The organism is Bacteroides sp. HMSC067B03 (genome assembly GCF_001811315.1).
Taxonomy (GTDB): domain Bacteria; phylum Bacteroidota; class Bacteroidia; order Bacteroidales; family Bacteroidaceae; genus Bacteroides; species Bacteroides faecis.
Genome location: NZ_KV804360.1, coordinates 1 through 115,343, shown reverse-complemented (window position 1 = coordinate 115,343; position 115,343 = coordinate 1). Strand labels below are relative to the sequence as shown.

General features: G+C 41.8%; 80 protein-coding genes, 2 tRNA genes and 1 pseudogene (1 of these 83 running past the window's edge). 31 read left to right on the top strand and 52 right to left on the bottom strand.

Annotated elements, in window-relative coordinates:
• From HMPREF2794_RS13190 to HMPREF2794_RS13160, 7 genes are all read right to left on the bottom strand, one after another.
• On the bottom strand, window positions 1–1,163 hold the 5' portion of the coding sequence (locus tag HMPREF2794_RS13190; protein ID WP_010536828.1) for a flotillin family protein. The gene continues 484 nt to the left of window position 1, outside the view; the window shows 1,163 of its 1,647 coding nt (coding positions 1–1,163); the start codon lies at window positions 1,161–1,163; the stop codon falls past the left edge of the window.
• Between the two features lie 20 nt (window positions 1,164–1,183).
• Complete coding sequence (locus HMPREF2794_RS13185; protein ID WP_070751659.1) at window positions 1,184–1,681, bottom strand: hypothetical protein; 498 nt, start codon at window positions 1,679–1,681, stop codon at window positions 1,184–1,186.
• A gap of 432 nt (window positions 1,682–2,113) precedes the next feature.
• Window positions 2,114–2,374: a hypothetical protein gene (locus tag HMPREF2794_RS28970; RefSeq protein ID WP_010536830.1), complete on the bottom strand. Its 261-nt coding sequence runs from the start codon at window positions 2,372–2,374 to the stop codon at window positions 2,114–2,116.
• Between the two features lie 35 nt (window positions 2,375–2,409).
• A complete protein-coding gene (locus HMPREF2794_RS13175; RefSeq protein ID WP_010536831.1) occupies window positions 2,410–3,702 on the bottom strand; it encodes a hypothetical protein in 1,293 nt (430 codons plus the stop codon).
• 22 nt (window positions 3,703–3,724) lie between these two features.
• Window positions 3,725–7,381, bottom strand: a complete 3,657-nt coding sequence (locus HMPREF2794_RS13170) for a BACON domain-containing protein (protein WP_070751658.1) — start codon at window positions 7,379–7,381, stop codon at window positions 3,725–3,727.
• A 12-nt stretch (window positions 7,382–7,393) separates the two neighbouring features.
• Entirely contained in the window at window positions 7,394–8,479 is a 1,086-nt protein-coding gene (locus tag HMPREF2794_RS13165; protein WP_010536833.1) for a FimB/Mfa2 family fimbrial subunit, read from the bottom strand.
• Between the two features lie 125 nt (window positions 8,480–8,604).
• A complete protein-coding gene (locus tag HMPREF2794_RS13160; protein ID WP_010536834.1) occupies window positions 8,605–9,897 on the bottom strand; it encodes an Mfa1 family fimbria major subunit in 1,293 nt (430 codons plus the stop codon).
• An 806-nt stretch (window positions 9,898–10,703) separates the two neighbouring features.
• Between HMPREF2794_RS13160 and HMPREF2794_RS13155 the strand changes: the two are divergent.
• Window positions 10,704–12,436 (top strand): annotated as a pseudogene (locus HMPREF2794_RS13155) (ATP-binding protein).
• Between the two features lie 134 nt (window positions 12,437–12,570).
• On the opposite strand, the gene HMPREF2794_RS13150 reads toward HMPREF2794_RS13155, so the two are convergent.
• Window positions 12,571–13,830 carry a DUF3874 domain-containing protein gene (locus HMPREF2794_RS13150; RefSeq protein ID WP_371441454.1) on the bottom strand — a complete coding sequence of 420 codons (1,260 nt, stop codon included), beginning with the start codon at window positions 13,828–13,830 and terminating at the stop codon, window positions 12,571–12,573.
• 391 nt (window positions 13,831–14,221) lie between these two features.
• Here HMPREF2794_RS13150 and HMPREF2794_RS13145 point away from each other — a divergent pair, with 391 nt between their 5' ends.
• Window positions 14,222–14,860, top strand: a complete 639-nt coding sequence (locus HMPREF2794_RS13145; protein ID WP_010536836.1) for an HU family DNA-binding protein — start codon at window positions 14,222–14,224, stop codon at window positions 14,858–14,860.
• Window positions 14,861–15,186: 326 nt separating this feature from the next.
• On the opposite strand, the gene HMPREF2794_RS13140 is transcribed toward HMPREF2794_RS13145, so the two are convergent.
• The 3 genes from HMPREF2794_RS13140 to HMPREF2794_RS13130 all read right to left on the bottom strand — a co-directional run bounded on the left by HMPREF2794_RS13140 (window position 15,187) and on the right by HMPREF2794_RS13130 (window position 18,015).
• Entirely contained in the window at window positions 15,187–15,762 is a 576-nt protein-coding gene (locus tag HMPREF2794_RS13140; RefSeq protein ID WP_010536837.1) for an ORF6N domain-containing protein, read from the bottom strand.
• 213 nt (window positions 15,763–15,975) lie between these two features.
• Window positions 15,976–17,433, bottom strand: coding sequence for a DUF3868 domain-containing protein (locus HMPREF2794_RS13135; RefSeq protein ID WP_070751657.1), 1,458 nt, complete (start codon window positions 17,431–17,433; stop codon window positions 15,976–15,978).
• Between the two features lie 12 nt (window positions 17,434–17,445).
• Window positions 17,446–18,015 carry a DUF3575 domain-containing protein gene (locus tag HMPREF2794_RS13130; RefSeq protein WP_022302092.1) on the bottom strand — a complete coding sequence of 190 codons (570 nt, stop codon included), beginning with the start codon at window positions 18,013–18,015 and terminating at the stop codon, window positions 17,446–17,448.
• A gap of 495 nt (window positions 18,016–18,510) precedes the next feature.
• Here HMPREF2794_RS13130 and HMPREF2794_RS13125 point away from each other — a divergent pair, with 495 nt between their 5' ends.
• From HMPREF2794_RS13125 to HMPREF2794_RS13105, 5 genes are all read left to right on the top strand, one after another.
• Window positions 18,511–19,146, top strand: a complete 636-nt coding sequence (locus tag HMPREF2794_RS13125; protein ID WP_010536840.1) for a DUF5033 domain-containing protein — start codon at window positions 18,511–18,513, stop codon at window positions 19,144–19,146.
• Window positions 19,147–19,455: 309 nt separating this feature from the next.
• Window positions 19,456–23,607, top strand: coding sequence for a response regulator (locus HMPREF2794_RS13120; protein ID WP_010536841.1), 4,152 nt, complete (start codon window positions 19,456–19,458; stop codon window positions 23,605–23,607).
• 48 nt (window positions 23,608–23,655) lie between these two features.
• Window positions 23,656–24,414, top strand: coding sequence for a tRNA pseudouridine(38-40) synthase TruA (truA, locus tag HMPREF2794_RS13115; RefSeq protein ID WP_022302094.1), 759 nt, complete (start codon window positions 23,656–23,658; stop codon window positions 24,412–24,414).
• A gap of 20 nt (window positions 24,415–24,434) precedes the next feature.
• Window positions 24,435–25,334, top strand: a complete 900-nt coding sequence (locus tag HMPREF2794_RS13110; RefSeq protein ID WP_010536843.1) for a DMT family transporter — start codon at window positions 24,435–24,437, stop codon at window positions 25,332–25,334.
• Window positions 25,335–25,344: 10 nt separating this feature from the next.
• Window positions 25,345–25,995, top strand: a complete 651-nt coding sequence (locus HMPREF2794_RS13105) for a DUF3256 family protein (protein ID WP_010536844.1) — start codon at window positions 25,345–25,347, stop codon at window positions 25,993–25,995.
• A 27-nt stretch (window positions 25,996–26,022) separates the two neighbouring features.
• Here HMPREF2794_RS13105 and HMPREF2794_RS13100 read toward each other — a convergent pair whose 3' ends face one another.
• The 9 genes from HMPREF2794_RS13100 to HMPREF2794_RS13060 all read right to left on the bottom strand — a co-directional run bounded on the left by HMPREF2794_RS13100 (window position 26,023) and on the right by HMPREF2794_RS13060 (window position 43,164).
• The gene (locus HMPREF2794_RS13100) at window positions 26,023–27,117 is read right to left on the bottom strand and encodes a phosphotransferase enzyme family protein (protein WP_010536845.1); all 1,095 of its coding nucleotides are present in this window, start codon (window positions 27,115–27,117) and stop codon (window positions 26,023–26,025) included.
• A gap of 28 nt (window positions 27,118–27,145) precedes the next feature.
• Entirely contained in the window at window positions 27,146–30,520 is a 3,375-nt protein-coding gene (locus tag HMPREF2794_RS13095; RefSeq protein WP_070751656.1) for a glycoside hydrolase family 2 TIM barrel-domain containing protein, read from the bottom strand.
• A gap of 23 nt (window positions 30,521–30,543) precedes the next feature.
• Complete coding sequence (locus tag HMPREF2794_RS13090; protein WP_010536847.1) at window positions 30,544–31,434, bottom strand: YitT family protein; 891 nt, start codon at window positions 31,432–31,434, stop codon at window positions 30,544–30,546.
• Window positions 31,435–31,542: 108 nt separating this feature from the next.
• Window positions 31,543–32,946: a Gfo/Idh/MocA family protein gene (locus HMPREF2794_RS13085; protein WP_010536848.1), complete on the bottom strand. Its 1,404-nt coding sequence runs from the start codon at window positions 32,944–32,946 to the stop codon at window positions 31,543–31,545.
• A 233-nt stretch (window positions 32,947–33,179) separates the two neighbouring features.
• Window positions 33,180–35,753 (bottom strand): M60 family metallopeptidase, encoded by a 2,574-nt coding sequence (locus HMPREF2794_RS13080; RefSeq protein ID WP_010536849.1) that lies wholly within the window; start codon window positions 35,751–35,753, stop codon window positions 33,180–33,182.
• Between the two features lie 77 nt (window positions 35,754–35,830).
• Entirely contained in the window at window positions 35,831–37,123 is a 1,293-nt protein-coding gene (locus tag HMPREF2794_RS13075) for a BT_3987 domain-containing protein (protein WP_029425346.1), read from the bottom strand.
• A gap of 36 nt (window positions 37,124–37,159) precedes the next feature.
• The gene (locus HMPREF2794_RS13070) at window positions 37,160–39,100 is read right to left on the bottom strand and encodes a RagB/SusD family nutrient uptake outer membrane protein (protein WP_032836781.1); all 1,941 of its coding nucleotides are present in this window, start codon (window positions 39,098–39,100) and stop codon (window positions 37,160–37,162) included.
• Window positions 39,101–39,106: 6 nt separating this feature from the next.
• Window positions 39,107–42,460, bottom strand: a complete 3,354-nt coding sequence (locus tag HMPREF2794_RS13065) for a TonB-dependent receptor (RefSeq protein WP_070751655.1) — start codon at window positions 42,458–42,460, stop codon at window positions 39,107–39,109.
• Between the two features lie 50 nt (window positions 42,461–42,510).
• Window positions 42,511–43,164, bottom strand: a complete 654-nt coding sequence (locus tag HMPREF2794_RS13060) for a FecR family protein (RefSeq protein WP_029425347.1) — start codon at window positions 43,162–43,164, stop codon at window positions 42,511–42,513.
• Window positions 43,165–43,430: 266 nt separating this feature from the next.
• Between HMPREF2794_RS13060 and HMPREF2794_RS13055 the strand changes: the two genes are divergently transcribed.
• Both HMPREF2794_RS13055 and HMPREF2794_RS13050 read left to right on the top strand, forming a co-directional pair.
• Window positions 43,431–43,667, top strand: a complete 237-nt coding sequence (locus HMPREF2794_RS13055) for a hypothetical protein (protein WP_010536854.1) — start codon at window positions 43,431–43,433, stop codon at window positions 43,665–43,667.
• 126 nt (window positions 43,668–43,793) lie between these two features.
• On the top strand, window positions 43,794–44,339 hold the full coding sequence (locus tag HMPREF2794_RS13050; RefSeq protein ID WP_010536855.1) for an RNA polymerase sigma-70 factor: 546 nt from the start codon (window positions 43,794–43,796) through the stop codon (window positions 44,337–44,339).
• A 68-nt stretch (window positions 44,340–44,407) separates the two neighbouring features.
• Here the strand turns inward: HMPREF2794_RS13050 and HMPREF2794_RS13045 are convergent, their stop codons facing one another.
• The 6 genes from HMPREF2794_RS13045 to HMPREF2794_RS13020 form a co-directional block, all read right to left on the bottom strand.
• Window positions 44,408–46,255 carry a right-handed parallel beta-helix repeat-containing protein gene (locus HMPREF2794_RS13045; protein WP_070751654.1) on the bottom strand — a complete coding sequence of 616 codons (1,848 nt, stop codon included), beginning with the start codon at window positions 46,253–46,255 and terminating at the stop codon, window positions 44,408–44,410.
• Between the two features lie 31 nt (window positions 46,256–46,286).
• Window positions 46,287–47,546, bottom strand: coding sequence for a Gfo/Idh/MocA family protein (locus HMPREF2794_RS13040; protein WP_010536857.1), 1,260 nt, complete (start codon window positions 47,544–47,546; stop codon window positions 46,287–46,289).
• 62 nt (window positions 47,547–47,608) lie between these two features.
• Window positions 47,609–47,681, bottom strand: a tRNA-Gly gene (locus HMPREF2794_RS13035).
• Between the two features lie 8 nt (window positions 47,682–47,689).
• Window positions 47,690–47,772 (bottom strand) — tRNA-Tyr (locus tag HMPREF2794_RS13030).
• Window positions 47,773–47,822: 50 nt separating this feature from the next.
• Window positions 47,823–48,317 carry a 6,7-dimethyl-8-ribityllumazine synthase gene (gene ribH, locus HMPREF2794_RS13025; protein ID WP_008764452.1) on the bottom strand — a complete coding sequence of 165 codons (495 nt, stop codon included), beginning with the start codon at window positions 48,315–48,317 and terminating at the stop codon, window positions 47,823–47,825.
• 164 nt (window positions 48,318–48,481) lie between these two features.
• Complete coding sequence (locus tag HMPREF2794_RS13020; protein ID WP_010536858.1) at window positions 48,482–49,165, bottom strand: tetratricopeptide repeat protein; 684 nt, start codon at window positions 49,163–49,165, stop codon at window positions 48,482–48,484.
• Between the two features lie 161 nt (window positions 49,166–49,326).
• On the opposite strand from HMPREF2794_RS13020, the gene HMPREF2794_RS13015 reads away from it, so the two are divergent.
• Window positions 49,327–50,436: a DNA replication/repair protein RecF gene (locus HMPREF2794_RS13015; protein ID WP_070751653.1), complete on the top strand. Its 1,110-nt coding sequence runs from the start codon at window positions 49,327–49,329 to the stop codon at window positions 50,434–50,436.
• Window positions 50,433–50,720, top strand: coding sequence for a DciA family protein (locus tag HMPREF2794_RS13010; protein ID WP_008764453.1), 288 nt, complete (start codon window positions 50,433–50,435; stop codon window positions 50,718–50,720). Before HMPREF2794_RS13015 ends, HMPREF2794_RS13010 begins: the two co-directional genes overlap by 4 nt.
• Here HMPREF2794_RS13010 and HMPREF2794_RS13005 read toward each other — a convergent pair.
• The 7 genes from HMPREF2794_RS13005 to gap form a co-directional block, all read right to left on the bottom strand.
• Window positions 50,707–51,498 carry a histidinol-phosphatase gene (locus HMPREF2794_RS13005; RefSeq protein WP_055270314.1) on the bottom strand — a complete coding sequence of 264 codons (792 nt, stop codon included), beginning with the start codon at window positions 51,496–51,498 and terminating at the stop codon, window positions 50,707–50,709. The two genes, HMPREF2794_RS13010 and HMPREF2794_RS13005, sit on opposite strands and share 14 nt — an antisense overlap.
• Window positions 51,443–51,967 carry a 5-formyltetrahydrofolate cyclo-ligase gene (locus HMPREF2794_RS13000; RefSeq protein WP_029425348.1) on the bottom strand — a complete coding sequence of 175 codons (525 nt, stop codon included), beginning with the start codon at window positions 51,965–51,967 and terminating at the stop codon, window positions 51,443–51,445. The genes HMPREF2794_RS13005 and HMPREF2794_RS13000 overlap by 56 nt, the downstream gene beginning before the upstream one ends.
• The gene (locus HMPREF2794_RS12995) at window positions 51,945–53,693 is read right to left on the bottom strand and encodes a S41 family peptidase (protein ID WP_010536862.1); all 1,749 of its coding nucleotides are present in this window, start codon (window positions 53,691–53,693) and stop codon (window positions 51,945–51,947) included. The genes HMPREF2794_RS13000 and HMPREF2794_RS12995 overlap by 23 nt, the downstream gene beginning before the upstream one ends.
• 30 nt (window positions 53,694–53,723) lie before the next feature.
• The gene (locus tag HMPREF2794_RS12990; protein WP_010536863.1) at window positions 53,724–54,173 is read right to left on the bottom strand and encodes a dCMP deaminase family protein; all 450 of its coding nucleotides are present in this window, start codon (window positions 54,171–54,173) and stop codon (window positions 53,724–53,726) included.
• An 18-nt stretch (window positions 54,174–54,191) separates the two neighbouring features.
• Window positions 54,192–54,692, bottom strand: a complete 501-nt coding sequence (locus HMPREF2794_RS12985; RefSeq protein ID WP_010536864.1) for a DUF4847 family protein — start codon at window positions 54,690–54,692, stop codon at window positions 54,192–54,194.
• 23 nt (window positions 54,693–54,715) lie between these two features.
• Window positions 54,716–56,776, bottom strand: coding sequence for a M3 family metallopeptidase (locus HMPREF2794_RS12980; RefSeq protein WP_070751652.1), 2,061 nt, complete (start codon window positions 56,774–56,776; stop codon window positions 54,716–54,718).
• Window positions 56,777–56,957: 181 nt separating this feature from the next.
• Window positions 56,958–57,968, bottom strand: coding sequence for a type I glyceraldehyde-3-phosphate dehydrogenase (gene gap / locus HMPREF2794_RS12975; protein ID WP_008759940.1), 1,011 nt, complete (start codon window positions 57,966–57,968; stop codon window positions 56,958–56,960).
• 142 nt (window positions 57,969–58,110) lie between these two features.
• On the opposite strand from gap, the gene mscL reads away from it, so the two are divergent.
• The 9 genes from mscL to HMPREF2794_RS12930 all read left to right on the top strand — a co-directional run bounded on the left by mscL (window position 58,111) and on the right by HMPREF2794_RS12930 (window position 74,583).
• The gene (mscL, locus tag HMPREF2794_RS12970) at window positions 58,111–58,557 is read left to right on the top strand and encodes a large-conductance mechanosensitive channel protein MscL (protein ID WP_010536866.1); all 447 of its coding nucleotides are present in this window, start codon (window positions 58,111–58,113) and stop codon (window positions 58,555–58,557) included.
• Window positions 58,558–58,765: 208 nt separating this feature from the next.
• On the top strand, window positions 58,766–60,289 hold the full coding sequence (guaA, locus tag HMPREF2794_RS12965; protein ID WP_010536867.1) for a glutamine-hydrolyzing GMP synthase: 1,524 nt from the start codon (window positions 58,766–58,768) through the stop codon (window positions 60,287–60,289).
• A 939-nt stretch (window positions 60,290–61,228) separates the two neighbouring features.
• Entirely contained in the window at window positions 61,229–62,701 is a 1,473-nt protein-coding gene (locus HMPREF2794_RS12960) for a hypothetical protein (protein ID WP_010536868.1), read from the top strand.
• A 17-nt stretch (window positions 62,702–62,718) separates the two neighbouring features.
• Entirely contained in the window at window positions 62,719–65,838 is a 3,120-nt protein-coding gene (locus HMPREF2794_RS12955; RefSeq protein WP_010536869.1) for a SusC/RagA family TonB-linked outer membrane protein, read from the top strand.
• Window positions 65,839–65,858: 20 nt separating this feature from the next.
• The gene (locus HMPREF2794_RS12950; RefSeq protein ID WP_070751651.1) at window positions 65,859–67,910 is read left to right on the top strand and encodes a RagB/SusD family nutrient uptake outer membrane protein; all 2,052 of its coding nucleotides are present in this window, start codon (window positions 65,859–65,861) and stop codon (window positions 67,908–67,910) included.
• Window positions 67,911–67,938: 28 nt separating this feature from the next.
• Window positions 67,939–68,934, top strand: coding sequence for a BT_3044 domain-containing protein (locus HMPREF2794_RS12945; RefSeq protein ID WP_010536871.1), 996 nt, complete (start codon window positions 67,939–67,941; stop codon window positions 68,932–68,934).
• 13 nt (window positions 68,935–68,947) lie between these two features.
• Window positions 68,948–70,765: a BACON domain-containing protein gene (locus HMPREF2794_RS12940; protein ID WP_070751650.1), complete on the top strand. Its 1,818-nt coding sequence runs from the start codon at window positions 68,948–68,950 to the stop codon at window positions 70,763–70,765.
• Between the two features lie 121 nt (window positions 70,766–70,886).
• Window positions 70,887–71,588: a tetratricopeptide repeat protein gene (locus HMPREF2794_RS12935; protein ID WP_010536873.1), complete on the top strand. Its 702-nt coding sequence runs from the start codon at window positions 70,887–70,889 to the stop codon at window positions 71,586–71,588.
• A 4-nt stretch (window positions 71,589–71,592) separates the two neighbouring features.
• Window positions 71,593–74,583, top strand: coding sequence for a M60 family metallopeptidase (locus HMPREF2794_RS12930; RefSeq protein WP_070751649.1), 2,991 nt, complete (start codon window positions 71,593–71,595; stop codon window positions 74,581–74,583).
• A 77-nt stretch (window positions 74,584–74,660) separates the two neighbouring features.
• Here HMPREF2794_RS12930 and HMPREF2794_RS12925 read toward each other — a convergent pair whose 3' ends face one another.
• Both HMPREF2794_RS12925 and HMPREF2794_RS12920 read right to left on the bottom strand, forming a co-directional pair.
• A complete protein-coding gene (locus HMPREF2794_RS12925) occupies window positions 74,661–75,584 on the bottom strand; it encodes a DUF5030 domain-containing protein (RefSeq protein ID WP_010536875.1) in 924 nt (307 codons plus the stop codon).
• Between the two features lie 27 nt (window positions 75,585–75,611).
• Entirely contained in the window at window positions 75,612–76,370 is a 759-nt protein-coding gene (locus HMPREF2794_RS12920; RefSeq protein ID WP_157998587.1) for a DUF5030 domain-containing protein, read from the bottom strand.
• 251 nt (window positions 76,371–76,621) lie between these two features.
• On the opposite strand from HMPREF2794_RS12920, the gene HMPREF2794_RS29925 reads away from it, so the two are divergent.
• Together HMPREF2794_RS29925 and HMPREF2794_RS12915 are read left to right on the top strand one after the other, a co-directional pair.
• Window positions 76,622–76,753, top strand: coding sequence for a hypothetical protein (locus tag HMPREF2794_RS29925; RefSeq protein WP_109115922.1), 132 nt, complete (start codon window positions 76,622–76,624; stop codon window positions 76,751–76,753).
• A gap of 73 nt (window positions 76,754–76,826) precedes the next feature.
• Window positions 76,827–78,041, top strand: coding sequence for a sulfotransferase family protein (locus tag HMPREF2794_RS12915; RefSeq protein WP_070751648.1), 1,215 nt, complete (start codon window positions 76,827–76,829; stop codon window positions 78,039–78,041).
• Window positions 78,042–78,098: 57 nt separating this feature from the next.
• Here the strand turns inward: HMPREF2794_RS12915 and HMPREF2794_RS12910 are convergent, their stop codons facing one another.
• From HMPREF2794_RS12910 to HMPREF2794_RS12885, 6 genes are all read right to left on the bottom strand, one after another.
• Window positions 78,099–79,865, bottom strand: coding sequence for a glycosyltransferase (locus HMPREF2794_RS12910; protein WP_055270332.1), 1,767 nt, complete (start codon window positions 79,863–79,865; stop codon window positions 78,099–78,101).
• A gap of 49 nt (window positions 79,866–79,914) precedes the next feature.
• Window positions 79,915–80,748, bottom strand: a complete 834-nt coding sequence (locus tag HMPREF2794_RS12905) for a glycosyltransferase family 2 protein (RefSeq protein WP_055270335.1) — start codon at window positions 80,746–80,748, stop codon at window positions 79,915–79,917.
• Entirely contained in the window at window positions 80,741–81,967 is a 1,227-nt protein-coding gene (locus HMPREF2794_RS12900) for a glycosyltransferase family 4 protein (RefSeq protein WP_010536882.1), read from the bottom strand. The genes HMPREF2794_RS12905 and HMPREF2794_RS12900 overlap by 8 nt, the downstream gene beginning before the upstream one ends.
• Window positions 81,964–82,953 (bottom strand): hypothetical protein, encoded by a 990-nt coding sequence (locus HMPREF2794_RS12895; protein WP_010536883.1) that lies wholly within the window; start codon window positions 82,951–82,953, stop codon window positions 81,964–81,966. Before HMPREF2794_RS12895 ends, HMPREF2794_RS12900 begins: the two co-directional genes overlap by 4 nt.
• A gap of 143 nt (window positions 82,954–83,096) precedes the next feature.
• Window positions 83,097–84,047 carry a DUF5030 domain-containing protein gene (locus HMPREF2794_RS12890; protein WP_010536884.1) on the bottom strand — a complete coding sequence of 317 codons (951 nt, stop codon included), beginning with the start codon at window positions 84,045–84,047 and terminating at the stop codon, window positions 83,097–83,099.
• A gap of 11 nt (window positions 84,048–84,058) precedes the next feature.
• Window positions 84,059–84,604, bottom strand: a complete 546-nt coding sequence (locus tag HMPREF2794_RS12885) for a JAB-like toxin 1 domain-containing protein (protein ID WP_010536885.1) — start codon at window positions 84,602–84,604, stop codon at window positions 84,059–84,061.
• A gap of 80 nt (window positions 84,605–84,684) precedes the next feature.
• Here HMPREF2794_RS12885 and HMPREF2794_RS12880 point away from each other — a divergent pair, with 80 nt between their 5' ends.
• The 3 genes from HMPREF2794_RS12880 to HMPREF2794_RS12870 all read left to right on the top strand — a co-directional run bounded on the left by HMPREF2794_RS12880 (window position 84,685) and on the right by HMPREF2794_RS12870 (window position 90,975).
• Window positions 84,685–86,910: a peptidase domain-containing ABC transporter gene (locus HMPREF2794_RS12880; RefSeq protein WP_070751647.1), complete on the top strand. Its 2,226-nt coding sequence runs from the start codon at window positions 84,685–84,687 to the stop codon at window positions 86,908–86,910.
• On the top strand, window positions 86,864–88,204 hold the full coding sequence (locus HMPREF2794_RS12875; RefSeq protein ID WP_070751646.1) for an HlyD family secretion protein: 1,341 nt from the start codon (window positions 86,864–86,866) through the stop codon (window positions 88,202–88,204). Before HMPREF2794_RS12880 ends, HMPREF2794_RS12875 begins: the two co-directional genes overlap by 47 nt.
• A gap of 674 nt (window positions 88,205–88,878) precedes the next feature.
• Window positions 88,879–90,975 (top strand): BT4734/BF3469 family protein, encoded by a 2,097-nt coding sequence (locus HMPREF2794_RS12870; protein WP_070751645.1) that lies wholly within the window; start codon window positions 88,879–88,881, stop codon window positions 90,973–90,975.
• A 124-nt stretch (window positions 90,976–91,099) separates the two neighbouring features.
• Here the strand turns inward: HMPREF2794_RS12870 and HMPREF2794_RS12865 are convergent, their stop codons facing one another.
• From HMPREF2794_RS12865 to HMPREF2794_RS12830, 8 genes are all read right to left on the bottom strand, one after another.
• Window positions 91,100–92,836 carry an ATP-binding protein gene (locus HMPREF2794_RS12865; protein WP_029425352.1) on the bottom strand — a complete coding sequence of 579 codons (1,737 nt, stop codon included), beginning with the start codon at window positions 92,834–92,836 and terminating at the stop codon, window positions 91,100–91,102.
• 162 nt (window positions 92,837–92,998) lie between these two features.
• Entirely contained in the window at window positions 92,999–93,712 is a 714-nt protein-coding gene (locus HMPREF2794_RS12860) for a tetratricopeptide repeat protein (protein ID WP_010536890.1), read from the bottom strand.
• A 107-nt stretch (window positions 93,713–93,819) separates the two neighbouring features.
• Window positions 93,820–95,664, bottom strand: coding sequence for a BACON domain-containing protein (locus HMPREF2794_RS12855; protein WP_083312076.1), 1,845 nt, complete (start codon window positions 95,662–95,664; stop codon window positions 93,820–93,822).
• 9 nt (window positions 95,665–95,673) lie between these two features.
• The gene (locus tag HMPREF2794_RS12850; RefSeq protein ID WP_022300806.1) at window positions 95,674–96,693 is read right to left on the bottom strand and encodes a BT_3044 domain-containing protein; all 1,020 of its coding nucleotides are present in this window, start codon (window positions 96,691–96,693) and stop codon (window positions 95,674–95,676) included.
• A 27-nt stretch (window positions 96,694–96,720) separates the two neighbouring features.
• Window positions 96,721–98,772 (bottom strand): RagB/SusD family nutrient uptake outer membrane protein, encoded by a 2,052-nt coding sequence (locus HMPREF2794_RS12845; protein ID WP_010536893.1) that lies wholly within the window; start codon window positions 98,770–98,772, stop codon window positions 96,721–96,723.
• Window positions 98,773–98,790: 18 nt separating this feature from the next.
• On the bottom strand, window positions 98,791–101,880 hold the full coding sequence (locus tag HMPREF2794_RS12840) for a SusC/RagA family TonB-linked outer membrane protein (protein WP_070751643.1): 3,090 nt from the start codon (window positions 101,878–101,880) through the stop codon (window positions 98,791–98,793).
• A gap of 18 nt (window positions 101,881–101,898) precedes the next feature.
• Entirely contained in the window at window positions 101,899–103,386 is a 1,488-nt protein-coding gene (locus tag HMPREF2794_RS12835) for a hypothetical protein (protein ID WP_010536895.1), read from the bottom strand.
• An 838-nt stretch (window positions 103,387–104,224) separates the two neighbouring features.
• Window positions 104,225–104,887: a Crp/Fnr family transcriptional regulator gene (locus tag HMPREF2794_RS12830; protein ID WP_010536896.1), complete on the bottom strand. Its 663-nt coding sequence runs from the start codon at window positions 104,885–104,887 to the stop codon at window positions 104,225–104,227.
• A 137-nt stretch (window positions 104,888–105,024) separates the two neighbouring features.
• Here HMPREF2794_RS12830 and HMPREF2794_RS12825 point away from each other — a divergent pair, with 137 nt between their 5' ends.
• Entirely contained in the window at window positions 105,025–105,624 is a 600-nt protein-coding gene (locus HMPREF2794_RS12825; protein WP_010536897.1) for a MarC family protein, read from the top strand.
• On the opposite strand, the gene HMPREF2794_RS12820 is transcribed toward HMPREF2794_RS12825, so the two are convergent.
• Window positions 105,590–106,303: a rhomboid family intramembrane serine protease gene (locus HMPREF2794_RS12820; protein ID WP_070751661.1), complete on the bottom strand. Its 714-nt coding sequence runs from the start codon at window positions 106,301–106,303 to the stop codon at window positions 105,590–105,592. The genes HMPREF2794_RS12825 and HMPREF2794_RS12820 overlap by 35 nt on opposite strands.
• Before the next feature lie 213 nt (window positions 106,304–106,516).
• On the opposite strand from HMPREF2794_RS12820, the gene HMPREF2794_RS12815 reads away from it, so the two are divergent.
• Genes HMPREF2794_RS12815 through HMPREF2794_RS12805 form a run of 3 tightly spaced genes read left to right on the top strand, consistent with a single transcriptional unit; the run spans window position 106,517 to window position 111,208 of the window.
• Window positions 106,517–108,454 (top strand): glycogen debranching enzyme N-terminal domain-containing protein, encoded by a 1,938-nt coding sequence (locus tag HMPREF2794_RS12815; RefSeq protein WP_070751642.1) that lies wholly within the window; start codon window positions 106,517–106,519, stop codon window positions 108,452–108,454.
• A 17-nt stretch (window positions 108,455–108,471) separates the two neighbouring features.
• Window positions 108,472–109,746 carry a glycosyltransferase family 4 protein gene (locus tag HMPREF2794_RS12810; RefSeq protein ID WP_010536900.1) on the top strand — a complete coding sequence of 425 codons (1,275 nt, stop codon included), beginning with the start codon at window positions 108,472–108,474 and terminating at the stop codon, window positions 109,744–109,746.
• Window positions 109,747–109,759: 13 nt separating this feature from the next.
• Complete coding sequence (locus HMPREF2794_RS12805; RefSeq protein ID WP_010536901.1) at window positions 109,760–111,208, top strand: glycoside hydrolase family 57 protein; 1,449 nt, start codon at window positions 109,760–109,762, stop codon at window positions 111,206–111,208.
• Window positions 111,209–111,440: 232 nt separating this feature from the next.
• Here the strand turns inward: HMPREF2794_RS12805 and HMPREF2794_RS12800 are convergent, their stop codons facing one another.
• Window positions 111,441–113,069: a BamH family beta-barrel-assembly machinery protein gene (locus HMPREF2794_RS12800; protein ID WP_055270337.1), complete on the bottom strand. Its 1,629-nt coding sequence runs from the start codon at window positions 113,067–113,069 to the stop codon at window positions 111,441–111,443.
• Between the two features lie 19 nt (window positions 113,070–113,088).
• Window positions 113,089–113,928 carry a glycogen/starch synthase gene (locus tag HMPREF2794_RS12795; RefSeq protein WP_070751641.1) on the bottom strand — a complete coding sequence of 280 codons (840 nt, stop codon included), beginning with the start codon at window positions 113,926–113,928 and terminating at the stop codon, window positions 113,089–113,091.
• Window positions 113,929–114,070: 142 nt separating this feature from the next.
• Here HMPREF2794_RS12795 and panC point away from each other — a divergent pair, with 142 nt between their 5' ends.
• Both panC and panD read left to right on the top strand, forming a co-directional pair.
• Window positions 114,071–114,919 (top strand): pantoate--beta-alanine ligase, encoded by an 849-nt coding sequence (panC, locus tag HMPREF2794_RS12790; protein WP_010536904.1) that lies wholly within the window; start codon window positions 114,071–114,073, stop codon window positions 114,917–114,919.
• Window positions 114,920–114,939: 20 nt separating this feature from the next.
• Window positions 114,940–115,293, top strand: coding sequence for an aspartate 1-decarboxylase (gene panD, locus HMPREF2794_RS12785; protein ID WP_008759980.1), 354 nt, complete (start codon window positions 114,940–114,942; stop codon window positions 115,291–115,293).
• Window positions 115,294–115,343: the final 50 nt, after the last annotated feature.

Here is a 115,343-nt window from a genome sequence, read left to right as displayed (position 1 = left end):
CTGGCGATTTCTGCAGGAACGATCTTTTCTGCTTTCAATGAAGATTCTACTTTCTTCGCTTTTGCTTCTTCCACCTCTTTCTGGGCTATTTCCCGGGCAGTTTGTACGGCAGCTTCCGATTTTGCGGCGGCTTCACCGGCCTGCTTGTCGGCATTTGCCTGTGTGACAGCTAATTCGGCATTTGATAAAGCCACTTCCTTTTGCGCGTCATTTCGTCCGATAGCTGCCTTCTTTGCAGCTTCTGCCTGTTTGATTTCCATGTCGGAGTTCAGTTCGGCAACGCGGCTTTCCTTTTCGGTATTTGCCTGTTCGATACGGATGTTCTTTTCTGCTTCCGCTTTTGCCACTTGCGATTCTTTGTCTGCGTTGGCAAAGGCTACCTGAGAGATTCTTTCCTTATCTGCATTTGCCACAGAGATTTCCTGTTGCTTTTTGGTTTCGGCAATGGCGATATCCTGGTCCTTGCGGGTTTCTGCAACCTTTGTTTCGCGTTCCTTTATCTGATTGGCAATTTTGATAGCACCCAGCTTTTCCTGTTCTTCGATGTTGGCTTGTGCTTCGTTCAGCGCCTTGCTTTCGGCTTCCTTACCTAGGTTGACAATGTAGTTGGCAGCGTCGCGGATATCACTGATGTTGATGTTCATCAGATACAAACCGAACTTGCGGAGTTCCGTGTCGATGTTATCTTTTACTTTCGATAAGAATTTGTCCCGGTCGGAGTTCAGTTCCTCAATTGTCATGTCCGCAATGACCAGACGCATTTGACCGTATACTACATCAGTAATCAGGTTTTGTTTGTCGTCCATCGTCAGTCCCAGCATACGTTCGGCAGCGTTTTGCATCACTTCCGGGTCTGTGCTGATCGCTACGGTGATGGTGGTCGGTACGTCCACACGGATATTTTGGGCAGATAGTGCTCCTGTCAGTTTACAGTCAATCTGCAATGGTTTCATGGAAAGGAATTCGTAACCCTGTATAATCGGCCATACGAAAGCAGCTCCACCGTGATATAACTTGGCTGATTTCTTTTCTCCCCCTGTTTTACCGTATACTACGAGGACTTCGTCACTCTTACATTTACGATAGCGCGACAGGATGCCGATAAAGGTAAGTAGGATGACCGCCACTAGGATAGCAGCCATGATTAGCATTTCTTGTGTCATAAAATTGTGTATTTGAATAGTTATTTAATGTATAAAGTTCCGTCTTTGTAGCTGCTGATGATCGTTCTGTCTCCGGTCTGATATGCTTTGCCGGTTTCGGAAATCACGTCCACTTCGCGCATGGCGCCGTCCCGGCTTGTCTGTACTGTATATTTGTTGTCGGTTTGCTTGAAGTAGATGGTACATTCCCGTCCTACCAGCTGATCCGTTTGTTCAGACCGGTTCACTTGTTGCAGCTGATAGGCTTTCTTATAAAGAAACCATACGGCAAAGACAAAGAACAGACCTACCAGAATCCCGATTGCATAACTTGCTATATCGGCATTTCCTGCCAGATACATATACCATCCGAATCCGATCCCGAAGTGGGTGAGACCTTTGAAAGATACTACACTGCTGATGTCAGCATCCACATCTACATCTGCATCCATATCTCCGAAGAAGATCGATAATACGAATTGAATAAGAAAAATTCCTGTAGTGACGAGGGCGATGATTAGGAAAATGGTATGGCTCATAGTAATTCTGTATTAATATAAGAGTATCAGTTATCATACTCCAAATATACAGGTTTATAGGAGATAAACAAAGATTATTAGTCAAAAAATAAATAATTTCTATTTGCGGGGTGTTATCAGGATCAGGTTACGCTCATTTTGCAAAGAAGAAATCATTTTTCTGTTTTTTTGGTCGCAGAAGGATTCGGAGATATTGTAACCGTGTACGGGGAAGGAAGATTAGGCTTCTTGGCTACTACATATTTTGCGTTACACATTTTATGTAATACATAGATAGCCAACTTGTTTAACTTATGCACAAAAAATCCCCACCCACTCAGCGCTACTTTCACAAGCTGCCTCTGAGTGGACTGAGGAACACAAACAAAACAAACAATATATTGTGTAATTATATTAAATAAAAGTTATGAAACTTATACTCTTCTACAGCTTTTATGCTGCAGGACAATCAAGTACAAGCAGTGAATCTTCACACAGTGTGATGGAACACTTTTCCAATACACTGAGATCTATTTCCACTTTGATTCGACCGCAGACATCTTGCACCTTGTGTTTGAAGTCTACAAAGCCTTCTACAAATTTGTTGATCCGGTGGGCTGAATGCTCATAAGCGTACCACCGTCCATTCTCTTCAAACAGATAGGCTTGTCGCTCATCTGATGATTCTAGTTGTAGGATGTCTTTTGGTTCCATAATATTATAGTACTGGTTTTATATTTATTAATACATCATTTAGAAAATGATACAGTAATTACTTTTCTGATTTTACCGGTAGTTACATAAAAATCGAAGTCTTTTGTTACTTTGGTTTTATCTATATATATCCACACTGTTTCCACTTTTCTTTGTTCGTCAGAATTAGCCAATCCTCCGGTTGTTCCAGGGTTGAATGTTACGCCTTCAGGTGCATCTACGATGGCCCAACCTTGAAAGACATTGTTCGTCAGAATCTTTAGTTTTGCAAAACAGAGACCTCCATCGTTTACAGTTGATTGAAGTGTGGATGAGTTTACTCCTAAAAAATATTCATCATCGGTTGTAATATCCAAAATGTCTGCTTCTTCTGCATTGAGAGTCATAAGGCGGGCATCAAAAGCTTTATTATCAGGATCTCCTTCCATAACATCAGATTCAGTGCGTCCTAAGAAATTCACATTTTGAAGGGCGAAAACATACTTATAGTTGCGTTTTAGAATTGTAATTTCATCCTTTTCATTCTCTTTTATCATGTCCAAGCGATACCAGCAATCTGTTCCCTTATATCTTCCATGAACTAATATCTGAATCTTATTACTTTCATTATTATTAGTTTCGGCAATATAAACAGAAGCTGTTTTTAGTTTACTATTAATGGAGACAGGATCAGCAGCTACACTTTTTACAGATGTTTGAGTAGGGATTCCTAAAGATTTAACATATCCCTTTGCATTTGTATTCAATACTTTAATACCTAAGAAAGTGAATTCTTCCTCTGTTTGTGTAGAACTATATTGTATTTCTATTTTGGTAAGTGCACGAACTAGTTCCACACTTGTGTCGTACGAGTTGTCTCTATTGATATTTTCAAATTCTACTGTTTCTCCATACATAGGAACATACTTAAGAGTCTGAGCATTATCAAATGTAAGTTTCTGTAATGCAACTTCTTTTTCTGTACCTATATCTAAACTAGATACGTTTTGGTTAGCTACTATTGATAAAATAACCGGATGCTCAGTTTCTTCAATAGCAATATAAAGACGCTTGCCATTAGCGTTATTATATTTTGCTGTAATGTCTATTTTTTCTTTCAGAATATCGTTTTCAAACTCTAATACCCACAATGAGTTTACTTCTGATTCACTGACAACACGTGTAGGAGGCAGTTGCCCGTCAGGAATAGACAAACTAAGCACAACTTGTGCAGTTGCTGTCTCGTTACCTCCTTGGTTGGGACAGTCATCAAGCGCATTGTCTGTTACGCAGGAACTGAGTCCTGCGATTAATAACAGATTGTATAGTATGTTATGAATACGTTTCATATCTTTATTGTTTTAGTTTGTTTTACCTGTAGTAACCTTCTTGGTAGACTGTAATTGTTTTGACTATGCTGCCATCAGATGTTTTTATTGTAATTGTTCCTGTTCGAGATTCTGCAAACCAATTATCGTTATCACTGCACTTTACTGAAATCTTTAGATTTCCATTTCCCGAATTATTTCCTAATGTAATCCAATTCACGTTTTTAGTAATTGTCCATGTTGTATTGGATGTAATAGCGAAATATTGAGTAGCGGCATTTTTGCGTTCAAACTCCATCTCTTTTGGTGAAACATCAAGTTCATATTTTCCAGCTTGAGTTACTGTTATGGCTTTGGTCTCTCCGTTGCCAAAACGTACAGTCAATGTTGTAGAACGCGCATTATTTGATGTATTTGTCTCAGTCGTTCTATAAGTAACGTTCGACGTTCCACCATTATTTAGAGATTCGCTTCTCATTGGTGATATTTCTAACCAACTTACTTTGCCACTAATGATTTCCCAAGAATCATTGATAGCGACAATATTTCCTTTTGCATCATTGTTACTTGCACTTGTAAGATTAATAGGAGAGGTAACAGTATGATCATTAAGATTTAGACCAGCTTGGGTTACTTTTATAGATTTAATAGTTCCTTCTGTATCATTAAATTTAATCTTAATATAAGCTGTTCGCGCGCCTCCAGTATTGGATTGTGTGGCCTTAAATGTCAGCTTTTGTTTACTGCCCGTAGAACCAGCGTCTGGTGTCATTACAAACCAAGTAGCTCCTGGGTCTACAACTTCCCAACTATCCAGAAGGGAGGTTAGCTCTTTTGTTTGAGTACTACCAGCCGTTGCTTCTAAATAAACATCATCTGGCATTTTAATAGCATTTTCCTCTCCCATATCAACCTTGACGTCTCTTACGCAGCGTAGAGCACCGGCATGTTGAGGTTTTGCGTAAAGGTTACTATTATTTCCGCTTTCTTTTAGTTTGTGGAAGTGATTTCCATCAATTGATGAAGATGCTTGTACACCATGTAAGAATAATCCAGCCGGACGGTCGTTACCGTTTACGGTAACAGAAGAATTGGTCCACATAATGCTATTAGTTAGTAGTGAATTCTGATTATCGACTAATGCTAGTTGATTTACATCTCCATCATAAACACCACTTAAAGGCAACCATGTTATTCTGTTATCTTCAGTGCTTTGCTGGTTATTCTTTTTATTAGTATCACTATATTGAGTAATATTAGGTTCACTATCATGTTTATCATATCTTAACCAAAAACCATAAGAACTTTGATCTGTTACTTGCTTATACTTAGTCCAGCCACCTTCTGATCCATTTGTTTGCAACGGCCAAAATTCATTATTGGAATACCAATTGGCGTCTTCACTAGTTGAACTACTTGCACCTGAATATGGTTTCCCTTTGAATATAATAGCAGCTACATTAGGTACACGGTATCCGTAAGGACATGGATCGTATATTGTCTTATTACCGGCATTCGTTTCACCTTTTAGTCCCGTAGCAGTTCCCCAAAGAGATGCATAGTCGATACCTGTAATAATTCCCTTAATTAGGGTGGTGGGTGCTTTGGTCGTTTCCTCAATAGTCATGTTTCCTGATGAATTATGCCAATTATAGCCATAGCTTTCAAGAGGAAGATGAGTGTACATCTGATTGTTAACTTGCTCAGTACTAACTCTCGCTGCTCCAATGAATGGATCTTTACGTCCCCATTGGTAAAGCAGTCCTAATGATGGTACTCCTGGCTTGTTACTCAATGCTCCCATATTGCGATCCATAAATGTATAGCCAGTAGCCCATTTCTGATCTATGGCTGCTAATTCTGTCTCTCCAATATAACCATCTTTGTCTGTATCAATATCTGGACATACCCAGATATGCCATGACCATAATAAGTCATTATAGTTCACGCTACCATCCTGATTCTTACCGAAAGCTCCGATCAACGCATTCCCACCTTTGTAGTTTTGACTATTCAGAGTGTTGCTAGCTTCAATATCAGAATTTTTACAGGCTAAATTAACTTTATATTTAATAGTGCCGCTTTCCATATCTAGCTTAGCTTTACCATTTTCTTCTGCGATTGTAACCAATCCATCAGCTGTCTCCCAAATGATCTTAACATCACCGATGTTCTCTGCTGCGATATAGGGATCTTTTTCTTCTAATGCAACGCCATCGGCTACAAGGCCAACCTCACCATTACCTTTTACAGTAACGATTAATTGTTGTTCCATCTGGTGTCCATCGTCACTTACAATATAGCTGTTAGCAGTACCTTTTCCTCTTTGGCGGATGGTGATAACTTTTTCTAAATTACCACTTTTTACTATTATTGAACCGCGACGTTCACCACCGCTATTCTCAGTAACCTTAATAAGGATTCCTTCTTCTGTTTTCGTATAAGTAATCCAGCTTGATAGACTTTCGGCTTCCCAACCTTCATTATGTGTTGTATTAATAATGAGCGGGCTTGATGAAGCTCCTGCTGTTAATACAAATCCACCTGTACTTACATCCAAAGTATATTGTCCACCAATACCTCTCATCCATTCTGTTGTCCAATCTTTGATTGTTACATCCATGCCAACCACCACATGATCTAAAGCTGGGTCTGGTTCATCTGTACCAGGACGAGTCACATTGTTGATGTTGAATGTATATATATGGTTACGGATTGCATTATAGTACTCACTTCCTTTGTTCCCTTGTTTGAAGTCTACACGGTAATAAGTTTCTTTATCACTTCCCATATAGTAACCGCCTACAACAAGGCACATTGGTTCCTCTGTATTTTTCTGATCAGATTCGGGAACATATATTTTATTTTCAATAGCATAGCTACCACCTTCTTGGCTTTCTGTGAACAATAAGTTATTTTCCGCATTTTCGTTATATCTAGGGAAATAGCTTACGTCTTCAGGGATAGAAGGGTTGGTAATAGTATTTGAGCCTTCCTCATTATGCTGTGGTGCGTACAATGAACCTACTAATCCACTAGTACGGGCATAATATACACGGACGCTTTTCAACTTGAATACTTCTACTCCATCCTTTTTTCTACCTTTTCCATAATTAACGACTACATTAATTTTAGATATGGCACGATACAAATTGACTTCTCCAGTTGCAATGCTGTTTCTTACCGGAGTAATGTCTGTTTCTCCCCACATCGGAAGAGGACGACCGTTAAGGTCCCATATCTCGTTGAATGTATATTTGAGAGACTTCAGTATTTCTTCCTTTGATTGGGCTCCTTTTTCAAAAGCATTGATTTGACCAATAATTTCGTAACCATTCGTCAACTTTTCCAAATTAGTTAAGACTACGATGGTTAATTCTTTAAACTCATCTTCTGTTAAATTGACGTTTGCAACTAATGTATTATTAGTTATATATGATTGGATTTTTCCTAAATACGACTTACTTTCTTTGTCAAAAGCCAAGACGTATATGTCTTTTATTTCGCTTTCACCATCTACTGGAACCTCGTCTGGTCCATAGATTAATCCACGGGTCTTTCCATTGTCTACCGGAACATTAAGTGTTATCTTTATACTGCTTTTACCATCAGTAGGTGATTCATAGATTTCTTCATCCGTACAAGAGAGAACTGTCGCTTGTATAAAGAATAATATGAATATGTAGAAGTACTTTTTCATACTGTTTGTCTTTTAAAGTTCAATATCATTGATTTGGATAATCCAGTCATTTACATCGATTACAGTTTTAATCAGTGCAAGCTTTTCGTCTACAAATATCTTTATTGTATATTCGTCTTCTCGGTCTAGATATTCCTGAAGTGTATAGTTCCGATTTTTATATTTTTCGGCATCTACTTCTTTGAAGTACTCTATGAGGTCTGAACTGTGGAATAAAACTTCTTGTGTTGTTGAGTTTCTTATTGTTAACTCTGGTTTCTGACCTTCTACAAGTCTTGCTATACTCAAATCACTGCTAACCCCATTGTATTCTTTTGCAGGTTCACCAGTTGTGCTAAAAGCATGAGTGGTAACCATCTCTGATTGTATATTGTAGGGCTTGTACGTCAATAGATTATCTTCGAGTAGTGAGTTGTCATAATTCATGTAGCCATTGTCATCATAAATTGCACATTCAAATGTTTTTTCTGTCAATGCTTTTGTTATCGGTCCCCCGGACTGATTGACTTGTGCAACTACGATGTGTATAGTATTGGTGTTTTTTACTAATGACACATTGGTGATCTGCTGTTTTCCGTTACGAGTGGTAACTCCTTTTTTAACTTCGCTGTGCCAAAGTGAATGGAGACTGCTTTCTACAATATATTGTCCCTTTTCCTCTTCAGTGTGGCTTCGAGTGGCTTGTTTGCGTAATGTTTTTACATTTAATTCTTCAATATTTGATTGGTTAGGGTATAACAATGGATATGCAAATGATTCATCATTTAACCCGGCCCATACAATCAAACGATACTGGGAGGGATCTATGTCTACATTCATAACATAATTTCCGTCACCCAATTGTTCACCTTCATCTGTTTTCAGATAAACAAGATTGTTATTTTCATCAAAAGCGTAAAGAGAAACCGTTCTTACTTGTTCTGCAAAAACGTCTACTTCTTCCATATTATAGTCATACTTGAATTTTACACAATATTCGATGTCGCAATCTTCATTGTAATTCAACACTGAATCGCAGGATGTAATTGCACCAGCCAATATTGCAAGTAACAATACTTTGCTTGCTTTTTTCTGTATGGTAGTTAGTGTTCGTTTCATTATCTTTTCTTTTTATGCTTTTGTGGAGAAGCGTATGTTTTGTTTGAATATGATGCTCTACTTTTGATGTAGAAGGAAAAATATTTGGGGAGGAAAGAATCCCTCCCCAAATATGTATAATTAGATTAGAGATCGAAATCGTTAATGTTTACTGTCCAAGGCTCTACGTTAGCATTGATAATCAGATATGTCTTTTTATCTTCCGGTTCTTTAACTGGATCTGGCGTTCCTAAATCACTAATGGTTCTAACAGACAATTTGTACCAGTTGTTGCGGATGATAGATGCTCCTTCAGTTGCATGCAGGATTTCTGCTTCATAGTAGCAACGACCTGATTTATATCTTTTCACTCCATAAGCTTCTTTCAAAACTTGATCATTTGTTTTAAATTCTTCTGGAATTGAAACAGCAGCTGTCAATGTTTCCCAATTTTTGTATGCTGTAACTACTTTAGCAGCACCTTCAAATCTAGCCCAAACATAGAAGTCTGTTGTAATAGCTTCACCGTCGAATAATACTTCTCCTACATAATGAACGCGAGTCGGAGTTTCATTACCGAAGTTTTCATAGCAGTATGTATTGCCAGCTGCAATCCACTTGTAACTGTCGTATGATGCTGTATTATTTTGTGCAATATATGGTTGTAGATAGCTGCTAGTGATAGAAGTACTTGCTTTCAGTGCGTAAGAATCATCAGATAAATTTGAATAAGAATGCTCAGTAATCTTGATAGTGATAGCATCCTTGTTAGTCAGTTCAGAAGTTTCAGAGATAGGATATGCTTTTGTTGCTTCTGTCATTTCATCTAATTTGGCAACAACTCTGCTAACAGTAATAGGAACAGTAACAACTTCTCCATAAGTCAATTTTTGATTCATTGCTGTACCGGTCATGAGGAAACTGTTTGATTCAGCAGCTAAACCAGTTCCAGTCAGGTAATCTAAAGTTGCAGGCAATGATGCTATTTTATTTACTGCCAACGTAGCCAAGTCTGCAGTGCTAAGGCTGGCTATCAATGCATCACTAGGATTAACGAATGCGTAAATATCAGTACCACCAGCACTACCATCTACTTCAAATTGTTCAGTTGAATATTGTGCAACTTTGCCATTGTCAGCAGGCTCTTTTTCCAGTTTCAAATTTTTTGTTACGATACGCTTGTCTCCGCGATCATAGTTAAGTACTACAGTAATATCTGCTGCTTTCCATTCAAATTCTTCGCCTGCGTCTGTACCACCTGCTGTAACAGTTCTGGTTCCTGTTCCTGAATCAGCGAATGTGAAATTGATTTTCATGCTCGCTTTTTCACCTGTTGTTGGTTGAGTACCGTTATCAACGATCTCGTCAATGTCATTGTTGCTACAAGCTGTCATGGCTGCTACTGCCAAACCTGCTAATAATAAATTTTTTACTTTCATTTTCGTTTTGATTTTAATGTGTGATGCAATAATTCTTTTTTATGGTCGCATATACTATATAATATGTATAGCAATGCTGTTTTTTGTTTTTTGATTTTTTGGGGTGAGAGTCATCCGAGAGATGAGGGTCGTTTGTTTTGTTAAACATCAGTTCTTTTGGTTGGAAGTCCCTATTATATGATAAGGAATAAGAGATACTTCCGAGGGGGGCATTCTTTTTGTTTGTTCTTTATAGGCAATGTTACTTTTATTTGTTTGTTACTATACTTGTTTGTTTTAATTCTCTTGTCTTTGGCTAAGGAACCTTTGTCCCTTATCGACATTGCAAAGATATGGGGGAAATGCGAGATTGCTAATCGGTGTTTTTTTCAAATTTTAAGGTGTTTTTGTCAATCTTTGAAATGGTCTTTTTTGATGGGTGAATCAGTCGCTTTTTGAACGATTTTCAGCTCGGATGAATGTTTTGCCACCCTTATTTTGCTTTTACCACCGTTATAAAATCCGATCTTTTTTTATTTTATTTCTTTGTTCTTGGCTAGAATATGCAACTATTTGTGCTGATTGAGCAAATTAGCCCTTCTGTCTTCGACTTTGAATGATTCTGCCATCATCTCAGATTGGGCTTTTAGTGGCAGGTGAATCCACTACATGAGAATAATGGTAATCAATAGCAAGAATGAGTATCAAGAATGGGTGCTGAACAGGGGGAGCCATAGCAGATAGAAAACATTATCTTTGCAAATCGTTGTTTAATCTCATGGAATAAACTAACTTTGTTCATGTTAATTATAAAAAGGTCAGCCAATATGAATCGATTGAAAGGAATACCTTACGGAATATCGGATTTCAACCGGTTGAGGAACGACAATTTTTATTTTGTGGATAAGACCATATACCTGCCTCTTATCGAAAGAATGCCGAGTTATCTTTCCCTTACCCGTCCCCGTCGCTTTGGAAAAAGCCTGTTCCTGAGCATGATGCGTACTTATTATGACCTGTTGCAGCGGGACAACTTCGACAGGTATTTCGGTGATTTGTGGATTGGCGCTCATCCCACTGATCAGAGAAACCACTATCAGGTACTTTATTTCGATTTCTCGAAAGCCGGTTGTTCTGTTCCGGGAGATGGCATGATGGCTAGTTTCAATGAATATTCCAGTCTTGTCATCAATCAGTTCGCAGATGATTACGCTTCTTTCTACGATCCGGATTTCAAGTCGACTGTCGAAAGTATAAGCAGCGCCAAGGCAAAGTTGTCTTATATCGAACTGAAGGCAAAAGCCAAGGGGTATCCCTTATACCTTATTATAGATGAATGCGATAACTTCACGAATGTCATATTGAGCGAACACGGTCAGAAGATGTTTCACGATCTGACACATGCCAGTGGCTTTTATCGTGAATATTTCAAGCAATATAAAGGTATGTTCACCGTATATTCCTGATGGGGGTTAGTCCGGTCACGCTGGATGACCTGTCCAGCGGATACAATATAGACTGGAATATATCGACTGATTCCCGCTTTAATGCTATGATGGGATTCAGTGAAACGGAAGTACGCGAAATGTTTCGGTATTATCAGGAAAACGATGCATTGCCCGGTGATATTGAGGCGATGATAGCGGAAATGAAGCCTTGGTATGATAATTATTGTTTTGCACGAATGAGCTTGGGAGATGATAGAGTTTTTAATTGTGATATGACTTTATATTATTTACGTAGCCAGTTTGATTTTCATCGTTCCCCCGAAGAAATGGTTGACAAAAACATCCGTACCGATTACAGTAAGTTAAAGATGCTTGCCCGTATCGACCATGACAGCGCTCACGAAGGAAGTCGCATGAGTACCATTGAGGAGATAGCGGCGAAAGGAGAGATTTTGGTGAACCTCCATACTTCGTTTCCGGCAGAACGGGTAGCGGATGTCGACAATTTTCGCAGCCTGCTCTATTATTACGGATTGCTCACCATGTGTGGCACACGCGGAGATCGCCTGCGAATGTGCATTCCCAATCATTGTGTGCGTGAGCAATATTTCGGCTTTCTGCGCGAATATTATCAGCAGGCTCATCCGTTAGATCTTTCTCGTTTGAAAGATCAGATAGACGATCTCGCTTACGATGGCGTTTGGAAGCCATTTTTCGAATCCATCGCCTGTGCTTATCGCGAAAACTCCTCCGTTCGTGACGGCATGGAAGGAGAGCGAAATCTGCAAGGCTTCCTCAAAGCCTATCTTGCTCTTGCTTCCTATTATCTGGTAGAACCGGAACTGGAAATGAACTATGGTTACTGCGATTTCTTCCTGTTGCCCGACAAGCAGCGCTATCCGGACATTGAGCACAGCTACATCATCGAACTCAAATACGCTGCCCGCACCGCTACCGATGCGGAACTTGCAATGCAAGCCGACGAAGGGCATCGCCAACTTCTTCAATACAGCGAAGATAAAGTGGCCCGACAATTGGCGTCGAGGACGACTTTTCACCGGTTGCTGATCCAGTTTCGCGGCTGGGACATGGTGCGCTGTGAGGAAGTCTGAAGGATGCCACCTGTTGGGATTCAGCTTGTTCAGCCTTGCCGTATCCCTCTGTTTATCGGCATTTCGGCTGAAAGCACTACCGGGAAATAAAAAATATTGCTTTCAGTGCTTTCAGCCGGGATGTTAAAATTGACTTATCGGCGTACCACCAAATATACATTTCCGTATTCCGTGTGCTTCCGTTCTACTCCTAGTTTTATTAAGACTTGTGCCAGGTGGTTCGGATTGAAACCTCGTAGAGCGGCGGCATTCCGTTTCTTCAGTTCTTTATAAATGTCGGCTGCGGAAAGTTGCAAATATTTCTCTTCTGCCGAGGCATCCATGCGGAAACAACTGAAAAATACATCTTCGGCTGAGCTGGTGCGATAAAAGGGAGCATTGTTCTGTTGAATTTCCCGCTCCGTTTCTTTGCTGAACCAATACGGATGCCCGTCGGCAAGCTCCGCCTTCAGTTGGGCAAAAATCTGTTCGTGCTCGATTCCCTCACAATCTATCGGCTTTTCTACTTCCACACAGAAGAAACGACGGCTGCCTGTCGGATCACTCATCAGATCGAAACGGTTCGAAGTTCCGATAAAAGAAGCGATACGTGGCAAGTCCCGAAAATTACGTTGGTAAGCTTTGCAGACGTGGAGGCTCGACATCTGCATCAGATTTTTCAGAAGCGGCATCTTCTTTTCCGCATATTTGTCGAATTCATCCAGATTGATGAGTCCCATTTCTGATAGAAGCCGTTCTGCCTGTCCTTCTGATGTCAGTTTCAGATTGTCCATATAGTAACGTTGCAGCACTCTGGGCATCAGAGACTTGCAGAAAGTTGACTTCATCCGTCCCTGTTCAGCACTTATCAGGATGGGGGCTACGCTGTTGGCATGGACGCCCGTTTTTCCTGTCCATTGGGCGGCAAGTCCCAGCATCCATGTGTGGAATCCCTTTATCCATAAGGGCAGGGCAGATACACGCCGGGCAAGCGGAGTCAATCGGTCGATGCCGTCCCAGGGAGGCAGTTCGTCCATGTAAAGCCGGAAGGGATGGTACTCTCCGATCTGAGTGGAATAGATGTAGCGGCTCACATCTTTATCCCAGCAGGAGATACCTTCCGCATGAGCTTCCATGCAGAGCGTGTTCAGTTCACGTTTCCCGATGGGACGGAATTCTTTGTTGGTTCCGCTTAATGGGCGAAATTCGGTTTCTTCCGTCAGTCGGTTGTAGCGGAAGTCATAGTTGGCCCGCAAAAAGGAGTTTACCCGCTCCGTCAGGCAGGCGGAACCATTGGAGGGCTGCTGCTTCGCTTCGGGCATAGCGGGGACGGGAGGTTCCGGTGCTGCCGGCAGGGGAGGGGCTTCCGGAGATTTGACTTCAGTGCTGCCGGTAATGGCTGCGGCGTTTGGCATAAATACGTTCTCTGTTTTCCACGCCTTTATCAGCATGGCAATCATTTGGGTTACTTTTTCCATCATATCTGTTGTTTTTTATAAGTTTCGTGCATCAAAGTTACCATCTGAGGATAGGGGTTTGCAAGTGTTTCCGCAAGAATCTTCCAAGTACTTCTGTTTATGAAATAGCGTAGGAAACATTAGGTTTTCCTGCCTTTATGTTATAACTTTGGAGCCGCAAACATCAGAGGCTAATGAAGATTAGCTGAACAGCTATCCTTCATTAGTCAATCGGCTAATCTCCATTAGCCGGGCAGTCATAGTTCGTTAGCCGCTGAAGATGAGGCTTCTTTCATCGGAAGTTTCTATAGGAATAACAGATCAGAAGTACTTATATAAAAGAAAAGCTATGGCTATATTATTTGACTGGTATGAGAATCCGGTATCACCGGACCAACCGAAGAAAAAAAGATTCCATCCTCGTATTGCTTACAATGGTCAGGTCGATACGGACGAAATCAGGAGTAAGATTCAATCCCGCTGCACGCTGAACGAGGTAGATGTGAGGGCAGTGCTGGATGCGCTTTCTCAAGTAATGGGAGAGGAATTGGGCGAAGGACGGCAGATCCATCTGGACGGCATCGGGTATTTTTATCCTACGCTGACTGCTACGGAAGAGATCGCTGCCGATACCCCACGCCGGAATATGAAAATAAAGTTGAAAGCGATCCGCTTTCGCTCGGATCAGAAATTGAAAAACTCAATCGGATTAATTAAGGTAAAGCAGCTGAAGAAGAATTTTCATTCAGCCAAACTGTCGGAAGTGGAAATTGACATGTTGCTGAAGGGATATTTCAGTACACATCAGATGATGCAGCGCAGCGACTTCCAGGCATTGTGCGGCATGTTGCGTTCTACGGCTATGATTCATATCCGGAGAATTTGCCGGGAAGGTAAGTTGCAGAATATTGGTCTGCGCAATCAGCCGATCTATGTGCCTGTCCCCGGATTTTACGGGACATCCAGAGATCAGCCGACGCTCCGGTGATTTTTCGGCTGAAGGGGCTGAAGGCCGGAAGGTGTCTTTTTCGAGGGGTGCTTTCAGCCGCTTTTGCCCGTTGGCAGGCGGTTGTGGAGTGTGGCTGAAGAGGCTGAATCATCTGAATATAAAAAATGCACTGCCTTTTTTGGTGGTGCGTTTTCTTTGTAATAGACTTCTTGTAAGTTCAGCGATAATCCATTCCCTATCCTTTGCGAGTAATCAGCGGAACAGTATTTCAACCAATGAAAACAAGAGATAACGAATAGACAAAAACAAGTATTTTTTTATTATTGATTTATGCCAATGAGACAGCCAATCGGACAGCCTGTTTATTATCTCTTCTTAGGAGTAATGAAGCCGATAGGATTACGCGGCTTGTCTGCCAAAGCCTTTTGTGCCTGTAACTCAGCTAAGGTCTGATTAATAAGTTCTAACTGCATCCGGGTGTCATCGTTGATGTCGTTATAGTCTGCAAATACTTCCTCGATGTACTCCTTTAGTTCCTTGACTTCGCTTTGAAGCTCACGTACTGGGTCGGTCGGCGGGTTTAACAGTAACTGACGAGCCGCAACGAAAGCACGCATTATGCCCATATTTATTTGTATTGCCGTCTTTGAGTTGAGCACACTACTAAGCATTGCTACGCCTAATTCTGTAAACACATAAGGATTCCGGCGAACGCCCATCTTTATAGAATTGGACATCACAATTTGTGATTTCCAAATTTCCGTTTCTTCATCTGTCAACTGAAACATGAAATCCACCGGGAAACGGTCTGTATTGCGTTTCACCGCTTGATTTAAAGCCCGTGTTTCGACTCCATACATTTCTGCTAAATCACGGTCTAGCATCACCTTTTGCCCACGTATGTCGTAAATCTTACTTTGTATTACTTCGAGTTGTTCCATCTTATTCTACTTTGATATTGGTATTCTATCTGCAAAATTATTGATTTATCAGATAAAAGTACTGATAAAATCTGTTTTTTAGTTCGTTGAATGGGAATTTAATGATATAAAAAACGCACTGCCTTCTCAGGTGGTGCGTTCCTGTTTGTTTTTGGGTTTTAAATTATTAATAATAAAATTATTGGGGTAAAAACAAAACTTGTCTGTGTCTTATTATTTTGTGGGATAATTCTTCTTTCTTTTTAATTCTTTCAAGTTTGCGTCAGTCTGAGTAGCAAGACCGGCTGCTTTGGCTGCATTGAAATACTTCTCCGCTGCATCATAGTTGCCTTCCAGCAGAGCGATGACTCCCAGGTTATTCTGTGTTTCTGCTGCTTTCTGATCAGCTTTGGCAAGATGCTTCTTGGCTGCTGTCAGGTCGCCGCCTTTTTGAATCTCCATGGCCCCTGCGTTCAGGTTGGCAATAGGATCGTCCGGGAACATGGTGGCTGCTACTTGGAATGAATGGTTGAACTCTTCGCTTCCCGGCTGGCAACTTTCTGCGATCCGGTAAATTTCCTGCAGGCTCAACAGTTGCGGACGTGTCTTGATAATCTCTTTGGTCTCTTCAAGATTGAATCCGCGCACGGTATAGTTGACCGTGTAATCTGAATGGCGCAAAGCCGGATAACATTCTTCCAATATGTATTTATAGGTTTGCGGACCTGCCAATTGGGCGATTTGACGTTCTTTCTTGTCTATATCCAACGTGGAATCATCCATCAGTTTCAAGATATCGTCTTTCTTCTCCAATGAAGATGCCACGATAAACTTGCGGAATCCGTCCCAGTCTTCGGAAGTATATTCGGAAGTAATCAGTTTCGTATCGAACTTGTAATAACTGGTCACATAATCTACCAATGCCTGTGTACGACCTTTCGCCAGTCGGGTATTGTTGGCATAACTGCCTTCCGGTGACGCATAACCGTGAATTCTTATACTGCTAAGTGTAGTCTTGTCATCATTGCGTACACTGTCAATGGTAGCACGTATTTTGGCCAGCTCTGCTGTGTTACGGCGATACTCCGGATAAATGATAGTCTTGTTGACCGGGAAATCAAGGAAGGCACTTCCTTCGATGGCACGGTGCTTCACGGCTTCTGCCTGTGGGGTGATATAAGAAATGGACGGCTGTATTTGCAGGGGTGAAATGTTCAGACGGGTGATTAATTCACCACCGGTCTCCTCTTGCAGGTCGCAGCAGCCGCATACATCAATATTTAGTTTCATTTCCGCATCGCGCATCCATGCTTCGAACTGAAATTGTTGCCGGTAGTTTACAATCTGCTCTTTGTTATGTTTACGACGGATGGTGCTGTAAATGCTCTCCGGAGTCGGAGTTATATTATTGCGGCGATTTACTATTTCACGTTTGCGTCCGTAAACTACGATAGACGGCAATATCTTGGTACGTCCGTTTGATTCGAGAAATGGAGTGAGTGTAGCTACATGATTGGAGGAGAGTTTCAGATTTTCCTGCATCACGATATCCATATCGATGCTTAGCACATTATTATCTTCATTACGCGTGATAGATTCTTTTTCTATACGCACCTGATCTCTGTAGAGTGTCTGCGCTTTCCCGCCCAATACAGGCAGCAGGCAGAAGAGTATGCATAATATCTTTTTCATATTTGTTTTGTTTTAGAATAAATAGATTAAACTGATAGCAGCTTTTGTAGGACCTACATAGTTTTTATGTCCTTCGCTTACTTTCTCACCGCATGTCTTGCATTCGAACTGCTCGTACTTGACACGTGCATAACCTACACCGATATTTCCTTCCAGATTCCAATGCTTGGCGAGAATCCACTGGTAACCGTAGGAAATGCCTGCACCATAGAAGTGTCCTTTGAAGCGGTGGTCTTCCAGTTCCGGCCAGATGCCCCAGGGCATATTGATGGCGGCAGCCTGATAAACGCCTCCATGTACATGGAATCCCACGAAATGTCCGTTGAACTTGTCGCAGAACCAGTAGCGGAGTTCCGGCTGGATGGCGAGCATCTTCATCATCTTCTGATCTTTGTATTTCCACGGATTATAGTTGGCATACAAGTCCAGAGTTAACTTCTTACTCAGACCGACTTCGGCTCCGAGATTGATCATTTTCATCGCGTCCATTACAAGATTCGTTTTCACTCCGACTACCTGGCTATATAATAAGGTAGAAGCAAACAAGGTAACGAACAAAAATAAGATTCTTTTCTTTTTCATCGCATGATGGGTTTTGTTTGTTGATGCTACAAAAGTAGCTGTTATCTGAATAGACGTTAATTGGTGGATTCATCTTTCTTTTCTTCGCTTGCAATGGAAATTAATAAGTGAAGTGGTAAATCATTCTTTTATAGGTGGTGTATAATTCATGGGTGATAGATGGTATTTTTATCGCCTGTTTTGAATGATTTGCAGATGAGTGGTGTTTTAACACTTGCATATCTTATTCAAACGCTTGAATAAGCTGTATTTCCTTCGTTAAAGAGTGGTAATTCATTCATTTTTCCTTCTAAAAAGTTTTTTCTATTGAATAAAACACCTATGTTTGCAATGTACAAACAAATAAGGAAAGACAAATAAGACAACTTAAGTTTAAAGATTCCCTCCTAAGGAACATGAGCAAATAAACAATAAGAAGTGTAAAATGACCGCGAACTGGCAAACAACAATTCGCAAGCAAGTTAAACAAACAAGTAATAATTAGGAGGAACTAATATGAAATCAATTAAATTCTTTTTCGCATGTGTATTGGCATTAACTTTTGTAGCATGTTCTAATGCTGAAAGTGATAGTTTTGAAGACAACTCTTCAAGCTTTGAATCCATGATATCTTTATATGGTATACAAACTGCAACTACTGATTCAAAAGTAGGCGATGTACCTTCTGTGACTGCAGAAGAAATGGCAAGTGTACTTGAAGCACTTCGTCAGAACGGAAATACGGTTCGTAACTGTGAATCTGAAACTTCCGAAGGATACTACGGTACAGGTAGTGACAGAAAAGAAGTAAAGATGACCGCCGAATATCAGGCCCGTACCAGAAGCGGTGCTTTCGTAGAACAATTCGCATTGTGTGTTTCACTCAACTTTAATATAGATAAAGATGCCGTATACTATATAGGTACTACATATTCTTCTTCAACTGATCTGTTCAACTGGCAAGGTTACGGAGCTTCTTTATCTACCACTGCCGAAGGCAGCAGCGTATTCAGTTCAACTTCTTATCTTTATTTCCGTGTGAGCGACCAGAACAATTGTCTCGTAAAGGTTCCGGTAAACTTTAAAGGCAATTACAACTTTAAAAACAATCAGGGAACTTATAGCTTTACTCTTTCCAAAGCAGCCAATTAAAATACTACACTAATTGATTGATTTTAGGTATTACGTTACAATATATACAACTATATAAGAGGACTCCTTGCGCCGTGCAAGGAGATTCCATCAAACTAAAAGAGGAACCAAACAGCAAACAATAGTATCGCTTTAGTCATTCAGACAATTAAGAAACAAACAATGAGGAGCCCCGCCGATTCTTTTACGGATCGGCGGGCTTTTATTTTATTGTGAATTATTGCTAAAAAACAGTTGTTATACGGTTTGCTAATGATTAAATTATCTATCTTTATCTGCCAATACACATAAACAAAATACAATTAAGATATGAGGAAGTTCTTCTTTCTGTTGCTACTGCTGACGGGTTTTCTCCCGACATACTCTATAGATATCCACTGGGACCTGGAACCGCTAGTCATTAAAAACGGAGTCGGAAATAATACAATTTATCATGTTTGTTACGGAAGCGAAGGCTTTATGTGGTTCTCCACCGATAAGGGAATCTCCCGTTATGACGGCTTCAGATTCCGTGATTATCCCCTTATTATGAGCATCGACTCTCTCTCTGTTCCTCTGCATCAGGCTGTAAAAACGCTGAAGGAAGCTCCCGACGGTTTATATTATGCTTTACTTTATCAGGGAGGAATGACTTGTTTTGACAAAGAGATTGAAAAATATTTGCCTGTACGTTTTGACCGGCCATTGAAACTTAAAGAGATTCATGATTTTTGTTGGTATGACGGAAACTTGTATCTGGCTACTTCGCAAGGATTGTTTGAATCACATCCCATCCGTAAGAAAGAAGGAAAAGATGATTTTGTACTCTGTACATTGAATCCCGAACCTTTGATAAAAGGGAAAGTTGCCAATCTTTGTACGGACGGAAAAACAAATCTGTATTTTTCTGTTGATCGTGAAAAGGTGATGCATTATGATTTTGTAACGAAAAAGAGTGCTCTGATCAGAGAATATAATGTAGTGAACAGACTCTTTTTGCGGCAGGGATATTTGTGGATTTGCAGATTATGGAATGACATTGTATGTTATGACCTTAAAACGCATAAGGAACGGGTGATCTCTCTCGAAGGAGGTGATCAGTCGGATTTCTCCAATTCATATGTCACGGATATGGTGATGAAAGATAAGCAGACATTTTATCTGACTACTTGGGACGGATTATACAAATTGCATTTTGAGAACCAGTATTTGTGTGAGAGTCCGTTTACTTTGACACTATTGACGCAGAATGAGAAAGCATTCCATTCGAGAATTGAAAATAAGATGACCAGTCTGCTATGGGATAATAAACAGCAGATTCTCTGGGTGGGTACCTTTGGTGGCGGAGTGGTGAAATTTGATATCAGCGATAGTATGTATAGCCGGGTGCGGCAGATTTTTAAGTCCAGAGTAGACGGTATAGTTGAAGATTTGAAAGGATATGTCTGGCTGACGGTGACTGACGGGGGCATTATGAGAAGTACTACTCCGATGCTTTCGATGGATACACATTTTGAGCCTTGGAAAAAAGGGCCCGGTTTCTCCGGGCATTACCATATATATAAAGGTAGGAACGGAAATATCTGGCTGGGCAATAATTTCGGAGAAGTAGTCGTTGTCAATCCGCTTACGGAAGGCATAGAAACTTTTCAATTGAAAAACAGCGAAGGCGGGAAAATGGAAACAATTATTCATTGTTTCTGCCTGGACTCCTGGAACCGTTTGTGGGTAGGTACTTCGAATGGATTGATACAGGTTGACCCGAAAACTCACGGATGTAAGAGTATAAGACTGCCCGGTGAAATCAAGAGTGTATTTGCAGTAGCCGAAGATAAGGAAGGTAATGTGTGGATCGGTACAGACAAAGGACTGAAGAGGATTGAAACGACCGGTAACCAGATACGGGTGGAAGGAAACTACGAAAAGGAGAACGGGCTGGAGGAAGCCGGTGTCCGTACCATCTATGTGAATAATTATAATCAGATTTATGCGGCTTATCTGAATGTCGTTGTCCGCATCGACGGAAGAGAAAAAGAAAAAATAGAATCGGTTTATACCTTGCGGAACGGATTGACAAACGGACACGTCAGTTGTATGGTCGATGATCATATCGGAAATACCTGGGCAGGAAACAATGTCGGCGTGATGACAATCAGAAACGGACAGGAAGCTTTCTATAATTATCTGTCAGCGGGAAACTGTAGTGCGGTATGCCGTTTGAATGATGGGCGCTTGCTATGGGCGAATTCGTGGGGACTGATTTTCTTTGATCCGTCTGCTACGAAAGGAGACAGCGGCAAGAAGCATCTGATGCTGACGGACGTGGAAGTCGGCGGAGAAACAGTGCTGGCCGGAGAGAAACGGAACGGGCAGATAATTCTGTCTGTTTCTCCGGAAAGGCAGGAGAAGCTGGCGTTCGCTTCCGATAATAATGATTTTCATTTGTACTTCTCCGACTTGCGCTACGGACTGGCACAGCGCAAAATTGCCTATCGTCTGCTTCCAGTGGATAAAGACTGGAAGATGATACCACTTGCGGAAGGTTTGTGGTTCAATGGATTGTCTGCCGGAAAATATACTTTGCAAGCAAAACTTGTTTTCCCGGATGGAAAAGAGGGAGAGTTGATCGAGATTCCTCTCGTAGTGAAGGGCAAGTGGTATCAGACGATATGGGCTTATATCATATATGGTTTGTTACTGCTCGGATTATCTTATTTCTTCTATGGCTATTTCAGAAAGAGGGATCAGCGTAAACAGATGCATCGCGATCGGGAGATGATATTGAAGGAAAACCTAAACATGGAAAAGTTGAAGCGGGAGCAGAAGAAAGAGATAGAAGCGATGAGGAACCGCTTGCTTATGCTGTTTGTGCAGGAACTGCGTACTCCGTTGTCGCTTATCATCGCTCCGCTGAAGGATTTGCAGAAAGATAACTTTCAGATTTCGAAATTTTCTCTGCAAGTGGCATACCGGAATTCACTTCGTATGGTGGATGCTTGCGACCAGCTAATGTCGGTATATGGACAGGGAGATCTGGAAGAAAAACTGAAGGTTGCTCCGTATTCGGTAGACAAGATGATCGACAGTTCTCTTTTGGGTATCCGAGATCTGTTGAAGGCATACACCATTGATTTTCATTGCGAGAAGAGAATCAAGAAGGAGACGGAATTCTATGTGGATAAAAAGAAGGTCGAATTTATTATTCATAATCTGCTGACGAATGCTTTCACTCATACGCATTATGCAGGAGTCGTTTCCTTATCTGTCTGTGAGATCGTAAGTGACAACAGGCATTATGTCAGTCTGGTAATAGAAGATAATGGAAAAGAAAAAGTGAGAACCGCCGAACAACTGATGAGAGAGGATGAGGGATTGGGGCATGATTTATCAGCTGCACAATTAGGATTCACTATCATGCAGCAGATGGTGGAAGCGCATTTGGGAACGATTGCTCTTGAAAGTGCCGAAGGAAAAGGTACGAAAGTGACGGTGAATCTTCCTGTCGACAGAGCTGTCTTCGAAAATAACCCGAATATTCAGTTTACCGATCCGGAGGAACTGCCGGATGTGGCAGAACCGGCATCGGCTGAAGAACTATCGAAACAGGAGGTGATAATAGAGGATACAGAAGTAAAACAAGATCAGCAATTACCACTTTTTACGGAGGAGACGCCTGAAGAAGCAGCACCCTCTGCAGTGGGTGGAAATAAAAAGACGATATTGATTGTAGAAGACCATAAAGATATCCGCCTCTATCTGAAAGTGCTGTTTGGCAATGAATATAACCTGCTGATGGCAACGAATGGTCAGGAGGGGGTAGATATGGCAACCAAGGAGATGCCCGATTTGATTATCAGTGATGTTATGATGCCGGTTAAAGACGGCTTTGAATGTTGCCGTGAGGTAAAGGAGAATCCGGAAACATGCAGTATTCCTTTTATTATGCTGACAGCGAAGGTGGAGGATGATGACATTATTCGCGGATTAGAGTTGGGTGCGGATGATTATGTGCTGAAACCTTTTACTCCGGGCATTCTGAAAGCGAAAGTCAGTAATCTGATTAACGGTCGCCAGACATTGAAGCAGATGTATACGAAATTGTTCAAGTTGCCGGGAACAGATACGATTGCCGCGAACGAGCAGGAACAGACGGGTGAGGAAGTGAAGACGGAAGATCCGTTTATCACAGCCGTTATCAAAATTGTAGAAGAGAATATTTGCGAGGCGGACTTCAGTGTGAAGAAACTGGCAGCGGAAATGAATATGAGCCAGCCCACTCTCTACCGAAAAGTGAAGCAAAGTACCGACTATACCATTATAGAACTGATCAGAGGTGTACGTATGCGTCGTGCCGGAGTGCTGTTGAAAACGAAACAATATGCGGTGCAGGAAGTGGCCGAAATGGTGGGGTACAATGATATCCCGACGTTCCGCAAACATTTTGTAGATGCATTTGGTACGACTCCTTCGACGTATGAATGAAAAAAATGACTACTTTTGCACTCGAAAACCCTAAAATAAGGAATCGGCGTGCAAAGGTATTTTATTTATTTGGCTTATGATGGAACCAACTATCACGGTTGGCAGATACAACCCAACGGGAGTAGTGTGCAGGAATGCTTGATGAAAGCTTTGTCTACTTTTCTGCGTCGTGATGTGGAAGTGATAGGTGCCGGGCGAACAGACGCGGGGGTGCATGCCTCGCTGATGGTGGCACATTTTGATCAGGAAGAAGTGCTCGATACAGTGACCGTTGCCGACAAGTTGAACCGTCTGTTGCCTCCCGATATTTCTGTCTACCGTATCCGCCGGGTGAAACCGGATGCGCATGCCCGTTTTGATGCGACTGCCCGGACGTATAAGTATTATGTGACGACTGCCAAATATCCTTTCAACCGTCAGTATCGTTGCCGTGTGTACGGGGCATTGGATTATGACCTCATGAATGAGGCGGCACGAACGCTGTTCGAATACATCGATTTTACAAGTTTCAGTAAACTGCATACGGACGTAAAGACCAATATCTGCCACATCTCCCATGCCGAATGGACAAAGATGGAGGGGGAAGATACCACTTGGGTATTTACCATCCGTGCCGACCGCTTTCTCCGTAACATGGTGCGTGCCATCGTAGGAACACTGCTCGAGGTAGGACGCGGCAAACTGACCGTAGAAGGTTTTCGCAAAGTGATAGAACAACGGGACCGTTGCAAAGCCGGAACTTCCGCTCCGGGAAATGCGCTCTTCCTTGTCAACGTGGAATATCCGGAAGAAATACTTAATACCTGATACTTAATACTTATTTCACCATGTGGTTATTATTAGCTTTTCTCTCGGCTACTTTGCTGGGATTTTATGATGTATTCAAGAAACAGTCGTTGAAAGATAATGCGGTGTTGCCTGTATTGTTTTTGAATACGCTTTTCTCCAGTCTGATTTTTCTGCCGTTCATTTTGGTATCGGCATTCGAGCCTGATATCCTTGGGGGAACCATTTTTAATGTTCCCGTTGCAGGGTGGGAGCAGCATAAATATATTATCATCAAGTCGTTTATCGTGCTGTCATCGTGGATATTCGGTTACTTCGGAATGAAGCACCTGCCTATTACCATTGTGGGGCCCATCAATGCTACTCGTCCCGTGATGGTGCTTGTCGGAGCGATGCTGGTATTTGGCGAACGTTTGAATCTTTACCAATGGATCGGAGTAATGCTGGCAGTAGCTTCCTTCTTCATGTTGAGCCGTTCAGGTAAGAAAGAAGGAATCGACTTCAAACATAACAAATGGATTCTCTTTATTGTCTTGGCGGCAGTGATGGGAGCCATCAGCGGACTGTATGACAAGTTTCTGATGAAACAACTGAATCCGATGCTGGTGCAATCGTGGTATAATGTCTACCAGCTCTTTATTATGGGAACCATCGTGTTCCTCCTCTGGTGGCCCAAACGGAAGTCAACGACTCCTTTCCGCTGGGACTGGACCATCATCCTGATCTCCGTTTTCCTTTCGGCAGCGGACTTTGTCTACTTTTATGCACTGAGCTATGACGATTCCATGATTTCCATCGTTTCGATGGTGCGTCGGGGAAGTGTGATTGTGTCTTTCATTTTCGGAGCGCTCTTCTTCCGTGAAAAGAATTTAAAAAGCAAAGCGATTGACCTTATCCTCGTGTTAATCGGAATGATATTCTTATATTTGGGGTCTAAATAATAAGTACAATATGAAATCAAATAAGATAACTCTTGCCATCGTATTTTTCGCCATCGGTCTGTTCTCTTTTACCTCGCTGCAGGCACAGGAAGCCAAGACTTTTTTTATCAATATTCCGGATTCACTTTGTCCCTTACTTACGAAGGTGAATCGTGAAGACTGCATCGACTTCCTGAGCAGCAAGATGAAAGCGCAAGTGGAAAACCGCTTCGGACAGAAATCGGAAATGACCGACCTGAGCAAGGACTATATTCGGATGCAGATGACACCGGAAACCAGTTGGCAAATGAAAGTATTGGCTTTGAATGATACGACAAACGTGATTTGTACAGTAGCTACGGCATGTGCTCCGGCATGTGACAGTAGCATCCGCTTCTATACAACGGACTGGAAACTGCTGACTGACCATTCATTCATTACCCTTCCGGTCATGAGCGATTTTCTGATAACTCCCGACTCCACTTCCATATATGAATTTGATGAAGCCTCCCGTTCGGCAGATATCTTATTGATGAAAGTGGAACTGAGCAAAGAAAACACAGAACTGACCGTCACTCTGTCCACTCCCGACTATATGTCGAAAGAAACGGCAGAAAAACTTAAACCGTTTCTCCGCCGTCCCATTATTTACCAGTGGAAGAATGGAGTGTTTATCAGATAAACTCCCCTCCATTCTCACATTTATTTTTCATTCTTCATTTCTCAGACAGTTGTTGATGAATGCGGTCATTTCCGGGGTATGTTCTTCTACACTTTGGAGTAGTTTGAACTGTGCTTTGGTACGAACCAGATTATGTTCGGGATATTTGATTTTGTAGTAAGTATCACCGTTGATGTAATCGGCAAGGAAACGTACGCATTGCATATAAGGGAATAAGGCAGCAGCATAAGGCAGATTCTCTATTTCAATAGGAGTGAGGAAAGACTTGGCACCTTTCAGATATCCTTTGGTGAATGCCTTGAATATCTCCATATTGAAGTTTACACGATCCAGGTCTTTGTCATCTTCATCGCCGGTATTGGCACCTGTACGGAGGAAATCGCCGTAGTCGGAGAAGATGAAGCTTGGCATTACCGTATCCAGATCGATGACGCAGAGTACTTTTCCGTCTTCATCAAACATCATGTTGTTCACTTTCGTATCGCAGTGGCATACACGTTTCGGAAGCTTTCCTTCGCGGTACAGGCGTTCTGCCTTACACATTTCATCCGCACGTTTTTCTATCTCGTCCAGATAATACTGTACTTCGGCTACTCGTCCGGCAGCATTGGCAGCGACAGCATCACGTAGCTGCTTGAGACGGAATTCCATGTTATGAAAGTCAGGGATGGTTTCTCCCAGCGTTTCCGGAATGTCGGCAAGCATAGCCTGGAAGTTTCCGAAAGCCTCACCTGCATAATTGGAATATTCGGGGTTTACGGTCTCATACGTTTGGGCACGCGGGATGAATACCATGACACGCCAGTAGCTGTCTCCGTCGAACCAGTAAGTCTTTCCTTCTCCGGTTTCGAGGAAAGAGAGAACTTTGCGGTCGATATCTGTTTCTCCGGCTTCGGTCAGTTTCTTGCGGATATGTCCGGTGACTGCGGCAATATTGGCTTGAAGCATTTCTACATTCTGAAAAATGGCATGGTTGATGCGTTGCAGAACATAGTCGGGGGCGTCTGCTTCTTGTGTATTCACTTTGTATGTGTCATTGATGAGTCCTGCTCCCAAAGGCTTGATTTCGGTGATAGTGCCTTGGGTGTTGAACTTAGCTACAATACTTGATAAATCTTTCATGAGTCTTTTCTTTAAATTTATACTAAGGTTATCGATAATCATATTGGGCGGCTTCGGCAGCCTGACTGCCCGAGCGAACCGGTACCAGGGTGAATCCCCAGTTATATTCGCGGTTGGCGGGAATCTGGTGGAAAGGTTCGGGACGTGCTCCCCAACTGTCATAACCGCCTACTCCCTGCTGCTTCATGTCGACACAAACTTCGACGAAGTCTCTCGGAGTGATGTCATTGACATGATGCATTCTACGTAATACATTGCGGGCGGCATTTTCGTCGTGGTTGGCTACCTCTTCCGGGCTGAAGTTATTCCATTGATAGGGGTGGGGCAGTGCTTCTTCCGAGTCGAAATCCTCGATGGAATTGCGCAAAGCGTTGAAACCCACCAGGCTGTCGGCTACGATGGCAAGTCCGCTTCCTTTGTTGGGAGACAGGGTGAGCCAGCGTGTATCCGTGTGGTGCCCGTTTTCCTGAGGACGTACGTAGTTGAAGTACATCTTGTCGGCAGTAGTCTGATAGACACCTACTATGGTTCCATGATTGCGGTCGATGTAGTTCTCTTCCGGACCACGGCCAAAATACTGCACGTTGTTCATCCGGGCCGGCAGACGGAAACGTACACCGATGCGGGGAACTTCCAGCTTGGAAGCAGCTTTGCGGGCTGCATCACTTCCGGGAGTGAAGGTAGCCATGCGGGTAGCTTCGGAAACTTCTGTCTCGGTGGCCTGCATATCGGTAGAAGTAAATCTGGCATTCACATTCACCACTCCGCTCGGGTATATCTTATAGGTGACAACGTACAGATTGCCGGCTGCCAACAGATAGGTAGCCTGCAACAGGACAGCTTTGTCTTCTGTACTTACCTTCGTATCCGTCACGTGGAAGTCTTTGCTGGACTGTTTCCATACGTGGAGGCGTTTGGGAGCACCGTTACCGTAATCGTTGTCGTTAGGCGCACGCCAGAAATTGGGCTGGATGCCGAATCCGTCTTTGAAGTATTCTGTTCCGTCCACTTTGTATGAGGTGACCAGGCCGCTCTTCTTATTGAATACGAAGTTTACTTTTGAAGAAGAAACAGTGAGTTCATCTCCTTGGGTATGGGTCTGCAATGCGGGTCCGTTTGCTTTATAAGTATTCTTTTCGGCCTCGACAGGCAGACGGAACTGATCGTATGCGATTTCGTATCCTGCGGGAATCAGTGGTTCCGGCTCTACTGCTATTACGTTGAAGTTAACGAAATATTCCGTTCCCGGACGGGCCTTCAGACCATTGACCGGTACGGTAAACTCTTTCGAGGCTTGTGGGGCGATATCCAGTGATACCTTTCCGCTTCTGACCGTTTTTCCGTTGGCTACTACACTGTAGTGTATCTGGTATTTTTTCAGGTTAGTGAAATAGAAACGATTGGTTATGTTGAACTTGCCCGATGCGGCATCGATCGCTTCAAAACCGATGTTCTGATGTACATACTTCACTTCTGCCATTGCCGGATGCGGACTACGGTCGGGGTTGACCAGCCCGTTGCAGTTGAAATTGCCGTCGCTGGGGGCATTTACTCCGAAGTCGCCTCCGTAAGCCCAGTATTCTCTTCCGTTCTTGTCTTTTTGGAGCAGGCCCTGGTCTACCCAGTCCCAGATGTATCCTCCCTGAAGGTTCGGATATTTGTAGATGGCTTGCCATTGTCCCCACAGGTTTCCGGTAGAGTTGCCCATCGCATGCGCATATTCTGACGGAACGACGGGGCGGTCGCTGCCATTCTTACCGATATCTTCCAGCCAGTCGGCTCCCGGATATTGTGGTACGTACATATCGGTATTCCATTCCCATTGGGCACGCTCATAGTTTACGGGGCGTTCCATGATGTTCTTGTCAGCTTCTTTCAGCCAGAGGTACGTCTGGTAGAAGTTGTATCCGTTTCCGGCTTCATTGCCTAACGACCAGAAAGTGACGCTGGGGTAGTTCTTATTGCGTTCGAACATGTTGATCGTACGGTCCATATGTGGTTTCAGCCATTCGGGATTGTTGCCTAATGAGCCGCCTTTGCGAAGGTCGTAATACATACCGTGGCTTTCGATATTGGCTTCATCGTACACGTAAAGGCCATATTCGTCACAAAGTTCATAGAAACGGCGGTCCTGCGGGTAATGGCAGAGACGTACACTGTTCAGATTATGCTGTTTCATCAGTTCGAGGTCCCGGCGCATCAGTTCCTCAGTGACGTAATGTCCTGTTTCCGGGTTATGCTCGTGGATATTGACTCCTTTCATTTTCAGGGGTTGCCCGTTGATGAACAGGCATACATAAGGTTTCCCGTTGGCGGCTTTCCGGTCGATTGGTTTGATCTCGATGCGGCGGAATCCTACATTGAAAGGAATAATCTCGTTGACTTTGCCGTCCTCTTTGACAGTCATCATCAGTTTGTAGAGGTTCGGTTGTTCCGATGTCCATGTGCAGACGTCTGCCAGATTCTTGTCAAAAGAAAGGGTGCGTGTCTCGTTGGTGGGGACATAAGTTGTCTTCTCTTCGCTGGCAACTACTTTTCCCTGAGCGTCGAGCAGTTCATATACCAGTGTAAGATTGGTTGCAGCCGGACGATGATTCCGTAAATCAACGTTCAAAGCGAATACTCCGTTCTTATAGCTGTCATCCAGAGTTGATTTCACACGGAAATCCTTCAGGGCAGCTTTGGGCTGTGAATACAGGTATACATCCCGTTCAATGCCGCTGATACGCCAGAAGTCCTGACATTCCAGATAAGATCCGGTGCTCCAGCGGAAGATTTTCAGTGTAAGTACATTCTTGCCCGGTTTTACGTATGGGCTGATCAGGAACTCTGCCGGATTTTTGGAATCCTCGCTGTATCCTACTTCCTGTCCGTTGACGTATACATATACTCCCGATTTGGCTCCGGCGAGGTGGAGGTAGATATCACGTTCCTGCCAATCGGCAGGGATGTCGATATCACGGCGATAGACTCCGACGGGATTGGCTTCCGGAAGTATGGGAGGCTGCGGATGGCGTGCCTTGAATTCATAACCGTGATTGGTGTATATGGCCACTCCATATCCTTGTACTTCCCAGTTGCCCGGAACCTTGATATCATTCCAGGAGTCAGTGCTCACGGAAGGATCGGTGATATTGGCCGGAAGATCTTTGTAACTGTCTGCAAAGAAGAACTTCCAGGTGCCGTTCAATAATTGATAATAATTGCTTTTCTCAAACTTTCCGGTCAATGCGTCTGTCCGGTTGTCGTACGTCATGAAAGAGGTACGCGGATATTCTTTATTGACCGATACGACTTGTACATCCTGCCAGTAAGGTTTATCGGATGTTTTTTCGGCCATAGCGCCTGTTGTTAACAGAGAGAATATTCCTGCCAGTAATAGGTGATATGATCTATATTTCATGTTTCTCAATCTTGTTTCTTTATTTATTTTACTTTGATGTGGTCGAAGCCTTCTCCGTAAACTCCGATAACGGCACTTTGCGATACAAATGCGTTGGGGTCGATATCTTTGATCAGCCGGAAGATGATGGTAGACTCCCGCTTTTTGGCAAGTACAAACATCATTTTCACTTCTTTGCCTGTATAGAAGCCGGTTGCATTGATAATCGTTACTCCACGATGAGGGTACTCGTTGATGTGTCGTCCTATCTCTTCATACTTGCCGGATATGATGAAGAATTGGACGGACTGACGTGCACTGTTCACTACCTGGTCGAGGACGAAACTGCAAATGTAAAGGGTTGCAAATCCGTATACTACTTTCTCCCAATCCTTCAGAACGAAGTAACTGGAGGTAATGATAATCATATCGCAGATCAGTATGACTCTTCCCAAGGTGATATCCCGATACTTGTTGATGATAGCGGCAATGATGTCCGTACCGCCGGTACTTCCGTTGGCGCAGAAGGCGACTCCGATACCGCCGCCGCAGAACGATGCTCCGATGACGCATGCCATGAAAGGCTGGTCCTTAAGAAGGGCGACACCGGAGGTCAGTTGCTGGATAACGGAAAGGAAGAAAGTCAGGGTAAATACTCCGAAAATGGTTTTAATACAGAACTTTAATCCCAACAGCTTGAGGGCAAGCAACAATAAGAAAAAGTTAATGCTGAAATATGTATACTGTACCGGGAATCCCGTTGCCCAATATACAATAGATGCAATACCCGGCACTCCGCCCGTCGTAATGTCGTTGGGGAGTAGGAAAACGGTCCATCCGATGCCATATAGTATCATACCTACGGCGATCATCACATAATCTTTGGCTTCCCGAAGGATAGTCTGTCTAGAGGGTTTTAAAATATCTGCTTTCATATAGGTGATTATAATAATCAGTGGAGCGCCGAACATAAACTTACGGATAACCCCACTTTTTCTCAGTCGGGCTATCCGTAAGTTTACATATTAATAAGGTATAATGGCTTATTCGGCAAAAGCATGTTTGTAGCCTTGCACTTTATTCCATCCGCCACGGGTGAAATCGGGTATTTCTACCGGAGCAGAACCATTCTCGATAGAAAGTCGGGTCAGCTCAGCCATGCAGCACCATTCTGCCAGGTCATAAACGTCCATATCGAGTGGCAGGCCGTTGCGCAGGCAGTATACCAGACGATAGTCCATGATATAATCCATACCGCCATGACCGCCTACTTTCTTGGCAGTTTCTTCCAGTTCTTTGTGAATCGGGTCTTTGTATTTAGCCATCAATGCTTTTTTCACATCTTCGGATACGGAACCGTGTGCATTCAGCTTTTCGTGATTCGGTACATCATTTGAGTCTACTTGCGAAGGTCTCAGACAGTATTCTTCAATCGGATATTTGCTGGCATAACCATCTGCTCCGACCACTTGATACATGCGGCTGTAAGGACGTGGTGTCATTACGTTGTGCTGGATCAGCATTGTCTTGCCATTCTCGGTACGGATGAGAGTGGATGTCTGGTCGCCGTTCTGGAAGTCTTTCACTTCTTTTCCGGTTTTCTTTTTGATGTATGCAGGACCGTTCACAGGCTTGGTATCCATAGATACTAACGTTTTCATGCGGTCGCCACGGTGGATATTAAGTACCTGACAAGCCGGACCCATGCCGTGAGTGGCATATACATCGCCACGGTGCAGTTGGTTGTAATCCATACGCCAGTTGTTCCAGTAATACGGCCAGAAGTCTTCCAGATTGTGGATATACGCACCTTCTACATGAAGTACTTCACCGAATACACCTTGCTGTGCCATATTGAGTGATGTCAATTCAAAGAAGTCATATACACAGTTTTCCAGTTGCATACAATGCTTGCGAGTCTTTTCGGAAGTATTGATTAGTTTCCAGATTTCGTCCAGTGTCATGGCAGCAGGTACTTCGATAGCCACATGCTTACCGTGCTCCATAGCATATACACCCATTTCCGCATGGTGTTTCCAGTCGGTAGCTATATATACGATGTCGATGTCATCCCGTTCGCAGAGTTTTTTCCATGCCTTCTCGTCTCCCGCATATGAAGCGGCTTTAGGCAGACCGGCTTTCTCCAGAATCTTTTGTGCACTCTCGACACGTTCGGGGAGGAGATCGCACAAAGCTACGATTTGAGTTCCCGGAATATGTGTCCAGCGTTCAACGGCACCGGGACCACGCATTCCTAACCCGATAAAGCCTACACGGACAGTTTCAAGTTTTGGAGTGACAAGTTGGATAACGTCTTGCTGATTTGCCGGACGAGCCGGAGTTTCCACTTTAATCGGTGAGAATTTTGCTTTTGTCTTTTGAGCAAAACTGGTCTGGCAGGTCAACAATGCAAGACCGATGAGTGTGTTAAGTAGTAGTCTCTTCATCTTTCTTTTAGGTTTTTAATTGGGGGTTATTAATTGGTTTTTCATTTCGGTGTCAAAAATACTAATTAATTAATCAATCTGGTGTAATTATTGTAGATATTTTCACTGTCCATTCATCTTTTTGGTAGAAAAAGAGTCTCACTATTTCCTGCGCTATCGTGATATTTTCGGCATCGCCCCATGTTGGGCGATGCCGTTTTTATAGCTGCAATGTGTGTTAAGTTAATTTGTTCTTATAACAAAATACGTTTTCCGTCAGCTTGTACGGCGTATGTTTTGGCATTTACCATTGATACGGATGATGGAATCTCGAAAGTCGTGAAGGTAGAAAAATAAAGTAATTTTCCGTTTTCATTATTTTCTCTGATCTCGAAAGCAACCGCTTCATCTCCGTTTCGGATGGAAACCTTACGTCCCGTTATCTCTGCCGTGATTGTTTTGGTAATCTTCTGGTTTTCTTTGAATTGCGTGTAGTATCCGACATCTCCGACTGCCGAATAACGGTAGTCATCCGATGGGAATTCACTTTTCTTCCTGTCTTCGATGTACTGGAAAGCATGTTTCGGAGTAGGGAATTGTGCCATGTATTCTTTGGCTTCACGAATCATCGCGTCACTTACATAGTATTTGTATGTTCCGTACTGCTCGATAGTGGTATTGACAGGCTCGAAGAATCCCCACATTTCGAAAAAGTCAGTCAGATTCTCGTTGGCGGCTTTGCTTGCCATTTTAGCAAACTCAAGTTGTTTCTTTCCGGGGTCTTCTCCTTCGGTCATATTCACTTCGCGCATCAGTTTGAAAAGAGTTTGCCAGAAATCAGTCTTATATTCACAACGGTGATAGTAAGTCCACAATTGCCAGTTCATTCTCATGTGAGTTTCCGTATCTTCGTTCTGGTGGGTCGCGTCTCCCATGTTGTACCATGCCTGACCATTGGCGTAACGGGCGGTTGCAACGCTTCCCAGTCCGTTGCCGCGCGATTTGTATTTACCTAATTTATAGATAATATAGTTGGAGAACAGATTGTTGGATGATTCCGTAGAGCTGGCCCAGTTGATGGCGGCCTGATGAACATGTCCGATTTCATGGGCAGGTCCCCATGCGTTGTCTTCCGCTGCCATTACATTATCTTCTAGCAGTATATTACCTAAATAGGTATAAACAAATCCGATTTGATAGTCGGATGCCCACATATAGCTTCCTTCCGGTGAGATGGCAAACAAGTGGTTGTTGACCTGCGATGGGCGTACATCATCGATTCCCATTAATTCTTGTTGCCAGCTGACAATGTTATCCCATAAATGGATGGCAGAGAGGATATTGTTCGGTACATATTCCAGCAATTTGTTGCGGTGGAAATAGAACATGATCTTTTCTCCGCGTATGCAGAAGTATTTGTGTGTTGATTTTTTTAACAGTTCAGCGTACTTTTCGTCTGTCTTATGTTCTTTCAGGTCGAAGAAGCCGTTTACTGTACCACTTCCCAGAGGTATGTGAATCTTGATAGGTTTTGCTGAATTTGAAGCCAGGTCGGTGTTGTACATGACAAACAACTGGCCTTCTCCTTTCATTGTCAGTTTGTTGACGCCGGGGGTTAGCATATAGACATCTCCTGAAGAGGCTGTTTGTTTGTATTCGGTGCCCGTTTCCCAGATACACTGCACTGAAACGTTCTGTCCGTATGTGTCACCTACCAATACAATAACGTCATCTCCTGCTTTCACTGATATGCCGGTCGGATTGTCGAGATCACTGTATTTCTTGGTCATTAGTTTGTCTGCCCACTCGGTGATATTACTGTATGGCTCATAATTACGGATACGGAATTCTTTTTCCCATTTGTCGTATGTGTTGTCGCGGACTGCTTCTGCTATTCTGACGAAGTAGTCCGGCAGAGCCTGTATCTGCTCATCGGTGACATTGTCTTTTATTTCCGTACAGGTGATGTCGGTGAAGACGGTAAGCAGCTGTTTGTCCAGCGTTTTATCCGTATTGGTCTTGTAAAACTCCATTTCGTCACAGCTTACAAAATCTCCGAGTCCGCTTAAGACTTCGAACTTGATTCCAGTCGCTTTTATGCCTTCTGAAAATGAGACTTTGGATGGAGCGTTCTGCTCTTTAAAGTCATATTCTCCTTGCAGTGTATAGTCCGACCGGTCGGGGCTTGTGGTTGTATATACATTGACCTTTCCGAAATTTCCGTTACCGGATCGGGTATAATAAATTAAGTAGTTTATTTCTGTATCTCCTTTGAAATAATATTCCAGCGTGACAGGGAATTTGGCGGATTGTCCCCATGGGGTATGGAAAGGATCGGCACCATCAGTCGAAAATTTGCCGTCATAGGTGTTCTCAATATCTTGTCCACTCTGATGTTCACTTGCTTTGCCACCGGTTGGAGTCACCTTGATGTCTCCCTCTACAATCACTTCACCTTTAGCATATTGGTTGACAGTGATGGTATAGGTTGCAGTGGTCGATGTTACTTTTATACTGGCTGTTCTTTTGGCCTCGCCTGTATTTTCGTTCACTGTAATTTTCAGGAAGGTTCCTTCTGCCGCTGTTTTTTGTTTCGAGCATTGCAACCAGTTTGCCTCATAAGAGACATTCCATTGAGTTAACTCCAGGGATGTGTTGATTGGGATCTGGACAGATGTACTCGATTTGTCCAGATTCTGTATCAGGTACTCTTCGTTGATACTGAAAGAGGGGGTTATGAGTGATTTTTCGCTATCCTTACATGCCAGTGACACTGTAAATAGGGAAAAAAGGGCTAATAGGTTAATAAGAAATCTTTTGATTGTCATCTTTTTGCAGTATTAGTTTTTAAGATAGGAGGGGGAGGGTGAGTCAGACTCCCGACTCGCCCTCTGTTTCCTTTTTATTATTCAGACAGTATAAACAGACTGAATTCACTCCATACAAAGAAGGAACCACCCGTCCAGTTTTGCTCACATTCAAAGCGTAATGTGCTTGCTGCATTGTCTATTGTGATGTCGGGGGAAACATAAACACCTGCGGCACCGGACGGTAGATTGTCCACATCCCATGCAAAACGCTTGTAGAGTTGCAAATTGTTCTCAGTGGCTCCGGTGTATAAGTTGAACCATGCCAGAGCAGCATTTCCGTTATTGGACCTGTTGGTATAGGTGAAACGGAATGTCTTGGTAGATACGGGTAGTTTTACCTGTACATAATGTTTGTCAGCTACCGATACACTCCATGCACTATGGAAGTAGGTACCTACATCTCCATCCAACAAATTAGCCAATGAACCCTCTGACGGTTCTGTCGCGTTGCTGGAAAGCATGTCTGTCGTCAGATTGTATTTCTCGACGGAGGCAACCAGAATAAATGGGTCCGGATTGAATTCGAAACCGTCTTTTCCATTTATTTCCAGAATCTTGATGCCGACATTACCGGAGGTTTGCGTAAATTTAGGAATATTGACTTGTACGGAAGAAGTATTTCCCGGTTCAAATGAGATGATATCCGATGCTAATGTCGCTCCTTGTAATGTAGTGGTAGCTTCGTCAATTGCCACTTTACAGGTGAAACTCCATTGGTTTTCAACTTGCAGTCCTAAAGAAAGACTGATTGTACCTCCACTTTGTGGCAAGTATTTAGTCACGGTTCCTGAGCTGGATTCGGTGACAGAAAGAGATGGAATAATGACCTCCGGTTTCAGAATTAATGTATTCTTATCAGCCAGAATAGAATCGGATGTACTGGTCAGCATGATTGGAAGAACACATGTTTGTCCTTCTTCAAGAGTCTGCTCAAAACGGTCTATTTCGCTGGTGTTCAACTGCAGATTGATGATTTTGTAGGTTTCCGCAGAAGAATAATCAAGGTCTTCCATATTGAATGAGTAACAGTCAGCAGGCATTGCTACATAGTTCAAACCTCTTTCGGAGATGTACTGTTCGAAATTGGCTGCATCCATTGCACCGATATGAGCAGAAGCTGTCAGTGTGGGGTTGCTTCCGGATTTGATTACCGTGATTGAATAGTTGGTAGCTTCTCCTGTTTTGTAAAGATCTACAGCTTGCTCACCGGTGGTTTGCAATGATAGTATTTTTTCATATTCCTGTGGATACGTATCGTCATAATTGTCGCAGGAAGTATTCATCAGAATCATCCCGCACAAACACAAGGCTATTGATATATGTTTCATATATTCTATGTATTGTTATGAATGAATAAAAAATAATTAATATCCGGGCGCTTGTACCATCTGCGGATTTTTGTATACCTCGTTATAGAATACCGGATTCAGGTACATGCGGTTTTCCCAAACATAGGGTGCATCAACGATGGTCCGCTTGTTAAACTCTTCAAATGTGGGGCTTTGAACTTCTGCATTCAAACCTTCCCGTTTGCCTGCTCCGAAGTATTTTGCTCCTTCTGCCCAACGGCGGACATCGAAGAAGCGATGGCCTTCATTCCATAATTCAACAAAACGCTCGTTGTGTACCCAGTCCTTGATAGTCATATTGCTTGTGACATCAGCTATCGTTAATTTAGGAATACCGGCACGTTCGCGAACAGGATTTAACGCATCAATGGCTTCCTGGGTATTTCCCAATGCTGCCTGGCATTCTGCCACGTTCAGATAGAGTTCAGCCAGACGGAATAAAATAGTAGGTGCACTTGTTCCGCTTGTAGAACCGCCGGCTGTATAGAATTCTGTTACCGGATCAACGAATTTCTGCGTCAGGAATCCTGTGACACTATGGTCTCGGTTGAACAGAGACGGATTATAACCGTGCATTTCTGCATTTCTCATTTCCAGCTTCAGCGGAGAACCTGCGGCAAATTTTGTTCCGTAGTCGCCACCGTCAAAAGCCATCCATGCATAGAAACGGGGCTCACGACCTACATTCAACTTGATAATGTCTTCGCGGGAAGAAAGTCCTGCCGACTCGAACCATTCCGAAGACGGAGTGAAATCGAGGTCTTTTTCCGGTAATTTTCCGTTAGCTGTATAGAAATGTTCGATTGTATATAATGTAGGAGACACGCCACTGTAACCTGCATGCCAGGTACCATCAGATTTCTTCAGAATGCGAAGTGGATAACGGGAATAAAAATCAAACTGGTTTGATAATCCCCAGATAATTTCTTTGTTTCCTTCAGATTCGCGTGTACTTACTGCATAGCGCATCTTCATTACGTTTTTCAGAAATTCTTTATTATCATCTACGTCCGCTACTCCGGGAACGAAAGGCAAGCTCAATGATTGTCTTGAATAATATTCATCGTCATCGTACAGTTCACGGTCGCCGGAAGTGGTAGCCAATGTCAGTGCTTCCTGACATGCTGCCAGTGCTCTTTCCCATTTACTTTTATCATAAGTATTGCTAACCAGTGCTTTGCCGTAACCCGGAGTTTCGAAATTCTCATTCTGCCAGTTAGGATAAGGAAAGCTTCCGTTCCATAAAGGAGATGCGGCATAAAGTAGCAAGCGGGCTTTTACGGCTTTCGCTATAGTAGAGGTAGCACGTCCCCATTCATTAGTAACAGTACGGTTGGCTGGAAGCACTTTAGCTGCTTCATCCAGCTGATTCGCAATCCAGTCTACACAATAGTCAAAGTGGAAACGTCCATTGTACTCTGACGTTGGGGTATCCATCGGAATATACGAGTCCGTGATTGGAATGGGGCCATATCTTCTTAAGGTCACAAAGTGATAATAAGCTACCAGAAACTGGCATTCAGCTCTCCATAGTTCTTTTTCGGCATCGGATGCAATGTCGCTTCCTGCATTTTCCAGCTTTTGTAAAAAGAGGTAGCATTGACCTATATATTGATAGGTAGTTGACCATAGCCAGTTTTGGTTAGTAGATGATGCGGTATTGAAAGCATATGCGCCCCAGTAGCCATCTGTGTTCCATGAATACGGAAGTACGTATTCGTCTGTCGTAGAATTTATTTCTCCCAGATAGGCGGAAGGTAAATCTGTACCGACGCCTCCGTAACAGGAATAAAGGAAGCCCAAAGCTCTGGTGGGGCTTGACATAGCATCGTCGATATTGGGTTGTTCAGGTGGAACAACGTCCAGATAATCACAGGAAGTTAAGCTAAATGCAGTTATCATAACTGCTATACTTATATGTTGAAAAATGCGTGTTAGTTTCATATTTTTTATCATAATAAATTAGAACTGAAGTTGAATTCCCACATTGACAGTCTTTTGCATAGGATAACTGTTCCAGGATGAAAGTTCCGGGTCCCAAAGGTCGAACGGGCTGAATGTGAATAGATTGGCTGCACTGACGAAAATGCGTCCGTAAGGTATTTTGTATCCTATCTCTACATTCTTTAGGCGGAGGAAGGAGCCGTTTCTTAGCCAGTAGCTGCTGTTTACCGTATTGTTGGCAACGTCTGTTGCAAGTAGTCCCAAGCGAGGATAGGTTGCATCCCAGTTCTGCTTTTCTTCCGACCAATAATTGTCGGCTATATATTTCAATACATTTCTGTTGCCGACGGCAATTCCTTCTTGGAAAGGATCAATGCCGTTTGTCATGATAGAGCGCAAGGCAGAGCCACTGAAGAAGATACCCAAATCAAACTTTTTGTAGTTGAGTGTTCCGCCAAACCCATATTGCAAGCGGGGAGTACTTCCATATTTGGAGATCATCGTCTGGTCATCCGAGTCAATGATTCCGTCACCGTTGAGGTCACGATATTTAATATCTCCGACTTTAGGTGTAGACCCCAGGTTCTGTGCGGGACTGTTGTCTATTTCTTCCTGCGATTTAAACAAACCTTCTGCGATGTAGCCGGTAATGCGTGAATAAGGCTTTCCGGTTTCTGACTTCCATATAGTCGGATATTCCGGTTCGTCTACATAGACCATTTTGTTTTTGTTGTATGTGAAGTTTGCCTGCAGGCTGACTGACAAATCTTTAGAGAAGTTGTTGGCATAATTAATGCTGAATTCCACTCCCTTATTATCCATTTTTCCAATGTTACTCCAGGGTTTGGCTATATGGTATGCCAAAGACTGCGGCCATGCTTCACGGTTCATAAAGATGTCGTAACGCTTGTCGTAGAAATAGTCGAATGTAAATGTCCAATTGCGGAACAGCGTGAAATCAACACCGATATCGAGCTTCTTTACCTTTTCCCATCCCAGACCGGACATTGCATAATATGCCATCTGAGGACCTCCCAATTGGTAGTCCATATTTTGTCCGGAAGTCCATTTCAGATATGACAGATCGTTATTTGTAATCTTATCTATATACAAGTAATAACTTCCTCCGGCTGTCGCCAGGTCGTCACTACCCACAAGACCGTAAGAACCTCTGATTTTCAGATTGTCCACTACATTTTTCATTGGTTCGAAGAAAGCTTCATTGCTTATCACCCATCCCAGAGATACGGCAGGGAAGAATTCGAAACGGTCTTCTTTGGCCAGACGTTCTGTACCGTTGTAGCCGAAGTTAAATTCAAACAGGTAACGTTGTCCGTAATCATAAGTCAGACGTCCGGAAAGTCCCTGGTTGCGGTTAGGCAATACATCACTTCTGTATTCACGTTGTTTGTAGAGCAACATGGCACCTACATTATGTAACCCGAACTGGCGGGCATAATTTAAATTGAACTGCAATTCGAATGTCTGGTCGGATGACTTTCCAATAGCCGACTGACTGATGTAATCGCTACCATCCGAATTCAGTAATTCCAGTTCATAGTCTGTATTTGCCAGGTCGGTTTCGTCGTAGCTTCCACTTTTTACGCGGTAGTAATAAGGAGCGATGCTGCGGTTAAAAGAAGAACTTGACCACGTTTTGAAATTTACAAAAGCGTTCACCTTAAGTCCTTTAGTGATAAAATCCAGATCCTGGTCTATCTTGATAACTGTGTTAAGTGTATTTTCGTTTGTTTCGGCAAAAGTAGTCATCATTTTTGCATAAGGGTTCGTATATAATGTATTCCCTGAAATGATGTTATTACCGTACATGATACGATCATCCTGACTTGGATAGGTAACAGGAAACTCTATGGGCGTAGTCGTCAGAATCTGTTTGAACAGATCTTCACTTGATACATTCGGGCTTTTCTTCTGGCGAATCTGAGCGTTCATGTTCATTTTGATCGTTGTCGTCGGAGTCAGTTTGTAAGCAATGTTATTCTGGAACGTATAGTTCATTATATTAATATTGTTGTTCCACGAATATGCTTTCTCCGTGTTCAGCAAGCCTGAATCATGGCTGACATCCAAACTCATATAATATTTCACTTTAGAACCACCACCTGAAATGTTGACGTTGGCACGTTGGCGCATACTCATATTTTTGAATAATACGTCTTGCCAGTTTACATCGGGATAAAGATAACGATTCACTCCGGAAGCAGTGCGTTCCATGTCCGTAGCGCTATATTTGGGCGAAGCAGAAGGGTTTCTGGCTAGTGCGGCTTTATTGTACATGTCCATATAAGTTGCTCCGTCCACAAATTCTGGGAACTTATCCAGATAGTTGAAAGAATTTTCTGCTGTAACGTTGATGGATGTTTTACTGTTATATTCTCCACCTTTGGTTGTAACGATCATTACACCGTTCGCACCACGTGAACCATAAATAGCGGTAGCAGATGCATCTTTAAGGATAGAAAAGCTTTCAATGTTCTCTGCCGGTACATAATTTAAGTCACCGGATGATATTTCTACGTCATCCAGAAGAATCAGAGGAGTTGCCCGTCCGCCGAAAGTTCCGATACCACGAATATAAAATTCGGCACCCGAACCAGGTTCTCCGGAATTTGTTTTAGCGATGACACCCGCCAACTTTCCGGCAAATGAGTTGGACAGAGTGGATGAGGGCAGTTTAAGGCTGGCACCTTTGATACTTGTGATGGCTCCCGTCACACTGACTTTCTTTTGAGTACCGGAACCGACTACGACCACTTCATTCAAAGTGTGATCGTCTCCTTCCAGTACAATCTTGATATTTCCGAGATCTTCTACAGGAACTTCGCGGGTTTTGTATCCGATATAAGTAACCACAAGAATCGTCTTGTTGTCAGGTATGGCAAGGCTGAAATTTCCGTCAATGTCCGAGATTGTACCGGTGTTTTTATCGCCTTTAATGGTGATGTTAGCTCCGATGATGGGGCTGTCGTCTACTGCATCTAAAATAGTACCCGTCACAATACGTTTTTTCTTTTGCTGGGTACTATTCGTTTTTTGTACATTGAGGATAACCTCTTTGTTTTTCACAATGTAGCTAATACCGCTATCTTTGAAAACTTCGTTCAGGATTTCGTCAATGGAACCGTTACAATTAATATCTTTCCGTTGCTTGTTTTCCAAGTCTGCAGCATTGTAGAAAAACGTATAGTCACTGTTTTTTTCTATCAGCTGGATAGCTTGCATAATAGTGATTGATTGCCCCTTAATGGATATGTGTCCCTGGGCTCCAAGAGCTGATAAGGGGTAGAAGAGCAAAGTGAGTGCGATATGCTTTAGATACCGCCTCCAATAACAACTGTGATTTTTTTTCATGATTTAACTTGTTGTGAGGTTAAATATTGGGTTAATTATTAGAAATATGGTTAATTATATATTACTATCTCATTATTCTGATTTTTATATGTAAGGTTGAGGCTGAAACAGAGTTTTTCGATTACATCGTTCAAACTCTCGTCATAGCGGATGCTTCCTGTGAATGAAGATTGTTCGGTAAACTTTCCTACTAAAATAATGTTTGACTGGTATATTTGATTTACAATAGAAATGAGCTGGGGCAATGGGGTATCTTTGAAATTATATCTTCCGTCTTTCCAGTTGATATTCATTATATTTTCGACTTGCGTTTGTGCATTGTTTGGATTGTACATTACCTTTTGTGCCGGAGACATGACAATTTTCTCTCCTGTAGATTCTACATTGAATTCTATTTTACCATGAAACAGTGTGATTTCGTTTCTTTCGGCATTCGTTTGTTGGATCTGGAAACAGGTTCCCTTTACTTCTATAAACGCTTTGTTGATATGCACTTGGAAGAAACTGCCTTCCTGTTTGTATACCTCAAAAAATGAGTTGCCTTCCAGCCAGACTTCTCTTTTCTGATTAAATGCTTTTGCATACTTAATGGAACTTCCCGGTTCCATCCATACTTTTGTGCTATCCGGCAAAATGTACATTTGGTTTTGCTGGGCTATTACCTTTATGAATTCGTCCTCGATATTGTTCCTGACCGAATTCACCCAAAGTCCTCCTATTGTTAGTAAAAGAGCAAGTGAAGCTACGGCAAAGTACCATCTTAGTTCTGATAGAACTAAGATAAAAAAAACAGTTCGTTGGAAAATATTTTCTTTATTTTCTATTTATAATGCTCTTGTTATAAGATGATTATGATATGAATATGCATTTTTCTATTTTTTTTGTGGAAGAGATGTGGGGATAGACCTGACTCAAGTGTATTTATAATATACGAGTAATTATAAATAGAATAATAGTAAAGTGAAATAGCATGGATAAAGATATAAAAATGAATTTGATTAAAGGTTTGCTGTCGGGGCGGCTAACTAAAAAGCAGCGAAGAGGCTATGCTGAGCTGGAATCAGTGGATAAAGAATTGAAAATACAATGGAATGAATCTGGAAATAAAACGATAGATTTAAAAATAAAAGAACAGATATGGGAGAAAGTAAAAGCAAGATGTATAGATAGGAAAAAAGATAAAGTTCTATCAGAACTTGGTATATAAAAATAATAAGGTTCTTTTTAGAGCATCTGTTTAATGGAAAAAAGATAACTTTATTCTGAATAAAAATCAAGAAAAATGTTGTGCTTAATGGTTATTTCCTTATTTTTGTAACACAATTGAAAACAAATGAAGGAGACGATAATTTTAGAAAAGGTAAAAGTTGGGGATGCATCTGCATTCTCTTTGTTGTATGACCTTTATTGGTTGAAGGTCTATAATTTTGCGCGACTTTATATTACTTCGTCTTCCGCGATTTCAGAAGTAGTGCAGGATGTTTTCGTGAAACTCTGGGAGTCGAGAGAATTTTTGGATGTTACAAAAAATTTTGATGGATTTCTTTTTATGATTACCCGCAATATCATATTCAATTATTCGCGCAGGTATTTTAATGAATTGAATTTTAAGATGACGGTTTTAAAAGGAATTGAGAATTCATATGATATAGAAGAGGAACTGGATGCTGCTGATTTGAAGAACTATATTGATAAATTGATTTCGCAGCTTCCGGCCAGGCGGCAGCAGATTTTTAGAATGAGCCGTGAAGAGCATTTGTCTAACCGGGAAATCGCAGAACGTTGTGCGGTCAGTGAAAAAGCGATAGAACGGCAGATAACCTTAGCATTGAAATTTATAAAAGAGAACCTGCCTTTATTCGTTGTATTTATGGGATAATGCTTAAACGTATCCGCATTCAGGTATGAATACGAATACGTTTAGCTGCTTGCAGACCTTTGTATATCTTATTTTTTTAGTTTGAAGTAAGGGTTCTTGCTGATTTTTACATCTGAAGGTCTCATCTTTTCAATTTTAACGGTACGTCCTAATACATCTCCTTCGATTTTATTGTTCGAAATAACTACTGATCTGCATGCTTCCAGCGTGATACCCTCCTTGCGATAGTGATAAGGCTGGTAAGTAGTATCGCGTATAAGTGTATTGGAAGAGAAAGTGAGTTCGTCTACCGAGCGTGCAAAGAGAATCGGATAGTCGAAAAGATGGAAGGTGTTATCCACAATGCGTATATTACGATGATATGGATATTTTTGCTCGGGTGTCGGTATCTCAGGATCAATGCTAATCACTGCTTCACAGAACTGATAGAGTGAAGAATTGCAAGGATAGCGAAAATCATTGTTGCGTATCAGCACATCTTTGACCGCTCCCGATTCATACCATGCATTTGCATCTCCGGCAATCAGAATGGCAGAACCGCTGGATTCGAATACATTGTTCTCAATGATAACCTTACCGGGCGTAGATACGAGCAAACCACGTGCCCGGCAACTTCCAAAATGACAGTTACGTATTTCCGCATCGGGTGTACAGGTCAGATTCTCTATTACATATCCCGCTTCCACTCCGGCTGGAAGTGGCGCTGATAGCTCGATGATGAATTCAGCTTTATTCAGTGTTTCAAACTTATTTATTTTGCCGGTAGCTACGGTGCGCATGGTTTTATGTTCTATAAATCCGATTGTTTCGTCCGGACGGCCCCATTCCATACCTTCGCTCATATCCTGCATAAACTTGCATTTGATACGGGTAGGAGAAAGAACTTCCATAATCCGGGAACATGTTCCGTGAATGTTGATCGGATCATCCATCAATCCGGCCCAGCTACAGTTCTCGATCTTGAGAAGTCCACTGCATCCCATAAAGTGGAAACCATCGTCATGTCCGCTCAATACGCGCTTTTTAGAAGCATTCGGAATGACATGTACATCATTAAATGATATATTCTTACTGTATTGTGATAAGATGCCCAGTCCGCAGGTATGGAATAACTTCAGATTTTCCAGTTTAGTATCCATGCTGTGATAGATGAAAATACCGGCATGGTCACGGGTGCTATGTCGTAACACAAGGATCGTGCCTGGTGCAGGGAAGAATTTTTCTGCTTCTCTTTTAGGATCGGATAAACGCACTAGTCCGGGTTTTACTTCCATGGCATCGTATGAACGCCATCCTAAATTGTCGCCTGTGTTCGGCAGGACAAGATGAGTGTTGGGATCAAACTGCATGATAGCCCAAAGACTGCTTTTCCATCCTTCACCGACAAAAGTCAGGCGTTTGTTTTCTATAATATAAGGATATTGACGGGAGTCAATCTCAATTTCAAGATAATCGGGAGCAGACTGAGTGACAATCCCTTGTGCAGTTAATGGTATTTCCCAGTCAACGGAAAAGTTCTTTAGAGTAATATTCCGGCAGTGATCCAGCGTGAATGGCTGCATCCGGCCGTGCATGATAAATTCAGAGCCATTGCCGTCAATCGTCAGATCATTGATTTGTTCCAGTAGCACAGCTAGAATTTTCGGATTAATGTCGTAGGTATTCGTTTCATGATAGTCTTTTTCAATGGCATGCTGTGCCCAGAAGTCATATCTTCCTTTCGGAAAGACGAGGGTGGAGCCGGGATGTTGTCTGCAAGCCTCGATTGCCTTTTGTATAAATGGAACCGAGTTGATGCGGCTGTCGGGTTTCAAGCCAAAATCGGATACGGAAATAATCTTGCTTGCCGAAATACTATTTGTGCAAAGTAAAAGTACAGCTAACAAGCATGTTTTTAATGATAAAAATGTTCTCATGTGTTTTTATGGTTTTGGGGGTAAATAAATGCTAATGTGTATGTTCTTTCCAGATGCCTCTGGTAAAGTCCGGTATTTCTACAGGCATACTGCCGTTTAATGCCGATTTTTCGCTTAATTCGGTGATGCACGACCATTCGGCTGCATCGTACACATCCATGTCAAGAGGCAATCCGTTGCGCAGGCAGTATATTAGCCGGTAATCCATAACGTAGTTCATTTCGTTGGGTAATCCTTTGCGATGCGCTTCCTCACCGATAGTGGCGCTAAAGGGATGTTTATAGCGGGTCAGTATTTCCTCCAATGCTTCTCCTTCCAGCGGAGCGTCTCCGTGGGAATCCAGTGTGATGCAAGGTACCGGATATTTTTGTGCGAAGCCGAGTGTACCGCATACTGTTTGCAAACGGCTGTAAGGTCGGGGAGTGGATATATTATACTGAAGCATGATCGTTTTTCCTTTGGCTGTATGGATAAGGGTGGTGTTGACATCTCCTAGTTTATATTTCTGCCGGGCTTCCGGTGAATCTTCGCCAAATCTCTTCCGGGCATACTCGCTCATGCCAGCCTGATGGGTAGACATGGATACGAGATATTCCATTCTGTCGCTACGGTGAATATCGAGAATCTGGCAAGCAGGTCCCAGACCATGAGTCGGGTAGGGATTGCCTGTATGCTCGATACTATATCTCTTTCCCCAGTGATTGTGGTAGCCGCCTTCGCTCTCTTCGGCAAAATACATAGAGCGGAGATCGTGAATATATGCACCTTCTACATGCATAATTTCTCCGAGCACACCTTGGCGTGCCATTTCGAGCGTAGTCAGAGCAAAGGGATCATAGCAGCAATTTTCCAGCATGATACAGTGACGTCTTGTCTTTTCTGCGGTATCTACCAGTTGCCAGCATTCAGCTATGTTCATGGCAGCCGGGACTTCTATGGCTACATGTTTGCCGCATTCCATTGCATAAGATGCCATTTGGGCATGAGTGAGCCAGTCTGTACAGATGAATATTAAATCCAGATCACTGCATTCGCACATCTTTCGCCAGCCTTCCGGTCCGGTATATCCTGTGGCTTCGGGTTGCTTTGCTTCTTTTAGTATGAGTTGGGCCTTGTGCAGATTGCCTTCCCTGATTTCACTGAGGGCTTTGACGGTCGTTCCTTCTATTTGCAGATATCGCTGCAGGGTGAGTAACCCTCGATTCCCCAATCCTATAATTCCGATGCGGACAATTGGGATAGGGGGGTGTGCCAATTGCAGTACGCGTGACCGCGTTGGAGAATCTTTCATGTTCTTAGAGGTTTAAAGTAATACAAAAAAAGAGAATCTAATTTCTCAGATTCTCTTTGAAGAGCGGAAGACGGGGCTCAAACCCGCGACCCTCAGCTTGGAAGGCTAATGCTCTATCAACTGAGCTACTTCCGCAATTTTTGTGGGCAAAGATGGATTCGAACCACCGAAGTCGAAAGACAGCAGATTTACAGTCTGCCCCATTTGGCCACTCTGGTATTTGCCCTTTTTTGCTTTTGAGAAGGTTTGTTTCTCAATTGCGGTGCAAAGATACGACTATTTATTTAAACTCCAAACAAAATCGATCATTTTTATTGCAGAAATTGCACATTCGTCTCCTTTGTTACCCAGTTTACCACCGGCGCGATCTTCTGCTTGTTCCATCGTATTAGTGGTAATTAATCCGTAAATGACTGGTATGTCGCCAGTTGCGTTTAATTCGGTAATTCCTTGAGTCGCTCCCATACAGACATAATCAAAATGTGGAGTATCTCCTTTAATGACGCAACCAATTGCAATAATTGCATCCACATCGCAATTTTCCATCATTTGATTGGCGCCGAAGGTCAGTTCGAAACTTCCCGGTACAGTTTTTACCAGAATATTTTCATCTTTTACTCCATGTTTTTTTAATGTATTGACTGCGCCGTTCAGCAAAGCTCCGGTGATATTGAAATTCCATTCGGATACAACGATGCCGAATTTCATGTTTTCAGCGTTTGGAACAGAATTGAAATCGTATTCGGATAAGTTATGGTATGCTGTTGCCATAATTGTAGTAATTAAAGGGGTTATAAATGTAGGATTTATAAAAGGCACGGATTACATGGATTTCACGGTAGCTTCGCATAATTGCATTAGTACGTGACGTACTAAAAACCGTGAAATCCGTGTAATCCGTGCCTAATCTTCTATTATGTATATAATAAGGAATATTACTTCTTCATCAGTTTAGCCTGTTCGATGTATTTGTCGATGTCCATAGCCTGATAAGACTGGAAGTATTTATCCTTGATCTTGGTATAGGCATTAACGGCATCGTCATATTTTCCTTGTTTTACCAGAATTTCTCCGGCTTGCATCAGGAAGATAGGGCTTAATGAGTTGTTGTCAGCTTTGTCTGCTGCAGATATCAGGGTAGAAGCGGCTTTGTCCAGCTGACCCAGTTGTGCGTAGCAGTTACCTGTTGCACCGAGGATTGCAGGAGCTACCATCTGGTCGTTTCCGTTGAAACCATCAAGCATCTTCACAGCTTCGTCATATTTACCTAGTTGTGCGTAGCAAATTCCTGCATAAGCTTTTGCCAGATTAGCAGCCTTAGTGCCGCTATATTCATCAGCTACTTTGAGGAAACCTACATAACCAATACTATCACCGTTCAGTGCTTGTTCATAAGCATCTTGTTCAAAGTATTCCTGTCCTTTGAAAAGAGCAGCCTGTGCCTTTTCTTCACGTGGTTCAGCATAGAGGTTCTTGTACATGATAAAACCTGCTACGATGATAATCACGGCTACAACACCGCCGATGATTGCGTTTTTGTACTTAACAAGAAATGCTTCCGATTGTGTCAGTGCATCTTCTACGTTCAGATGTTCATTCTGATTCTTTTGTTCTGCCATTTTTATATGATTCTTTTTGTTATTATTCATCGTTTGATAATTCGACTCGCAAAAGTAGTTTTTTTATATCTACAAACGAAATTTAGAGGCATCTTTTTTTGTTTTACGCTCGAAAACCTCGAAAAACTTGCTACTTTTGTGAACAAATTAACGCGTATACAATGATACTGAAACGGATATCCATATTAAACTATAAGAATCTGGAGCAAGTGGAGATCGGATTCTCCGCCAAACTGAACTGCTTCTTCGGACAGAACGGAATGGGAAAGACGAATTTGCTGGATGCAGTGTATTTCTTGTCTTTCTGCAAAAGCTCGGGCAATCCGATTGATTCGCAGAACATTCGGCACGAGCAGGATTTCTTTGTCATTCAAGGCTTTTATGAAGCGGAAGATGGTACACCGGAGGAGATTTATTGCGGGATGAAGCGCCGTTCGAAAAAGCAGTTCAAGCGAAATAAGAAAGAATACAGCCGCTTCTCCGATCATATCGGCTTCCTGCCGCTGGTGATGGTTTCGCCTGCCGATTCGGAGCTGATAGCTGGAGGAAGTGACGAACGTCGCCGCTTTATGGATGTTGTGATCTCTCAATATGATAAGGAATACCTGGAAGCATTGATACGCTATAATAAGGCATTGGCACAGCGCAATACCTTATTGAAAAGTGAATCTCCGCTAGAGGAAGAGTTGTTTCTGGTCTGGGAGGAGATGATGGCACAGGCGGGCGAAATTGTTTTTCGTAAACGGGAAGCATTCATCGAAGAGTTTATACCTATTTTCCAGTCGTTCTATTCCTTTATTTCCCAAGATAAAGAACAGGTAGGATTATCCTATGATTCGCATGCACGGGATGCTTCTTTGCTGGAAGTGCTGAAGCAAAGCCGTGAGCGGGATAAGATCATGGGATTCTCTTTGCGGGGGATTCATAAAGACGAGCTGAATATGCTGTTGGGCGACTTCCCGATCAAGAAGGAAGGTTCGCAGGGACAGAATAAAACTTATCTGGTGGCATTGAAACTGGCACAATTTGATTTCCTGAAGCGTACGGGAAGAACCATTCCTTTGCTGCTGCTGGATGATATCTTTGATAAGCTGGACGCTTCGCGGGTAGAACAGATTGTCAAGTTGGTAGCCGGTGACAGCTTTGGTCAGATATTTATAACGGACACTAACCGGGAGCATTTGGATCGTATTCTGCAAAAGGTAGGCAGTGATTATAAAATATTCCGCGTAGATCAGGGTGTCATCAATGAAATGGGGGCTGGACAATGAAGCGGAACGATGCCGAACAGATAGGAAAACTAATTCAGCAATACCTGCGTCAGGAGAGTCTGGAGTCTCCTCTGAACGAGCAGCGGTTGCTGGATGCCTGGCCGCAGGTGTTGGGGCCGGCGGCAAGCTATACCAGTAATCTTTATATTCGTAACCAGACGCTGTATGTACATCTCACCTCTGCTGCCCTTCGTCAGGAACTGATGATGGGGCGGGAGTTGTTGGTGCGTACTCTGAATCAGAGGGTAGGGGCTACGGTTATTACAAACATTATTTTTCGTTGAGGAAAGGAATCCTGTCTGTCACTTTCATTCCCAGTTTCCGGAGTGTTTCGTTTGCCCGGTCATAATAGAACGGAGTTTCCAGATATTGGTTGCTATGAGCATCCACTCCGATAATGGCAGTACAGCCTTCGTGTGCCGCTATTTCCCAGAAAGCAGGGTGGGGAATGGTTATCAGCCCATGTTTATCATTGTAATCTTCGTAGCCGATATTATATTCCAGAGGCAGATTCAGGCGGGCAGCTGTCCGGCAGATATGCCTGCTGATCAGTTTGCAATGGCGGTCGAATGAGGGATAGGAGCGCATGAACAGATCGGGGTGTGCCAGATAAGCAAATAGCCCGCTCTCCATTCCTTCAATTGCACTTTCTTCATAAAGTTCGAGCATATCTACCGTATGGGTGTTTCGTCCGAAATAAGGGAACTTCTCATCTGTATGGAAATGGTGGTTTCCGAAGATGATATAATCCAGCTGGTACTCTTTGATGATTCCTTTTAGCCAGGGAATATATTCCGGAAAGTATTCGCATTCCAGTCCGATTTTGATGCTGATCTGGTCTTTGTATTTTTCTTGCAGCCAGCGTAGGCTTTCTACATAGCCCGGTAGCTGTTCGGGAGTCATCCGGATGTCGGACACATAATCGGTGTGGTATTTCCACGGAGTGTGGTCAGAGAAACCAAGTTCCTGATAACCGCCTTTGATGGCGCTTAAAACAAATTCTTCGTCACTCCCTGTCGCATGAAGGCAGCGGGTGGTGTGGGTGTGATAATTCGTCCTCATTACTTGTTATAATTATGTCCATGCAGATATCGAATGTTTCTGCCGGAACTTCTTCTACTACTTGAAATGGAAAGCAGATACCTGCTTTGTAAGCTGCGGGAATACGTGGAAGCAGTCGGTCATAATAGCCTTTTCCTCGTCCCAGCCGGTTTCCTTTCCGATCGAAAGCAACACCGGGAACAGCGATAAAGTTTATGCTGGCATAGTCTGTGAATGTTTCTCCAACGGGCTCTTCAATACCGTAAGTGCCGGTTGCCATATCTTCGGGACCGGTATAGAGGCGTAATTCCAAATCATCGCCGACAACTACCGGGAGCAATATTCGTTTCTCATTGCTCCATTTCCGGATAAATGCATGTGTGTCTACTTCATCTTTGAGCGAATGGTAGAGCAATACAGTAGTTGCCGCCCTGAAAGCCGGATGGGCTTCGAGGGCGGCAAGTATTTTAGCTGATTGCAGCTTCTGCAAAGTCGAAGATTCGTGTTGGATCTTCAGTGATGCCATAAGCTTGCGCAGTTCTTTTTTTCTTTCCATCTTTCTTTTCTTTCGTCACTTCCTCTTCTGTCTCGACAGGGGCTTTCGGGAAAGCTTCACCTTTTTCGAGCAGCTCTATACCTTGCTGTACGGTAGCATCCGATTTATTAAAGTATTTCAGATAAGCTTCCAGTCCCAGCATATTATAGATGATGTTGCCATAGATATTCGCTTCCAGACGTTTGTATGATTTCTGGATCAGAATGTTTCTTCTCTTTACACCTTTGGTATCGGCGAAGCGGATAAACTGCTCTACCAGACCTTGGTGACGGAGGTAGTTCAGTAACTCTTCTTCCGTTTCGTACTGGCTCAGTTTCTTCCGGTTGTTGTCCGTGTACTGGAAAGTAAACTGAAGAGTCAGTCCGCGGTTGATTACGGATGACAGATAAGAAGTGACTCCGGTGGTATCCTGTGGTACAAATACGTCCGGCATGATGCCACCACCGCCATAAACAGTACGTCCCAGGCTGGTGAGATAACGTTCGTTCTCGTTTTGTTTGATGCTGTCGCGTGAGAAGAACTCACCATGTTCGTAGCGGTTGTATAAGTCCAGTTCATAATTCCTGTCTTTACCACTTTCGTAAGGACGTTGGATACAGCGTCCCGAAGGAGTATAGTAGCGGGCGATCGTCAGACGGATTGCAGAGCCGTCGCTGAAGTCGATCGGTTGTTGTACCAATCCCTTTCCGAAAGAACGGCGTCCTACCACTGTACCTCGGTCGTTGTCCTGAATTGCTCCGGTAAAGATTTCGCTGGCGGAAGCAGAGCCTTCGTCAATCAATACGACCAATGGCATTTTCTGGCAGCTACCCGTACCGTTGGCAAATTCTTCCGAACGCGGATATTTACGTCCTTGTGTATATACAATCAGTTTGCCTTCGGGCAGGAATTCATTCACCATGCGGATAGCAGCTTCCATATATCCTCCTGTATTGCCGCGAAGGTCGATAATCAGTCCTTTGCATTTCTTATGGTTGAGTTGAGCCAGAGCATTCAGCAATTCTACATGGCTGGTACGTCCGAACTTACTGACCTTTACATAACCGATATCATCGTTCAGCATATACGCGGCATCCACAGTGTTCTGAGGAATGTCTCCGCGGGTGATGGTGAAGTCCAGTAATTTAGGTTCTCCAACGCGCTTGACACCCAGTTTGACCTGCGATCCTTTAGGACCCTTCAGCGTGCGCATGGCCAGTTCGTTGTTCAGCTTCTTGCCGACAAACAGACTGTCGTCTACGTTGACAATCCGGTCACCTGCCATGAGTCCCACTTTCTCGGATGGACCTCCCTGAATAACGGCATTCACATGAATCGTATCATTCTGTATTGTAAACTGGATACCGATTCCACTGAAACTGCCTTCCAGTTCCGAATTGACTTCTTCAAGATTCTGTGCGGGAATGTAAGTAGAGTGTGGGTCCAGTTCTGCCAGAATCTGCGGCATAGCTTTTTCCACGAGGTCGGTCATGTTTACAGTGTCTACATATTGATCGTCTACGATTCTCAACAGCGCATTCAGCTTGTTGGAAGAACCGTTGATGATTCCCAGACGGTTGCCGGCGAAGTGCTTGGCATAAAACGTACCGATAAGAATACCGGCTACCACGCTGATAGCTATGATGATAGGTGTAAAACGTGAAGAGTTTCTTGTACTCATGTCTATTCCTTTTTAAAAACGTTCGTCTTATTATTTGTTTGGAGAAGAATCTTCGTTCAGTTCTGTATAGATGACTTCGATTCCTGCCCGTTTCAATAGTTCTATTCCATCTTCCAGGCGGTAATGTTCGGAGTAGACTACTCGTTTGATTCCTGCCTGTATGATTAATTTTGCACATTCGATGCAAGGTGAGGCGGTGACGTACATTGTAGCGCCGTCGCTGCTGTTGTTCGAGCGTGCTATCTTGGTGATAGCGTTTGCTTCCGCATGAAGGACATAGGGCTTTGTCAGGTTGTTCTCATCCTCGCATACGTTTTCGAAGCCCGAAGGAGTACCGTTGTATCCGTCGGAGATGATCATTTTGTCCTTTACAATCAAAGCTCCTACCTTACGACGCTGGCAATAAGAGTTTTCCGCCCATATGCTTGCCATACGTATGTAACGTTTGTCCAGTTCCAATTGTTTCTTTTCCGTGTCCATCTTGTTTCAGTTCTAATCTTAGTTTGGAGCGAATACCAGGCAGAGGTCTTCTTTATCAGTCTGATAATAAAGATACAGGTTCCGGCTGTCCGATCCTTTGTAAGAATTTGCTTTTCTCATCCCTTCCAGGATCTTTTCGGCGATACGGTCTTTGCTGTCGATAGGAGTTCCTTTTTCCACTTTCATTCCAAACTCCTGATTTTTACCGTTCGCACTCCAGGTTCCGTTGGTGTTGATTGCACCGCTGCCTGTGAATGTACCTTGTATTATATCGTCTTCTACACTGCCTGAAAAAACCAGCATGAAAGTTTTCTTTCCGTTTATATATTCCATGACGTTGCTTTCGTCTGCTATATCAGGAAAGTTATACCATCCATGACCGTTTGCTTTGGTGATATAAGTCAGTTTCCATGTCTTACCGGTGAAGATGCCGGCTACATCATCCGTATCATTACATCCGGAAAACATAGGGAGCAATAACAGCAATCCTAATACTTTAAGTATCAATCTCTTCTTCATGTCCAATTCTCTCTTTTTTTATTTTATTTCTTTATGCCGTTTCGGATCAGCAATGCGTCAATGGTAGGCTCCTGTCCGCGGAAACGCTTGTAAAGTACCATTGGATGTTCGGTTCCTCCTTTAGACAGGATGTTGTTGCGGAATGAGTCTGCCACTTCCCGGTTGAAGATACCTTTCTGTTTGAACAGTGAGAAAGCATCCGCATCCAGCACTTCTGCCCATTTGTAACTGTAATATCCGGCGGAATATCCTCCGGCGAAGATATGGGAGAATTGAGTGCTCATACACGCTTCCTGTACTATCGGTAATACCTGTGCCTTTTTCCAGGCTTCCTGTTCGTAGGCTTTTATATCGCCTTCGAAAGGAGTGTTGCGGGTGTACCATGCCATATCGAGCAGGCCGAAGCTTACTTGTCTGAGGCAGGCATAGGCTGCATTGAAGTTCGAAGCATCCACCAGTCTCTGTATCAGTTCGTCCGGAAGCACTTCTCCGGTTTCATAATGACGGGCAAAGGTATTGAGAAATTCTTTCTCGATGGCAAAGTTTTCCATGATTTGCGAAGGAAGTTCTACAAAGTCCCAATATACGTTTGTTCCGCTCAGACTCTGATAGGTTGAGTTGGCGAACATACCATGCAGGCTGTGTCCGAACTCATGCAGGAATGTCTCCACTTCGTTGAACGTCAGCAAAGCGGGTTTGCTTTCAGTCGGCTTGGTGAAGTTCATCACTACGGATATATGAGGCCGGCTGTCTTCGCCGGTTGCGGTATCTGTCCATTGCTCCTTATAACTGGTCATCCAAGCTCCGGCGCGTTTTCCGGGACGGGGATGGAAGTCGGTGTACAATACGGACAGAAACTTACCGTCCTTGTCGAATACTTCGTAGGCTTCAACATCTTTGTGGTAAACCGGTATTTCCGTATTTCTCCGGAATGTGATTCCGTAAAGTTTTTCTGCCAGTCCGAATACTCCTTTCTTTACCTGTTCCAGTTCAAAGTAAGGACGGAGCATTTCTTCGTTGATATTGAATTTCTTGTTTTTCAGTTTGTTGGAATAGTAACTCCAGTCCCAAGGCATGACAACAAAGTCGTTACCTTGCTCCTGACGCGCCAGTTCCTGCACTTCAAGGTATTCTTTCTGTGCGGTGGGAGTGTAGGCTTCCAGTAGCTGGTTGAGCAGTTTGTATACAGCGTCGCTGTTTTCAGCCATTCGCTTTTTGAGGGTATATTCCGCATAATCCTTGTATCCCAGCAGCTGGGCTATTTTCATGCGTGTGTTTACCAGCTTCTTTACAATTTCGATGTTGTTGAATTCGTTATCGTGTGTACATTTGGTATTATATGCTATGTAGAGCTTGCGGCGCAACTCGCGGTTGTCGGCATAAGTCATGAAAGGCACATAGCTTGGAGCGTGCAGGGTGAAAGCCCATCCTTCTTTATCTTCGCTTTTGGCTGTTTCGGCGGCGGCTTCTACTATGATGTCCGGTAGTCCGGCAATGTGGTCTTTATTCGTCAGAAGCATCTGATACCTGTTTGTCTCTTTCAGGTTGTTTTCGCTGAAGTCGAGTGTCAGTTTGCTCAGTTCATTGGTCAGCTGTCGGTATTGTTCGCGTGCTTCCCCTTCGAGGTTGGCACCGTGGCGCACAAAACTGTCGTATATATCGTCCAGCAGACGGGTCTGTTCCTGAGTCAGTTGCAAGGATTCTTTTTGGGCGTACACTTCTTTCACGCGGGCAAACAATTTCTCATTCAGTGTGATATTGTTGCTGTGCTCGCTGAGTAACGGCATGATTTTCTGAGCCAATGCCTGTAGGTCGTCATTGGTTTCAGCACTAAGCATATTGCCGAATACGGCAGTCACTCTGTCCAGCAGCCTTCCCGATTGTTCGTAGGCTTCTATTGTATTTGTAAAAGTCGCTTTCTCCGGATTTTGTATGATAGCATCAAGCTCCGCGTTCTGCTGTTTGATTCCTTCGAGGATGGCAGGCTCATAATGCTCTGTCTTGATCCGATCAAAGGGCACAGTACCATGCGGTGTCTGATACTGACCGAAGAAAGGATTCTGAGCGTTCAGTATATTGTTCATGGTGTAAACTAGTATCAATGTTATTAATAATCTCTTCATAATTCTCTTCATAGAAGTACAAAACTACTAAAATTGTAGGTTATACCACGGATAATACCTTGCTTTTTAACAATATATAAAATGAAGACAAAAAAACCGCTACGGTTTCCCGCAGCGGTTTCCTATATGTTTAGACTCCTAATTAAGCGTTAACTGATGCCATGTGAGCGATCAAGTCAAGAACTTTGTTAGAGTAACCGATTTCGTTGTCATACCAAGATACAACTTTCACGAAAGTATCAGTCAAAGCGATACCAGCTTTAGCATCGAAGATAGAAGTACGAGTGTCACCCAAGAAGTCAGAAGAAACTACTGCATCTTCAGTGTAACCCAGGATACCTTTCAATTCGCCTTCAGAAGCTTCTTTCATAGCAGCGCAGATTTCAGCGTAAGTAGCCGGTTTAGCCAAGTTAACAGTCAAGTCAACTACAGATACGTCCAAAGTAGGAACACGCATAGACATACCAGTCAGTTTACCGTTCAAAGCCGGGATTACTTTACCTACAGCCTTAGCAGCACCAGTAGAAGAAGGGATGATGTTGCCAGAAGCAGCACGGCCACCTCTCCAGTCTTTCATAGAAGGACCGTCAACTGTTTTCTGAGTAGCAGTTGTAGAGTGAACTGTAGTCATCAAACCGTCAAGGATACCGAACTTGTCGTTCAATACTTTAGCGATAGGAGCCAGACAGTTAGTAGTACAAGAAGCGTTAGAAACGAACTGAGTACCTTTCACGTATGTTTTTTCGTTTACACCGCAAACGAACATCGGAGTGTCATCTTTAGAAGGAGCTGACATTACAACATATTTTGCACCAGCTTCGATATGAGCCTGAGCTTTGTCTTTGCTCAAGAACAAACCTGTAGATTCAACAACGTATTCAGCACCTACAGCATCCCATTTCAAGTCAGCCGGGTTTCTTTCTGCAGTGATGCGGATAGCCTGACCGTTAACGATCAATTTGCTGTTTTCAACATCTGCTTCGATAGTACCGTCGAATTGACCGTGCATTGTGTCATACTTCAGCATGTAAGCCAAGTAGTCAACCGGGCAAAGGTCATTGATACCTACGATTTGAATATCGTTTCTTTTCATTGCAGCGCGGAAAACGAAACGTCCGATACGTCCGAATCCATTAATACCTACTTTAATCATTTTGTTTAAACTTTTAAGGGTTTTATAATATTTGTTCAAATATCTCTCAGCTTGCGCATTTGTTTTATTTTCAAATGCGGTGCAAAATTACGAAAATGTTTTTATATTCGCATATTAAATTCACATTAAATATTGAAAAAAGATGGGAAAGAGCACATTTTTACAGGACTTTAAGGCGTTTGCCATGAAAGGGAACGTCATAGACATGGCTGTCGGTGTAGTTATCGGCGGCGCGTTTGGAAAGATAGTATCGTCGTTGGTGGCGAATGTTATTATGCCTCCAATTGGCTTGCTGGTTGGTGGTGTGAACTTTACAGATCTGAAATGGGTAATGAAAGCGGCAGAAGTCGGAGCCGATGGTAAAGAGATTGCTCCTGCCGTATCTCTGGATTACGGACAATTTCTGCAGGCAACTTTTGACTTTCTGATTATAGCTTTTGCTATATTTTTATTTATACGTCTCATCACGAAGCTGACTACAAAGAAAGCGGCAGAGGCAGCTCCGGCTGCTCCTCCTGCACCGCCTGCTCCTACCAAGGAAGAAGTGTTGCTGACTGAGATTCGCGATCTGCTGAAAGAGAAGAAATAAGTATCCATAATTATTAAAGAGGAGGTTCTGTTTAGAACCTCCTCTTTATAATATATAAGCCTTCTCAAATTCGCTTTTTTCTTTCGGACTTTATCTTGCCCGATGATATATTTCTCTCATAAATGTCGATTTTCTTGTTTATTCTTCTATCTTTTTGCCTACTTTTTTCTACTTTTGCAAATCATTTATTCAAAATCCAACCATTGATATGCAGGAGAAAATAATAATTCTTGATTTCGGTTCGCAGACAACACAGCTGATTGGTCGTCGCGTACGCGAACTGGACACGTATTGCGAAATTGTTCCTTATAACAAGTTTCCTAAAGAAGATACAACAATTAAAGGAGTCATCCTTTCCGGAAGTCCTTTTTCGGTTTATGATAAAGATGCCTTCAAGGTAGATTTGAGTGAGATTCGTGGCAAATATCCTATTTTGGGTATCTGCTATGGTGCACAGTTTATGGCGTATACCAACAATGGAAAGGTAGAACCGGCTGGTACACGCGAATATGGGCGTGCGCATCTGACTTCTTTCTGCAAGGATAATGTGCTGTTCAAAGGAGTGCGTGAGAATACGCAGGTATGGATGAGTCATGGTGATACGATTACTGCTATCCCGGATAACTTCAAGAAGATTGCCTCGACAGATAAAGTAGATATCGCTGCTTATCAGGTGGAAGGTGAAAATGTGTGGGGAGTTCAGTTCCATCCGGAAGTATTCCATAGCGAAGACGGGACGCAGATATTGAAGAACTTCGTAGTCGATGTTTGTGGATGTAAGCAGGACTGGTCGCCGGCTTCTTTCATTGAGAGTACGGTTGCTGAGTTGAAAGCTCAGTTGGGTGATGACAAGGTTGTGTTGGGCTTGAGTGGTGGTGTCGATTCTTCGGTTGCTGCCGTATTGCTGAACAGAGCCATTGGCAAGAACCTGACTTGTATTTTCGTAGATCATGGAATGTTGCGTAAGAATGAGTTCAAAAATGTGATGAACGATTACGAATGTCTCGGTCTGAATGTGATTGGTGTGGATGCCAGCGAGAAGTTCTTTACAGAGCTTGCTGGTGTGACCGAACCGGAAGGTAAACGTAAGATTATAGGTAAGGGCTTTATCGATGTGTTCGATGTGGAGGCTCACAAAATAAAAGATGTGAAGTGGTTGGCTCAGGGTACTATCTACCCGGATTGCATTGAATCATTATCTATTACAGGTACGGTGATCAAGAGCCATCACAATGTAGGAGGTTTGCCCGAAAAGATGCATTTGAAATTGTGCGAACCGCTTCGTTTGTTATTTAAGGATGAAGTTCGCCGTGTAGGTCGTGAGTTGGGTATGCCGGAACATCTGATTACCCGTCATCCTTTCCCGGGACCGGGATTGGCTGTGCGTATCCTTGGTGACATCACCCGAGAAAAAGTGCGTATCCTGCAAGATGCTGATGATATTTACATTCAGGGATTACGTGATTGGGGATTGTATGATCAGGTATGGCAGGCAGGTGTTATCTTGCTCCCGGTACAGTCTGTAGGTGTTATGGGAGATGAACGTACTTACGAAAGAGCGGTAGCATTGCGTGCTGTGACTTCTACTGATGCCATGACTGCGGATTGGGCGCATTTGCCTTATGAATTCCTGGGCAAGATTTCGAATGATATTATTAATAAGGTGAAAGGTGTGAACCGTGTAACCTATGATATCAGTTCTAAACCACCTGCAACAATCGAGTGGGAATAAGATATTTCTTTGGTTTATATAAAATTCCAGTATCGAAAGTTACTGGAATTTTTTTATGTAATATATCATTTGCTCTTATTATAGTTTGATTCATCTAAACTTGCTGGTAAGAGGTGAAATCTTAATTATATATGGTAGAAATTAGGGCATACGTTTTGTTTTTTATGCATTTATTCCTTGGGGCTATCATTGTTTTGTTACTTAATATGTTTGAAAATGAATAGTTGTGCTTGATTGTCATTATTCGTATTTACACTTAACAGATTGGGATAAGTTGCTCTAGAACTTGGTAATTTTATACCAATAAGTGTGTTTTTTCCTGTTTTCATAGGCTTTTCAAAGGTTATTAAGTTTGTGTGCTACTTAAGACGGTGTAAAGTTATTAATAAAATTGGTAAACGCAATGTTTTTTTTATTTTAATTATCGACAAACGATACTTTTTTCGTTTTTCCATTCTACTGTTCGGGTCATAATTAGACAGATGTAATCTTTCGTATGTTTTATGTTATTGTATATCAATGTTTTGTATTTAATATACCAAGTTCTAGAGCGACTTATCCCAATCGGTCAATCACGACTGAATTTAAAAACTCTTATTTATGATAATGCAAAATTATAGACCTCCTCCGATGTAAAATTAAAATTTTATTATCGTTTCTTCAGCATAGCTCAGAACAGTGCTGAAGGAAGATTGAATTCATTAAAAATTTCAATACCCCCAAGAAAAACAAATGAATGATAACAGTCAAACACAACTATATATATTCCCAAGCTTACTAAATATTAAGATAAAGCATACACACCCAAAAACAAACGTATAAGAGTAAAAATGCACATCTTATTTCTACCACATTATAAATAATGTTAGATACAATAGTAAGTTTTCTACTTGTCTATATTAACCAAACTAATAATTAACCTTTAATCACAGAAAAACAATGCAAAAAAGAACTATTTTTTTGACATTCTTTGCCGCCGTATTCATTTATCTGACTTCATGTTCAGATAGTAAGAATATAGGAAGTGCAGTATTCAATCCGGATCAACCTATTGAAGTGACCGGATTTTATCCGGATTCCGGTGGAATTGCCACCCCTATGATCGTCGAAGGCAGAAACTTCGGATCAGACACTACCAATCTGAAAGTTTACTTCGAGGATGTAGACGGAATAAAGCATCCGGCAGGCTTAGTCAGCTCGAATGGAAACAAAATCTACTTGTATGTTCCTTCAGGACTGACGTACAAGAAAGAAATGAATCTTCTAGTTGCCCGAACGATGCCTGACGGGAAAGAATATGAAGGACAAGCTAGAAAACAATTTATCTACAAGACTCAGACAAGTGTAACTACCGTAATAGGTCAAGCTTCACCGGATGCCGACCAGCCTACTGTGGGAGGGGATATAGCTACTTCTACGTTGTCGGCACCCAACTACATTTGTCTGGATGATGAGGATAATATCTTTATCACCGAACGTCATGTTTGGCACGGAGGAGATAATTACCCATCCGTCACCTGTAAGAATGATAAAGGAGAGAACTCGAATGGAAATGTTGTCATGGCTTCTGTCAAGAGTAATTCAGTGCTTGTACTACAGTATGGTACGGCGGCCATACTGAATGCTCCTGCTTTCTCGGATATAGATAATACGATGTATGCTCCTGAAGATGGTGGTATGGGGTTCTATGCTTTGTCTAAAAGTGTAAGTTATGCACCTCGTCGTCTGACAGTGTTGCTGGATGATGCAACAAAGGATATCGCCGATAATAATTATAAGCACTGTTTCGTGGTGAACAAGCTCGACCATTACATTTATACGGTGATGGTAAGAGGCCAACTGGTCAGGATAAAACCGAATACCCGTACTTGTGAACTCCTGCTTAAGAAGGTAGGTACTTCCACCAGACCTGATGCCTGTGACTCATACTGTGCATTCAGCCCTGTCAAAGGACAGGAAAATATGCTTTACATCGCAATGGCTGAAGGTAATCAGATATGGAGAGTAGATGTCGGTAATCTGGAAGGTAAAGATAAAAATACCTATCCTGGTGAGGGTTATGCCGGAAAAGCTATAGTAGAAGGACAAGTTGCAGGAAAAGGATGGGAAGACGGTCTACTGAGAAATGCCAAGTTTAATAATCCCCACCAGATCTGTTTTACGGAAGACGGTAAGTTGTATATCGCTGATTGTGGTAACAATTGTATACGAGTGATTGATACAAGATTGTCAATAGACAAAGCTACCGTAAGTACCCCTATCGGACTTCCGGGAATGAAGGGCTATAAAGATGGTGGTCCGGACATCGCTATGTTCAATCATCCTTTCGGAGTTGCTGTCAGCGCCGATGGACAAATCGTGTATGTTGCTGATACCGGAAATAAAGTGATTCGTAAATTGTCTATAGAATAACCTTTTATAATACATATATGAAAAAAAATCTTTTATTGATTGTGCTGCTGATGATACTCATTCCATTGGCAGGTTACAGTCAGAACGAAACGAAGACACAGTTTACAGTGGCGGGCGTGATTGTGGATGCATCCGGTGAGCCATTGGTAGGTACGGCTGTTTATGTAAAGAATGAACCGGGAGTCGGCGTGGTAGCGGATTTGGACGGAAAATTCAAAATTAGAGTGACGAAAAATGCTACGTTGGTATTCCAGTCGGTCGGTATGAAGAATGTCGAGATGCTGATTACCAAAGATGAAGAGAAACTTAAGATTGTCATGAAAGAAGACGAGACTAAGATTGACGAAGTAGTGGTAACGGGTATGAGTTCGCAGAAAAAAGTCTCGGTAGTAGGTGCAATTACCACAATCGATGTCGCGCAATTGAAAACTCCCGCCACCTCTCTTAATAATATGATCGGAGGTCGAATGGCAGGTGTCATCACTATGCAGAGTTCGGGTGAACCGGGGAAAAATATCTCTAACTTTTGGATTCGTGGTATCAGTACTTTCGGAGCCGGTACCGGAGCATTGGTGCTGATCGATGGTATCGAAGGAAGGCTGGAGGATATTGATACCGATGACGTTGAATCATTCAGCATTCTGAAGGATGCTGCAGCGACGGCTGTCTATGGAACACGCGGGGCCAATGGTGTAGTATTGGTGACTACCAAACGCGGTACCAGCGGAAAACTGGAAGTGACCGGACGTGCTACCATGAAAATATCCCATATCAAACGTCTGCCCGAATATCTGGGAGCTTATGATTACGCGCTTCTTGCCAATGAAGCCAGAGCAATGTCGGGAGAAGATGATCTGTATACCCGTCTGGAACTAGACCTTATCAAAAATAAGTTGGATCCGGACCTCTACCCGGATGTAAACTGGATGGATGAAATCATGAAACATAATTCTATCCAACAGAATTACTATGTCAGTGCTAAAGGAGGAGGTGATGTTGCCAGATATTTTTTATCGATAGGTTATCAGGATGAAGGTGCTGCTTATCGTCAGGAAGAAAACCTGTTTAAGAAACCATTGAGCGTAAACAAGCTGAACTATCGTGCCAATATCGACATGAATCTGACCAAAACAACCCAGTTGTATTTCGGTGTGGACGGATATGTCAATTCCTATGTCAGCCCGGGCGGAATGAATACAGACGCAGTATGGTCTGCTGTCCAGCAGTTGACACCACTTCTGTTTCCGGTTACTTACTCCGATGGTACGTTACCCGTATATGGAGGACAGCGTACATTGGCTTCTCCCTACGTCATGCTGAATAATACCGGATATATGCAAAGTGAGGATAACCGAAACATGCTGACGCTTAAATTGACACAAGAATTCAAGGGATTCTTGAAAGGACTGACATTATCCGTACAAGGGATGACAGAGCATATCGGTTATTTCAGTGAGTACCGTTCTATCTGGCCGGATCTTTACCGTGCTACCGGGCGAACGGCACAGGGAGTTTTGATTAAATCACTGCGCTCTTCACAACAAAGTTTGGCATACGGAGATGCTGAACACGCTTACAGACAGTACTACCTGGAAGCAAAAGCTAATTGGAACCGGACATTCGGCGATCATACTTTCGGTGCGTTGCTCGAATACTATATGAAAGATGAGAAGGATTCTCAATGGGGAGCCATTGATGATTTGGGTATCAGCAGCATTCCCAAGCGTCATCAGAATCTCTCCGGACGTATCTCTTACGACTATAAAAACCGTTATTTTATTGACGCGAATTTTGGTTATACAGGTTCTGCCCAGTTTAAAAAAGGCGAACGATTCGGTTTCTTTCCTTCCATTGCTGTCGGATGGGTTCCTTCCTCTTATAACTGGTGGTCTGAGAAACTGCCTTGGTTCACATTTCTGAAATTTCGCGGTTCTTACGGTATTGTAGGAAACGACCAGATTGTTGCCGTCAACGATTATACAGGCGTAGGACGTTTCCCTTATATGACTATGATTGACAATCACGCCGGATCTGCCTGGGGATACCGCTATAATGGTATCACAGAAACCTATACTGGAGCCGACAACTTAAAATGGGAAGTAGCGAAGAAGGCAAATCTGGGTATCGACGCCAAGTTCTTTCATGACAAGCTGTCTTTTACTGTCGACATTTTCCGGGATACTCGTGATCATATCTTTCAGGATCGTGTGACGTTGCCTTCTTTTGTAGGTATGGTGACCTATCCGAAATCGAATGTAGGACGTATGCATAGTGTGGGATCGGACGGAAACATTGAGTTTTTCCACCAGATCAACAAGGATATGAATTTTACCATTCGTGCTAATTATACGTTCTCACAAAACGTCATTGACTATTTTGAAGAGAACAAATTACCTTATGATTATCTCAGTGTGACTGGCAAGCCTTTTAATATTTTGCGCGGATACATCTCCGAGGGGCTGTTCGCCAGTAAAGAGGAGATCAATACCAGTCCTGACCAAAGTGGATTCGGAACGATACGTCCCGGTGACATTAAATATCGTGATGTGAACGGAGACGGCATTATCAATGAAGACGACAAGGTGCCTTTGTCTTACTCCAACCAGTTGCCTAGAATGATGTATGGATTCGGCGGCGATTTTCAGTGGAAAGATTTGACCGTGAGTATCTTGTTCAAGGGTTCTGCGAAAGTGGATTACTATCGTGCAGGACTTGGCAATGACTACGGATGGATTCCGTTTTATAACGGAGACTTGGGAAATGTGATCAAACTAGCTAACAATCCCAAGAACAGATGGACCCCTGCATGGTATTCGGGAACTACTGCTACAGAGAATCCGAATGCGGAATTTCCACGGCTTTCTTATGGCAAAAACACGAACAACTCCCAGCTTTCTTCTTTTTGGAGACGGAACGGGTCTTTCCTGCGCCTTCAGGAAGTCAGTCTGAGATACAGCCTGAAACATCTGCCATGGATTAAATCGGTTGGATTGTCCTCCGTTGATCTGGAATTTGTTGCCAACAATCTGTTCACTATCGACAAAGTGAAATACTTTGATCCTGAACAGGCTTCGGCAAATGGTGCTGTCTATCCGATACCTGCTACTTATGCTTTCCAGGTATACTTAAGATTCTAATCACATAATATTGAAAATTCATGAAAAATCGAATTAAAATACTTTTGGGAGCGGTCATTGGCAGTTCTTTACTGTTCAGCTCCTGCAACTTTCTGGATGTAGACAGCTATTTCCAGGCTACATTCAAGGAAGATTCCATTTTCCATAGCATGAAGAATGCCGAAGGATATCTTTGGAATACCCCGACCCGTTTTCCAGATGCTGGTGCCATTTGGGGAAACTCATGGAATCCGGGAGAAACTGCTTCGGACGAGATAACCGTCAGATGGCAAACTAGCGAATTCTGGGGAGCGCAGTTCAGTATCGGTAAAATTAACAGCAGAAACCTGCCGCGGGATTTGTGGTATACTATGTATGTAGTAGTGACAAGATGCAACCGGATGTTGGAAAATGTCGGCAAAGTGCCCGATATGACGGAAGCTGACAGAAGACGCTATATCGGATATGTACACTTTATGCGCGGTTATGCCTACTACCATTTACTGATGAACTACGGTCCGCTGCTGATTGTGGGGGATGAAGTGCTGAGCACTTCCGAATCGGCGGAATACTATAACAGGGAACGGTCTACATACGACGAATCTGTGGATTATATATGCAATGAATTCAAACTTGCTACGCAAGGCATTTACGGACCGACCGAACAGAGTATCAGTTATTCTGATCGTCCTACGAAAGGAGCGGCTTTGGCACTGATAGCCCGTTTGCGCCTGTTCCAGGCTTCTCCGTTGTTTAATGGCGGTGATGCTGCCCGTCAATGTTTCAGCAACTGGCAACGTAAAAGCGACGGTGCCGATTACGTAAACCAGACTTACGATCCCGACCGCTGGGCGATAGCAGCCGCTGCTGCAAAACAGGTGATTGATATGGATTACTATTCGCTGTTTACGGTGATGCCGGACAACCAGCATCCATATCCATTGGCAGATAATGTTCCTACAGCTCCATTCCCCGATGGTGCAGGTGGTATTGATCCTTTCCACTCTTTTATTGATATGTTCAACGGTGAAGGTATTATATCCACTAACAAAGAGTTTATTTGGGCAATGTCATCCGTCAATGTGCGTGACTACACGAAGCACTCGTTCCCGGTAGGTTTCGGAGGCTGGGGCGGTATGTCCGTACCCCAGAGAGTGGTTGATTGCTTCCTGATGATGGACGGTAGAGACATACACAATGCATCGGCGGACTATCCGTATGTGGCGGATTTGAGCCAGACAATTGGCACTAATAAAGTATTGGGGAGCTACCAGTTGAGGGGAGATGTACCGAAGATGTATGACAATCGTTCTGCACGTTTTTATGCTTCCATCGGATTTCCCGGACGCCAGTGGACTATGAATTCAGCTTCTTCTGATGCAAGCTATATCAATCAGCAGTTCTGGTATTCGCACGATGATTCGAAAGCCGGACTGGCTGGTGCGGGGAGCAATGTCAACGATTATAATATCAGCGGTTATACTCCTGTCAAGTATATTCATCCGGATGATTCATGGGCTGGTGGAAAAGGGAATGTGAAAGGTTCATTCATAACCAGTCCCAAACCGTTTGCCATCATCCGTTATGCGGAAGTTTTGCTGGAATATGTGGAGGCACTGAACAACGTAACGGGTACAGTAACCGTTACCACCCCTGATATGACAGGTACGGATGTCGAAGTTACTGTCAGCCGTGATGTTCAGGAAATGGCTAAATACTTCAATATGATCCGCTATCGTGTCGGGTTGCCCGGTCCGGCTTTGAGTGATATGAACGACGCGAACAGATTTGAACAGATTATCCGTAACGAACGGCAAGTAGAACTCTTCAACGAAGGCTACCGCTATTTCGATACCCGCAGATGGGGTACTTTCCTCACAGATGATGCAAATATGTCCAATTGGCGGGGACTGGATGTACAAAAAGATCGTACCGATGTCAGTGGCAATCCGGGATTCTGGAATATTGTGACGATCGATCAGCAGAATATCCGTGACCGTGTTGCACTGCCCAAAATGGTATTTATGCCGATTCGCCATGATGAATTACTGAAAGTTCCCGCAATGGATCAGAATCCGGGATGGGACAGATAATGAAAAACAAGAATAACAGAAAGAAAATATGAAGAAGATAGTAACTATAATTCTTTGCTCTGCTTTGGTTGTAATAAGTGGTTGCGATAACTATGATTTCGCTCAGGAACAATTCCGCAAAGAAGTAAATTTGCTCAGTAATTCGAGCCTGGTGTACGATCGCCAGGTAGCCGAGTTGCAGCAGGGAGGAGATACCCTTTTCGTGGTGGCTTCATTAAGTGGTTCGCAGGCTTCCGATGAATCGTTTGCAGTAGCACTGCAAAACTCCGATACATTGTTGAGAGCTTACAACAAATCTAATTTCGATATCAATAAAGCACGCTTCGCGAAGTATTTGCCGGAAGAATGTTATGAGTTTCCGACTATGGAAATGACTATTCCTGCCGGCTCTTCCAAAGCGATGTTTCCGGTGTATCTGAAAAATCTGGATAAGATTTCACCCGACTCCATTTATTTTCTCGAATATAAGATTGATTCGCTGAAGACACCGGACTGTAATCCGAAGAAGCGACACGTGCTGCTTCGCATTCATAAGGAAAATTATTATGCATCCACACAAACGGCAACATATTACAATTATACGAGTAGTACCATTATCATTCCGAATACGGATGGAACCAGTGAAGTCCGTCGTCCGACGAATTCCAATCGTGTATTTCCTATTTCAGAGAATTCCGTACGTCTGATGGCAGGCGATGAAAGTTTCAGTGACTATACCACTGCACTGGATATCATCAATAAAGGAAGCATTATTCTGGAAATGGGAGAACAGTTACCCGAGAATCCGCTGGCAAAAGAGCTCACTATCCTGCCATATAAGGATATCGACGTAATGCAATTGACTCCCATCGGAGAGTATGACAATACGTATTTGCTGAATGTCATCCGGACACCCGACGGACGTGCCACTTATTATAAGGAGTTCCGTCTCCATTACAAATACCGTTTGCAGTCTACCGACCGATACAGGGAGGTAAATGCTAAACTGAGATACCAATTCAATCCAAGAGTAGAAAACTTGTAATGCATCTAATGATATGAAAAAAAATATACTAACTATCGGACTGGCAGGAGTCTTGGGGACATTTATCGCTCTTTCTTCCTGCGGTCCCGATTATGAAACAGAGTTCAATGTGCTGACTTTGACCGTCCCCAGCGAGAGTCAGGCGGCTGTCGTTTTTCCCCTTGCCGGCGGTGAACATGAGATAGAAGTGGAGACCAACGTGGCGCTCGATAACTGGACGGCAAGTTCGAATGCCGGCTGGTGCAAGCTACAAAAACAAGAAGGTAAAGTCACGGTATCTGCCGGCGAGAATGAGGATTATAAACAGCGCATAGCGGAAATCACGATAGCTTACGGTCATCAGAGCTATTCCATTAATGTCAAACAGTTCGGTCTGGAACCGGTGATAGAAGTGGAAGGATTGACGGCTGATGGAATGAAAGTAGTGGATTCTAAAGTGACTTCTCTGACTATTCCGGTAAGTACCAATCTGAATCTGGATGTTATTACCGTGCCGGATACCTGTGATTGGGTACGTTTTAACGAACCGGAGCAGCCGAAGGCAAAGAAATCACAGCAAGCGGAAAGAGCAGAGAACACAGTCAAGAAGAACCTGACATTTACTCTGAACCAGAATACCGATACCATTGTGCGATATTGTACAGTCACTCTGCAGTCATCACAAAACTATAATTGTGTCGGTACACTCATTATCAAGCAGCAGCCGAGAGGATATATTGTTGACATTGACGAATCAAAGAAGGAATATCAGGTGAAAGCTACCGGAGAAACGATCACGATTCCATTCAAAGTAAATGGGCCTGCAGATGCGTATACTTATGAAGTGGAGGCTTCTGCCCGCGAATGGATTACGCCTTTGCCTGCCACGAGAGGTATGCGCGATGCTTCCGAAAGTTTCATCATCCAGCCTAATACTATAGAGGAAGAACGAGTAGGACATATCACATTCAGAAGCACTGATCCGATAGAGCCTAATGAGTTCACTGTCACTGTTACGCAAGAGAAATTTGTTCCGGTTCCTCCTGAAGGCGTGAAAAATCCAACAGCTACTCCGGGAGCGGGATTTATTAAGTTGAAATGGGAAATGCCTGTAAATGTGAATTTTACAAAGATGAAAGTCATCTATCATGATCCTGTAACGAAAGAAGATAAAGAACTGGAAATTGCTGATAATACTACTACCTTATTCATTGTAGAAAACACATTCAAATGTGGCGGTGAATATGAGTTTACCATCAAAACATACGGTCCTACAGGTATGGAGACGGAACAGCCTGCAACTGTAAGAGGAACTTCCGAAGAGTCTGTTATCAAGGCACGCATTGCTCTTACAGTCGATATGTTCTCTGCCAATGCGACCGAACCGTCCGAAGGATCACTTGCAGCTTTGGTCGATGATAATATAAATACCTATTATCATACAATATGGAGCGGAACATCACCCAATAAGCAGCCTCATTATCTGCAAATCAATATGTCGGAATTGCCATTGCAGTCCTTGCGTTTTGAGTATGATGGCCGAAATAATGGTAATGGTGCCGGGGACGTAAAACGTGTAGGTATCTGGGGAAGCGACAATGGCAATACCTGGACGCTGATGGGCAAAGAAACTTATACATTACCCGGCAGCAGAGGACAACACGTTGAACCTAATGAAAATATAAAAGTTGGCAAACCATATAAGTACATTCGCTTTACCCCGGAAGCTCGTCGTGATGTCGATCCGATAGATCCAAGTGGAGGTAACGGTTGGTGGAACATGGCTGGTATCTATCTTTATAAGATAAATGATCACGATGAGGCTTGGGCCAGAAAAGAACTAGGCATCTGACAAACTAAGTGAAAGACTGGCGAGGAGTGAATAAGATTGAAATTTAGGCACATTTTCTTATAAAACTCCTTGCCAGTTCATTTTTTTTATTTATATTATCCGACTATTTAGAATCATATACATGAAAACAAAGAAACTGAGTATCATACTATCTGTTTTGCTGGTAATCTGCATAGCTATCGGTTGTCATTCACAGCAGAAACCGGACATTCGTCCTCATCCTGTAAATCTCAGTGCTGACAGTTTTTATCAAAAGGCGGTAGCTATTTTACAATCATCTTATGATGTCGATTCCACCCGGAAGTGCATCAGCCTTTTAGACCGGGCACTGTCGATTGATAGTCTTAATCCCGATTATTATGGTACCAAAGCTAAGTTGCTGGCTGAAATGGGTGAACTGGATTCTGCATTATGTATACAGCTACTTGCTATGGAGAAAAAAGCGATAACAGGAGAATATATGTTTCAGTTGGGATTGTTTCAGGCAGCCAGAGATATGAATGCTGAGGCACATCAAAGTTTTGAAAAAAGTATGGAAATTCTACAGGCAGTGCTCGAACAATATCCCGACAGTTTGGGTGCATTTATTCTTGAGGAATCAGCCAATGCACTTTATCTGGGAGCGGACAGCCTCTATATGAAAGATATCGATGCTATTCGCAAACGTTTTCCGGACAGACTCCTGGAAATAGAGATGATCCGCAGACTGAAGCCACACTCACTGGTGAAGCAAATCAAAAAGATTCAGATAGAGAATGAATATAATATTGATTTCGATCTGGATAGTCTGGTCTACGAAATGGAAAAACAACAAAAAATATAATACTATGTTATTGGATAAAATGAAACATACGTTATGTATCTCTCTTATTTTGCTGGTGGGAGTCACTGCTCTATATGCCTGCAAGAGTGATGATAAGGAGTTACAGGGAGAACCGGTACTGCAAGTCCAGAAATCCATCGGATTCAAGAAAGAGGGTGGGGAAGTAGCCGTACCTGTCAAATCGAACCGGGAGTGGAATGCATCGGTAACCGAGGGAAAAGAATGGCTGACGGCAAGGACAGCATCGGATACAGAACTGACGGTTTCGGCAACATCCAGTCCCGAAAAAGGAGTCAGAGAAGGAAATATTACTATCACCAATAATGCACTGACTGCTAAACTCAGAGTTGTGCAGACAGGCGGTGACCTGATCATTGAAGTGGCTGAAGAGAGCCGTGTCATTCAGGTGGCGGGGGCAGGAAAAGATCATCAGGAAGTCAACTTGCTTTCCAATACTGACTATGAAGTAGTTATTCCGGAGGAAGCCAAAGACTGGATTATCGAGAAAGAAGTATCTGATACAAGAGCCGATCTGGCATCCAGTACACGAATATTCTCCATAGCTTCCAATCCTCTGGCTACAGAAAGGAATGCTACGATCAAGTTTGTATCCAAAGAAAATACAAACATTTATGACCAGTCGGAAATCAAACAACAAAAGAAATCGAGTGATATTTCGGAGGTGAATCCGGAGAAAGATGTACAATTGAAAGTTACCGGCGGATACGACACTGACCATCAGCCGGGACAGGATATATCGAAGTCTTATGACGGTCAGTTCGGCGGAACCTGTTATCACTCCACATGGAGTCAAGCTGCTAAATTCCCCGTTACTCTTGAATATCAATTCGACCAGAATCAGCTTTCGCTAGACTATATCCTGTATCACAGCCGAAATGGTAACGGTAATTTCGGAGCATTCGAACTTTACATCAAGCCTCAAGGAAGTGCGGATTTTGTTCATATACAAGATTATGATTTTAAAGGAGCAGGAGGCAGTCACAGGATATTATTGAACGATCCGGTTGTACCCGCAGCTGTTAAATTTGTAGTTAAGAGTGGATTGAATGATTTCGTTAGTTGTGACGAGATGGAATTTTTCCATGCTATGGAAAATCCGCTTGATGAACAACTGACAACTGTATTCACCGACCTTTCATGCAGTGAACTCCGCCCGGACGCTTCCGACGAAGTCATCAACCGACTTCCGGCATTCTTCAATGTGCTGGCAAGGTCTTTGCAGGGCAATACTTATCCCGAAGCAGAAAAGAGATTCAGGATACAGTCTTATCAAGCATATAGCGTGCCCGAATATTGGGGAGATAAATTGAGAACCAATTACTACTCACCTCTCTGCAACCCTACCGGTATCATAACGAATGTGGGAGAAGAGATGGTCGTTTTGGTGGACGGTATTCCGCAAGGTGAATCCATTTCACTGAGATGTTGCTCTGATCTGGGACCTGACGGTGAGGAACGGTTTCTGAAAAATGGAATCAACAAGTTTTCTTTCTCACGTGCAGGAAATCTGTTTGTTATCTACCAGAAACTTGATCCCCGTGGCATGCCGGCAGTGAAAATACACTTTCCGCCTCAGTATGTGGAGACAGCGGAACACGCACGTGTAGGCTTCAATGTATGGGATCTGACAGTAGATAAAACCGATGACCAGTTCCGTGAATATATCCGGAAGGCAAAATCTGTTACTTTGGATGGGGCTGATAAATGTGTGTTTGTTCTGAAAGGCAGGAAGATTCTGTTTACAGCATTGAAAGACTTATTGCAAAATCAGGACAACTTCAAACAGTATGGGGTAGTAAGAGGAATGGAACGATGGGATAACCTGATAGACTGGGAACAGGAACTGGCTGCTATCGATACCTATTCAAAAACGGGAGAATTCAATTCATTGATGCATGTCACGACTTTCACTGACGGACTTTATGCTACCAATTATTACATTAATATGGCAGCCGGTGATGTAAGTACAAAAGACGGATGGGGCTTCAAAAATAATTTCGATCCGCGCGATATGGACAAGAATCAAGATAATGAATGGGGACCGGGACATGAACTCGGGCACATGCATCAGGGGGCTATCAATTGGCCTAGCACTACGGAATCAAGTAATAATCTCTTTTCTAATTATGTGGTATACAAGATAAATCAGTGGGGCTCACGTGGAAGTTCTATCGGAACATTGGCTGCTTACCGATATGCGCCTCCGACCCCTTGGAGCAGATTCATGCATCCGCGAGATCCGAACACGCTGGCATTTACTCCTCAGGATATGACAGCCGATGATGCCAACAAATACGGACTGTATCAGGGAGAAGCTTCCGAAATGCACATGCGCCTCAACCAACAATTGTGGACCTATTTCGAACGTATCGGTAAGAAACCGAACACCATCCGCAAGATATTTGAACAAGGACGTACTCCTGAATTCTGGTTACCTTTCAATGATCCGGGAGCAGCACAGCTGATGTATGCGCGCAACGTAGCAAAAGCTGCCAATATGGATATGACCGAATTCTTTGATGCTTGGGGATTCTTTATTCCGGTCAGTTTCAAGTTGTATGCTTACGGAAGCTTTTCATATACCGTAACACAGGATATGATTAATCAGACGCTGGCTTATATGAAAACATTCCCTACCAAGTGTCCGCCTATTGAATATATTGAAGACCGGAGATATCAGGCAGGAGCCGGAGGCAACCAAAAAGGTATATCCGAAGATGGGGGAGATGTAGGGTATTTCGAAACATTCCAGAACAATGTAAAAATCACTAAGACTGTAAGTTATTCTGTTTTCGGAAGAACGTACACAGTGACTAATGGCGAACAGGCGGTTGCTTTCGAATTAATCAAGGGTGGCAAAAAAGTATGGTTTGCCAATCGGTTTGTATTTACCGTACCTGCCGGAGCAGACATTGAAGGAGCGGAACTGTACGCTGTTCAGGCGGACGGGCAACGTATTAAAGCAAATAAATAGGGAAATTTACTGAATATCCCCAATCTTATACGGAATGAAGAGTAGCTTTTACTTTTGAGTAGAAGTTACTCTTTGTTCTAATGAAGATAATCCTCTAGCTTCCATCCTGTATCCGATGAATAGTTTGCTTTTACATACCGTCCTTGGAAAATAGAACCGTTTATCGTTTGTAACCATCCAAAACTCCAACGAGGCAACTTGCTGATCTGTTTTATTAATTGTTCGGTCAGAGCTTGATTCTCTTTATTCATGATCTCATTGGGTGATAATAAATATCCGGTCGTTTTCCCTTTTTTATTCGTCACCAACAAGATATCTACGCCAAATTTTGTGGTTGATGTTTTATGCTTTTTCAAATTATCATTAACGAACTCTTCTAATAAATCCAGTTTATATTGAAGATTACTATACCAGCAACCATCTGTACTGGCAATAGGCGAATACTTGATAGTAGGACGAGGACAGCGAGGACCTTCCATCGTTCCGTTTTTTGCAATATTTAGAAAGTTTTGTGATATAACCTGTCCCTTTTCTATGTCAAACTCAGCTACATTCTTCGTCACAATTTCTCCAAATAAGTCTTTGGGACACGATAAGGCTGTTATCTTCCCCGAATACCATATTGCAGGAATCCCTAAATCGTCTTTTCCATATTTTTCAGCCAACTTATTCTTATAGATCAATGCTTCATTCGACTTTCCTTCTTTTGATGAATATATTTTCTTTAAGTATAACATAGCCTTTTGTCCTGAAGAATATTCAAAACGCCATTCTGCACGAATATCTTTAGGTCTTGGTAAATCGGATGGTAATAGAGATTTTTCCATAAATACTCCTGCTTCGGGAGATTCTTCAATGTTATAAACAATATCATAATTCTTCAAAGCATCGATAGCTTTTTGCTCTTTATAGTTAGATATCATCTTTTTTACTGGAATATAATGTTGGGCATAAACGGTATAAGTATAACATAAGATACTTAGCAAAAGAAACTTTTTCATAACTTTATTTTTTATGACAGAGTCGTTTTAATGAAAATAATCATTAAATCTCCAGCCCGTATTTTGCGAATAGTCTGCTTTCAAATATCGTCCTTGAAAAATTGAACCATTTATTGTTTCCAACCATCCAAAACTCCAAGGAGGTAGCTGATTAATACGCTTTAGAAGATTATTAACCAATATTTTCTCTTCTTGTTTTTCTGTTTTTTGAGGGGCTAAAATATATCCTGATTCTTTACCTTGGTTATCGGTTACAATTAAAATAGATAACGCAAATGCTTTTATCGATGATTTTACAGCATCTTGGTTTACAAACTTTTCTAATGCCCCCAAATCATTATATCGCATACTATCATGCCAGCAACCATCTAACATCATTGCTTTCTGTGACTTTTTTTCTATGCTTCCTTTTTTTATAGGTACATTTTCTTGTGAGATAACAATACCCTTAGAAATAGTTAATACAGCTTTTTCTCTAGATACAATTTCTCCAAACATATTTAACGGGCATAATAAAACATCAATCTTTCCCGAATACCAGACAGCAGGAACTCCATTGCTGTTTTTTCCATATTTATCGGCTAATTCATCTATAAGACTAATTCCATTTTCGCCTTCGATCTGCATTAAAGTGAGGGTACGTCTTAAAGGATCGCTGGAAGAAGGGGTATACAATAAACTCCATTTTATTTTGTCATATTCTAAATTTATTTTTGGTTCTGAAAATGGAAAAAGATCTTTATTAACTACAACTGCGTCTACTTCAAAGCCATCTATGGATTGCATAGGTGTATTTTTTACTTCAGATTTACTAAAATTCAAAATCATGTTCGAGATTGGCAGGGTTTTAGTTTGACCCAATGTTGTGTTACTGATTATAAAACAATAGCACATAAACCATATAAAAGTCTGTTTCTGCTTCATGAGTATTAATTTAAAGTTGTGTGATTCTGTAAAGATAGAAATAAATTTCGCATCTTTGTAAAGAATATGAATCTTTTTTTATGTAAACATGACAATTTTCCTGAAAGTGTCAAATGGATGTAAAAGATTGTGGACCAGTATGTTTCGAAATGATAGCTAAATATTACGGCAAATGCTATTCAAACTGGTTAGTTGTCTTGTTTTTTGATAGAAAAGTGGGAGAATTGATTTGTTCCAATAAATAAAATGTTAATTTTGCAGTAGTTATAAAAAACTAGCGGTTATGAAGAATGTGGTAGAGAATAGTGATTGGGATGTATGAAAAATAGTTCGTTAATTTTGTTGTATAATAATGCAGAATATTTGCCTTTTCACTTATCTTCAGGTTTCGAATCAAAAGGATGGGAGGTTACTCTAGATAAAAGACTGCTTGGAAAGGCTGCTGTCGTTGTTTTCCACCTTCCTACGTTACTTGATGTATTATCGGAAGAATTAGAAAAAACTGAAGGACAGTTTTGGGTTGCTTGGAAACATTCGAGAGAACGAGAATGGAGATTCAACACTAAACCAGTATGGGGAAATATATTTGACTTGTATTTATCTTATTCTCCTCAGTGCTATTGGAAATGCGCTACAACTTTTGGTTCTCAGCTACGTCCGTACAAACTAATGTATCCTTTATTGGACGAGATAACGAATTGGTTTAGAAAAATAGATTTTATGATAATTGGAACTCAAAAGGGAGGAAGTACTGCTTTGCATGACTACCTTCATCATCATCCTTCTTGTTGGGGATCATTTTTTAAAGAGCCCGGTTTTTTTCTTTACCCAACTGAATATGCGAAAGGATTTCCATTTTTTATGGAATATATGTGGAAGGAATATCCTCCTTTCCGTTATTCTTTATCCGATAGTCTTTTGTTTGAATCTACTACTTGGTATTCTTATTGGCATGAGGTTCCTGAAAGACTTTTTGAATACAATCCTCATTTGAAATTTATTTTTCTTGTTAGAAATCCCATTGATAGAGCTTATTCGCAATATAACATGTTGATAAATTGGAGGAAAAGCCAGCTTTTACATGAATATGAACTTTTCTCTGATAAAGAACAATTGAATATTTTATTAAAGAAGCTACTTGATACTCAGAATTTTCCCTTTTCGTATTGGGTCAATCAGGAAATAGAAAAGATAAGAAATCAGGAGAATACGCCAATAGATTTTTTTCCTGATTTTCTACATCGTGGATTTTATTATGAACAATTAGAGCGTTATTATCAGTTTTTTCCTGTGGAGAATATTTTAGTTATTGAACATCGTGAATTAAAAAACAATCGCATATCTACACTCAGAAAGATTGAACAATTTCTAAATATTTCCTATGTGGATTGGAATACAATAAATTTAGATGATAAGTTTGTCTCACAATATAATGTAAAATTACCTAGTGATATTCGTAATAAGCTTAAAGCTTTTTTCAAGCCATATAATGAGAAATTTTATAAACTCATAAAGAGGAACTTTGATTGGTAATAATTTATAGTTTGAGTTAGTATTTTCTATTTTTGCGAATCTTATCTGTGTTTGACTTCAGAAATAATTTTTTGGTATGTTGGACTGCATATTACTTTGGGAGACAAACTCCATTCGTTTATTCGCTCTTGCAAAATGCTCTCTTATTTTACCCTGCTGTTCCATATTACTTTGAGTAACATCCGAGTACCCAAAGTCCCTTTGTTCTGAGATAAAAGGAAAGATAACCATTTTGTTTGTGGCTAGTTTGGATATAACTCCATCGGCTGTGTCAGTATCCTGAAATGAATAATCCAGCATCTTATCAAAAAAACGATTATAAACAACAATGAACTGCGTGCACCAAAACCAGTCTACTTTATAGCGATGATATCCTTCAGGAATCGCTTGTCCAAATCCTCCAATACCACCAGTAAGTACTTCCGCTCCTTGTATATAAGCTTCTGTAACTTCTTTGAACAGTAATTTGGGAGAATAATTTTCCGTGAAATAATGGTCGTCTTCGCAAATGACAATGATGTCATCTCCTTTCTCTTTTGCCATTTTTATGATTTTGATCATACTATTCCACAATCCTACTGCACCGATAGGATGAACCGATGCTTCTACCCAATTTAACTCGAATTCTTCCTTGTTGTCGAACTCCTTAATTATATGTTGCTTACGTTCCACTCTTTCTTTCATATTGATAACATAAACCGGTAGATAAAAATCCGGTTGATGCTCGGATGCGAGCTGTTCTATGATCTTATTACTTTTATCGAGCCATATATCCCAGTTTAAACGTTCTTCAAAATCCTTTCGTGCTGTTTTCATTAGTTCGAAATATGTTGTATGGTTATTAAATGTCTCTTCAATTTTATCTGCATATTCCAGCGAAGAAGCGTCGATGTTGAACAGAAATCCATTTTCTCCTTCTTTGATAACTTGTGATACACCTCCTACATTAGTACCTAACGATGGAATACCATAGGCGCATGCTTCGCAGAAAGCTATTCCAAAGCAATCAAAACGAGTGGGTAGAATCAGAAAATGCGATCGTGTCAGGATCTCATGAAATTTTAACCTGTCATTGGAGTTTGTTTTGTCAATAAAAGGGTATATTTCAATATTCGGATCATTTGGTAAGGACATTGGAGGTTCACTTCCTATAATAGTGAGCGTACATTGAAATCCCCTTCCTTTTAGATTATGATAAATTTCAAGTACTTTGTTTCCACCTTTCATATTCCAATTTCTTCCGATAAATAAGAGGTTACATGGTGCATTTATCGGCGATACGTTATCTGGAATCGGGATGTTTTCTATGATATTCGCTCCAAATTCAACCACTTCTATTTTCTTGGCATCAGCATTGTAATCCTGCATTGCGCTCTGTTTTGCCCATTCCGAACAATAAATAATTTTATCCGCCTTTTGTATAGCGAGTGATTCCAGTTGTTCGGCTAGTTTGGCAAGACTTTCGTCCTGCCAGCTCATGTATTGATTAAACAGATGAAATGTAGTATCTCCAATATAAATAAGTGGTACATCCGAAACGAGATATGCGGAAAAAAAATAATCTCGGCATATAATTACATCATAACATTCCTTTTTCAATAGGTCAGAAAACGATTTACCAAAAAGCAACGCATAATTTTCAGGAAAGAATGTTTCATTGTTTTTGAAATTGGCTTTGTGGAATTCCCAAACCTCAGCAAACACAGTTTCGCCTACCCATATCACCCTATGTTTCTTTTGAAGTGAAGTGTATAGAGAGTAAAGAGTACCTGACCAGTTATTTTGATCATTAGGGTTTAATGAAGATAAAAAAGCGATATTCATGATTGTCCTAGTTATATCTAAAATAATTTATTAATTTTCAATTGAAAGATTAAACCATCGTATCGCGTTGTATTCTATTAAATAGATTCACAAAAAAACGAAATATGTCTTCATTAGACATCCATTTATTCTTTTCTAAATTTTCAAAATCGGATAATAGGCTATTTAATGTTTTATTATTATATACAGAGAGAAGATAGAGAAGAATTTCCTTTCTCAAGCGTATTGAACCTAAAGACATTTCCTCTTTCTTCGTTACGGTGACCTGCGTATCACTTCTTCTAAACATTAATAGTTCTTGTGGTTCTACAAATAATATTCCTCCAGCTTTCGCTATATCAAACCACAATTTATAATCTTCCACACAGGGGTAATTTTGATATTTAATATGGTGATTAAGCAGAAACTCTTTTTTAATCATCACACTAGGGTGAAGTAGCATGTTATATTTTAGTAACTCCAATACAGGTTCATGTATAATTCCATATCCAAGATGAGAAATTTTTCTTTCGTTGCCCTTATCGCTGAAAATCTTAGCCCATGTACCACAAACTGTGATATCCGGATTTTTTTTCATTCGTTTTAATTGAATTCTTAATCGTTCTGTATGCATGATATCGTCTGCGTCCATGCGTGCGATATAAGCGCCGGAAGCTAACTGCAATCCTTCATTTAAGTTTTGAATGAATTGATGTTTTCTTTTGACCAAATGTATTCTTTCATCTGCATAGTCCTGAATGATTTTCACAGTCCGGTCTGTTGAACCGTCATCTATAATAAGAAATTCAAAATCGGTCAGTGTCTGATTCAAGACACTGTCAATAGCATTCTTTATGTATTTTTCGCCATTTCTGACAGGCATTAAAACTGTTATTTCAGGCATTGTCTTGTTCTATTAATTGTTCATATACATTAATCGTATTATCTATCATCTTTGTCAGTGTGAATCTTTCTTGGTAGTTCTTGATTGCATTTGCGCTTAGTTTTAACCTTAAGGCTTCGTCATCTATCAAACGCATGATGGCATCCGCTAATTTTTCTTCATCTAGCTCTAAGCCAAAATCTTCATCAAATATTAAAGGAATTTTTAAAGCATTCACTTCATCTTCAAACATCTCGGAAAGTGCGTCTACGTCCGATACAATCATTGGTATACCAAACATTGACATTTCAATAGCTACATAGCTACATTGTTCATGCAAAGAAGGAATGACTCCTATAGTATTTGCTGAATATAATTCTTTCAGTTCATTAAAAGAAACAGCCCCCAATATTTCAATGTTTAGTTGTTTGTACGCTTTATGAATATGTGTCGACATATAACCAGTACATTGTCCAACTAATTTCAGTTTACAAAAGTACCCTCTATTAAATACTTTGTTCAACGCATTAAGTAGGCAAATCACTCCTTTTTCACGGCTGATTCTACCTACGAAAAGAATCTCTGGTATTCCATGTTTTCTTTCCTGCAAGGTAATCCCCGTATTATCCATACCATTATATATTACAGATATTTTGTCCGGATGAATACCATATGCTGAAACAATGTGTTTCATTGCGGAATAAGAGACACATATAATTCTATCAGATAAGGGATATGCAATCTTTTCTAGTTGATTATCGTTTATTAAATTGAATGTATTATTCAACCATTGAGAATACTGTTTTCTAAACTGGCTTTCGTTATATTCAAGGCTTAATTTCCAAGGAATGATATGTAAATGGGTCAAAGTATATCCGCCCAAAGACGATTTTAAAATATCGGCTAATTTAAATAGTAATAATTCTTGTACATGCCAAATTAATTGTTTCCTATCTTTTAAATAAGGGGATATTAGGTCGGATATGACGTTAAAATACTTAGTAAGCCAATATATTTCATTTCTCAGAGGCTTGGATTTAGATGGATATGGGATATTAGCAATTATCCTATCCTCCATCACTTCTAATTCTGGAAATATCAGACTGGTATTTAAACAAATGATGTGAACTTTAATACCGTTTATATGCCTCATGCCTTCTGTTAACATTTGAATATAGCGTACAACACCGGACGGATTTCCAGTTTCTATTCTGAGGATTACAATATTCTTTTCTGTCATTGTTGCATTAAATAGTGTCCGGTGGATCTTATATCTTGAAAATTAAGACATTTCATAAGTAGTAATTGAGGAATTCCTCCTTTTAGCCTATTTAATGTCAGTCGATTTCCTTTGTATAAATAAGATTCTTTATTAAACAGTAAGTTTGATAATTCTTCTTTTAAAGATGACCATTCGCTTTTTTTATTAAGAAGTTGCAATTTATTCAGATTGTAAATCGTGTCAATTGCCTCTTTTAAGTTTAGGGTTTCCAAAACCATATTTGAAAAGTAGCATTTTGTAATCGTATTTGCCAACTTTATGATATCTTTGCGTTTATGGTACAAGCCATATTGCAAAAGATTGACTCCAAACGATATATTGGTACAAACATATTTATCACTGATTAATTTTCTATGTGTTTGTACTATTATGTCAATTAATGTTTCTCCTCGAATATTTAATTCTTCATAAAGATTATATTGACAAAGCACTTTCGTAGCATGGTAATAGAATAAGTTACGTTCAAACAAGCTTTTAGGAATTAGTTTCAAATAATCACAGAGGTTCTCTATTAAATTGGGAACTATTTCATCAATATCAGATTCTGGAATATATGATTTAGAAGTTATTAAAAAAGATATAGCGTCGCTTTTAGATACAATATTGTTCATATCTGTTTTTAATTGTTTTATGAATGCTACTATTTCTTTATGTTCTTGACCATATAATTCCAGATAATCAGCTTCAATATATTCTTTTTCGATAAGATGAATAAGTGACCATGCTATTCCCATTTTTCCTTCATTAAATGTATTGCTTTTCATAGGAGAAGCTAGTACCTCTTGCAATAACTCAAAAGCATGTTTTTCAGCTAAAGCATCCTTAAAATAGTGAGAATATTCGAAAAGAATTAAAGAATACCCCATTTTACCAAACATCAGACTAGAGTTGTCTAATGAATATCCATGTAATAATATAAAGTTCACCAAAAAAATATTTTTCATACTTCGTTTATATTAACTCGCTTTAATAGGGAAATCTTCAATATTGAATTGTACTATGGCAGAATGGTTGTAGTCCTTCTTTGTGGCAATTTCAATAAGCAGTGTCCGAAATCAGTGACTTAGTATTGTTTCTTGACTTAATATCAATATTCAAGGTAGTCTTCAATCTTAAACTTTTCATCTTTTACAATAAATTTTAAATATCGACCATATAACATTTTCTTGTCAATGGTTATCAGGGGGCCAAAACTGTTTTCAGGAAACTTCCTTATTTGTTTTTCTAAATAAGATACAATCATTTTCTCGTCGGTAGATAATGCTTTCGGCAATAAGAGGTGTGGAATAATTTGTCCTGTTTTAGGGGCTACTTCCAATAGAAATGAATATTCCTTCCCAACATGTTTGCTAAATTCTGTAGGAAAATTTTCATTAATAAGAGGAGAGATTAAAAAATCTATATTCCTTTTAATGTCATCATACCAACATCCGTCTTCGCGTATTAATATCATACCTCCTTTTTGTGGGAAACAAGAAGATTCAAACTTACCCTCATCTGGAGTTATTTGTTTTTCGTCAGATATCCTGCCTTTATGAATGGATATGAGTGAAGCTTTCTTTGATACAATTGTATTAAATAGCTTTCTTGGGCAATGCAAAACGAATAATCTACCAGTGAACCATTTGGCAATTATACCATTATAACCTGCGGGCACATCTTGATACATAGCTGATTCTCTCATTCCATATTTCTCTTTTATTTTTTGTAATTCAAGAGAAGCTTGTTTTAAGGAATCTTTGTTTTGCGGAAATATATCTTCTAAAAATAGATACTTACAGTTTCTGTTTGGGATTCTCCATTGAGCTACACAACAAAATTCTTTCTTTAAAGGTGAAGGATACATAAAGGAAGGCTCATAGAAGTAACCGGGAACATATATTTCGTCATAATCTTGAGGAACACTATTTTTACTATCCTTGAAAAGACTAAACATGTCAGTTAGAGACAGAATCTCATATTTGTCGTCTGCATTATTTTGAGCATAGATCAAACCGGGTAATAAATATACGAAAAGTGATATAATTCTATTTTTCATAATTGTTATTCTCAATATGGAATATAGGTATCAGTTGGCTCATGATAAATATAAAATTCTTTATATCCAATTTCTTGTAATTTACTCTTTGTTTCATAGTCTGCATCACTTGGATAGTTAGCATATTCACTCTGATGGTTATGATATTTTATATCACATCCACTATACGCCATTGACACTTCTTTTTCTTGATGATTGGTACCTGCGAAAAAATGATAAGTTGAACTATCCACGCACATAGACCATTCTACAGAAGTATTTTGAGTTAAAAAACTATAGATTTCTCGATTCTGTTCACTAGTACCTTCAATAACCAATTGACCAGAAGATATTTGAAAAGATGTACCTTGAGGTAATTTCATTGTTGGAGCCCCATCCCATGATCCCATTGATACAAGAACTTCATCTGAATTTGTTTCGTTTGAGTAAAGTACACGCCCATCCTCTCCAATTACATATAAGGTACCTCCGATTACTCCTTTTTCTTCATTTTGACTCAATACCGGCATCTCTTTCCGAATCTCATCAATAAGTGCTCTTGTTAATTTTTGCTTCATAAGTATTAAATTTTATTTGTGTGATTCTCCAAATATAGAAATAAATTCCCATCTTTACAAAGAAATATAAATCTTTTTTTATGCAAACAAGACAATTTCCCTGGGAGTACCAAATGGATGCAAAAGATTGTGGCCCAGCATGTATCAAAATGATAGCTAAATATTACGGCAAATACTATTCGTTACAATATTTGAGGGATTTATGCGGGATAACCAGAGAAGGAGTTTCCTTTTTGGATATTAGCTATGCTGCCGAAAAAATAGGACTAAGAACTGTAGCTGTAAAGGCGACTATGGAGAATCTGACTAACAGGATTCCACTGCCATGTATCATACATTGGGACCAACACCACTTCGTTGTTGTGTATAAAACAAAAAAAGGGAAGATATATGTTTCAGATCCTGCCAAAGGCTTGCTTTCCTACCCGGAAGAGGATTTCAAAGACAGATGGTATAAGGAAGGGGAAGAATTCGGGATGCTGATGGTATTGGAGCCTATGGCAAACTTTAAGCAAATAGAAGCTCATGAACGGATAGAAAGATTCAAAAGTTTCGAAAACCTTCTCAACTATTTTACACCATATAAAAAAGCATTCGGCATATTGTTCGCTATCATGCTGATAGCTACCGGACTGCAAGCCGTACTTCCGTTTATCTCAAAGTCTGTAATAGATATAGGTATATATACTCAGGATATATCTTTCATCTATATGATGCTAATCGGCAATATTGTTCTTTTACTCAGTATAACACTGTCCAATGTATTAAGAGACTGGGTATTGCTGCATGTTTCTACCCGTGTCAATATCTCTCTCATATCGGACTATCTGATCAAACTGATGAAGCTACCGGTGACTTTCTTCGAAAATAAGCTGGTCGGTGATATCCTTCAACGAGCAGGCGATCATGAAAGAATACGCAGTTTTGTGATGAATAATTCTTTGGGGATGTTCTTCTCCATCATTACATTCGTTGTATTCAGCATTATACTGTTGATTTATAATTCTATGATCTTTTTTATATTCATAGCGGGCAGCGGAATCTATGTGGCGTGGATTTTCACTTTTCTGAGTATACGTAAAAAGCTCGACTGGGAATATTTTGAACTGAATGCCAAGAACCAAAGCTATTGGGTGGAGACCATTGAAAATGTTCAGGAAATTAAAATAAACAATTACGAAGACCTTAAACGCTGGAAATGGGAAGCTATTCAGGCAAGGATATACCGGCTGAATCTGAAAGTGTTGAAAATCAATAATGCACAGTCACTCGGTGCGCAATTCATTAATAGTATGATGAATATTGCCGTTACATTCTACTGTGCCATTGCTGTAATCAATGGAGATATAACTTTCGGGGTCATGATTTCAACACAATTTATTATAGGTATGCTGAATGGACCTGTGGCGCAGTTGGTCAGCTTTATGCAATCTGCCCAGTATGCTAAAATCAGTTTTATGCGTATCAATGAAATTCATCAGTTGAAAGATGAAGACGATTCTTCGCCGGTGGTGAGCAACAGTCTCAGTTTACCTTTAGACAAAAGTTTATATTTGAAGAATGTATCATTTCAATATTCGAGAAATGCTCCGTTGGTTTTGAAAAATATCACGCTGCAGATTCCCAAAGGAAAAGTGACCGCTATCGTTGGCGATAGTGGATGCGGCAAATCCACTTTACTCAAACTGCTGTTACGGCTTTACATGCCCTCTTATGGAGAAATCTGTATGGGAGATATGAACGTGAATAATATCAGTCTGCGCAATTGGCGAGCCAAATGTGGGTGCGTGATGCAGGATGGAAAGTTATTTAACGATACCATACAGAATAACATTGTACTGGATGATGCCAATATTGATTATGATGCGTTGCAGAAAGCAGTTGAAGTAGCCAATATCAGTCATGAAATAGAAGTCATGCCACAGGGATACCAGACGATGATCGGAGAAATGGGCAGAGGTTTAAGTGGAGGACAACGGCAACGGGTGTTGATAGCGAGGGCGCTCTATAAAGATCCGGACTATCTGTTTTTGGACGAAGCGACGAATGCACTGGATACCATTAATGAGCAAAAAATAGTGAAGGCATTAAATAATGTTTTCAAAAACAGGACTGTCATTGTGGTAGCTCATCGGCTTAGCACGATTCGCAGGGCAGATCAAATCATTGTATTAAAAGCAGGAATAATCATAGAGACAGGCAATCATCAAAGCCTGATGACAAATAAACAGTATTATTATAATTTAATTCAAAGCCAATATGAGCCGGAAACAAACACCTTCCCTACAGAAGAAAGCGCAGACTAAACCATCCGGAAGAAGTGAAGAACTGGATGAGATTATTGACCGGATGCCCATGGCTTTCGGAAAATGGGTGGCATTGGCAGTCATTGTATTTGCAGCATTATTTCTATTGTTCGGATGGATTATCAAATACCCGGACATGGTGACCGGGCAAATTAAAATTAATGCGCAGAACCCGACCATAAGACTTGTTGCCAACAGTACGGGGAATTTGCTGCTTCTTTCGCACAAAGCACAGGAGGAAGTGAAGAAGGGAGAGTATATAGCTGTCGTGCAAAACCCTGCTGCTACAGAGGATGTACAGAAGATTGCGGATATAATGGGCAAAATCAGCATGGAGGATGTGCAATTACCAACATTCAGAGACAGCTTTCCCGATAAAATGTCTTTGGGGGAAATTAATTCCCAGTACTATGCTTTTCTTGCCGCTCTAAAAGCCTGGTGCGATTATATGAGTCGGAACGTGTATGAAAAACAAAAGGATAATATTGCGGCAGGCATTCAATGGAAAAAAGAGATTGTTGATGAAGCGGAGGAGGCACGGAAAGCGGCAAAAGACAGAATGGACGTCGCTCAAAAATGGCTTAAACGCTATACTTCACTCGATCGGCAACAAATAGCGACTTATGAGTATGAGACTGATCAAGTGAAGAATAATTATTTGACCACTGTACAAGAAGTACAGAACATAAACAGGGAAATTTCTTCGACCCGAATGCAAATAACAGAGGCATACCATCAGCTGGAACAGCTGAAGATTGAACAGAAGGAAAAGGAACGAAATCTGCAAGTAGAACTTTTGTCTACTTATCAAAGCCTTCGATCCAACATTGCTGCATGGGAACAGAAATATGTGCTCAAGGCTCCTTTTGATGGAAGGGTCGAATTCTTGAAGTTTATTGCGGACGGACAATTCGTTGAGGCAGGGGAATCTATATTTGGAATCATACCGAAAGAGAACCATATATATGGGCAGGTACTATTGCCGGCCAGCGGAGCCGGAAAAGTAAAACAAAACAGTAAAGTCGTTATTAAACTGGAGAACTATCCTTATATGGAGTACGGATATATCGAAGGATATGTATCTTCCATCTCCCTGGTCACCCAAACGCAAAAAACAGAAAAAAGCACTGTTGAAACTTATCTGATTAATGTAGAACTGCCCAATGGACTCACGACTAACTATGAGGAGGTTTTGGACTTTAAATATGAATTAGGAGGAACTGCCGATATGATTGTAAAAGACAGAAGATTGATAGAGCGCCTGTTTGATAATTTAAGATACCGGACTAAATAAACTCCATACTTAAATTTGCTCTCCAAGTGAATTAAACATAGATTTTGCTCCCATGCTCTCACTTTCTGCCTGTATCCCTTTATTCATCGTGGTTTTAGCTATGGTAGCAAGTGTGGTGGCAAGTATGAGAGCAAGCTGTTGCTCTCACTTTACTATATTGTATTTTTTATTGTTTCTTCAATGTTATCTTTTGGTTTACAGTGTGTTAATGTCTGACGTGTCAACCATTAACAATTGATTTCTCAGTTATTAATAATTGAGAAATCAGTTGTTAATAGCTGATAATTCATGTATTATTGACTGATAAATGATTTAGTGCTACTTGAAAGAACAGGGTAATTGAAATACCTGATATGGTCGAATGAATCGAATCATGTGGTTCATTCACTCCAATCAAAGGAGCTTTTGTTAGTTTCATACGCTTGAAACCTTTGGTTTCATGCGGTGAAACTATAGTTTCCAAGCAATGAAACTAAAAGTTTCAAGTAATGAAACCAATAGTTTCAAGCGTATGAAACTCTTATTGGAACTTTTGTTGTATTTTATTGTAAGGATAATATAGGATAACAGGCAATTTTATCCGGAGAAAAGTTTGTGCCTCGTCATATTTTATCGTACCTTTACAGGACTTAAACGATAAACAATATTGGTAGATAAACAGACAAAAAAATAGAATGAAAATAACTTTAATCAGACAAGACAGCGGGAGTGGAAAAGAAGCTCTGAGCATATGTGAAGCAGGTACATTATTCAACAAAATGAAAACGGAAACAAAATCGGGACACATTACGGCTTTGCGAGAACTTATACCGATGCTGGAAGGTACGTACAGTCAGTACGAACATATAGACAAATTGCCATATATCTATTCTGCTGTAGAATATACCCGCACCAAAGAAGGCGAACGAAAAATGAAACAATATAACGGCTTGGTACAGTTGGAAGTGAAGCGGCTGGCAGGCTTGTCCGAAATGGAATTCGTGAAGCGGCAGGCGGCACTTTTGCCTCAGACCTTTGCCGCTTTTTGCGGTTCCAGTGATCGCAGCGTGAAGATATGGGTACGTTTTGCCTTACCGGATGACAGAGGACTGCCCGAAAAAGAAGCGGAAGCGGAATTATTTCATGCCCATGCCTACTGGCTGGCGGTGAAATGCTACCAACCGATATTACTTCCTTACGATATTGCCCTGAAAGAACCTGTGCTGACACAGAAGTGTCGCATGACACTGGATGAATCTCCTTATTATAATCCTGATGCAGTGCCGTTCTGTCTGGAACAACCGCTCACGATGCCCGGTGAAGAAACTTTCCGGCAGCGCAAACAGGGTGAGAAGAATCTCTTATCACGGCTGCAACCGGGATATGAGTCTGCGAAAACCTTCACGAAGATTTACGAGGCAGCATTGAACCGTGCGTTTCAGGAAATGGAAAACTGGAAACGTGGAGATGATTTGCAGCCTTTGCTTGTACATCTTACCGAACAGTGCTTTAAGTCCGGCATTCCCGAAGAAGAAGCAGTCCGACAGACACTCATTCATTATTATCGGGAAGAGGATGAACGGACCATACGTTCGACGATTCATAATCTTTATCAGGAATGCAAGGGTTTTGGCAAGAAAAGCAGCATAGGCAGGGAACAGGAGACGGCTTTTCTGATGGAAGAATTTATGAACCGTCGTTATGAATTTCGTTATAATACCGTGCTGGATGATCTGGAATACCGTCAGCGTGATTCCATTCACTTCTACTTTAAGCCTGTAGACAAACGTGTGCGCAACAGTATCTCTATCTGTGCTTTGAAAGAGGGCATCAATGCCTGGGATCGTGATGTAGACCGTTTTCTGAATTCGGAATATGTTCCGTTGTACAATCCTGTAGAAGAATATCTTTATGATGTCGGTCGTTGGGACGGGAAAGACCGTATTCGTGCATTGGCCGGACTGGTTCTTTGTACGAATCCGTATTGGAGGGAGTTGTTTTACCGTTGGTTTCTGAGCATGGTGGCGCATTGGAGAGGAGTGGACCGGCAGCATGGAAACAGTACGTCACCTTTGCTTGTCGGCCCGCAAGGGTATCGCAAGTCCACATTTTGCCGGATTATCCTGCCGCCGGAATTGCGTTTCGGTTATACAGACAGTATCGATTTTAAGAGTAAGCAGGAAGCGGAGCGTTATTTGGGACGTTTTTTTCTGATCAACATTGATGAGTTCGATCAGATCAATGTCAGTCAGCAGGGGTTTCTGAAACATTTGTTGCAAAAGCCTGTCGCCAACTTACGCAAGCCTCATGGTAATACTATCCGTGAAATGCGCCGTTATGCTTCCTTTATCGGTACCAGCAATCAGAAAGATTTGCTTGCCGATCCCAGTGGTAGCCGTCGTTTCATCTGTATCGAGGTGACAGCTCCTATTAAAACCAATACTACCATCAATTACAAACAGCTTTATGCCCAGGCGATGGAAGCTATTTATAAAGGCGAACGTTACTGGCTGAATGATGAGGATGAAAAGATTTTGAAGCAGACGAACCGTGAGTTTGAGCAGGCAAGCCCGTTGGAGCAGTTGTTTCATTGTTATCTTCGTCCGGCAGAAGAGAAGGAGGAAGGCGAGTGGATGACGTCCATGCAAATTTTGAATTATTTGCAGACAAAGACACGTGACAAGTTGGCTATCAATAAGATAGCGGTGTTCGGTCGTACGCTTCAGAAACTGAATATTCCTTGCCGGAAGTCTGCTAAGGGAATGCTTTACCATTTGACGAAAGTAGAGTAACTGGTTTTAAAAAAGTGAGGGCAACTGCTTGCTCTCACTTTGCTACCACTGGATCTCTCATCGCTGGAGGTCCGATGAATAGGGACGTTGAAGTCATTTGTGGTAGCATGGGAGCAAATATCAGTTATAAATCAATGGGGATTTCTTCCATCCGTTGCAATTCCCAGGTACGGAACTGTACCACAATGCAATGTAGCTTCGTGTTCTGTACAAACTGACGTACTTTGGGAGCGGCAGCATATTCTCTGATCTGTGCAACGGCTTCTTCCCATTGTGTTTCGGCTTTCGCATCGGAATCTTTCTCCGAAAGGTATTTCAATTCTATGATATAGCTATGGTTTACTTCATAATGCAACAGGTCCGGCATTAAGAATAAGTCGCAGTAGCCATGATTCAGCTCTACTTCCGGGGCAGTCAGGTAATAAGCATTCACACTCATGTAGGCAGTAAAGAATCCTTGGATATTTCGTTCACCTTCAATGGCACTACGTACTGAAGAATTTTCTTTGTAAGCATGGGCGATAAACTCCAGTGTTTTTTGCCATTGGCCGTCGAATGCCATATCATCAAACAAATCTCCTAAGCTATTCAAATCGATATGCCGTTTCTCTTGATATTCTTCCAATAGGAAATCGTAATATTGCTTACGTACATTATTGTTGGGAATGCCCAGTATCAGACGGACCCCGCGTGTGCCGGTGATGGTCAGCATGCCATAATAAAAGAGCAGACTGGGGAAGATTTCCGGGTTGGCAATTTCGGTAGCGGGAAAGGTCGTCACTAAGTTAGTGATAATTTCTCCCTCTTCGGTGATTTTGCGCAACACACCTTTGCGGTTCCCGTCCAGTTTGTCCAGTCGGATCAATTTCTTCATTTTGTTATAATCCGTGCGGGTGTTAGGGTCAATCATCTGCTCGGGAGACTTTCCTAACGTTATATAATGGCGCAGATAATAAAATACCATGTCGCAGTTGAACATTTTCGGATCACGTTCCAAACTTTCCTTTGCAAAGCAATAATTGTCATACCACGGTTTCATTTCCTGAATCATCGCATCTATATCCGTATCTGCCGACAGTTGTCCTGCGTCTTTATAATATTGGAGCATGGTTCGCACATCCGTTTCACTGAAGCCCAGCATCATATTGAATTGAAAGTCAGTACTGATGTTCCATCCAATATTGAATCCGCTGGTGAGATCATCTAATGTGACGGGGCTGACGCCCGTCATGAAGATACGTTCGAACATGCCTTTAAACTTCTTGAAAATCTCCCGATAGAATCCGCTGGCATGCGTCAGGGCATGGTAGACTTCATTTCCTTGTTCGTTAAGAACTACGTTGGTGAAGTTGTCGTATTCGTCGATAATCAGATAGAGGCGGGAGGCATTGTTGCGGGCTTTCCGATCCAGAAAATTCAGTTTATTGGTGGAGCCTTCCAATTGCTTCATTTCTAATGCAAAGCCCGGATAATAGTATGGTTCATAAATAGATGCGAAATCATCCAGTCCGCCGCAGCAATAATCGTCAAAGTGTTGTGCCAATGTTCCATCAATTCCGGCTATGCGTGAGAAATCGAGAAAAAGTATCTGGAATGCTCCCTGCAAAGGAGTGGGCCGGCTGCCTATCCATAAATCACCGAAGCGTTTTTGAAATTTTTCTTTTTGCGAGATGTCATAATAGGCACGAAGCATGCTCAGGAAAATACTTTTGCCGAAACGCCTCGGGCGTATAAAGAATAAACTGCTGGGTTGCTTCTCCAGTAAAGGCAGATACATGGTCTTATCTACATAATATTGATTTTGTTCCACCACTTCCACGAAATTGGAAACTCCATAAGGGATTCTCTTAGCATCATTCATCATAATTCCTGTTATTTTAGTTCATTGCTCACGGAATAAGACAAAAGTAGTCTATTCCGGCTGAAAGAACAAAGAAAAGGAGAGGAAAGTTGGAACTTGAAGTGGAGAACTTATGATATGTCATGCTTTGATTTCGTTTCGTCGATTAGTCTTTATTTCTTGTTACTCCCGTACTCGTTTCACCGTTTCCTCAACCAGACTATCCAAATCAAAATCAATATTATAATCCTTTTTTATCTGAATGTTTCTTATTTGATTGACCAATGAATGCGGTTTCACTCTTCGGGTCATTTCTATTTCCATTAGTCTTTCGGGAAAACGTTTGCGAATTTCATCAATATCTCTCATAAACAGTGAATCTTCTTTCTCGTAGAGGGCATTGGCTGCTTCTGCCAGAATGAAAGCTCCCAGACTGTCAGGATATTGCTTTAATACCGCCTGAAGAAAGGCTCTGCTTTGGCCGAAACTTTCGTGAGCTTCGGTGTACATGTCTTTGGCAGCCTGAAGTAATCCTAGCTGAAACAGATATTCACCGGTAATTGCTTTTTTCTTCATCGCGAGCGTTTGTACATGCAGGGCGGAGTCCAGTTCTCCCATTTCAGATAAAAGCTTGGCTTTTATGCCATAATAGTCGGGATTTAGACTGTCGATTGCCAAAGCTTTATCCAGAAAGCGGATGCATTTTCGAGTGGAGTCTACGTCATAAGAAGATTCCATTAGTGTCATTGCTTGCTGGTAGAAACTGTCTGCCTGAAGATTGATATGATGAGGAGTGATGTCTACTTTGGGCTCTTGCCGGGAATGGCAACCTGTGGTTGTAATAATCATTGACAAGATAGTTAATAAGAAGCCCGATTTTCTGGATTTTATATTCATAATTCTTATCATCTAATTTTATAAAAAGTAAGACTGGCGAAGAACTCGATAAGAAAATGTGTCTAATCTGATATTATTTTGTTCTTCGTCAGTCTTTTCTTGTTTTATTAAATGCCTAGCTGTTCTCTTGCCCAGGCTTCATCATGTCTTATTCTGTAAAGGTATATCTCGGACATATTCCACCATGCGCTGCCTGCGACAGTATAATTTAATGGATCTTTGTCACGGCGAGCCGTAGGAGTAAATCGGATATAGTTATAGGCTTGTTTTCCGCTCACATTGTTTTTAGCGGTAGCATGTCCACCGTTTGTTGTCGGCAGATTGAACTCTTCACTACCCATACTTTCAAAGAACTCACCGTTCATGCTTCCATATATCGTTGCGGCTTTTACGTCGCCTCCGTTATTCACTCCGCTTTGACGTGCATCATATTCAAAACAAAGGTCTTTTAATGGTTTGCTCAGTTTGATCTGGACATAATGGGCTTCTGTTGTAACAGGAGCATTCCATTTAGTATGATAATAAGTACTGACTTTGCCATCAATCAATGCCGGTAAACCACCTCCGTCTCCGACATGATTGGCATTGTCGGAAAGCATGTCGATAGTAAGAGTAACCCGTTCCATTTCGGAAGCTTCGCCGGAAATGCCTGTCACTGTTACCGGACTATCTGTCTCCATACCCGTAGGACCATAGGTGTTGATAGTAAATGAGTATTCACCTGCACATTGGTAAGTATCATCTATGATATAGGATGTTGTCTTATAGTCATTTATCACGATCTCTTTATTTTCTTTCGTGACTTTATCGTAATAGGTAATCTTTATCTTGTTGAAGTCTACATCTTCAGGTATCTCCCATTGCAGCTGAATACTTCCGGCTCCCGGAGTAGCAGTAGCATTGATTACATTTAAAGGAGGTGTCGCGATAAATCCGGCCTGTTTTACTGTGACTATGAACTGACTTGGTACTTTGTCGGTGCTATTGGTGCTCTTGAAGGTTATCTTTCCTTCACGAGGTTGATTCTCAACTTCAGTGTTGGCTTTAATGATAAAGCTTTCGGAGACATCACGCAGTGCTCTTGAAGCGGGTAGTGATACTGGAGTGATCCAGGATTGGGCGGATTCTTCGATTTCATAGGTATATGACACTTCACCGGCAGGAGAATTCACTTTGAAAGGAATAGTGATTGTTTCTCCCATTGCCTTCACTTCATAAATCTTCTTGTCTTCATCGATTTCGACTATATAACCTCTGGGTTGTTGCTTTATCAGGAAAGAAGCTGTATAGCTGTAATTCTGGGAAGACTGGAGGATAATCGTACAATAACGTACGTCAGTCTCGGTGCTTTTATCCAGCGTAAATTTCAGTTCCTGTTTGTTTACGTCTTCCGCTGCACGCGTCTTTGCATCAAATGTGGCAGGTTGCTCTGCCAGACGTATCCAGTCGCAAGTGTCTGGTATAATGATATTATCCAGATTCAGGTTGGTTGCTACAGGAATTGTCAATGTTTCTCTTTCTGCATCTATTATTTCTACATATCCTTCCTGCTGTAGCTTGTCACCTATCAGGATGGCCGGTTCTTTACCAAACTGCGAGACAGTGATGGAATAGCTTTGATGACCATAGGCTACAGTGATTTCCGCCTGGCGTTGTTTGTATATATTGTTTGCACTGGCAGATACGACTACTTTGCCCTCGTGTTGTACTACCTTGCACCATTCTGCATTGGACTGGGCACTCCATCTGTCGAGTGGTACATTGGTCTGCACTTCAATTTCATGTTCTCCTCCCAGAAGTGGGAAAGTGATAGGTGCCTGACTTTTATCAGGAACTACCAGTGTTTCTACTTTAAACTCGGTTTCGTAATCGGGCGAACAAGAGATAAGTCCGGAAGCAATTCCGAATATGCTTGCGAGCCCGATGATTAATATATTTTTTTTCATACTCATTTGATTTGATTACAAGTTATCTACTCTTGGGTTAAATTCATATCGCAGTTTGGCTTTCACTTCCCGGTAAGGGGCAGTGGATTCCAGGCGATATTTATAATGCAGACGGAACTCTTTGTAATAAGTGGCACGTCCGTCGGGTGTACGGATAGCGTTTAACAGGAATGTGTTGTCGTAATCATCGATTGGAGTAAGTTGTACTACATCGACCGGGTCCACTTCCACATCATTAACTCTGTCATGCGCTCTGATGGTAAGTTCTCTGGCCTGAGGATTCTCCGGTTGCTGCTCGCCAATTTCCAGAATGATACTCTTAGATACAATTCTGCTTCTTGCTGTCTTATAATCGCCAAGATCTTCATCACCTGCCATCATACGTACCGAATTGGCACCGATCGGGAATACTTGATTGGCATTTGTCGGTCTACGGACTTCGGGACTACCACTGGGGTTAGGAATTACAATCGTACTGCTTGTATAATTGTAGTAGGTAGAAGTCTTTGTCGTTGCGTAATAGTTTTCTTTATAGATACGCAATAATACATGACTTTTATCCGGATTATAATTAGGTGTTTTGTCCGGATCTATCTTGTAATCCAGAAAATAAATGGAATCCGGTGAAATCCTTTCCAGATTTTTCAGATAGATCGGAAACATTACTTTGGAAGTGCCTGCCTGAATATCCAGTTCCTTATTGGGAAAATCATAGCATTCATCGGGAAGCAGTTTGGCAAATTTTTCTTTTTCTATATCAAAGTTGGATTTGTTGTATGCTTTCAGCAAAGAGTCCGATTCCAGAAGAGCTACATGGTGTGTGTTAGGGCTTATTTGTGAGCCGCTAACCGTGGCAACCAGATAGACCGTATCTTTTTCTTGTCCTACATTAGCCACCTGCCGGTCGTAGATCAGACTCGAATTACTGAGTAAGCCTACTTCGTTCCGGTATTGTTCCTGGTCGAAATCGTATTCATTGCAAGCACTCAATACACCTATAAGGGTGCAGAGCATTATATTAAATTTCTTTTTCATATTCAGTCTGTTATTCATGTTTTGATATTATCTGTCCCATCCGAAATTCTGGTCGGCATTGGGAACCTTCAGCAATTCATCATGGCGGATCGGTAAGAATACCATTTTAGGCAGTGCAATGCGGTCTCGCACATTTTGTGTATTGATCGTCACAATATTCCAGAATCCTTCATTACCGTTGGCGTTTGTACGGTCTTTTGTCACATCCAGTCCCCGCCAGTTGGAGCTGTTGGCATCTTCGTCCAGATAGGTTCCCCACCTGCGCGTATCGAAATATCGGTATCCTTCGTTAAAGAGCTCTACCTGACGTTCATTGCGGATGATTTTTTCAAAATTGTCTGCTTCTGCCATGTCGTTGGCATCTACTCCCGGCAAGCCGACGCGATAACGTATCATGTTGAAATATTTAGCCATTTCTGCCGGATCACGGCTAACGGTTTCCTCAATAAGTGTACCTGTATTGTCGGATACTTCTACGGTCACTGTACCTTCTACACGGTTCAATGCTTCTACATATTCCAGTAGCACTTCACCATAACGGATGATAGGGAACGGTTTAGGGCTGGTGACGAATGCGCCTTTTACACTCCCTTTGCCGTTAGCCCATGAGTCGTCCGGATGAATGTATTTGACGGGAACATAACCGCTGACACTGTAGTCGTTTACGTTATTTCCGGCACCGGCAATTCCGGCATTGGTATCATCGTGAGAATACCAGAATTGCTGATTGACGTAGGAGGCGTCGGTAGAAGCTGAACTCATCGGCCAGTAGCGACCCGGAAAACCTATCGAGGCATAGAAGCGTGCCGAACGATTGGCGTACATCATAGGTACGTTTTCCCTCAGTAGGTATGTCCCCAGTTTTTTGGATTCGCCGGTGAGTCTGCTGAAGTCCGGTTCATATGGATATTCTGCCGATGAATTATGAATAGTCCGCCCATCTGCCATCAGATAGCAATCAATTACCCTCTGCGGCACAGACATTGAACCCCATCCGCCAAACTTGACAGGGAATGAGTGATGGGTATAGTTAGTGACGTTACTGGATTCCATCGCCCAGATGAATTCTTTATTAGTCTGTATGATACCTTCTCCTGTGAACATGTCGGAGTAGGAGTGATAAGGATCGATATTGCCTGCTCCGTCAGGGAAGTTGGCAGTAGGGACATTGGAGGCCAGAGGATATGGGTTCTGGGCATCTGCTTCCACTGTATGTAGCTCGTATCCCATTTTGGTCAGCTGTTTGGCGGCAGCTGCTGCGACGGCCCAGCGTCTCGGGTCATACTCTTGATTGACATAGTAGGCTCCGTCGCTTTTACGTTTCCAGGTCCCGAAACATTTACGGGCTGCAGCTCCGCCATTGAAAAGCGGTGAAGCCTGGAAGAGACGCAAACGGGCGATGAGTGCCATGGCTGCTCCTTTGGTCGGACGTTGATAATAGTTGACGCTTTGCTCATCCGCCGAATAGATGCCTTGAGTTGCCAGGCGGAATTCATCGCATATATAATCTACAGACTCATCATAGGTAGCCCGTTCGCGATTATAATATTCGGCAGGTTCGGAGGTGCTCAGTTCTTCATCGCCTACGATAATCAACGGTCCCCAGTTCATCAAAAGATGATAATAAGCGTACCCACGCATGAAGTGAACATATCCGAGATAGCGTCTTCTGTCCATTTCGTTCATATCAGGTACATTGTAGACTTCTTTAAGCATTTTGTTACATCTTGCTACAATGACATACATGTCGTACCATTGGTTTTGGATAGGCAGATTTCTGCTGTTGATGGTACCTACGGAAAATTGTAGTCCCCAAAATTCATTTGTCTGATATTTAAGTGTTATTTCGTCCGAAGCAGATTCCCCCGGATTCCAGGAATTTCCCCAGATAGCCCCTGCGTCGGGAAAACCTTTCGGAGTGTTCCAGAGATAACCTTCAGCATTTTTCTTGCTGTGAAAGATGGAGTCTTCTTTGAAAGTAGCTTCGAAGTATGGGTCTACATCCAGAAAATTGCAGGAACTGAGTAGTAGTGTACTTCCTACTGTTGCTCCCAATATTATTTTGAATAACTTTTTCATGAGTGTTCTATATTATTTTTAGAATTTAAGATAAACCTGGAACGTGTAAGTTGCCGGTATCGGATAAGCAGCCCCGTTTGCAGATGCCTGTTCCGGATCAAAATACTTCACTTTGTCGATAGTAAAAAGGTTGTTGGCAACAAACTCCAGATCGACAGAAGATAGTCCTGTCTTTTTTATCCATGGAGTCTTCAGGTTGTACTTCAGACTGAGTTCCTGAAAGCGCAGGAAAGAACCGTTCCGTTTCCAGAAAGAGGAAAGCTGGGAGTTGTTCGTATTGCCTCCATAGGAGAGACGTGGGAATTCTGCATGGGGATTTTCCGTAGCGGTGGTGCCTGAATACCATGCGGGCGTCCATCTGTTCTTGGGATTGTTGGCCAGCTTGATAACGTTGCCGAGCTCTCCGTTATAGAAGGGAATCCATCCTGCGTCATTACCGAGTCCCGAACGGTAGTAGTCTACTTTTGCCGAACCTTTGAAAAGGAAGCTGAGGGTTAAGTCTTTCCAATGAAAATCGGCTCCGAACCCATACATTACCCGGGGGAGTTGGTTGGAATAGGACAAAGGTACTTTGTCATCGTCATTGATAATACCGTCTCCATTTACGTCACGATATTTGATATCTCCCGGACGAATGCGGCCGAATCCGCTTTGGTCGGCACTTGTGTTGATTTCTTCTTTACTGGAGAAGAGGCCTTCTGCAATATATCCGCGAAGGATGTTAAAGGGTTTTCCGGTTACACTCAGATAATCATAAGGTAACTTGTTTTCTTCATAGTAATCAATAATATTCTGAGAGAAAGTGTAATTGCCGCGTACAGTGAAGCTCATGTCTTTATTGATCTGGTGGAAGAATTCGAAGTTTCCGTCCGAACCATAGCTATGCATTTTTCCTACATTTGATTTCGGGACGGTAACCATACCTACAAACTTAGGCAGCGTCACACGATCCTGGAAGATGTGGTCACGTGTATCGCGGAAAAAGTCGACAGTGACAGAGAGCTTGTCGTGGAAGAACTTGGCATCGATACCAAAGTTGAGCTTCTTTGCTACTTCCCATTGAAGGTTGTCGGCTCCTTTCACGGTTTCTGTAATACCCCGTTCACGATATCCCCAGTAAGAGGCGGCATTGTCATTGATTAATGTCAAATAAGGGAACCGGTCACCACTGATCTGGTCATTACCTACCTGACCGTAGGAGCCGCGGAACTTGAGGAAGCTTAACCAGGGAATGGCCTCATTGACCCAGTTATAAGATGTCGGTACCCAGCCTACAGCAATGGAAGGGAAGAAACCGAATCTTTTTCCTTTTTCGAATTGTGCAGAACCAGTGTAACCGAAGTTTGCATCAATGAAATAGCAATTGTTATAGCCATAGGAAACACGTCCTGATAAGTTTTGACGGCGTTGAGGAATGGCATTGATACCCATTGCGTCATACTCCCATTGGGTGTTATGAACATCTTCCATGTAATATAAAGCCAATGCTCCTAGTGAGTGCAAACCAAATGTACGGTCCCAGTTGGCTTTGGCTTCCATGTAGTATTTTCTGTATCTGTTGTTATTTTGTGTATATTTCATGTTCTCTTTGGCAGTACGCAATGTTTTGATGAGTACACCTTGTGAACTTCTTCCTGTAGCGCGGTAGAGGTCAGGCCATATGTAACGTCCTTCATTGAAATAATTGATATTTTCGCTCATCGCTTGTACCGACGCTGTCATTCCTTTCAGGAATCCTCCGAATTCCTGTTCAAGTTTGAGTGTAAGCATATTACGCTGAGTTTCATCTTGCGTGTATCCGGTGTTATTCAGCATGACATACGGAGAAGCAAGGTCATGTTTTCCATAAGAAGGGAAGGTGCCGTCTGAATAGGTTTTAGGAAACATCAGTGGAGTTAGCTGACGGACTGCTGACCATACCGTATTCGTGTTTTGTCCACCCGGGCTGGTATAGTTGGAAATATATCCGTCCAGACCAAAATAAACTTTGGTTGTTTTGGTCAGATTCATGTCGATATTGGCACGGTATGTTATTTTTTTATATGACAAGGGCTTTTTGAACAGGTTGTCTTCCTGCCGGTAGGCCGCTCCTTCATCCTGATACCCTAATGAAAGATAATATCTGGCTATGTCGCCTCCTCCTTGTGCATTGATGTAATAGTTCTGCTGTATAGATGTGCGTTTCATTATTTCATCTATCCAGTTAACATCCGGGTAAAGGTCTTTATCCAAATTGTATTTTATCAGATCCAGTTCCAGACGGGAGTAAAGGTCGTCTTCACCCGACATGGCACGTGCCTCATTGGCAAGGAGAGCGTAGTCATAAGCTCCCAGGTATTCGGGCAGACGTTTGATATGCGATACCTTTAATGTTGCTCGTCCTGTGATGGTAAGTTTGCCTGTTTCTCCACGTTTAGTGGTAACCAAGACCACGCCATTGGCACCTCGGGTACCATACACAGCGGTGGCGGAGGCATCTTTCAGGATACTGAACGATTTTACATCATCAGGATCAATGTCTTCAAGGCGGCCTTCGATACCGTCAATCAGCACTAATGCACCGGAGCTGGCTCCGAAAGTACTGATACCACGAATCCAGAAGTTAGAGATGTTTTTTCCCGGTTCGCCCGAACTCTGCATGGTGATGACACCAGCCAACCGTCCGCCGATCATGTTGTTGAGGGAAGTACCGGGAGTACTGAGCTGGGCTACATCAATGGTACTGATTGCACCTACTACTGATATCTTTTTTTGTGAAGTCATACCTGTGACCACTACTTCGTCAAGCTTGGTGTCATCTTCTTCCAGTGTAACTTTGAGTGTCATTTCATCTTTAGTCACCAGTTTCTCGATAGATTTCATTCCAATAGCCTGAATGACTAATATTTGGTTGGCATCTACTTTGATACTGAATTTACCATCCATATCTGCTGAGGTTCCCACTCCCGGTGCATTCTTAACATAAATGGTGGTACCCGGTAGCGGTTCACCGGTTTTGTCTATTACGACCCCCGCTACAGTAAACTGTTTTTTCTTATTGTCTTGACTGTAACTCGTCAGCGGTATAAGCGCCATGATCAGTACAATCAGTAGAAAATTATTTCTCATATTGTATTTTGTATAAGGTTATTCAATGGATAATTTACGAATCACTTTGTTCTGTGTGTCGGCTACATATACAATAGTTCCATCACTGTTGACTGCTACTCCGCAAGGGAAGTGGAATTTGGCAATTTCCGGACCTCCATCCTTATAACCTTCCGCTCCCGGCAGACCGATAGGTGTGGTTACGGCTGCTCTTTCTTTCGGCATAGTAGTATCTACTACGCGGATGCAGGAATTACCACTGTCAGCAATGTACATTTTTCCGTCGTCGGTGAAACAGATCTGGCGCGGATGTCTGAATTTGGCGTTCTTCAGCAAGCCGTCTTCCCAGCCCTTCCCGTTCATAACTCCTTCGTAGATTGCTTTTCCTGCGTATGGCTCTCCGTTATAAGTGTCTTTATCCTCCGGAGTGATTTTGGATACGTCCACTCTCCAAATCTGGTGAAAGTCTGCAAGAGATACATAGAGTACGTTTTCTTCTCCTTTGATAGGGCTGAATGCGATATAGGAGTCACTTCCTGCTCCACCGCCGTCGCCTGTTGCTACATTAGATATTTTCTTTAGCAAAATTTCTGCTGTACGGTTTTTAGGATTGATTCGAACCAATTGCCCTTTCCACATGACAGTATAGATCATGTGATCCTGCTTGTTGATTACAAAGCAATGCTTCCAGTTGTTTTCGTCTACAGTGCTGAGTTCTTCTGATTTCAAGACTGTTCTATATCGGGGAACATAGTTTAGAAGTTTTTGCATGTCATAATACTTCATGCCGGCATCATCCGGAATGTAAACAGCTTCAGCATCTTTTTCATCAGAATAAGCCGGGGCATTAATATATGCAGTTCCATATTTTAATACAATGGAAGAATTGCTGGCGATGGAAATCATTGAAATGTTTCCGTTTACGCCTTCACCTTTTTCATTGCGGCAGGTTGTGTTTGGTTGTTTGGCTTTTCCACTGTCTCCTTTACGGTCTACCACAAATATATTGTCTTCACCGTCTATACAGAGATAGAAAGGAGAGGAGAAAGTACATGTGGCAAGGTCACCACCAACGGTGTTTATATTATTGTCCGGTGATGCAAGTCCTGCTACCGTACTAACACTGGTTTGTGTCTTGTATAGGAATTGGTCTGGTGCTTTGCCTATGTATTCTTGACCGTCGGGCGTTCTTCTTTCTACAAGAATATTCATCTCTCTTTTGAAGGTGAGTCCTTTGGGAACAAATGCATAGATTCTGCTACCGTTACTGCTGACTAATCCGGCAGGATGTCTGATCCCGTCTACATCTTCAAAATAGACTTTCATGCCAGTGGTGTCTGTACCGAAGTTGCGGCCTTCGATGATCATCGGAGTGGCTATACCTCCGGAATCAGGATAAAATTCTGTAATCTCAATAGGCTGGTTTGGGTTGAACCCGCTGCTTCCATTGATGTCGTCATCTGAACAGGAAGCTAACCACGCGAAAGCTGTAATGAACAGCGTCCAATAAACTCTTCTTTTTCGCATTGTTTTTCTGTGATAAAAGGTTAATAATTAGATTGGTTAAAAAAAATGATAGGGAAACCTACTCTTATGTGTCTACGATATGGGTAGAACTAGGGTATGCATACAAGGGGGTATACGTTTGTTTTTGTATGTATGAGTAAGTTTGAAAATATATGGGTGTGTTTGACTGCTATTATTCATCTTCTTAAATTGGGGGTATTGAAGTTGATAATGAACTCAGAATACATATTATATCTATTCTGAGCTGTGCTGAAATGCAAGTAAAAAATGAAAGCAAATACTCCGTTTTTGAAAGGCGGAGGTTTGTTACTAGGAGTTTTCATAAATGTTAATTTAAGGTTATAATCATACTGGTTAATTGGGCTAAGTCGTAATAGGACTTGGTATTTTCATACCCAAAAGTATATTTTCTACAGTTTCCATAGGCTATTCAAAGGTTATTAAGTACATGTATATTCTTAGACGGTGTAAAGTTATTAATAAAAACGAAAAATACAATATCTTTTTTATTTTAATTATCAATAAGCACTATTTTTTTAGGATATCAATTCTACTAAATAGTTCACAAATTGTTATCTCAAATATTTATACGCTCAATAATATATTGTATTTCAAGTATTTACACGATCATATACCAAGTCCTATTACAACTTCTTCAAAATCATTCAATTTTGCATAATGTCTTTTTTACTCTTCAGAATGAAAAGTAATGCTGTATTTCAACTAATCTCTTAGAAAAATAGGTCGATTTTTCTTTTGGATATAATGGGAGACTGTATTTTTGAGTTTATTCTACCTTATTATTATATTAGATTGTTCTACCCGAAAAATCAATCTCTTAAAGTAGTTTTTGAGCATCCGGAATCAGAATCTCTTTTCTGTGTAACTCGATTAAGCCACTATCCTGTAATTCATTCAGTGTTTTTGAAATATTTAATCGTGTATCATCCAGACAGCGTGCCAGATCATCCATTTTCACTTTGAAGACCTTTTCTCCTTGTGGCTTTTCACAGTGCAACAGGAAGAAGCGGATAATTTTGCCTTTTAAATCCAGCGTCGGTTCATCCCATAGACGGGAATAGAGATTTTGTGCCCGGTTGCTGACAATATTCATATAGTTGAGGCGGAAAATGTCATATTTGAACAAGTCACTGAGTACGAATGCTTTGCTGATACATACAGTATGGACTTCGGTATGTGCCACATAGGAAGATGCGTAATTGGTATTCATGCCGAATAGTGACTGGGGCTCTATCAGATAGGGAGCCTCTGTTTTTTCGATTACCGTATAAATGTTGTCTTTTGCATTAGTGACAATCGAAAGCTCACCTTTCAGCAGAAAACAGAGTTGCGTGCAGGGATTACCACTTTTTATGATGGTTTCCCCAGCTTTATGTTTGATAAAGTGTAGCTTGACTTTATCCAGAATACTAGTGAAATCTTCATGACAAAGACCTTGAAATAAAGGTAATTGGAGCAAAGTATCGAACATTGTTTCCATGCGTTGTAATCTCTCTTATTAATCGTACAAATTTACTCATAATAGAACACTGCTATCAACATATCCCCGTTCTTTTTGTTTTTTTTATTGTTTGAATGCATAAAAATAGAGTATATTTGCAAAAAAAAGGAGGAATTATGTTTACGGGCTTTAATTGGCAGCAAATGATCAGTGCGTTTATCGTACTTTTTGCAGTAATAGATATTATTGGTTCTATACCTATTATTATTAATCTGAAGGAAAAGGGAAAAGATGTGAATGCAACGAAGGCTACTGTTATTTCCTTTGCCTTACTGATAGGGTTCTTCTATGCAGGGGATATGATGTTGAAGCTCTTTCACGTAGATATCGAATCATTCGCGGTAGCCGGTGCATTTGTTATCTTTCTCATGTCTCTGGAAATGATTCTGGATATAGAAATCTTCAAAAATCAGGGGCCGATTAAAGAAGCGACGCTTGTTCCTCTGGTCTTTCCCTTGTTGGCAGGGGCCGGAGCTTTTACTACGCTACTTTCGCTTCGTGCCGAATATGCCAGCGTAAATATTATTATAGCCTTAATATTGAATATGCTGTGGGTCTACTTTGTCGTAAGTATGACCGGACGTGTGGAACGTTTTCTCGGAAAGGGGGGAATCTACATCATCCGCAAGTTTTTCGGCATCATTCTGCTAGCTATCTCTGTCAGGTTGTTTACTGCCAATATCACCTTGCTGATTGAGGCATTGCATAAGCCGTAACCGGGATTTGTGAGGTAATATCCGTAGAGTCGGTTGTATTGTGATCGTTGATATCTTCTTCCGGAGATTCTTCTTCGTCGTCGTCCGTTTCGTCTGCAAAAGGTTCCGGTCGTTGAGGCCCGTGGTTCAAGAAACCGAATGCACAGAGTGTTCCCATGATTCCTCCGCTGAGATGTCCTTCCCATGACATGTTGGCGGGAGAGAAATAAGGAAACATATGCCAGATGATTCCTCCGTACAGGAAGGTGACAAGCAGTGAAATAGCGATCAGAGGAACATATTTGCGCAGGATGCCACTGAAAAAGAGAAAGAAGGCAAGTCCGTAGATCAGTCCGCTGGCACCGATATGCCATCCCGGTTTGCCGATCATGAATGTCAGCAATCCGGCCCCGATCCAGATAATCATGAAAATACGTCCCGCTATTCCCCTGTAGAAATAGAACAAACACCACGATAAAAAGAATAATGGCAACGTATTGGCCAGCAAATGACTGAACCCGCTGTGTATCAGCGGATGAGTAAAAATACCCACTATTCCCCGCTTTTCCATAGGGTATACCCCCATGTGGGAGAAGTCCCAGTCCATGCCAACTTCCATGAACTTTAGCAGAAACAGGATAAAAATAAGGAACAACGGTACCACCGCAGCTAGCATGATACGCTGAATATCTCGCTTCATTACATTCTTTTCTTTAGATATTTTACGCAATACTACGAATATTTGCACAAAAACTGAAAATAAAAAGCCTTTTTATTTTTGTTTTTATCTAGAATTTGTACATTTGGGCATTATACCTATATATACAGTGCTCTGGATGGTATATATACAGAACAGCAATAGATATATACGGATGATAGTGACCAATAATTAACCTTTAAATAATGCACAACTATGAGTTATTTACGATTTGACAAGACCCTCATGACGAATCTGGAAGAAACCCTGCAAAGGGAGATTCTACGGACGAACAAAGCAGGAGCTTATCATTGTACAACGATTGTTGATTGTAACACACGCAAATATCACGGCCTGTTGGTAATTCCTGTTCCCAATATAGACGATGAAAATCATGTGCTGCTATCTTCTCTTGATGAAACGGTAATTCAACATGGTGCGGAGTTTAACTTGGGATTGCATAAATATCAGGGAAACAACTTTAGTCCGAATGGACATAAGTATATCCGTGAGTTCGATTGTGAACATATCCCGGCGACAACTTACCGTGTTGGAGGAGTAGTGTTACGCAAAGAAAAAATCTTTGTACATCATGAAAACAGAATCCTGATTCGTTATACTTTGTTGGATGCGCACTCAGCGACGACTTTGCGCTTCCGACCATTCCTCGCTTTCCGGAGTGTGCGAGAGTATACACACGAAAATGCGCAGGCAAGCCGCGATTATCAGCTTGTGGAAAATGGGATCAAGACTTGTATGTATCCCGGTTATCCGGAACTGTTCATGCAGTTGAACAAGTCGTGCGAATTCCATTTCCAGCCCGATTGGTATCGTGGATTTGAATATCCGAAAGAACAGGAACGAGGTTATGATTTCAACGAAGACCTCTATGTTCCGGGATATTTTGAAGTGGATATAAAGAAAGGAGAAAGCATCGTTTTCTCTGCGGGTACTTCCGAAGTGACTCCGCGCAGATTGAAACAGACGTTCGAAGCCGAAGTGGCAGACCGTACGCCTCGCGATAGCTTCTATCACTGTCTGAAAAACTCAGCTCATCAGTTCCACAACCAGCAGGATGGCGAACATTATATCCTTGCCGGTTATCCGTGGTTCAAATGCCGTGCCCGCGATATGTTTATATCTCTGCCGGGACTGACACTGGCACTGGACGAGGTGGACCAGTTTGAAGATGTGATGAAGACAGCGGAAAAAGCGATTCGCAGTTTCATCAATGATGAACCGGCTGGATACAAAATTTACGAGATGGAACATCCGGACGTACTGCTTTGGGCTGTTTGGGCTTTGCAGCAGTATGCCAAAGAGACATCCCGCGAACAATGCCGCCAGAAATACGGAGAACTGCTGGAGGACATCATGGAATTTATCCGTCAGCGGAAACATGAAAACCTCTTCCTGCATGAAAACGGACTGCTTTACGCTAATGGCACCGACAAAGCGATTACGTGGATGAACTCTACTGTAAACGGACATCCGGTGATTCCCCGTACGGGATATATCGTAGAGTTTAATGCTTTGTGGTACAATGCGCTTCGTTTTATTGCTGATCTGGTTCGTGAAGGTGGAAACGTTCTTCTGGCGGATGCGCTTGATGCGCAGGCAGAAGTGACGGGAAAATCATTTATCGAAGTGTTCCGCAATGAATATGGATATTTGCTTGACTATGTGGATGGAAATATGATGGACTGGAGCGTACGCCCCAACATGATATTCGCCGTAGCATTCGATTATTCTCCGCTGGATCGGGCGCAAAAGAAACAAGTGCTCGATATTGCAACCAAAGAGTTGCTTACCCCAAAGGGACTCCGTACCTTGAGCCCGAAGAGTGGGGGATATAACCCTAACTATGTTGGTCCTCAGATACAGCGTGACTACGCTTACCACCAAGGCACAGCCTGGCCTTGGCTGATGGGATTCTATATGGAAGCCTATCTGCGAATTTATAAGATGAGTGGTCTGTCGTTCATTGAACGCCAGCTTATTGGTCTCGAAGATGAACTGACAATTCATTGTATCAGTTCGTTGCCTGAACTTTTCGATGGTAATCCGCCTTTTAAAGGACGCGGAGCTGTATCGTTTGCCATGAATGTCGCCGAAGTACTGCGTATTCTAAAGCTACTGTCTAAGTATTATTAAAAAGAGGAGGAACGAAAATGAAAGTTTTAATGTTTGGATGGGAGTTCCCCCCGCATATCTTAGGAGGGTTAGGGACTGCCAGTTATGGTCTGACAAAAGGAATGTCTCAGCAGGATGATCTGGAAATAACATTCTGTATTCCCAAACCATGGGGAGACGAAGATCAGAGCTTTTTAAGAATTATCGGTATGAACAGCACACCGGTAGTGTGGAAGAATGTCGGTTGGGATTATGTGAAAGGACGTGTAGGAAGCTATATGGACCCGCAGTTGTTCTATGACTTGCGCGACCATATCTACGCTGACTTCAGTTATCTCAATACGAATGATCTGGGATGCATCGAATTTTCCGGACGTTATCCGGACAATCTGCATGAAGAGATCAATAACTATTCGATCGTTGCCGGGGTGGTAGCGCGTCAGCAGGAGTTTGATATCATTCATTCTCACGACTGGCTGACGTATCCGGCAGGAATTCATGCCAAGCAAGTGTCTGGCAAACCATTGGTGATCCATGTGCACGCTACTGATTTCGACCGTAGTCGCGGCAATGTCAATCCGACAGTGTATGCCATTGAGAAGAATGGCATGGATAATGCCGACCACATCATGTGTGTGAGTGAACTGACCCGTCAGACTGTGATCCATAAATATTTTCAGGACCCGAAGAAGGTGTCTACTGTGCATAATGCCGTTTCTCCTTTGTCACAAGAGATACAGGATATCGTTCCTCAAAAGAATCCGAGCGAGAAGGTCGTTACTTTCCTGGGACGTATTACCATGCAGAAAGGGCCGGAATACTTTGTAGAAGCTGCTGCAATGGTTTTGCACCGCACGCGTAATGTCCGTTTTGTTATGGCTGGCAGCGGTGATATGATGGATCAGATGATCCGCCTGGTAGCCGAACGCGGTATCGCCGATCGTTTCCACTTCCCCGGTTTTATGAAAGGAAAACAGGTGTACGAAGTGCTGAAAGCCAGTGACGTATATATTATGCCTTCTGTATCCGAGCCATTCGGTATCTCTCCGTTGGAGGCCATGCAATGCAGCGTGCCTTCCATTATATCCAAGCAATCCGGTTGTGCCGAGATTCTGGATAAGTGTATCAAGACGGACTACTGGGATATTCACGCCATGGCGGATGCCATTTATTCTATCTGTACTTACCCGGCTATGTACGAATATCTGAAGGAAGAGGGTAAGAAAGAAGTGGATGAGATTAAATGGGAGAACGTGGGATATAAAGTCCGCGGTATCTATGATGAGGTTATTAAAAATTATGGTAAACAATAAAATAATATAGACTATGAGAACGATCTGTCTTTATTTCGAAATACATCAGATTATACACTTGAAACGCTACCGTTTTTTCGATATCGGCACCGATCATTATTACTATGACGACTATGCGAATGAAACCGGTATGAATGAGGTTGCCGAACGGTCTTACATACCTGCTCTCAGTACGCTGATCGAGATGGTGAAGAACTCGGGAGGAGCTTTCAAAGTAGCGCTTTCTATTTCGGGTGTAGCTTTGGAGCAACTTGAAATTCATGCTCCGGCAGTGATTGACTTGCTGCATCAGCTGAATGATACCGGCTGTTGTGAATTCTTGTGTGAACCTTATTCACATGGCTTGTCATCTCTGGCTAACGAAGACTGCTTCCGTGAAGAAGTGCTTCGTCAGCGTGATAAAATGAAACAGATGTTTGGCAAAGAACCGAAGGTGTTCCGTAACTCCAGTCTGATTTATTCGGATGAAATAGGTGGAATGGTGGCCTCTATGGGCTTCAAGGGAATGCTGACGGAAGGTGCTAAACACATTTTGGGATGGAAGAGCCCGCATTATGTATATCACTGTAATCAGGCTCCGGGGCTTAAGTTGCTCTTGAGGGATTTTAAACTTTCTGATGATATAGGATTACGTTTCTCCAATTCGGAATGGCCGGAATATCCATTATTTGCTGACAAGTACATTAGCTGGATTGATGCATTGCCGCAAGAAGAGCAGGTGATTAATATCTTTATGGAATTGAGTGCATTGGGTATGGCTCAGCCACTTTCTTCCAATATCCTGGAATTCCTGAAGGCACTGCCTGAATGTGCAAAATCGAAAGGTATCACTTTCTCTACTCCGACAGAGATTGTATCCAAACTGAAATCAGTGTCTCAACTGGATGTTCCTTATCCAATGTCATGGGTGGACGAAGAGAGAGATACAAGCAGTTGGCTGGGTAATATTCTGCAGCGTGAGGCTTTCAATAAGTTGTATAGCGTAGCAGAACGTGTTCATCTGTGTGATGACCGTCGTATCAAACAGGACTGGGATTATCTGCAGGCCAGCAACAACTTCCGTTTCATGACTACCAAGAATACAGGTATCTGGCTGAATCGTGGCATCTATGATTCTCCTTACGATGCCTTCACTAACTACATGAATATCTTGGGCGACTTTATCAAACGAGTAGATTCACTGTATCCTGTTGACGTAGATAATGAAGAACTGAACTCTCTGCTGACTACGATTAAGAATCAGGGTGAGGAAATCGCTGAACTGCAAAAGGAAGTAACCAAATGGCAGGCTAAGGCTGAAAAAGGAGCTGCTGCTCCCAAGAAGGCTGCTGCAAAAAAAGAGATAGCTAAGGAGCCCGCACTAAAGAAGCCGGCTGCAAAAAAGGCTGCTGCACCGAAGAAAGTAGCTGAACCGAAAGCAAAAGCTACACGCAAGAAGGCTGCCGCAAAGAAAGAAGAATAAAAAAATGTAAATTAACTGGTTATAACCGTGGGGAGATGAGAATCACCTCACGGTTGTTTTTTTATATTAGGAGGTTATATAGGAATGAGATTGTCCGAGAAGGTCTTGTTTGCTATTACTTCCAATGAAAGGTAATCGTTATTGAATTGTTTTTGTTGTTTGGTTTCTAATGGCTTTATATATAAAAACGGCGCGAATTACTGAAGTAACCCGCGCCGTTTTTATATATTTTTTAGTTTGACTTAGTTGTTAATCCGAAGTCTGTAGAAATAACTTCAAGCTTCAACTTATAATCAGGATTTGTTTTGCCTAGACTTCCACCTTTCAGACGTACATAACCCGGTTTTAAGTCATGTTGTATTCTAATAATATTGGCCTGACCAGTTGTAGTATTTGAAGAGTCATAACTCACAAGTACAGGTATAAGTACTACCTTATTCCAATCCGGATTTTTTAGTAACCAGTCAGCTTCATCCCATGAACTACCGGCATTCTTTTTAGCTTCTTCCTTTTCTGCGATACAAGCATTTATCAATTTGGTGATATTACTGAATACATATTGATTTGTACTACTTGTGTGTGAAGTTAGATAGGAAGATACGCCGTCGCTCAACTTATTGTCTTTAAAGAAGCTATCTTGGAATTTCTTACGTACAAGCATTACAGTAGATGGTATAGCCATACCAAACTTCTTATCACCTGTTTGATTGTAATTGGTGAATGTTAGTTTTACTGCATTTAAGGTATCGCCTGTCAATTCGTTTTGTATATCTGAAATTGGTAGTGTAGCTTCGGTGAAAATACCTGCCGGACTTTTCAAATAAGTGTTTTTATCTTCCTTAATTAATGCATCTATCCTTTCGGGATCATTCTTTAATTGATTGGCTTGGATTACTTCACGAGTCGTAGCAAACACACGATAAGAGTAATAAGTCGAGTCTTTACCACTTCCGTCTTTTTTCTGTAATTTTTTACCGGTAATAGAATCTGTTGCATAGCATTTATATACTACATTCATTTGTGGCTGATCTATGTAGAGGACAGTTCCATCACCATAGTCACTCTTAACGTAAATACCTTGAAAAGCTTCTCTGAATAATTGGCTATTGAATTCCTTATCAGCATTTTTAGCTTTTCTTGCAGCAGTTAAAATATTTCCACCAACTCTTGTTGCTATATCTTCTTTGAAAGTAATATGCACACTTGGAACATATGTGCTTAGGTTACGAATGGAATCTTTTACAGAAAGATCTACGGCTGTATATGCTTTGGTTCCCAATATATTCTGACTGTCGTAAAAATCTGCAGGATTAATATCTGTATAATAAGCATTGTCAAGATTTAATGTCTCTTTTCCATTACCTCCTAGTTCATATACACTTAATCTACAAGCTGTCAATGAGTCTCCAAAGTAGCTGTCATACCATAGGTAGAGTTCGACTGCACGTATGTTACCTATGATTTGATTTCCGTCTTTAATAAAAGTAACATCTTTATTTTCTGGGTCTTTATCGTCGACAACCATTCTTCCTGTGGCTGAAATAACATTACCACTTGCATCTGTAACTTCTTTGTATGGTTCAGGAAAAGTTAGTCCATCCGGACAATTTAGTTGGGCCAAAAAACCAGCCTGATAAGTACCGAATGTTTCATCTGTGAACTTGCCAATATAACCGATGTTAGTTTTCGCATAGATGTCACCTGTCTTAACAGATTCAGTAATTACATCAAATGTGGATAACTTTCCTTTGATATTTTGGTCATTGCCCGGAAACATTCCTAATCCCAAGCCACCTGTACTATCATCGCATCCGAAAAATGTGATTGCCAATAAAGCTATCAAGGCATATTTTGCTTTCATGATTGTCGTATCTAGATTTTTATTCTTCTTCTTCTTTATTTGTAGTGGTTTCCCATACCTGATCGTAGAATTCATTGCATGCGTTTGCGTAGTTTTCCGGACTCTGATAATCGAGAACCAACTTACCCGACTGACGAGCGTACTCAATAATGGATTCGTCTACCTTTTCGCTGTTCTGTATAATTCCGTCGGAATAATCAACAGCAAGTTTACAAAGTGCCGCATAATCTACCGGTTCTTTCAGAGATGCCAAATCCTTCTTGGTAATGCCTTTCAACATCAGTTTGGTTGCGAAGTCATCACTAAGTGTATTCTTGAAATCATCTTCATATACCGAGAATACAACTTTTGCATCACGGAAAGAGGGTTCATCTTTGTAGGCTTTCTTAATATAAAGAGGAGCTAATGCCGTCATCCAGCCGTGGCAATGAATAACGTCAGGACACCAGCGAAGTTTCTTCACTGTTTCCAGTACACCACGTGCATAGAAGATAGCACGACTGTCGTTGTCATCGTATTCTACACCATTTTCGTCCGCTGTCTGCAAACGATTCTGGAAATAGTCATCGTTGTCGATGAAATATACCTGCATGCGTGCGGATTGAATAGAAGCAACTTTTATAATAAGGGGGTGATCAGTATCATCGATGATCAGGTTCATACCGGAGAGGCGAATTACTTCATGCAGTTGATTTCTGCGCTCGTTAATGTTTCCCCATTTAGGCATAAATGTCCTGATTTCACGGCCTTTTTCTTGTATTGCCTGTGGAAGGTTTCTACCTATATTGGCCATTTCGGATTCTGAAACGTAAGGTGTAATCTCTTGAGTAATAAATAAAACTTTATTCGCCTTTGTCATAATAACAATAGTTCACTATAATATTCTGCAAAGATAGCAAAAAAAAGGAACTTTAAATACCATATTCTTTCTTTATGTGGCAAATATTAGTTTATTTTGCAGAGTTTTTGCAAACGACCAAAACATAAACCAATTAACAAAAATGAAAGTAATACACACTATCAAGGACTTACAGGCCGAATTGACGGTACTGAGAGCCCAGGGTAAGAAGGTAGGACTAGTACCCACAATGGGTGCTTTACACGTAGGACACGCATCACTGGTAAAGCGCAGCGTAAGTGAGAATGGTGTAACAGTAGTGAGTGTTTTTGTAAATCCCACTCAGTTTAATGATAAAAATGATTTAGCAAAGTATCCGCGTACACTGGATGCTGACTGCCGCCTGTTGGAAGATTGCGGTGCGGCATTTGCCTTTGCTCCTTCGGTAGAAGAGATGTATCCGCAACCGGATACGCGTGAATTTAGCTATGCTCCGTTGGATACGGTAATGGAAGGAGCTTTCCGTCCGGGACATTTTAATGGAGTTTGCCAGATTGTCAGCAAGTTGTTTGATGCAATACAGCCGGATCGTGCCTATTTCGGAGAGAAAGATTTTCAGCAACTGGCAATTATCCGGGAGATGGTTCGCCAGATGAATTATAAACTGGAAATAGTAGGTTGCCCTATTGTTCGTGAAGAAGACGGACTGGCTTTGAGTAGCCGGAATAAACGTTTATCGGCACAAGAACGTGAAAATGCTTTAAATATTTCTCGGACATTATTTAAAAGTCGTACCTTTGCAACCTCTCACACAGTGAGTGAGACGCAGAAGATGGTAGAAGAAGCGATAGAGGCTGCTCCGGGATTGCGTTTGGAGTATTTTGAAATCGTTGACGGAAACACGCTGCAAAAGGTAAACAGTTGGGAGGATGCTCAGTATGTAGTAGGCTGTATCACAGTGTTCTGCGGAGAGGTCAGACTGATTGATAATATAAAATATAAAGAAATCTAAATTTTAAAAGACGAAACCTTATGATGATTGAAGTGTTGAAGTCGAAAATTCATTGTGCACGTGTTACAGAGGCAAATCTGAACTACATGGGTAGTATCACGATTGATGAAGACCTGCTGGATGCTGCCAACATGATTCCGGGAGAAAAAGTGTATATCGCTGATAATAACAATGGTGAACGCTTTGAAACCTACATTATCAAAGGTGAACGCGGTTCAGGCAAGATTTGTCTGAATGGTGCTGCCGCCCGTAAGGTGCAACCGGATGATATTGTGATTATCATGTCGTATGCGCTGATGGATTTTGAGGAAGCGAAGTCGTTTAAACCGACGGTGATTTTCCCGGACCCTGCGACGAATAGCGTAGTGAAGTAAGAAGTATCTTGTGATAAGAAAGAGGTTGTGTCAAAACGCTGGCACAACCT

What these genes read in the sequence shown, in the direction of transcription:
- HMPREF2794_RS12850 (WP_022300806.1), bottom strand. Translation starts at nt 96,693, where the DNA reads ATGAAAAAGAAATTTAATATAATGCTCTGCACCCTTATAGGTGTATTG.
- HMPREF2794_RS29925 (WP_109115922.1), top strand. Translation starts at nt 76,622, where the DNA reads ATGGATGTAAAAGATTGTGGACCAGTATGTTTCGAAATGATAGCTAAA.
- HMPREF2794_RS12925 (WP_010536875.1), bottom strand. Translation starts at nt 75,584, where the DNA reads ATGAAAAAGTTTCTTTTGCTAAGTATCTTATGTTATACTTATACCGTT.
- HMPREF2794_RS12955 (WP_010536869.1), top strand. Translation starts at nt 62,719, where the DNA reads ATGAAAAAAAATCTTTTATTGATTGTGCTGCTGATGATACTCATTCCA.
- HMPREF2794_RS13070 (WP_032836781.1), bottom strand. Translation starts at nt 39,100, where the DNA reads ATGATAAAAAATATGAAACTAACACGCATTTTTCAACATATAAGTATA.
- HMPREF2794_RS12870 (WP_070751645.1), top strand. Translation starts at nt 88,879, where the DNA reads ATGAAAATAACTTTAATCAGACAAGACAGCGGGAGTGGAAAAGAAGCT.
- HMPREF2794_RS13095 (WP_070751656.1), bottom strand. Translation starts at nt 30,520, where the DNA reads ATGAAATATAGATCATATCACCTATTACTGGCAGGAATATTCTCTCTG.
- HMPREF2794_RS12905 (WP_055270335.1), bottom strand. Translation starts at nt 80,748, where the DNA reads ATGCCTGAAATAACAGTTTTAATGCCTGTCAGAAATGGCGAAAAATAC.
- HMPREF2794_RS13185 (WP_070751659.1), bottom strand. Translation starts at nt 1,681, where the DNA reads ATGAGCCATACCATTTTCCTAATCATCGCCCTCGTCACTACAGGAATT.
- HMPREF2794_RS13080 (WP_010536849.1), bottom strand. Translation starts at nt 35,753, where the DNA reads ATGACAATCAAAAGATTTCTTATTAACCTATTAGCCCTTTTTTCCCTA.
- HMPREF2794_RS13015 (WP_070751653.1), top strand. Translation starts at nt 49,327, where the DNA reads ATGATACTGAAACGGATATCCATATTAAACTATAAGAATCTGGAGCAA.
- HMPREF2794_RS13120 (WP_010536841.1), top strand. Translation starts at nt 19,456, where the DNA reads ATGAGGAAGTTCTTCTTTCTGTTGCTACTGCTGACGGGTTTTCTCCCG.
- HMPREF2794_RS12855 (WP_083312076.1), bottom strand. Translation starts at nt 95,664, where the DNA reads ATGAGTATGAAAAAAAATATATTAATCATCGGGCTCGCAAGCATATTC.
- HMPREF2794_RS13050 (WP_010536855.1), top strand. Translation starts at nt 43,794, where the DNA reads ATGAAGGAGACGATAATTTTAGAAAAGGTAAAAGTTGGGGATGCATCT.
- HMPREF2794_RS13170 (WP_070751658.1), bottom strand. Translation starts at nt 7,381, where the DNA reads ATGAAAAAGTACTTCTACATATTCATATTATTCTTTATACAAGCGACA.
- HMPREF2794_RS13010 (WP_008764453.1), top strand. Translation starts at nt 50,433, where the DNA reads ATGAAGCGGAACGATGCCGAACAGATAGGAAAACTAATTCAGCAATAC.
- HMPREF2794_RS12980 (WP_070751652.1), bottom strand. Translation starts at nt 56,776, where the DNA reads ATGAACAATATACTGAACGCTCAGAATCCTTTCTTCGGTCAGTATCAG.
- HMPREF2794_RS12960 (WP_010536868.1), top strand. Translation starts at nt 61,229, where the DNA reads ATGCAAAAAAGAACTATTTTTTTGACATTCTTTGCCGCCGTATTCATT.
- HMPREF2794_RS12865 (WP_029425352.1), bottom strand. Translation starts at nt 92,836, where the DNA reads ATGAATGATGCTAAGAGAATCCCTTATGGAGTTTCCAATTTCGTGGAA.
- HMPREF2794_RS12810 (WP_010536900.1), top strand. Translation starts at nt 108,472, where the DNA reads ATGAAAGTTTTAATGTTTGGATGGGAGTTCCCCCCGCATATCTTAGGA.
- HMPREF2794_RS12950 (WP_070751651.1), top strand. Translation starts at nt 65,859, where the DNA reads ATGAAAAATCGAATTAAAATACTTTTGGGAGCGGTCATTGGCAGTTCT.
- HMPREF2794_RS13075 (WP_029425346.1), bottom strand. Translation starts at nt 37,123, where the DNA reads ATGAAACATATATCAATAGCCTTGTGTTTGTGCGGGATGATTCTGATG.
- HMPREF2794_RS13065 (WP_070751655.1), bottom strand. Translation starts at nt 42,460, where the DNA reads ATGAAAAAAAATCACAGTTGTTATTGGAGGCGGTATCTAAAGCATATC.
- panC (WP_010536904.1), top strand. Translation starts at nt 114,071, where the DNA reads ATGAAAGTAATACACACTATCAAGGACTTACAGGCCGAATTGACGGTA.
- HMPREF2794_RS12940 (WP_070751650.1), top strand. Translation starts at nt 68,948, where the DNA reads ATGAAAAAAAATATACTAACTATCGGACTGGCAGGAGTCTTGGGGACA.
- panD (WP_008759980.1), top strand. Translation starts at nt 114,940, where the DNA reads ATGATGATTGAAGTGTTGAAGTCGAAAATTCATTGTGCACGTGTTACA.
- HMPREF2794_RS12830 (WP_010536896.1), bottom strand. Translation starts at nt 104,887, where the DNA reads ATGGAAACAATGTTCGATACTTTGCTCCAATTACCTTTATTTCAAGGT.
- HMPREF2794_RS13085 (WP_010536848.1), bottom strand. Translation starts at nt 32,946, where the DNA reads ATGAAGAGACTACTACTTAACACACTCATCGGTCTTGCATTGTTGACC.
- HMPREF2794_RS12885 (WP_010536885.1), bottom strand. Translation starts at nt 84,604, where the DNA reads ATGAAGCAAAAATTAACAAGAGCACTTATTGATGAGATTCGGAAAGAG.
- HMPREF2794_RS13150 (WP_371441454.1), bottom strand. Translation starts at nt 13,830, where the DNA reads ATGCCAAACGCCGCAGCCATTACCGGCAGCACTGAAGTCAAATCTCCG.
- HMPREF2794_RS13020 (WP_010536858.1), bottom strand. Translation starts at nt 49,165, where the DNA reads ATGGCAGAACAAAAGAATCAGAATGAACATCTGAACGTAGAAGATGCA.
- HMPREF2794_RS13090 (WP_010536847.1), bottom strand. Translation starts at nt 31,434, where the DNA reads ATGAAAGCAGATATTTTAAAACCCTCTAGACAGACTATCCTTCGGGAA.
- HMPREF2794_RS12800 (WP_055270337.1), bottom strand. Translation starts at nt 113,069, where the DNA reads ATGAAAGCAAAATATGCCTTGATAGCTTTATTGGCAATCACATTTTTC.
- HMPREF2794_RS12910 (WP_055270332.1), bottom strand. Translation starts at nt 79,865, where the DNA reads ATGAATATCGCTTTTTTATCTTCATTAAACCCTAATGATCAAAATAAC.
- HMPREF2794_RS12920 (WP_157998587.1), bottom strand. Translation starts at nt 76,370, where the DNA reads ATGCAATCCATAGATGGCTTTGAAGTAGACGCAGTTGTAGTTAATAAA.
- HMPREF2794_RS13175 (WP_010536831.1), bottom strand. Translation starts at nt 3,702, where the DNA reads ATGAAACGTATTCATAACATACTATACAATCTGTTATTAATCGCAGGA.
- mscL (WP_010536866.1), top strand. Translation starts at nt 58,111, where the DNA reads ATGGGAAAGAGCACATTTTTACAGGACTTTAAGGCGTTTGCCATGAAA.
- HMPREF2794_RS12990 (WP_010536863.1), bottom strand. Translation starts at nt 54,173, where the DNA reads ATGGACACGGAAAAGAAACAATTGGAACTGGACAAACGTTACATACGT.
- HMPREF2794_RS12815 (WP_070751642.1), top strand. Translation starts at nt 106,517, where the DNA reads ATGAGTTATTTACGATTTGACAAGACCCTCATGACGAATCTGGAAGAA.
- HMPREF2794_RS13040 (WP_010536857.1), bottom strand. Translation starts at nt 47,546, where the DNA reads ATGAAAGATTCTCCAACGCGGTCACGCGTACTGCAATTGGCACACCCC.
- HMPREF2794_RS12900 (WP_010536882.1), bottom strand. Translation starts at nt 81,967, where the DNA reads ATGACAGAAAAGAATATTGTAATCCTCAGAATAGAAACTGGAAATCCG.
- HMPREF2794_RS13160 (WP_010536834.1), bottom strand. Translation starts at nt 9,897, where the DNA reads ATGAAAGTAAAAAATTTATTATTAGCAGGTTTGGCAGTAGCAGCCATG.
- HMPREF2794_RS12995 (WP_010536862.1), bottom strand. Translation starts at nt 53,693, where the DNA reads ATGAGTACAAGAAACTCTTCACGTTTTACACCTATCATCATAGCTATC.
- HMPREF2794_RS12875 (WP_070751646.1), top strand. Translation starts at nt 86,864, where the DNA reads ATGAGCCGGAAACAAACACCTTCCCTACAGAAGAAAGCGCAGACTAAA.
- HMPREF2794_RS12985 (WP_010536864.1), bottom strand. Translation starts at nt 54,692, where the DNA reads ATGAAGAAGAGATTGATACTTAAAGTATTAGGATTGCTGTTATTGCTC.
- HMPREF2794_RS12835 (WP_010536895.1), bottom strand. Translation starts at nt 103,386, where the DNA reads ATGCGAAAAAGAAGAGTTTATTGGACGCTGTTCATTACAGCTTTCGCG.
- HMPREF2794_RS13005 (WP_055270314.1), bottom strand. Translation starts at nt 51,498, where the DNA reads ATGAGGACGAATTATCACACCCACACCACCCGCTGCCTTCATGCGACA.
- HMPREF2794_RS13110 (WP_010536843.1), top strand. Translation starts at nt 24,435, where the DNA reads ATGTGGTTATTATTAGCTTTTCTCTCGGCTACTTTGCTGGGATTTTAT.
- HMPREF2794_RS12820 (WP_070751661.1), bottom strand. Translation starts at nt 106,303, where the DNA reads ATGAAGCGAGATATTCAGCGTATCATGCTAGCTGCGGTGGTACCGTTG.
- HMPREF2794_RS12895 (WP_010536883.1), bottom strand. Translation starts at nt 82,953, where the DNA reads ATGAAAAATATTTTTTTGGTGAACTTTATATTATTACATGGATATTCA.
- HMPREF2794_RS13145 (WP_010536836.1), top strand. Translation starts at nt 14,222, where the DNA reads ATGGCTATATTATTTGACTGGTATGAGAATCCGGTATCACCGGACCAA.
- HMPREF2794_RS12860 (WP_010536890.1), bottom strand. Translation starts at nt 93,712, where the DNA reads ATGAATATAAAATCCAGAAAATCGGGCTTCTTATTAACTATCTTGTCA.
- guaA (WP_010536867.1), top strand. Translation starts at nt 58,766, where the DNA reads ATGCAGGAGAAAATAATAATTCTTGATTTCGGTTCGCAGACAACACAG.
- HMPREF2794_RS28970 (WP_010536830.1), bottom strand. Translation starts at nt 2,374, where the DNA reads ATGGAACCAAAAGACATCCTACAACTAGAATCATCAGATGAGCGACAA.
- gap (WP_008759940.1), bottom strand. Translation starts at nt 57,968, where the DNA reads ATGATTAAAGTAGGTATTAATGGATTCGGACGTATCGGACGTTTCGTT.
- HMPREF2794_RS13105 (WP_010536844.1), top strand. Translation starts at nt 25,345, where the DNA reads ATGAAATCAAATAAGATAACTCTTGCCATCGTATTTTTCGCCATCGGT.
- HMPREF2794_RS12945 (WP_010536871.1), top strand. Translation starts at nt 67,939, where the DNA reads ATGAAGAAGATAGTAACTATAATTCTTTGCTCTGCTTTGGTTGTAATA.
- HMPREF2794_RS12935 (WP_010536873.1), top strand. Translation starts at nt 70,887, where the DNA reads ATGAAAACAAAGAAACTGAGTATCATACTATCTGTTTTGCTGGTAATC.
- HMPREF2794_RS13130 (WP_022302092.1), bottom strand. Translation starts at nt 18,015, where the DNA reads ATGAAAAAGAAAAGAATCTTATTTTTGTTCGTTACCTTGTTTGCTTCT.
- HMPREF2794_RS12795 (WP_070751641.1), bottom strand. Translation starts at nt 113,928, where the DNA reads ATGACAAAGGCGAATAAAGTTTTATTTATTACTCAAGAGATTACACCT.
- HMPREF2794_RS13165 (WP_010536833.1), bottom strand. Translation starts at nt 8,479, where the DNA reads ATGAAACGAACACTAACTACCATACAGAAAAAAGCAAGCAAAGTATTG.
- HMPREF2794_RS13100 (WP_010536845.1), bottom strand. Translation starts at nt 27,117, where the DNA reads ATGAAAGATTTATCAAGTATTGTAGCTAAGTTCAACACCCAAGGCACT.
- ribH (WP_008764452.1), bottom strand. Translation starts at nt 48,317, where the DNA reads ATGGCAACAGCATACCATAACTTATCCGAATACGATTTCAATTCTGTT.
- HMPREF2794_RS12890 (WP_010536884.1), bottom strand. Translation starts at nt 84,047, where the DNA reads ATGAAAAATAGAATTATATCACTTTTCGTATATTTATTACCCGGTTTG.
- HMPREF2794_RS13140 (WP_010536837.1), bottom strand. Translation starts at nt 15,762, where the DNA reads ATGGAACAACTCGAAGTAATACAAAGTAAGATTTACGACATACGTGGG.
- HMPREF2794_RS12805 (WP_010536901.1), top strand. Translation starts at nt 109,760, where the DNA reads ATGAGAACGATCTGTCTTTATTTCGAAATACATCAGATTATACACTTG.
- HMPREF2794_RS12840 (WP_070751643.1), bottom strand. Translation starts at nt 101,880, where the DNA reads ATGAGAAATAATTTTCTACTGATTGTACTGATCATGGCGCTTATACCG.
- HMPREF2794_RS12845 (WP_010536893.1), bottom strand. Translation starts at nt 98,772, where the DNA reads ATGAAAAAGTTATTCAAAATAATATTGGGAGCAACAGTAGGAAGTACA.
- HMPREF2794_RS13135 (WP_070751657.1), bottom strand. Translation starts at nt 17,433, where the DNA reads ATGAAAAAGATATTATGCATACTCTTCTGCCTGCTGCCTGTATTGGGC.
- HMPREF2794_RS12915 (WP_070751648.1), top strand. Translation starts at nt 76,827, where the DNA reads ATGAAAAATAGTTCGTTAATTTTGTTGTATAATAATGCAGAATATTTG.
- HMPREF2794_RS12825 (WP_010536897.1), top strand. Translation starts at nt 105,025, where the DNA reads ATGTTTACGGGCTTTAATTGGCAGCAAATGATCAGTGCGTTTATCGTA.
- HMPREF2794_RS12880 (WP_070751647.1), top strand. Translation starts at nt 84,685, where the DNA reads ATGCAAACAAGACAATTTCCCTGGGAGTACCAAATGGATGCAAAAGAT.
- HMPREF2794_RS13055 (WP_010536854.1), top strand. Translation starts at nt 43,431, where the DNA reads ATGGATAAAGATATAAAAATGAATTTGATTAAAGGTTTGCTGTCGGGG.
- HMPREF2794_RS12930 (WP_070751649.1), top strand. Translation starts at nt 71,593, where the DNA reads ATGTTATTGGATAAAATGAAACATACGTTATGTATCTCTCTTATTTTG.
- HMPREF2794_RS13125 (WP_010536840.1), top strand. Translation starts at nt 18,511, where the DNA reads ATGAAATCAATTAAATTCTTTTTCGCATGTGTATTGGCATTAACTTTT.
- HMPREF2794_RS13045 (WP_070751654.1), bottom strand. Translation starts at nt 46,255, where the DNA reads ATGAGAACATTTTTATCATTAAAAACATGCTTGTTAGCTGTACTTTTA.